Source organism: Vibrio ostreicida (genome assembly GCF_013074385.2).
In the GTDB taxonomy this organism is placed as follows: domain Bacteria; phylum Pseudomonadota; class Gammaproteobacteria; order Enterobacterales; family Vibrionaceae; genus Vibrio; species Vibrio ostreicida.
This window is the reverse complement of sequence record NZ_JABEYA020000005.1, coordinates 1-115343: the sequence shown is the minus strand read 5'-3', so window position 1 is coordinate 115343 and position 115343 is coordinate 1. Positions and strand designations below refer to the sequence as shown.

Sequence of the window (115343 nt, the reverse complement as noted above, 5' to 3'; positions counted from 1 at the left end):
TTTTTTGAGTTTGACCTTAGTACGGTTAAACGGCTGTTGGCTATCGTACGATTCTTTGTAAACGAGATCAGCAAGGCGGGCGTCATTTTTGAACCAAGCGAGTAAGGTGTCAATCCCTTCTCGTGTCGAGGCAACCGTACCATTAATACCTTCATTGGCAAGCAGCAAGGTCCCGCGAATGTGATGAGCTTCCATTAAAGCCTTAAGTGGCTCACGAAGTTCAGTATGGTTATCTAGGCGCACAAACTTGTACAGTGCGCATACTACGTAATCTGTCATCTTTTTTCCTCTAAGCGAACTGGAGCGTAAATCCAGAGCTATCAACACTAAACGCGCGGATTATAACGGAGAGCGGACCGGACAAACAAGCAAAATCCCGCCCAAACACACGAACGGGATTTACTAGTCGGTTAAACGGAAAGGTTACGTCGTTTTGGATCGTCACTTAGATATTCAACAAACTCGATTTCAAAGCCTGCGGGGTCAACGAAGTAGACATTTTTTCGATAAGGTTCTTCGCTGCCCGGTTTCGCAATCTCAAAACCTGCTTGGGTGAGTCTGTCTATGATCGCCGTTATATTGTTGGTGACGTAAGCAAAATGCGCGAGGCCAGGTTGATGACCTGATAACTGTCTGTTTTCCCCTTCGCCATGATCACTAAACGCAATGTATTGATAGTCATCGCCAAAATGGATCCAGTGACGAGCCTTGCCGTACCATTCGCCTTGGCCTTGATCTCGTACCGTCCAATGTGGGAATGCAGCCTCATAAAAGGACAGCATTGACGGGATATTTTTCACGACCAAATTAATGTGCTCCAATTGAATCATTGTTTTCTCCTTAGCGATATTTTGATTGTTTGCGACCCTTTGATGCTAATACCTAAAGTTAACTTGAGGTAAAGCTTTTATTTGAAAAAAATCAAAAAAATCACCAAGAAAATACCGTACTGAACGTTTAAATCACGAATTGACACTCAGCCATGTATCCAATTGATCTGTCTGCTCGGCCATTTTAGCCATGTCGATTTATTTTTTGTGAGGAAAAGGAATCACACCATTGTTCAAATGCGTGGTGTCAGGTGGTGAATTTGACTCTTTAAATTATCAATGAAATTACGTTTAGTCTTTGTCTAGTGTTACGCATTTAATAAACTGATTCGAAACATAACCGTATTGGCCGTCCTTTGTTTTAACGTATACCCAACCATCCGGGGGAGTCAGTTGCTCACCTCGCTGAAGACGACTAATCACTTTGGACGACATAGAAGGTAATTCGCGCAGGTTTAAGGTTCCAGAAGAGGTATTGACTAGGTACTCAACGGTCTCTTCATTACTCGCCTCTGGCGCTACCTGAAAAGAGCCCACACCATGTAAAGCGTCGTAGTCAAATTTTAACGTGCCAATACGATCAATGCTGACTTGATAAATATCTTTGGCTGCTTTTAACGTCAATTGTTTAATATCGTAATCACCCTCTTTATCTGAGTTTTGCGTTCCGCAATAGCCTTCCGACATCGATAACCATCTATAGTGACATAGATTAGCGTCATACAAGGTTTTACACACAAGCCCAGAACCATAGACCCCCACTTTATATTTGCCTTTCAATAGCCTATTCACACTTTCAAAATACGCTGTGATTCCGCCTTTTACATCGTCGAGACACGCATCATAATCAACCGAAAAATAGATGGCGGAACCGAGAGGTTGCCCTACTTCTTCTGCACATTTTAAGGCTTGACGTGCCGATTTCTCGCCTTTCTCAGCATCAAAATCGTCAATGCGTTTTTGTCCTTTTTGGAACACGACCACTAATTGGAGTTCTGCCGAGGAAAGCGCGTTTGCCTCCACTTTGGTCAGACACTTGGTCTTCAGTGTCTCCGAGTTTCCGTTATTATAATAACGTCCAACATGCGTAATTTCCTCCTTGATCATAGCGTCTATATATGACGTTGTATCACATGATGCATCGATCATTTTTCCGATATTCATCTCTATTCCTTATGGGTTACTGTGCCAACGTTTACAGCCATATAACTCTAATAGAAAGGACTTAAAGTGGCTTGGAAGATCCTAGGAACATGGTGCATAGAAGGAATTGATGAATAAAAGTGACTACCGACCTCTCATATAAACGCCAGTGGACATCTAATAATCTTCATGTTTTACATTCAATTCAAATAAACGGCTTTTGCCGATCGTAAATCGTGCCTATCGCAAGGTTTCCTAATTTAGGCCTTACTTTTAAATTCCTAGGCAATAAATGAATAAGCCCTTTCGGTAAGGAAAGGGCATGACATATCCGTTAGATGAAACAATAGACGTAACTACCTAATCCATGCACCTTCTGATTTAGCCTGTTTGTCTTTGCGAGGCTGGCCACTCAGAAGATACGCAACGAACAATAGCGCAACCAGTAAGCCAAAAAACGCGATCAAAGCAAGGTTGATGATGGTGTTTAGTGCTTGCTTTTTGCTGATCTTTTCTACGACTGTCAGCGTGAGGTGGCCGCCGTTATTACTCACGTTTAAAATTGTCCCTTCGATATTTTGCTGTGCGGCTGCGGTTTGTAATAGCAGCAGTTCTTTGAGTCGCTTGATGCGCATTTTTTCATTGATTTGGTCTAACTTAGAGCGCAGTTTGACAATCTTGCGCATGTCCTCATTCTTTTCTCCAGACCAATTAAGAGTAATAGACGCTTGTTCAGGGCTTGGAGGTGTCAATGATGCTTTGGTGGTTTGCCATATCTCATTTTTCAGACGGCGCAAGCTTGAAAGATAGGCACTGTCGCTGTTTATTATGGCGGTATCGTCATCAAGTACAATCCCTTGTAGTGCCTCATCCCAACACAATGATGCGTCACAACTGCTGCTCGTTGCTTCGTTCCATAGTATCCCAAATTGTTGTTTAAAATCAGTACAGGTCGTGGTTAATTGAGGTCTGTTTACTGATGGATTTTTAGCTGTATTACTTTCTGTCGATTGAGCGTCTATTGGGCAATACAGCGCAATGTGCTTGGCGATTTTTTGTAAGCTTTCAGTAGTAAACATCATCATTTCACCCTGACGGCGAACACGATCATATCCGTGGATTCGACCGAATCCCAATTCAAGCTTAATTTTGGCAATTGATACCATGGAGTTGTATATTTCCTCCGGCATATCGGGCCAAAAGTCAGGCGCTTTGGTAATAAAATGTATATACGCTTCTATTGACGCGGCATTGGGGGTTACTTTAAAACCTTCGCTTGCTAAAGGATATTCGAACTCTTTACAGTAAACCAACCTGTTGTGTTTATCGCGGCTATCTAAACATAGGCGAGGTTGAGTGATGGATAAGTGATCACCAATTTTAAGCCGGCTTGTTGGCCAGTCAGCTGCTCTGTTAATCTGATAGGAAGAATGGTTATTTACTATCGCAACGCTAGCCTCTCGCCAATCGAAATGGGTATTGCCCGCCATGAAAAAGACACCGAATAAAAGCCCCATCGCTGCTGCGATATATTGTGGTTTTTTCTTAACGGTCTCTTGATATGAGACTGCGTTCAAACCGATGCGCATAACGGCAGATTGACTCTGTTCAATCTCAAATTGAACATCACAGTCCAAATTCACTGTGTGTTCCCATTCGTTTGGTATCCAAGCTACACTGGCTTCACCATCTGGGGTGATGAACACGATCCATGTTTTATTCGCTCTCGTTTCTATCGCTTTAATTTTACCAAAGTATTGTTTCACGACCAGAGTCGCAGGGTCGGCTTTGGGCCTTTCCCTTTTGAGCAAGAGTAGCGTCGCGCTACACACGGTAGCGAGAATCACCGCAGAAAGCCATTCTGGTTCAAGGGACAAGCCAAGATTAGAGACATGTAAGAAGATACCAATGGCTACGACTAACAGAGTTGGCACAAGCATGTTGTAAAAAGGGGACGAAAGATGGAGATAGTGTGCTTCTGTGAGCGTCACGGGACGTTCAGACTTCAATACCGTAGGGACGAGATCTGACGTTTGAGGGTGTTCTATGGGCGCATGGTTTTCTGTTGTTTGCGTCGACGTCTCAGGCCTTATTTCCCCGTTTGTAAGACTACCCTCGTCAAATTTATGTTGGCTTTCTGAGGTCGACTGTTGCCCTAAAACTGCTTGATCTGAATCTGCTAGGTGTTGTGAGTGCTCTTCACTTAACTCTTGATTCGGCGCGTCTGCATGGGTGTTGTTTACCTCATCGACAATATGATAACCGTTGAGGCCAATGACAATCAGTATGTCATGGTACAAGACCACTTCTGCACATATCCTTCCTTCATCGAGATAGTCTACCGCTTTGTCGCCCATCATGATGACATAATCAGCCACTGCTAAGAAGTACTTCTCTTGGCCTTGGTTATCTTCGGAGGGAGCAGCATGAACTTCAAACTGTTCATCGATGCAATACACCTCTGAAGAGGTGGCTTCAAATTCAAAAAGTTCAGAGATAGCGGAACGCTCTTCTTGAGAGAGGTCTGTATCGCGCCTGTTGCTAAGTAACTTTGCTCTTTGCTCTTTTAAAAGGCTTTTTTTACTCAGGTATGAGCAATAAGTAACGGCGGCATAAAAAAACAGACCGACTTTAAGTATAATTAAAAACTCTTGCATGAAACGTAAACCTTGACCGTTATTGAGTTGTAGTCCAAATGATGAATAAGAAATCTGCCGCGTATAGTCTCACTGTTTAACCTGTGTTGTGAAATTGGTTGCAATAAACGTGATTTGCTGCGAAGTTTATTTACTTACATATTGAACTTTATGTCTCTTAACAGAGGAAATACCCACGGTGACCGCACGTGTGTTTAATATTTGAGCTAATAGATTAGCTTTCTTTTCAACGGTTCGAAAAAAGAGATTACGGCGTTCAAATACCACTCACCCATTACTCAATATTTGCATTCTAATTGAGCGAATAACATTCATGCGTTCGCCCTAAGGAAATATCACTCTTGATACGTGTGATTTTATATGTAGGTATTATCGGCCACATAGCGAGCACGTAACTGCGACAATTTATCAGGAGCTGAGGATGTATTTTATACCAGTACAACAATTTCAGTTTATAGAAAATTAAGGGCGACACTTTCGGTGCCATACGTTTCTTCGTCGTTCTCACCCTTATTAGCTTAACTGGCTCACCATCCGTCAGCTAGGCTGACGGAATTTGTTAAGGTGTCTGCCCCATTATACTTTTTTCCGCCGAAAGTGATTGTCGACCCATCGACTTTGTTGTGACGTAAACTCAATTATAAAATCCTATCAGAGCCTACTGCTTAGCCCGACTTTCTCATCGCCAGTCGGTTCACATTGTGACAAGCGACTTTGCAACCAATGGATAAACTTTTGTTCCAATTCGACTGGCGGTTTTTCTTCGCTCAGTAAAATGTAGCGGTGGCCAGATAAAACAAACCCGAATGGTGCAATCAAGTTGCCTCTTTTCAAGTCATCGGCGACAAGCGGGTACGAGCCTATTGCGCCACCTAACCCATCAACAGCAGCTTGAATACAAAAATAGAAATGAGCAAACGACTGATGCGTATTGTCTGCAAACGGTGAGCCTTCATAGTGAGTCAGCCAGTGCTCCCACGCTTTGGGCCTTGTCTGGCTATGAAGCAGCTTAACTTTCGCTAAATCATTGTTCAGTTGTTGCCAATATTCTGGTGAAAATACTGGGCCAATCCACTCATCGACTAACGCTGTCTGCTTGCAACCAGGAGGCAATTCAAAATCATCACGACGTATCGCCAAAGAAAGCCCAGTTGTCCCTAATGTTACTGGGCCTCCCGCTGTTGATAGTCGAACATCAGCCCCAGAACTCATATAAAACTCTGACAACCTAGGCATCAACCAGCGCATTGTTAACGTGGGCTCGCACGACACATCAATGCATTGGGTTTTCATCTGGTTCAGTTTAGTCACACCAGAACCCAACGCCTGAAAAGCCTGCTCTGTATGACTCTTTAGAAGCTCCCCTTGTTCCGTTAAGACTACGTTACGCCCCTGTTTACAAAAGAGAGATTGAGAGAGGTAGGTTTCCAATATTTTGATCTGTTTGCTCACCGCTCCTTGGGTGATGTTTAACTTCTTTGCCGCTTCACTGTAGCTCGATGATGACGCGGCCACATGGAATATGTGGAATGCTTTGAGATGCCTCATTGGTGATTTTTTCTCACATAATAGTTGAGATTGAATCGATTATAGTTCCTCATTAAAATGCATACAATCAAGATTCAATACTCAATAACATTTATATTTGGAGTACACATGGAGAGTATGAGTCTTGCGGTCTTAGGTATCTTAATCGTGATAAGCCCCGGCGCAGATTTCGTTTTAGTGCTAAAAAATAGCCTCAATCAAGGTAGAGTTGCGGGGATTTGGACAGCGATAGGAGTGAGTATTGCCATTAGTGTTCATATTGGTTACTCAATGTTGGGAATCAGTTACCTAATATCACAGAATGAATGGCTATTTGGCCTCGTTCGATACATTGGCTCTGCTTACTTAATCTATTTAGGATTAAAAGGCATTTTTTCCGCCAGTACCGAACTTGAATTCACAGAAGATATTCCAACGGCTATCAACGGTTCACACTATCTTGCACAGGGATTCTTATGTAATGTGTTAAACCCAAAAACCATGCTTTTTTTCTTAAGTATTTTCAGCCAAGTTATCTCGCCCGATTCAAGTAATAGCCAATCCGTTTTGATATACGGACTCTATATGATCATGTTACACGGACTTTGGTTTAGCTTAGTGGCCATTCTATTCACCTCTAAAACACTTCAAGTGCGCTTAAAGAAAATGAAAAAAAGACTGAATCAAGCATGTGGCGCAGGCTTACTTACCTTTGGAGCTTTACTCGCTCTTAAATCTTAATCGGATTGAACTTATTTAGTTGATCTATTTCTATAGCAACAAAAAAAGCGAGCCACTTGGGCTTGCTTTTCAGTATCTGATTTTCTTTGAATCTATTACAGAAGTTTTACTGACTGCTGTGCAATAAAAATTCTTCGTTAGTTGGGAATGTATTAATATGGCTGATGACTTTTACCGCCAGCTAATTGTCCACTCTAGTGACCTTTCTGCTCAGTGGATTACGCCCTTCAATAAGCGACGCTGTACTCTTAACGTTAATGGGAGACGTATGTGGCTATCAGTTTGTCCAAACTGCCATGTATGAGACGGCATTCGATAACGTTAAATTCACCTTTAAAGATCAAGAAAAAACGAACAGGTTCCACGTTAGAATATGGAATGATCACCAACAATAGAGTATCAAATAAAATATATTCGTTGTTCGAAATCACCTAAAAACACTTCACGTAGTCCCCTTTAATAACGAGGTAAGAAACGTTTCCACTCTGTGAGTAAAAATGGGTACTCACCCGTCACATCAACGGTGGTATACCAACTTTGCTTCGCCCCAGTGTTGATGCCTTGATAGTTAAAGATGAGTTTCGACACTAAGCGATCGCCATTCCAGGAAGTATCAATCTCCACGTTAACCAACTGATAACCATTCGGGTTAGGGCCACCAGAATTAGCCTTGTAGCATAGTTGAAATGACTCTTTATACACGGATTGATTATTGTATAGCGTGTAGTTTAATGCTCTTTCATCATTCCGCATGCCATCGTTTGCATTTAATGAACGAATTTCATCCACTAACTCTTTCTTGTGCTGATTTTCTGCATTCGCAATCTGGCTTTTATTAACAGGGGTTGAGTTGACCGGAATTAAGTTACTCACCAACACCCGCCCATCTTGCTGAACTTCGCCCTGCAGAATGACTTGTTCATCTTTAAGCCCTAACGCGGCAACAAACTGCAATAAACTGTCATCCGAATCGGTGATTAAGGTGTAGAGTTCATTATTGTCTACATTACAAAACAGCCAATTCATCTCTCGCGCGACATACGAGTTTTGACTCTGGCTTAACCCTTGGTACAAAATTTCATTCAGTGTCGGCTCTTGATTGAGACGTGCCAAAGCAACATCATCATTAACTTCTTTTAAACGCGAGGCATCCACACCGCTTAACACACAAGCTTGATAATACTCCTTCTCTACACTTAAATTAGGGAAATGAGCATTAATATCCCCAACCACATACACATACTCACGAGTTGCGGCATACGTTTGATTAATATCGGCACTTTTTGATTCATCTAGCGTTTCTAGGGCGCGCTGCACTGTCTTAGAGTGATTAGGGCGACTGGATGTTGGCTGAGGCTGTATGGTCATATCCCTCTCTCCTTAGGCTGCTTTTGGCACATAACTTCTTAGTGGGAAGTCAATAAACGGGTATTCGTCGGTCACATCGATACCACATGAATAAGACTCTTCTAATGATTGATTTCGGTAGGTTAATATCATCTCAATCAACACTCTATCTTGCGCTTTGAAATAGGTTTGATAATTAATTTCAATCAATTGGCCTTCGATGTTGGGCTTGTCTTTGAGCAGGTCGTTAAAGTTAAACACCAAATAGTTTAATGCCCGCCGCGAGGCTGATAGACCATCGTTGGGCTTGATTGTTATCGGGGTTTTGTCACCGACTGGCTGAGTGAGCACATGGTTACAAACCACACTCGGCAAGCGTAAGTCGTTGTCTGTCGTTTGGACTCCCATGGCTCCGACCAGAGCCACTGAACTTGCATCGGTATGCTTATTTAGCGCGGCGATGAGCGCATCTAACTCGTTAACATATTTAGGTACGATCATATAGGTATCAATCTCATTAATGGTAAACACCCAATCCGCCTTTTCAGCAATATAGGCGTATGGCCTAAATGTTAAGTCTTCAGTATTGCCTCTAGCGACTTGGTAGCTAAACACTCGGTAATAATCATCATCAGCACAACCTAATGCTTTAGTGGCCGCCTCAAACTCTTTTTGCAAGTCACGAGTCGCTAAATAGGGCCTGATATCCCCAAGCGCATAAACATAGGCATTCCCTGTGCTCGCATTGATTAGTTTTATACTCATTATTTGTCCTCGTTGTCACCGGCATTTATTATGGTTAGCTCGCCATTACCGTCAGTGGCATAAACTTTTGTAGTGACGCATTAACAAAAGGAAACTGATGTGTCACATCGACACTACAGTGGTAATGCACCTCAGGTTGTGCGTTGTAGTTTCGGCCTTTATTTTTATAAGTAAAAACAAGATCGACAATAGTATGAGGTGAGGCTAAATCTGTATAAGTCGCACTCACATCATCAAGAAAGTAACCCGCTTCATTCGAGCTCAGCTCTTTACTTAATGTATGTGTCGTCAAATACAATCTCGGGTAGCGATAGGCTAAATAGTTTTTTGCACGACTAAAATCACTGCGCCCATCGTTAGGTTGATATTCAAGCCCTTTGAGTACATGTTGAATAACCCCAGTGGTGACTCCAGTCTCCTTTTTTAGTGAATCATGCAGTTGCTCTAATGTTTGGCAAAACAAATGATTACACACCACGTGCGTGAGTGCTGAGTTTTGGTTCGTGCCGTCGCTCACGCTAGAATTGTCAACCACACCAACCACCGTCGAGAGGACGGAAAGCAAGCTATTGTCTGGCGACTTTAGTGCTTTGATGAAACTCACTAACTCAGCTTTCGAGCGTGGTAACAGTACATAAGTGTCTACATCGTGAATGGACAATACCCAGCGGACTTGTTCTGCAATGTAAAAATAGGGCCGAGTGCCTGTGCTGTCAGTATGGTCAAGCACCCCGTAATAATCGTACTCACTCGCATTCAGGGTTTGCGCCGCGTTATAAAAGGCTTCTTGTAAGCCTTGGTTTGGAAACTCTGGCTTGAGTACGCCAACGGCATAAATATAGTCGGTAATGGGGGCATTTAACGTTAGTTGCGCGACATTTTGCTCTTGGTGTAACTCTTGGTGAGCGCAATCTATGATTTCTTCGGTTGGTTTAGTGGCGCATTGAGCCACTTGCACACGTTCATCCTCTCCCAATTTATGCGCCATTGAACCGCTGCTTTGTTGGCATCGCTCATCTTGCTCGCTAAGAGGCACTATTGCGTCAGTTTGGCGATTTTTATCAACCAACGAAGTGGCATCGGTGTCCCTCGTTGATGGTTCTGGATTATTTAACGCATTGTCATTAGTCGTCGTATGTTCTGACATACCTGTCACCTTCTACCCTATTCTTTTCATCACCCTGCGGCGAATGATTGTGCCGCCACGTGCTTCACAAGCATTCGTTACAGTAGTGAACTCATTTGCTAACGCTACTTTACCTAAATCAGTCATCGGTTGAATTGGTGAAAATTGGGGGGGCAATTGGCAGGTACTTGGTTTGGTTTGGTAAAAGTTAGGATGAGGGAAAATATGGGGTAAAGAAAGTGGCGTTAATCAAAAAAGCAGGCCGCAAGTGAGCGAGACAATACTTGAACCTGCAAAAGGTTAACGTTGATTAGCGTGGTGATAACACTATTGCTGATTGATCCAACGGATTTTACACGGGCCACCATTATCACCAATGGTGAACATTTGAATGCCTCCACCCGCTTCCGTTTTAGGGCCGCACTGGACATTATCTAACACTATGGCACCATTTTGAACGTTGCCATTGCCTTGTGGGCAACCGCAGTCACTGCCACCGTAATAGCCGACGGAATAACCTGCGTTAGTAAGGTATTCTATACATTTGGCGCCATCAGTCACACAATCTGTGAGGTTGTTATTATCAAACCAAATTGTGACATCTATTGGTAATCCAAGGTTTTTCAGTCTAGTCACAACTTTTTTTGCGACATCTTCGCTCTTCCCTTCGCCTGCGTTTATTTTGTCAGAGCCAGGCATAGGCTTAGGGAAGATAATCAAAGGCATCATAGCCAAATCACACCCATTGGGATCTAATATCGAAGTCAATTCTTGAACACTGAATGCCGATAGATCATCGTCGTCCTTATCAAAATTAATTTCCCTTAAACAAAAATGATAATCGTGCGCTTGTGCGTAGTTGGCTTCTAAATAACCTTCGGTCACCACCCTATCGGCTTTAAAACCCTTGGCATTGGCCGACGCGCTTTCAGTTTTAAGTTTTAAACTCGCATTGGCTGTGGCGGTCGCTTGTGCTATCGCACTGGTCGCAGCAACAGCAGCATCCGCAACTGCTTTAGAGATCGCCTCTGATTTAAAGTCACCCACTTTGAGGTCCGTCAATTTCGTAGTTTTATCCATATTCCTCACCTCTGTCGTTGTTTACCCGCACTATTGCGAGTGAATAACAAGTTGTATCTCTTAGCTTGCTAACTAAACTATATGCAGCAGAGGTTATACCAACTTGGTACTTTGTCTTTATCCCTTGGTAATAGTTACGGCTGAATTGGTAGAACTTCGTATTCAATCTGTTATTGCTGTTTTTCAAAGGGTTAATCGCGTTCATTTTTCAGATTTCTATGGGGGAGTGATGATATTCAGTGTTCACCACACTTATCGAATACAACAAAAAGCACAACCGTGAATGACGGTTGTGCTCTATTGAAACGAACCCTTGATGAAGGGGGTATTCGATACAGTTACCAGCGTGGCTGGGTGCTGCTTTTGGTTTCTTTATCTATGCCTTCGTGTAGGTCACTCAAAGTGATGCTTGAACGCGATTCTGAAATCGCCTTTAACGAGACATAACGAATCACATTCATGATAGACGCGCCGGATAACGGGTATTTTAATGCCACCTCTTTTAAGTCAACATCCGGGGCCAATTTCGCTTTTGGTGAAAACCCTTTTTGCCATATCGCTAACCGTTGCTGGGACTCTGGCTTAGGAAATTCTATGACGGACTCAAAACGACGAAAAAAGGCTTCATCCACATTGTCTTTGTAGTTGGATGCCAAGATAACCAACCCCGTAAAACACTCGATGCGTTGCAACAGGTACGAGACATTTTGGTTGGCAAATTGATCATTCGAGTTACTGGTTTGAGTTCGCTTGCCAAACACGGCATCCGCTTCATCGAAAAACAGCACCCAACCGTTTTGTTCGGCTAACGTAAATACACGTTCTAAGTTTTTCTCTGTCTCGCCGATGTATTTGGAGTGCACTTGTGACAAATCAACCTTGTAGACGTCTTTCCCAAGTAGTTGGCCTAACACGCCAGCGGTCATGGTTTTTCCGGTGCCAGAAGGGCCATAAAAAAGGGCTCGGTAACCGGGGCGAATTCTGTCGGCCATTCCCCATTCATGACGCAGTGTTTCACCATGTTGTGACCACGCTTGAATATCGTTGAGCTGACGCAGTACTGAATCTGGCAACACGAGCGATTCTAACGATTGCGGCGATTTAACCAGATGGGCAGGGAAGCCAGCGCCTTGTTGCTCAACGTAGTTGCCCCCAACAGTGAGTTCTACTAGGTCCTTTGTAGCAAGAACCAGAGGTATTTTTAGTGGGTTAGATACCGCTTGCTCTGGCATTTGAAACAGCTTAATAACTTCTTTTTCACTGGGTCTCAGCCTGCTCATGTCACCTGAAAGCAGCGAATACATCATAAGCTGTATATTCAATCGTTTTTCAACGCAATCACCACCTAATAAGAACGCCAAGGTTTCACCATTGGCAACGATCAATCCATTATGCTCCGCCCCACCAAATTCAGTATAAGGGCGGTCTATGTTGTCGTTTCTCATCAGCAGAACGTCAAGCACTTGTGGCTTTACCGTGGGCATCAGTGCCAGTGCCAATAAGAGTTGGTCGTCAAAATCAAGCTGATGATTTGCAACAAACTTCGCCAGTGTACCCTCTTGATTCGCTACCTGTGGCGGAGAAATATCGCGAACGCACGCATACCTGCATTCTTGACCAAAATAGAGTTGCAGCCTTGTTTGAATTAGGGTTTCGCACCATTGGGCATAAGCAGACAGCAAGGAAGCGTTAGTGGCTTCTTTGAAGCCTAAACCAATATTCATAGGCGAATCTACCTTGTTGTTTTTATATGAAATGACATCACCATTGATCATCACAGTCTCTCTGATGTTCTATAATTTTTCACTCAGCATACTTATATTAACGAAGTTACTCTTGGTAAAAGTCCTCATACAGTTAGTACAAATACTAAAACAAGTTCAATGATGAAATTTCAATTAACCCTCTTCCTAAATGTCTCTTTCTTAAATTATGAAAAGCCCAACTAGACATACAGTTTTGCACCTGCATTTACCAAAAAAACAACCTCACTCTATTGACATACTAAGAAATGCTCATAAAAACCTAACAAATACCAACTAAACACGTATAACTACCAATCCTAGTTACCCTGTGGCACTTACGATAAAGATAGGTTTCTAAAGGAGAAAAAACATGAGCAATAAACTTATCTATACCGTTAATAAGGGTGATACTTTTTCATCAATAACTGAAAACATAAACAGCGCAATGCCAATTACAGTATCACAGTTTATGAAAGCCAACCCCAATGCCTCCCCAACCGATTTGCAAAGAGGGCAAGAACTCAATATTCCACTTACTTCATCAAGCAGCTATCAACTTTCGCCGAGTGCTGAGATGATGGGATTCTGGTACCCATATACAAGCCCTTCACCAACCAACGCGACATTGAGCATCGCCCTTTATGGTTGGGGACCACAAAAGGTCATCGAATGGGGTAACAGCAACAATGTCAAAGATAACCTTATTGGTGAAAAGTACTTAGCATTCGGTGGAGGAGGAGTAGAAGGAAAATTCACTGGGCAAGTACTGGATGAAATAAATACTGCAATAAAAGAAGAAAAAATTAAGGGTTACCACGGTATCGCATATGATATCGAAATAGCAGACGCAGGCCTAAATGAGCAATTTTCAATGTCATTTAATCTCGCTAAAAAGCTCGGTTACAAAGTATTAGTCACTGTAAGCCATTCTGCCCCTTATGACGACAGCGATCGCGATTCATTAATGAGTTCTTTTTTTGCGAACGAAGATATCGATATACTTTCGCCGCAGCTATATAGTAGTGGTATCGAGCCAGCTAATGACTTTTCCATAACATCAGGCAGCAATATTCGCTGGCAAGACTATGCGAGTGCAAAAGCAAAGATCGTACCTAGTATTGTACACGGTAGTTATTATCCAAACGCAAAACAGAAATTCAAAACGTATGGCGTTGAGTTAGCTGGCTATATTCAGTGGAAAGCAAATTAGTATTGCCCTAATGAGCCAGTATCTTTTTACTGGCTGTTTTTTCACCGTAGTGTTTAGAAATCTGTGTCATTCCAGTAAAAGGGTTGATTAAAGTAGCTGGACTCACATGTGTGGCAATTTCAGTAGTGCCAGTATTCATCGCTCCCCTTTAAAATTTTGGTATACAGTGTTGAGGGTTCAGTATAGCGGGCAGTTCGAAAGCAATTTGCCCCTCGCTAAAGATGCTCGCCTTCACCGTGCTCTTTCCCTTTTACGCTTCCAGAACTGAGCGCACATCAAATTCGCCAATATTCGTGTTTCGGCCTAATTTGGCATAGTCCATCTCCAACGAGCCGTCCTTGTTGGACTTCACCGAGTACAAATATTCCGTCATGTAGGTGGGCAGTGTGCGTATTTCATAGTGCCCTTTCTTTATCGGCTTCTCGGGTACCGGCAAAATCCATTTTCTCAGAGACCCAGCGATGGGTGCATAAGCCCGCTTTAAACAGATTATTGCACACCAAACCCGAGCCATAGCCCCCTACTAGGCATTTGCCCCCAGCTCCCAGTTTACGTTGGTGTTCCGTCCTTTATCCCCCCTTTCGCATCGTCCTCTGTGGCATTAAAATCGACAGCAAAATAGATTGCGCTCCTCAAGGGTTGCTCCACTTGGGTTGCTCTGTGTAGTGCCTACTTCCCAGCGATTTCGCCCTCTAAACAACTAAAACAAGCACTGGATTTTTGACACTTTTGAAATATAACGACAATCTTAAACCCTGCATTAGAAAGTGCCGTTGCTTCGGATTTCGATAAACATTTTATAGGTAATTTGTTGTATTCGCATAGCTGTAGTATCGGCCCACGTAAGCGATCTCAGCTTTCTTGATAGCGGGTATATTTTCGCTGGCTTCCCTAGCCGCCTGAATCATCTTTTCCATGCTCTGCCCTTCCCTCATGGTTGAATTATTTCGCGTGTATTCAGCACGCTAACTAAAACTAGTGGGAGAAATTCAGTGTCACTTGGAATAATCCATGCTGTGTTTGGTAAAAGTTCTCTTATCTATCAATTATTTAAATATGCTTTAATCGATATGTATGACGCTTAATATGGTTAGACGCCCTAGCTAAAGAAGTTAGCCATAAAGAAATTTGCGTCTGCTAGCCCTAGGCTCTCAAGATAGACTATACACAATGATAATAGGGTGTCGCTTCTAAGCTAATTTGTTGACTACGTGCGGTTGTCATGCGTTCTCCCATTGGTGACGCACTGACTTTAGTTCAAGTCACTAGCCTAGAAAAGCTCACTTTCCTGTTTCAAGAGTTCCCTACTTTTTAGATGTAATTGATTGGTTTATTAGTTATCGAAAGACGTTTCTTAGGGTGTCTGTCCCATTAAATTTTTTAGCCTAGAAAAGCCCACTTTCTTGTTTCAAGAGTTCCCTACTTTTTAGATGTAATCGATTGGTTTGTTAGTTATCGAAAGACGTTTCTTAGAGTGTCTGTCCCTCTAATGTTACTTGCAACAAACTGATTGATTAGGCGCATAAACCAACTAACGCAATACAATCGCTCTCGCCAAGTTTCGACGATGCCCTGATACACACGCAATGCTGGTTTGGTCAGTTTATCACCGCGCATTTTTCTTTGAACCATAACGGGAGCCAAATGAAAGGATGTCCATCGTTCAATGACTTGCTGTTGTGTTAGTGCTTGAGCTTTGCCACGGTTCACATGCAGGACAATATGGTAATGATTACTCATCACTGCATAGGCGCACACATCGATGCAAAACACCTTGGCTACCGCATTAATACGCGATTCTACCCACCCTCTTCGGTGTTCGTAGTTGGTTTGGGTGGTGGCATCAAAACCACACAGAAATGAGCGCCTCACACAGCGAGATACGCAATGATAATAGGGTGTGGTTTCTAACCTCCTTTGTTGGCTACGTGCGGTTGTCATGCGTGATCCTTCTTGTGATACGCTGACTTTAGTTCACCCCATTAGCCTAGAAAAGCCCAATTTTCTGTTTCAAGAGTTCCCTACTTTTTAAATGTAATTGATTGGGTTGGTTAGTTATCGAAAGACGTTTCTTAATGCGTTTCTTAATGTGTCTGTCCGACTGATTCTTATCTCATACCTTTTAATCGTTTTTTTTCATTGTTATAGGCTATTTTCCATTGCCTATAACAATAGAGCTAAAGCCCGTTTCAATGGGCTTTAGCTCTCGTTATGGGGCTCTCTAAAACTTGGTTACCCAACTCAACCTATTTTGGTCTGGTTCTGAAATTATAGTACCGTCCTTGTCTATCACGAATTCAGGAGCCAAGCCACCGGTATGAGCTTCAGGTTGTCTTTCAACCTCCTCTATGTCCACAGTTGAAGCCTGTACACCGCCGGTTTTAGAAACACTCCAGCTTCCCATTTCTCCGCTCCCCCTAATGCTAGCCGCTATTTTGACCCCATAGTTACCGTTCTCAAGCGCCCTAACAGCACCCGTCCTGATTTCTACGCTAAGTTCCCCATTCGCCATGTTCCCTTCTTCGAATTCTACATTTGCAGGGGTGTTAAGGTGAGCTGTACTTTCCGCGTTTTTTTGTATTCCAGCTGCATTTACATACGGTCTATTGACATCCCCAGAATCTAAGTTTACCAGTGCGTCTTTTGCCATACCAAGATACTTCTTGTATATTACATCTGAGTTTCTATTTAAGATTGTATCCCACTCTAGATACTCATTAATTTTGAGATATGAAGCTGTCATATTGTTTCTATGGCTATTGTTTACACGATTTATGATAAAATTAGCACCTGTACCAGCATGATTTAGTGCGCCGTGCGCCCCTAGGTCATCCCGTTTAGATGCAATAAAAGATCTCAGTTCATCATATATTGATTGGGCATCCTTTATTTCATTATGAGCTCGACTCTTAATTTTTTCTTCGTAAAAATCATTTATTTCATCAAGTGAAAAATCTACGTCATTGTCTTGATTCGCTAAATTCAAAAAAGCTACCACGTTTTCCGCTTTCTTGCTTTGTATATTTTTGGTTTGTCGTGCCCATGTACCTAAGTTTGGATTCCCTAGTATATTCCTCTGAATAGTATTTTCCGCATTTGAATTTCCTTGAATATGTAAGTGTCCATTTTTATCTGGTTGTTTAGTCTTAGATAATGAATATGGATCCAGTCTACATCTACTTTTTTGACGTTTGTTTATTTGTTCGAACATATATCAAACCTTATTTTAATTGGCTTTGTCGCTTGTTATAGGATGTCTTCAGTTGCCTATAACATCCCACAAACTCCACGCAGTGGAGTTTGCGGGATCGTGGTGGATTTTATTAAAACTATCTCTTTATTAATTTTCCGTATTTATGGCTCTTTAACTGCCTGTTTAACTGTTATTGAGCCACTCCCTTTCAATATTACAAACTATCAATCGCATCCAGTGGCGTACTGATATTTCCAAAGCCCTTTGTAGTTCCTTCAGGTGTCTGTCCCAGTAAATATTTTTTGAACCCTTTAAATTGGATTTTGTCACGAGTTATAATATTTATTCATTGCCCATAACATGATTGAAAAGCCATCAAGGACTTTACCAAGACTATCTCATTATTATTTATGACTCTTTAACATCTTACTGGGTGTTAATGAGTCACTCCCATACATTCCAAATCACCACCTTACCCAGCAGTAAACTCATCCTCTCCATACCACCCCAACAACCCTTTAACCTCACGTCCAAGCGCGCTGTTAAAGCCTTGCTGTAGACTGGCTGGCATGTTCAAAGTTACGCCCCCGCTTGCCCAACTTAGCCAACGTTTAACATACTGTGCGATACCCTTAATGGGAGTACCTTGCTCATAAAGCTGCCGAAGTTTGCTAAAGTGGTTTGCCCAAGTCATCCAAGCGAGTGTTAAATTCCCCTTTGGCTTAGGGGTTATCCTGTATCCCACAAAATTGTCTGGAACAATTTTGAACAGCGAAGCTGGCCCGAAGGGCGTAGGGCAGGATGCCCAGAGTATAAAATCAAACCCTTCATTTTTGATTCTCCCTATATAGGTTTTAAATGGATGCTTAGTTAAGCAGACAGCACTCCCCCCACCCTTACCGCCATTTCCCCTAGCTCGGTGGCATGTTGTTCTAACCTTGGGTCGTCGTTTACTGCTACACCATTAACTTCCATGGTTGGCTCCACCATGCCCATTTTTTGTTGGACTACGTGGCCTAACTCGTGTGGCAGGTGGCTTTCTTGCCCTGGGGCGAGGTAGATGTCTTCCCCTTGTGCGTAAGCGTGCGCCTGAACTTGCGCTGGCTTGTGTGAGTTGTAGTGCACGCGCACCCGTTGCAGATTCTCGCCCGATATACGCTCCATACCTTGGCGCAGGCAAACGGGCAAAGGCTTGGTCGCTACTTTAACGCATGGCGAAGCCGTATTGATTGCTGCGCGTTGCGTCACCCACTTATGGTGATTCACGCCAAACAGTGGCGGGTTTATCCGTTTTAAATATTGGTGTGTTTTCATTGCCTTCGCCTTCCCTGACTGCACTTTTGCTTGTTCTATATTTACTGTATGCCTATTTGCCTTGGTGCTCTTGGTAAAAACTCTTCTGTGTTTGGTATTTTAGGTGTATCAAATAGTCCAAAATAAAAAACCCTCTTCACAAATGGTTGGCTGGTTTCGGTATGAAGAGGGGTAGTAATGAGCCGACTTATCAATACGCTAAGCGTTGATGGCTCTTCGGTTAACTCTGATGAATTACTGGGTTGCGACGACTGCGTTCAAGGCTTTTTCCTCAGCCTCCAGCACTACCTGCGCGACATTGGTGGTACCAAATATTTGCAGTGCCACACTCTCATCTGTGTACGCAACGGAAATGCTTGCGGCTTGCTCATGCAGAGTCACTTCTTTCTGCACATCCAGTTGTAATGTGTTATCGGGTTGGTTTTCTAAACTCATGTGGTTCTCCTTGGTTAATTTCATTGTTTTCTTGCCTTGTGTTGCAAGTCCTTTCCTAAGTAGCCAACGTTACAATGCTTTGTTAGCCACGGATGAGGTAAATCGAGTTACGCCAATGGTGTATAATCGCCTTCCACCCACACATCATTGTTGGCAAATAGGCTTATAAGTTCATGTGGATGCGATTGAGCAAGCTCTAGGAAGCTCGCTTCCCATAGGTTGCGATGCGACTTGACTTTGATCACGTTGTGTATGTCCATCTCCCAGTCTATGGGTAGAAACACGCACTTTTCGGTATCGGTTCCACCGTACACTTTATCTTCAGCAGAAAGACACACTAAACGGCGTTTATTGGTCTGTTTTAGTTCCGATTCGAGAACCAAATAGCTCAGGCAGGATCGTAGCCAGACGGCCATGGTTTTCGGTACGCGTGATGGCCTAAATTCACCCTTATGCATCGCCAGAGACGTGGGGGTTAAGTTGGCATTCTTTTTCAGCGGGCTATTTGGTGAAGTGTCACTGGCCTGTTTTAACGTTTGCAAAACATCAATCGCCATACTTCGGTAAGATATCGTATCGCATTGAGTATCTATCGATTCTGGAGTCGCGCCTCCACTCTTAGGCGAAGTGTCTTTGTTGCTCACCTCGTCGCTAGACATTAATGATGTTGCCATTACTAACCTTGCGAGCACGAGGGCGTTACGGTTCAACCCAATAACATCAATCGTCAGTTCTCCCCTCGTTGGGTGATGACCGAGTTGTTGGTGGGCTCGCCAATCTTCATATTGTTGCTGGGTTTGGCCATCGGTGAGTAGTTCACCGCTTGACGTAAATTGATTTGGAATGTAACTGGGGTCTTGCCAAATAAGAGCCTCAACTTCTACCGACGATTTTTTCTGAGTGGCTTGATAAAACGTGCATGCTTCATCAAAGGGGTACGCAAGACAATTTTGCGGATTAAAACGAATATAATCTCGCGGGTTTTCCTGATAAGGGTTAACCAACATGGGTTGCTCTTGGTTGACATCCACCGCATTTCGCTCTCCCATCACGGGAAATCGACCCGCTTTATGATCGGTACTGCACGCTTGGCAGGTATACACAAGATTCGATTGCTCATACGCTTGCAGGTAGTATGGCGAACAGGTATGGCTGTTGCTCTCTGAGCTGATTTCAACATCCAACAAGGATACCGGTCTAAAATGGCCGACTTCCCCTGCCCCTACTGGCATTAAAAAGCTTTCGCAGTAGCAGCAGCAACCGTTTGAAACCCGTTCAAGGGCATTATATATGTCCGTATTCCCGTATAAAGCAGGATCAAACGCAGCATAGGTAAAGCCAACCACTAGACGGTCACTTTCACAACTAGCAACGTTTTGACCTCGTTGAGTGGTGACGACGAGGTTATTGGTGAGATCAGGCGCATATCCCTCTTTGGCTAATGTTAAACGGTCTGTTTTCGTGAGCGTGTGGTACTTTGGAGCGTCACATAGTCGTTCCACCAGCGCCTTCATCTGTGTGTTGGCCGCCGCTTGTTTAACGTTGAGGTCAGCGCTTAACTCGATGTTAATCGATTCTAAAGGGATCATCGTCTCACCTATTCGATTGATAACGTTTGAGTGGCCGATGTAACGGCAACGTTTTGTTTTTGATCTTGGGTCTTTTCAGGCTTGTTTTTCAATACATTGTTCGAAGGCTCATCGATTCCGAGTCGTTGTTTTTGATAGCTTTGATGTTTGATCATCATTTTCTTCTGCATATCAAGAACAGCCTGTGTAACAGAAGATTGCGTTTCAACAACGTGTTGCTGTTTTTCTCTATGGTTACCGGTCATTTGGCTCTCGTAGTTTTGGTTGAAGTTCACCAATGTTTGCCGAGCGATGTGGTTTAACGTTTCTAGCGGGGCCGTGGGATTATTTGCTGCCCCTGTTGCCTCCAATGAGCTGGACTGCTCGGTTTGGCTGGGCGTATCCCCCTGTGGGTCATACGCTTGCGTTAGCGATGGATGCTGTTTCATCAATTTTATTCTTTGCTTTTCGATGTGGTTTGACGACTGTTTGAGAGAACTATTGATGGTTTTCATCGCGTCGGCAATGACCGAGTCTACGTTCAACATGATTGCTTTAGTACCTATTGGCAATGACATTTCAGCTAACCTTTGCATCGCATCTTGCCTGTCGTAGACGGACGAGCTCTCAGTTTGCTCATCGAAAGCATTGCTATTGTCATTGTTTATCGACACACGCGCGTTCGTTTGGTTCAAGGTATTGGAGTTCATCAACAGCCCCTTAACGTCGATAGTTCTTGAGCCGCAGTCAGGTTGCCAATAGGCAAGTCACTGTAGAGACTGACACAGCCTATTTCGTTGACGTTGACGACAATTTCTCGGTCTGGCAACGTATAAAAATAATGACGGCACTGCCCAGCTTGATTAATATAACTCTCGCTTGGGAGGTGCTCACACAACTGATTTTGTAGTTGCTGTAGATAGCCTTTGGCTTGTTCTTTTAGTTGGTTAACGTGTTTGAAGTCAATGTTCATGCCGATGCAGAGCAACCCGGAAGCCAAACTACTGAAACCCAAATTATTTCCCGATTTGTTCCATGCAATAATGGTGTTTTTTAACCCTGACGGGTCTAACTCATTGCTCACAAGCGGGCAGTCGAGAGTTTCTAACACAACGTCCACTAACTGGTTTACATAACCATCTACGTCTGTTGGTTTTCCACTAAGATGCTTACGAATATGTAAATATAGACAGTAATAACACCCAAACTCCGCCAGCGTTTGTGCTCGCAAAAGCGCCCATTGAGTCGCATCGGTTTTGAGGCTACTTTTGTTTTTTAACGCCAGCTCACTATAGTCCAACGATTGATAGCACTGAATGGTTTCACCCAGCCCAGTCCCCCAACCTAAAGGTATAGTAAGATGATTCTGATTGAAAAACTGATTGACCATGTTCAACTCATCATTGGTCAATAGGTGGTATTGCTTAATTATATTTGAGATCGATCTGCCAACTGCATTATGTGTGTCGATGTTTGATATAAGTGACAACGTATCTTCACTGCTCAGCTCTATCAATTTTCTAATGTCTACGGTTAAATTCGCATGAGGAAGATCGATCACCGACGTGCCCGCTAATCCAACCCCCAGTTGCTCTATCAGCTCATCCTCAGAGTTAAACGATACAATGCTGCTTTGGTTCGTTATGTTCCAATTAATCCATGGTGACGCATTAGGGATTAAGTTCAATAGCAGTTGATTTTTGGTTGTTAGCTGCGTTGTCGATTGCATTAAGGTATCTTCAATTTGGATCGCCATGTCCCACTCCTATTTGCTCACATGTCACTAAAGGCCGTTGGAAAATTCTTGCAGAACTTTGCTTGCACCTTCACCGACATTGGTAAAGTTTGTTGTGCTCTGCTGAACTAAGGTATTCACTTGTTCCAAAATATCGGAGTAGGGCTTTGTTTGACCCGTTGCCAGCATTTGCGATAGTGCCACCCCCATTGCTGTCGTGGCCATGGTGTTGATGTTTCTTAGATTGTCCGTGGCATCCTGTACCGCGATGGCTGAGGATTGTGATATGGACTGAAGCGCTTTGCCTGTCCCCGACGCTTTTATCACATTGCCCGTTAACGTCGCCTCTTGGACTTGGTTGACGGTGTCTACAATTTGAGTATTCACACCTTGCTTGTCTTCCATTGTGATTCTCCTATGTTGAACATTATTGTCGCGCTAGATGCCTTTACTAAAGTGCATAAAAGCCATCCTACGAGCGCTAGACAATCTTATTGATCTTCGTTTGCAAGTTTTTCTTTGCGAGAACAAATAGAGGTTTTTGTTCATCTTTAATGTCTTTTTCGACATCACGACAGGCCAACTTAAACGCTTCTGCTATAGAAGTCTGAGTAATCAATTTATTGGTTTTTCTCAGTTCTACGATGGTTTGGCACGCTAAACTGGAGACGAGTTTTTCTTCCTCGATTTCCAGCTTTTGTAGCTCCAATTTCAGATCTTCCTTCGATTTAGATGGCGGTGGTGGCGCAATTTCTGTTTTCAGTATTTTTGCACAGCTCGCGTTAAGTGCCGCCCCTGCCGAAGTTTGCGAGTTCTGCTGCGCAGTCACAGCATTAAACATGGTCATGCCGAGAGTTTCTGTTCCAGCCACATCAAGCATTCCCATCGCTTGAGATGGCGCGCCGCCTGTAAGTAATGTATGAATTTGACTGACTGAATCTGTTACTTGATCGTTAACTGAACTCATATTTTTCTCCTGATGTTTTTAAGGCGCTTTTAATCCATGCACAATCCCAGACGCGGTGGCATTCAGCATCAGTACGCAACACTGGTTTACACATGCATTTTGGATCGATTGTGAATGCGATTCGTTATTCGCCGCATTTTCCATGATAAGTCCGATAGTATTTGCCATAACGACATCGGTCACCGCCATAGACAATGAAGGTGCGACGGCGATACTTTCTTCATATTGAGCGATCACTGACCCTTCTCCCATGGTTTCAGAAAGGCGATATTAAAGGGGACCTCTAATATCGCCAAAGTCACTAACCTATTGGTAGATCTTGTTTGTACCGACCGCGGCTGATGCAACGTCCATTGCAAACATGGTGTTAACACCCGTCACCAGCGCAGCTTGTGCCGTAACCCCATTATTTTGCTGACTGCTTGTCGCATTGTGAGCGGCATTAGACAAAGCCTGGCTGGTTGCAATCATAAAATTGCCTGTCGCAACCGCTGGTGCATCGCCCAAAACCTTGGTGTTTACTTGTGAAATTGAGTCTGTAATTTGACTGTTTACTGCTGTTGGAAATGCCATAATATCTTCCTTTTTTAACATTTAATTTAATGCGGCTAATGTGCCGCGGGTTTGTCTGCTTGCCGCGATGTCAAAGCTTTGGTAAGTCACTTCGTCAAGTGCTAACCAACGACCTTTTTCGTCGCCACAGCAGTGGACGCAGTGTCGACTGCATACAGAAGGTTTACCCCTGCCGTTGTTACAGCTTGCGCTGTTATGTTTGCTTGTTGCTGTGCTGTAGTTGCATTGTGTGCTGCATTCGCTAGAGCTTGTGAGGTTGCTTGAAATAAGTTACTCATTGCCATAGCAGGTGCAGTCCCCAGCACTTCTACATTCGCTTGTGTAACTGAATCTGTAATTTGACTATTTACTGCTGTCGGAAATGCCATCGTGATACCTCATTCGACTATCATTAACTGCCAAATATTTCTTTCGTTCCAAAGGCGGTGCTTGCAGTGTCAATTGAGTAGAGTGTCGTCACTCCCATGGTCGTTGCCGCTTGCGCGGTGATCGCAGCCTGTTGCTGGGCCATAGTGGCATTGTGTGCTGCGTTTGCTAATGCTTGAGAAGTGGCTTGAAAAAGGTTCCCCATCGACATTGCGGGTGCGTCGCCAAGTACTTTGACGTTGGCCTGTGTGACGGAATCGGTAACTTGGTCATTGACTGCGGTTGGAAATGCCATTTATTTTTCCTTTCTATTTTGATTACAAAGAGTGACTAACTTGTGGGATTTGTTTAACCTAAACCCGCGACTTTCGTCGATGCTGGTGTCAGTATTGATTTGGTCCCGACTGACGTACTTGCCGTATCAATGGAATACAATGTCGTCACACCCATCGTAGTGGCAGCCTGAGCCGTAATAGCGGACTGTTGTTGAGCCAATGTGGCATTGTGCGCCGCATTACCCAATGCTTGTGATGTCGCTTGAAACAAATTCCCCATTGACATTGCAGGTGCATCGCCGAGTACTTTGACGTTTGCTTGAGTAACGGAATCGGTAATTTGGTCATTGACCGCTGTTGGAAATGCCATATTTTTGCCTCGCTTTGGTTGGTCTAAATTGAATATTTTTGTTGCTATCGTTATTTAGTTTGAAATCGGTACGCCTATTAACTCCAAACGATGAAGATATATTAATAAAATCAGATACAAAAAAATTGGTAGCATATCGTTTCAAGTTGGTACCAATCTTCCCACCATTGGTATATCTAATTTTCTATGGACTACTTGACGTTTGAGGTCTGAGATAGCAATAAAGGGTGTGCGAGGTCATCAACCAAAGCGAGCAACTCCCGGCTTGTTTCAGTGTGGGAAAACTGGTCTCTATAGACGCCGGGGCTAATTCCGACCGTTGCTTTAAATTTGCGAACAAAGAAGCTTAAGTCCGAAAATCCAACATCATCACACACTTGAGTCACATGACGATTAGGGTTTTCTGACAGTATTTCCATTGCCTTGACAATACGTAGCCGAAGTAAGACTTGCTTAAAAGACATACCCAAATAGATCTTAAATAAATACGATAGGTGAGATGGGCTGATACAAGCTTGCCCAGCCAGCTCTTCCATGGTGAGGGGGAGTTTGAAGTTGTTATAAAGATAGCTGATGGCTTTATTTAAACTAGGGTGGCTTTTGGGGCTCCCACCCAACCGATTTTCGTTGGTCTCCTGATTGAACATCATTGAGCGTTCGGCTAGAAGTGATGACCCATTAGTGGAACTGATTTGGTTATCTATTTTTAAATACGGCTTCTGCCTCCTTGCGTTTATATTCGTTATATCCGCCGTGCTTTCACTTTTGGACTTCGTACTCACCATGGTTGGAAAACAGTTTAATAAGACCTCGCGATTGATGATGGTAGACTCCGCTTGCATGGCTAATTTGTCGAGACACCTTTTGAGTTGTTTTACGTTAGCGGGCCAAGCGTAACGCCTTAACACTTCCCATGCACAGTCTTGAAAAGATAACTGAGCAATTTGGGGATCCGATTGTTGATACCATTGCACCAGTGCCTCTATATCCGATTCTCTTTCAGCAAGTGTCGGTAACCGTATATTTAAGCAATGGTAGTGTAACCACCTTAGGAACAAGTTGTTTTGATTATCACACTCTCCCTCACCTAGCCCATCTTCTAAAAAGGGCAAGCGAGTTGTACTTGCGATTAGTCGCACGTTTGCATTTAAGCCGTCAAAGCGTGGCCAAATCGCTTTTAATGCTTTGGCATTATCGCTTGTCAGGGTGTCGATATCGGCAATATAGACACTTCCCCCTTGCGCTGCTTTTATCTCTTCCTCTAACTTTTGAGCAAAACTATCATCATTCAGCCACTGGCTGCGAAAGCAAACAAACGGTGCGCTGCTTTTGTCACTGCCTTCGTGGAGTGCGTGAGCCGCCACTCTTTTTCCTGTACCAGTCTGACCAAGAATGAGTACAGGTATTTGGCTTTTTGCCATAGAGGCAAGTCGTTGATGCGTTAATTGTATAAATGTGCTGTCACCTACCCATAAATTCTTAAAGAGTTGGCGCTTCCCTGTCTTTTCCTTCATTCGATTCATCGTTATTTCTCCGTCACCATATGAGTTAAAGAAAAAGGAGTGCGAGTTTATTCTGCTACAACATCCGATAAACCAATCGCACTGCGTCTCTATGGAAAAATTAACGAAATCAGGGGGTAAATAACGGATCACTTTCGGATCACTTAAGACGCCTGATGTAAACTCTTGACCTCATTAGCACGCTCTTGACGTACGTGAACCCGTAATGCCTCCCATATTACTTTGTATTGGAATTGGTAGGCGTCAGCCAGTGGAACAAGAAAGCCAGCAGACACCAACGTATTCAGTTGATGAATACCAGTAAGCCTGCAGCTATCTAGGTATTGGTCTATCTCATCTATATCGATCTTTTGACCAATAGAGACAAGAAAGTACAGCAGTTTGGTCTCTAAGCTATTGAGCGTTGTGATCCGTTTTTGGACCATCTGAACTAATTCCGGGGGTACGGGATGTGGTGACATTAACAAAGCCTTTAGTATTCTAGGGTTTCCTTGAGAACGAGAAATTGCGTTGGCTTTATGAGAGTTAGGGTTGCCATTTATTGGGCAACTAAAAGGGATAGAATCCGCGACGGCAGTCATTGCCGAGTCATCAAGCGATTTCAATGGAATGAGGTAGGCGCTCTGTAACACACACGCTAATGGTGACGAAAGCAACGGGTACGTCGCGGCCAGAAGGATAAAAATAGGAAGGCTCTGTGTGTGCTGTATTAGTCGCTGTACTATCGCAATCTCTCTAGAGTCGAGGTTCTGTAGCCCATCAATCACGAGTATTGCGGTATTTCTTTCCTTGAGGCTTTGAATGAGCACCATTAATGCCAATACGTCAGTATCATTGCGCCTTTTACTCGTTAGCCCCTCTAATGCGGCCGTTTCAGCTCTGCTTAACGGTAACCCCATGAGCTTTAGTAAATGAAAGTAAACCGGCGGTGATTGAACGATTTTATTCAGCGTTAACCGTATCCTGTCATCATCCAGTTTTTCTGAAAGGTTCAACACCACTCGTATCAAATGCGCTAAGAATGGTCTTTCCTTCATCGCACAGACATATAAACTGTACTTTCTGCCTTCATTCGTCGCACGTAGAAAGTGAGAAATTAAATTTGTTTTTCCAACCCCTGAAGCACCATATATACAAGCACTTTGTCGACTTTTTGCCGATAGTTGATGCAGAAGCTGAAGTTGACTTAACTCATAAGTTCGTCCTAAACATGGCGTAATTTCAGGATACTGCTGAGTTGAATACTCCCAAAGTGAGCTAGGCACTTCATCAATAAGCGCCGCTACCGATACGTTAAAAAAATAAGCTAAGCTTGAAACGGTTCTGTATAAAACGTTCTTTCCTGCTTCCGCGCGCTTAATTGAGCCAATCGACACCGAGAGCCTGCGCTCCCTGCACTGCTCGGCTAGCTTCTCTTGACTCAGTCCATTTTTTTCTCAATCGCTTTAGTAAATGGCGATTTAATGGTACACGACCATGTTGTGTATTATTCAACTTTCTCATCCGTTTAGTGCCAAAGAGGGTATAAAACGTGACATAGAAAACCGACACAAATGAAACTGTATTTATATGAGACATTGGCACTATTCCGTTCAAATTATGTTATCTAACATTCATTTAGTAACATTTTCGCTTGACTCGCAATAAGGCATATCACGATCACTATTCAATAATTTTCTCGTTTTATTGGCGATGAATGTTTTATTATGATGAGATTTCGTGGTCCACAATAAAAACAACATTCATAGAATCGTTGTTTGAAAAAATAGCGGCCAAGAGCACGCTAGAGTTGCTGTTAAAGTATTACATGACGTCGAGTAAACCTAATTATCCGAAAACAACAAAACCGATTCTGCTTTAAGAATCGGCTCCTCACAAGATTAAAAAGAATTAGCCGAGCCGTGCGACCGACTGCTGAGCAATAACAAATTCCTCATTGGTTGGGATCACCATGGCAGCCGCATCCAGCAACGAGGAGTACGCAATGATACCGCTCGCACCAAAACGAGCCGCCTGATTGGCGGGTTGGTCTTCAACAAAACCGAGTAATTTTAGGCTGTTGAGGATTTCACGGCGAATGTCCGAGGCATTTTCTCCGATGCCCCCCGTGAAGATGATTGCGTCTAGATTATCAAGCGGAATTAGGTACGAACCAATGTATTTGGCCACTCGGTAGGTAAAGACTTCGAACGCGAGTTTGGCCCCTTGGTGGCCGTTTTCCATCGCCTCAAGAATGCCACGAGCGTCCGATGTCAGGCCCGAGACACCAAGAAAACCAGATTTCTTATTTAACGTCTCAAACACCTGCTCCTGACTCCAACCTTTTTTCATCAAGAATTCAATAATGCCTGGGTCCAAATCACCAGAACGAGTGCCCATCATCAACCCAGCCAATGGTGTAAAGCCCATTGACGTATCGACCGATTGCCCTTTATTAATAGCACAGACTGAGGCGCCATTGCCTAAATGAACTGAGATAAAACTGGCCGATTCGACGGGTTTACCCAACAGTTTGGCCGCTTCACGACTGACAAAATAATGACTGGTACCGTGAAACCCATAACGGCGAATACCGTAGTCTTTATATAACTGGTGAGAGATGGACCCAGTAAAGGCTTTCGCAGGCATGGTCTGATGAAAAGCGGTATCAAACACAGCGAACTGAGGCAAGCTGGAAAACGCCTGCATGGCCGCTTTGATGCCCTTGGCACCGGCGGGGTTGTGCAAAGGCGCCAGATCAGACAGACGTTCAATTTCTGCCAACACCTCATCATTAATACGCACGGTCTCGGTAAATTTTTCGCCGCCATGAACGATGCGATGACCCACAGCGACTAAAGCATCACGGTAACCCAATTCTTCAATCAAGCCTACGATACGGTCAATGGCGTGCTGATGATGGTGCTCTTCGGCGGTGATGGCCTGTTCGGTCTTCTCACCATTATGTTTCCAACTGAGTGTGGCTTGAGGAAGGCCAAAACATTCCCCTAGTCCGCTGAGAGCGGCTGTCCCAGTGACAGAATCGATAACGGCAAATTTGAGCGAAGAACTGCCGGAGTTTATCACCAACACAAATGAGTTAGACATAAAGTATGCCTCCTGTTTTAGAGCAAGTTTTCGAAGCAGTTTGCTTCCAATTGAACGGGTTACATTATTCAACATTTTTTTAATTATTCAACTTTATTTTAAATATTATCACTATCATCACGATTTTTTGTTGACCCAAAGCAAATATCACGCTGGGATGGTGCCATTTCCCGACACGCTAACACTATTGGATAACTGAGTAGCATCCTGATACAAAACAGAGTAAAACAAGGTCTGGCATTGAAGTATTTTTTATCTAAGGAATAAAGGTCAATCATGAATATTGGTTCAGTTGCAAAACTTACGGGGCTTTCCAGTAAATCGATCCGGTTTTATGAGAAAAAAGGAATCATTTCTTCACCCGCGCGCAGTGATTCAGGGTATCGGGAATACAACCATCACCATGTCGCCGAGCTGAAGTTAGTCTCACGAGCAAAGAACGCCGGCTTTGCTTTAGCTGAATGCAAAGAGTTCGTTGAGTTGGCAAATGATCCACGTCGAACCAGCCGAGAAGTCAAAGCCAGAGCCGAGGAAAAACTCAAGGAAATCCAAGTTAAAATCTGTGAACTGAGGGAAATGGAAGGCCAACTTAAACAATGGGTATCGGCATGCCCTGGCGATGAAAACAGCCAATGCCCCATTATCGAAGACCTGACTAAGTAAAAGGCGCCTTAGCCAACGGTTTTTTTAATCTTTTCAATTGGCCACCATGAACTGCTTCGGCAGATGATGTAATATTGTGTGACGATAAGGTTACCTCGGATGTCTTCATGGAAGCAGAACTGCTCGAAATAAAAAATTTCCTCTCCCAACACCCCCCTTTTGATGAGTTGGAGGATGATGTGCTTAACTTTGTCACCAAGCATGTTGAAATTTCCTATTTTCGTGAGGACACGCCAGTCATCCATTTTGGCGATGAAATTCACGATCTGTATGTCGTTCGCAGCGGCGTCATCGAAGTGTATCGGCGTAAAGGTGAGCTATACAACAGGCTCGATGTCGGGGCTTTATTTGGTCAAATGGGCTTGCTGACCAACAACAAGGTGCGTTTTCCCGCCAAAGCAACCAAAGACACCCTGCTCTATTGTATTCCTGAGGCCGTCTTTCAGGAGCTTTACGATAACCATGAAAGCTTTGCTGATTTTGTGGAAGTACAAGACAACGCACGGCTTCGGCAGGCGGTCTCCAGCACCAATGAGCAAAATGATCTGACCACGTCTAAGGTACGTACTCTGCTCACAGGAGAAGCGCCTTTCCTAGAAAAAACGGAGACCATTCAAAACGCGGCAATCAAAATGGCCGAAGAAAATGTGTCGTCTTTACTCTTGATTGACCCTGATATTCTCGAAGACAACGAGGAAGACAATTCGACACTAGTTGGTATCATTACCGATCGGGATTTGTGCACCCGTGTGCTGGCCGAAGGCTTGGATGCCAACGACGAGGTCTCCACAGTAATGACGACAGAGGTCATCTCTCTCGATCACAATGCCTATGTGTATGAGGCAATGCTGACGATGCTGCGTTACAACGTTCATCATCTTCCCGTCCTAAAAGACAAAAAACCGATCGGTATTATTGAAGCAACGGACATCGTTCGTTACGAATCACAAAATTCGTTGCTGCTGGTCAGTAGTATTTTTCAACAACAATCGATTGAAGAGTTGGCGGTCTTATCTGAACAAGTCAAAGACAGCTTTGTTCGTATGGTTAACGAAGATGCCAACTCACATATGGTCGGCAGTGCAATGTCGGTGATCGGCAAGAGCTTTAAACAACGCATTATTGAACTGGCCGAAGAAGAATTGGGGCCGCCTCCTATTCCTTATTGTTTTCTCGCGCTCGGCTCCATGGGCCGTGATGAGCAGATACTCGTCACCGATCAAGACAATGCGATCATTCTCGACAACGCGTTTGATAAAGAACAACACGATGATTATTTTTCGGCACTGGCGAAAAAGATCTGCGATGGGCTCAATGAATGCGGTTATAGCTATTGCACTGGCGACATCATGGCGACTAACCCCGAATGGCGTATGACACGCAGTGAGTGGGAAACCTGTTTTGCCGATTGGATAGATGATCCCAACCCCAAAGCCCTGCTTAATGCCTCGATATTCTTTGATTTAGTCGGGGTCTATGGCCGGCTTAAATGGGCCGAACAACTGAACGGGTTTATTGTCAGGCGCTCACGTAAGAATAATCGCTTTCTCGCGTGTTTGGCCAGAAATGCCATGAACCGAACACCACCGCTAGGCTTCTTTAAAGATTTTGTAATGGAAAAAGATGGCCAGCATAAAAACTCTATCAACCTAAAACGCCGTGGGACGGCACCACTGGCCGATTTGATTCGTGTCCACGCGCTGGCCGTCGGCTCCCGATCCACCAATTCGTTTGAACGGCTCGATGACATCCATGAAGCGGGGATACTGCCCAAAGGTAAAGCCCGTGATCTCAAGGATGCTCTCGAATTTATTTCTATGGTTCGGATTCGCCATCAGGTTTTCGATGTCGAAAATGAAATTGACCCTGACAACAATATTGAGCCTGAAAACCTTTCTGACTTTGAACGACGTAACCTCAAAGACGCATTCCAGATCCTCAGTAATGCACAGAATTTTCTGAAGTATCGCTATCAGGCCAGTAATAATTTTAAGTAGATCACTCATGATTAAGACATTGATGCGTACACCGACCATTGACTGGCCAGCCAAATTCGCGAGTAAACTGCAAAGCGCTCAAGACAGTGCTTTGCAACGTTACTATCAAGCAGGTGTGGTCACCAAAGAAACACCGTTAGAAGAGGTGATGTTTTTGGCGATGGATTTTGAAACCACAGGCCTTGATGCGGAGCAGGACGATATCATTACCATAGGAACGGTGCCATTTAACCTCCAACGTATTTTTATCAATCAGGCGCAGCATTGGACCGTTCGTCCACGTCAGCAGCTTGAAGAAGAGTCCGTGATCATCCATGGTATTACTCACTCAGATATTCTCCATGCCCCAGATCTCATCGACGTTTACGACCAGATACTGTCAGAAATGGCCGGAAAAATCATGGTGGTCCATTTTAATCGAATTGAACGTGAGTTCTTTGACTGGGCGCTGCGAGACCGAATCAATGAAGGCATCGAGTTCCCAGTTGTCGATACCATGCAACTTGAAACCCACGTCCAGCATCGACTTCATGGCGGTATTCTCAACCGTGTTTTGGGCCGTAAGCCCGAGTCAGTTCGCCTTGGCGCCAGTCGAACTCGCTATGGGCTACCGCCCTACACACCCCATCATGCGCTAACCGACGCAGTGGCGACTGCCGAATTGCTTCAGGCGCAGATCGCACACCACTATAGCCAGACAACCACCATTAGCCAGATCTGGACCTGATCATTTCTCTTGGTCACTGGGATCAAAAAAGGGACGATAAATCGTCCCTTTTGTTACCATCACGGTTACTTCTGGTATTTTTCTGTGCGCATGCCCATCAGCAAGCTGACACACATCAGCAATAGGACGATAGTAAACGGTAGGGCGGTGGAAATCGCTCCAGCCTGAAGCGCCTCGACCGCCTCTTTACCGCCAATCCAAAGCAATGCGACCGCAATTGCTCCTTCCATAAAGGCCCAGAATATCCGTTGCAAGACTGGTGCATCCACTTTGCCGCCGGAGGTAATGCTGTCGATCACCAAGGAGCCTGAATCTGACGAGGTAATGAAGAACACCAGCACCAAAATGACAGCAATGATGGATAGCGCATTACCAAACGGCAGTACATCAAACATTTGGAACATAGCCAGTGAAACATCGGTGAGACCATTTGCACCCAGCTCCCCAACATTGTTAACCACCTGATCAATGGCAAGCCCGCCAAAGACCGACATCCATAACAGAGTGACGACCGTCGGCACCAACAATACCGCTGTCATAAATTCACGAACGGTACGGCCTTTAGACACGCGTGCGATAAACATACCAACAAATGGAGACCAAGAGATCCACCACGCCCAGTAGAAAACGGTCCAGCCCTGAAACCATGCCTCATCTTGACGGCCATGAGGGTTACTCAGCGGAATGATGTTTTCGACATACGCCATTAGCGTGGTGCCTATATTGCCAAACACCACCGCGTAACCAATTAAGGCTACTAATATCAGAAGGAGGAACGCAACGATCATATTAATGTTACTGATGACCTTAACGCCTCCGTCGATACCACGGACGACCGACACAACAGCAAGGAGAGTCACCACGGTGATCACCGCGACCTGTAACCCCATGCCTGCCTCGATCCCAAACACGTGGTGAATACCACTGGCCGCTTGCTGCGCACCCAAACCTAATGACGTTGCCAGACCAAATAACGTCGCCAACACCGCGAGGATATCCACAATATGCCCCGCCCAGCCCCATGCCCTATCCCCTAATATGGGATAGAAGATAGAGCGGATCGATAAAGGCAGACCTTTGTTGTAGGCAAAGAAGGCTAAAGACAAGGCAACAACGCCGTAAATCGCCCAAGGGTGCAGGCCCCAATGGAACATGGTGGCACCCATCGCGAGTTTGGCGGCTTCCGGTGTGTAAGCTTCAACGCCAAGTGGCGTTTTATACCAACCCGTAAAGTAGGCAACAGGTTCCGCGACACTCCAAAACATCAAACCGATGCCCATTCCAGCGGCAAACAGCATAGAAAGCCAGGAGATAAATGAGTAATCTGCGGTTGCATCTTCTCCACCAAGGCGGATTTTACCCAAAGGGGTAACAATTAACGCCAGACAGAATATAACGAAAATATTGCCTGACCAAATAAACAACCAGTCAAAGTTGCCGATAATTTGCCATTTGAGGCCATCCAAAACCGACTTTGCCGATTCTGCATCAAACACAAGTGCGGCAAGCAAAAACAAACCAATGAAGCCAGCACTCACACCAAACACGGGGTTGTGAACGTCAAACCCCCACTTTTGTACATTATCTTGACCAATCGTGTAATCGGTACTGTCGATACTGTACTTATCAATACCTTTCGTCATCTTTCCTCTCTTGATGAATCATCTTCCCTAACCCATCCTTCATCATGGTGAAAAATCTTTAGTGATAGAAGCAAATTGTGACCACGTCTAGACGTAATAAAACTTCATCATTGTACGCTTAGCCTGAGAAGAATCCAGTTAATCATGGCTATTTGCTTGTTTTTTGGTCAATTCAATCTCTGAGCGACCACTATTTACTCAATCATCAATGCGAAGGAGCGGCGAATTATTTTGACTTCTAAACATTTCACTACATCACATTTAGATTAAATAATTTGGTGCGATTCTACATAACTGATTACTGGGTCACTCACATTGAAAATTAACTATGATATTTATAGGCCTTGGGTCTTCATTTCGCGAGAATTTTCATGTATTTTCGCCTGAAAACACATCGCTCATTTTGACTCAATAAGGATTAACATTGGAAAAGCACGAAGAAGTTCTCGTCTCGATTAGACAAATCATCCGCGCTATCGATCTTCACTCAAAACGCTTGAGTAAGGAATCGGGATTGACCGGCCCTCAGTTGATTCTGATGCGCTCGATAAGAGAGCTTGGTGAAGTCACCATACGTGAACTTTCTAACCACACGAATATGAGTCAGGCGACCGCCACCACTATTTTGGACAGACTTGAGCGACAAGCGCTGATCCAGCGTGTGCGCAGCGTCCAAGACAAACGGAAAGTGCATGCCCATTTGACCGAGAAAGGACAAGAGGTGTTACAACATGCGCCCATGCCACTACAACAGAACTTTATTAATAAGTTTCAGCGTCTTGAAGAATGGGAACAGTCCTTACTTCTCTCTTCAGTACAACGTATTTCTTCAATGATGAACGCTGAAGATATTGATGTAGCCCCTGTACTCGAGTTGGGGAGCATTACTAAACCTGAGTAATGCCCACCAAGGCAAACCCGAAATTCGGCCACCGAGGCTATTTTCACGTTACGCCCTTCTGACAAGGACTGTCAGTTTAGATAAACACGGGCAGTTGACGAGCTTCCTTGACCTGACGGATCGCTAAGTGTGTGTGGATATCCTTGACCGTATCGAGACGCTGCAGAGCGCGAGTAAATGACTCATAGCCCGATAAATCTTGGCTAACAACCTCAAGCAAATAATCATACGCCCCTGAAACAACATGAGCACTGACCACTTCTTCCATCTCTTCGATGGCGAGTTCAAAATCATCGATCGATTGTGCTTGATGATTACTTAAGCTGACTTCGACAAACACGCTCATTCCGATGCCGATTGTCTGCTTATTGAGGCTGGCACGATACCCTGAAATGATGCCTTGCTGTTCGAGGCGCTTAATTCTTCTCGCACAGGGCGATGGGGACAAGCCGACAATGTCAGCAATTTCAGCGGTCGACTGCCGAGCATCCTGCTGCAGTAACCTCAGAATATGGTGATCGATTCTATCCATGGGTGCGCCTTAAAATGGCTAATTATATTAATATATTGCTTTTTTCCACTAATATCTAGATTATTATTAGCTCACTTTGACGAAAAACAGCCTCAAAATCAGCGCATAATGGCAACCTTACTTTCTTTATTCTGGCTGCGTTATGGTTTCTGGTTATTTGGCAATGTTTGCCACCTTGTTACTCTGGTCTGGTTTTTTTCTGTCACTGCGCAGCGGCGCTCACTCTGATCTCACTACCGCCGACATTGCTCTGACTCGATTTTTGGTCCCTTGTTTCGTGTTGTTGCCGCTGGTTATTCGCTCATTGAAACCCATCTTCCGAGTTCCTAGGCGCTATTTGGTCGGCATGTTTGTCGGCAGTGGTTTACCCTATATTCTTGTCGCGGGTACAGGCATGCACTTTGCCCCAGTCTCTGATGGCAGCGCCTTGATCCCCGGCACCCTACCCTTATTTGTGTCGGCGATCGCAGTGGTGTTTTTTAACCAGCCACTGAGTTCTCATCGGATGATCGGTTTGGCTTTGGTCGTCAGTGGTATCGCAACGTTTATTTATCAAGGCATGGCCTCCGCACAAGAATATCTGATGACAGGTTACCTGCTGTTTCTGCTTGGCAGCATGATGTGGGCGATATATACCATTTGTGCTCGGGTTTCCAATCTCAATCCTCTGGTTGCTGCAGGCTTGATGTCCTTGCTATCAACCTTGTCGCTTTTGAGCCTGATAGGGACTGGTGTACTTGACAGCCATCTGTCTACCATCAGTGTGCTTGACTGGCCATGGCAGGCTCTGCTCGGCCACATTACCTTACAAGGGGTCGGAGCGGGATTAATTTCAGCGGTGACCTACCTTCACGCTATATCAGTACTGGGCGCAGAGCGGACCGCGGCCTTTGGCGCAACAACCCCTTTGATCGCCACCTTACTCGCCATGACATTTCTCAACGAACAGCCTTCTCCATTGGGGTGGTTGGCACTTTGTCTGGTGTGTATCGGTAGCTTGGTGGCCAGTAATATTTTTGTTCGCAATGACGCTTCTTTACTCTATCAGCCGCCTAAATTCAGATAGTATCTATCCACAGCATCAAAGCGGGAACAATCACACATAAGCCATAGAGTTGCCCAGCAAGAGGCGCTTTATTCATTTTGATCAGAAAGGGAGATAGCACAAACAAGGAGACCACCACGTGCAATCCGATGTTGGCCAAAAAACCGCTGACCAACAGCATGATCATGATCCATAAACCAATGTTTAAGTAGGAAACGCCTATCTTAACTCCGAGTCCCACCATAAATAACGCTGCCGCGAGCAAAGCCATCATTAACACACTACTTTTTGATAAGAGTTATTCATTATATTAAACACTAATACGAATCATTATCAAGTAAATGAAGACTTTGTTGTTTGCCTTTTACTTAGGTATAGTTCCGCTTCAAATGAATAACTTGGAAGATAATGTTGAAAACGCCTTGTATTGCAGCATGTAAAAATAACGGTGGGATCTGCAGTGGTTGCTATAGAACCGTCGATGAAATCGTCCGTTGGTCGGCGTTGTCTGACTCACAAAGAGCCAATGTGATGGATGCATTGGACAGACGCACCAGCACGCACTCGTGCCCATCATGTGGTCAATCAGCTCAGTGCGATATCCAAGAAGGGAAATCGACCTGTTGGTGTTATTCTCTCGATGTCCGTGAGGCCACCTCGTCACAGAAAGCGTGCTTGTGTCGCCAATGCTTGACTCAGCAGCCTATCGCTTAACTGGACGATTTTGCCGACCAGAGCTTGGTTGCCCTGTTACCATCGTTTGACCATTCGACCGATGAGTCCCGGATGGTACGCCCAACAGTGGCTGAACATCGACATGAGTTGTGGATTACCATATTTGGATAAACTTAATGCGTGAAAGCGGTTTTTTTGCTGTTTGAGCTGCGCGACCTTATCTTGCATTTGTTGGGACTGTTTCGGTGCAATAAAGTCAGAAATCACGACCATATCGGCGTTCTTGTAACGCTCTCCCTGCATCAGTTCAATCGATTTGAGCAACACCGGCTCAAGATCGGTCCCGCCGTGAAACGAGTAGGTGAGAAAGTCACTGGCTTCCCTAAGACCGTCTTGCTTAGTCAACTGATAGGTAATTTGCTCAGTCGAAAATAGAATCACAAAACATTCTCGATCTTCCGCGAGCGCGATTTGCATTAGAGCATAGGCCATGGCCTTAGCACACTGTTCAGGAAAACCACTCATGGAACCCGACGCGTCAACGCACACGATAAACGGGCCTTTATCGACATCCGCACTCTGATGCTCAGGTTGTTGCGCTTTAATTTTACGTAGCGTTCGAGATTTACCCTGCATTCGGTAATTCATTAAACGTTTATCCAAGAGGTGCTTGTAGAACACGACTTCCAATTCAGGGTAAGCGAGAAATAAGGTTTCGTTAGGCAATAGCTTGTTGAGGTCATCACTTTGATAAATGCCGACAATATCATCGGTCGCTTCATCCGAGATCGCTTCGACCACTCGTAGTTCTTCCGCCGGCGCCTTGTTTAACTCGGGATCTTCTACCTGACTGGCCATCCTCCCCAAATTTTCTGCGATCGCCTGTAAATTGGCGTTCTTCTGCAGAAATTCAGCGTGGCGTTTCATCACAGACAGATCGCTTTTGCTGAGTTTGGCTGCGGCCATATCCCACAAACGTCCAGTGCTTTTCTCATCGCCCTGTTCACTCAGCTTATCCATGTTTTTCATGGTTTCCATTCGCTGATAGAGGTCGTTAAGGACTTTTTCTTTGCTCACCTCAAGTTCGCTGACCTGCGCCTGACGAATCGCATCCGACAAACTTTTGTACCACTGATCACAAAAATAATGAGGGAACATCGGGTTATTGATGCCTTTGTTTTTTTCGATCAATCTACGCGCCTGAAGATAAAACGCAGAATGCCATTCGAGTTGTTTAATCAAGTCAGGTAGGGAGGTAAAAAAGGTCGCCTCATCCCAGTAAATGACCTCTTGATAGAGCGCTAATTCCTGCTGGAAGCGCTCGGTTTCACAGACCTTTGTCAGGCGTTTTTTCACCTGACCTCGCCATTTAAGCAGGTGATTTTTAACCTTGGATTTGACGCCTCTGTTCTCTGTAATCGCCATCACCTGTGAGCGCGCCAAAAGATCATTCACCGCAGAATCAATGATGCCTGAATCGGCAATCATTAAAGCGAGGTTGAGGCCGTCTGCTCCTAACATGGCATTTCCTTAGGCAAAGTATTGATTCAGATTTCTAAATCGCAGCAAGGTCCGTTCACACTCTGTTTTACTGGATTCCAGACGATGTTGTAACTGTTGTAAACTCGCTTCCATGGCTCTGGGTAACTGTGGGTCAATGAATCCATGAGGTAAGGCGCCGTGAAATTGGCTGCGCACTTTGAGTAAGTGGTGATCTGCCTCATTGAGCTGAGTGAATGCTTGCTCAGATTTTGCGAGCCAACTTTGATAGAGGCTGTCGTCCAAGCCCTTAGCGGTCACGACCGCAACCAAGACGGCTCGATTGGCAATGTCTTTCATGACCAGCTTATTGTTCGCATCTAGATCAAATCTCAATCGACACAAATGGGTATTTTGATTGACATAGCCGTAGGCGTCCCCATGCCCTTCTTTTATGACCTGTTCAAGCTCATTTCTCGGCACATATACCCAGCGGCTATCGCCTTTTTCTGACTCTGAAACCGACATATTGCTTTGCAGTAGAACCAGCTTGACCAGATCCGTTGTGTTACCGACTTTATGGCTTTTTGCCCCTGTGACGTCAAAACGATAAACCGTTTTCTTGCGCAGGCCCGTGGTCGATTCTGTTGACAATTCAATACCAAATTCGGTTTCGATTTCTTCTTGTACCTCGATCATTTCTTCTTTACACAAGCGTATTTGTTGTTCGACTTCCTCCTGATCAAAGGCATGATTAAGTGCGAACGTTTTCACTACTTCACGAACCAAATCGAGAGATTCTGGTCCATTCCACAAACAATCCTGAAGCAATAACAAGTCCAACGGGTTAATTTCATCACGGCCATTAAAGTAGGCGCTTGCCTTGAGAAGCTTGACTGCTTTTTTCCACCGTCGGTCAGACACGTAAAAGTCCGTGTCTAACGACGCCTGCTCCAAATTCTGTTTGAGCGTGTAGAGTTTTTCGAACACATCATCGCTAATGTCTAGTTGGTCCAGTTGAGATTGCCAGAGATGATACTCTTGTGCGGTGATAGCTAAACCTTCGGGGATCACCGCTTCCTGATTAGTCCCGACTGTCAGCATTGATTTGAAATTATTTTTATTCTGGATACGGTTGACGAAAACGCGCACCAACATGCGATCGTAGAGAGCGTCTAACCCGCTGTCTTCATCGGGTAGCTCATTGGAGGCCGTCACCAGAAGACGCATGGGTACAGGTTCAATGTCACTGCCGTTTTTGAACGTTTTTTCATTAACGACCGTCAGCAAGGTATTCAGGATCGCCGGGCCGGCTTTCCAGATTTCATCTAAGAAGACCACCTGAGCGGTCGGCAGATAGCCTTCAGTCAGACGGACATACCGTCCGTTATCTTTTAATTCCTGAATGCTAAGTGGTCCGAACACTTCTTCAGGGGTTGAAAATCGAGTCATTAGGTATTCAAAATAGGACGCGTTATCAAAGGCTTGGATTAAACGTTTAGCGATGAGGCTTTTCGCGATACCAGGAGGGCCAAGCAGAAAAACGCTTTCACCGCACAACGCTGCAAGAAGGCATAGCTTAATGGTACTTTCTCTTTCGTACACCCCGTCTGAGAGGGCCTCGGCTAGCTTATTGATACGTTCAGAGAGTAGCGCTTTTTGGGAATGGGAGACTTGATTGGGGCTTATCATACTGCGCTCCTACAACGTTGGCCAAAACACAAACATATATAAATTTATACATTTGCTATCATTTTGTTACAAGTTGAATTTGTAATTTTGACCCACATTAATAGCATAAAATACTGCTAAGTCACTCAATGAAAACAATGTTTTCAAATATGAGACATCAATCACTGCGAAGGCGTTTCGGTACGTGCATTTTCACGTCTGATCTTTCATTCGCCTTATAGAGTCTGTAACCTGACTTTAAGTCGTAGAAACACGGGTAAATATAATAATACTATGAATAAACCTTTGAATATTTTGCACGCTTGGAAAGGTATTTCTCTTCAAGAAGAGAAGGTAACACTGCCTAACGGAAAAAACATTACGCACACAACACTCTCCCATCCTGGCGCTGCGGTCATTTTGCCCATAGATCAAGATGGCCATATCATTCTGATTAATCAATATCGCCCTTCGCTGAAAAAATGGCTGATTGAACTGCCTGCAGGCACGATTGAGCAGGGCGAACCGGCTGAACTGTGCGCCTTACGAGAACTCGCCGAGGAAACCGGTTACCACGCCGAAACGCTCACCTCACTGGGTAAAATCACACCAATGGCTGGCATTTGTGATGAGATCCAAACCTTGTTTGTGGCCAAAGGCCTGTCTAGAACAACACTCCAGACTTGCGATGACGATGAAGTGATCGAGGTGATGTCCCTATCCATCAATGACGTAGAACAAAAAATCATTGATGGTGAGATCACCGATGCCAAAACCATTGCCTGCCTAAGTAAAGCTAGGCTGTGCCAATTTTTATAGGAGAAATCAATATGGATTTTCGTTCTGACACCGTCACTCGACCCACTCAAGCCATGCGAGATGCCATGGCCAACGCGTTGGTCGGCGATGACGTCTATGGTGACGACCCTACGGTCAATGACTTAGAACAATGGGCAGCGACACGGCATGGTTTTGAGGCTGCCCTATTCACCACATCCGGTACCCAAGCCAACCTTTTGGGGTTGATGGCACATTGTGAACGCGGGGACGAATACTTGTGTGGCCAACAAGCTCATAACTACAAATACGAAGCCGGTGGCGCAGCCGTTCTGGGATCGATTCAACCTCAACCGATCGAAAACAACCCCGATGGTACGCTCGACTTTGATAAATTGGCCGCAGCCATCAAGCCAGATGACAGTCACTTTGCCCGCACTAAACTGCTCAGTCTTGAAAATACCATCAATGGTAAAGTACTCCCCTTATCTTACCTTGCCAAGGCGCGTCAATTTGTCGACCAACATGGGCTGGCACTGCATCTTGACGGTGCCCGCGCATACAATGCTGCCGTCGCATTGGATGTTGACATTCAGGCGATCGCCCAGCACTTTGATTCAATGACCATCTGCCTATCGAAAGGGCTTTCTGCGCCGATCGGTTCATTGCTCCTCGGCAGCCAAGCTTACATCAACAAGGCTCGTCGTTTACGGAAAATGCTCGGAGGCGGTATGCGTCAGGCTGGCATTTTGGCCGCCGCAGGTAAGCTCGCTCTGACCGAACAAGTTGAGCAACTCAAAACCGACCATGCCAACGCAAAACGTTTGGCGGTGGCACTGAGCGACCTCAACGGATTTAACGTGAATCCAGACCACGTCCAAACGAATATCGTATTTGCAAAATTAGACGCAAGCATTGCCATCAACGATATTACCCGCCGCCTAAGCGAGGATGGCATCTTGGTTTCTCCAGGCAATCCGGTGCGTTTTGTCACTCACAAAGATATTACTGAAGCGGATATCCACACCTTGGTCAAAAAGCTGAGCGCTTATTTGTAAGTCAGACAAACGGAAGGCATTACTGCCTTCCGTTTGTTATCGGTAACGTCAACCTAACACTTATTGGCTGACATTGATCATATCGTTGAAGTAAGACACTTGTTCAGACATGCTCAAACCTTGGTTGTTGGAGCCTAGCGCCCAGATAAAGAACCCGCCATAACCCTGCTCTTTTTGCCATTGTGCTCTCGCAAGATTATTTTCACGGCTCTCGGCGAAATTGCCATCTGGCCCCCACTGACTATTAATGGTGTTGCCAAGCACGACTTTAGATTTATCACCGATGTATCCGGCGTAATTCGCCATTGCGACGTCATACAGGAAGTTTTCACCCGCATCGTAGGTCATCACGTTGAAAAAATCGATATCCTGTTTAACGGATTGCAGTAAGCCGATGACTTCGCCGTGATGTGAAGAACGCCCTGATGGTTCAATGTAAGAACAGTTCTCAAATACCGTCTCATTCTGACACTCTACCGGATCAGCACCAACATGATAGGTGGTTAAAGACATCACTTTGCGGTCCGCCACTTTTTCACGGACTAACTTGATAAGGGCCGCGAGATTTTGGTTTTCCTCATCAGTAATACGGGCGGCTTTTTCAAAGTCAAAATCAACACCATCAATCTGGACGTAACCGGCCAATTGATACTTGCTGTAATCACAATCACCTTGCCAGTCCGTCGCCAAACATTCTCCGACGATCTCTTCAGGTTTTAGATTCTTTTTGTACACCGGATAAGGTGTATTCATTAAATCAACCAAACCATCGGCAATCGCTTCTCGGCTCTGAGGTGAAGTCAGATGTGCCCACATGCTTTCATAGTTTTGTCCCCCGAAGGCAACCAACATAGACGCATTGTTGTTATCAAATTTCAGCGTTGACCAAGCCAAATATTGAGGGGCCATCCAGTCCGCGTTGTAGGTTGGCGTTAACATACCATCTGAAACCGTAATATGGCCATTGGCATCCCATTGACCAAACGACAATAGATAACCGTCGCCTTGTGAGTTAAATAGCGCCTCATAGTCATTAAGCCCCCATGAGGTCAGATAACTGATTGAACGGTCTGAGTTGGCCGCCAAACCACCGCCTCCAGTGCTGGCTTTCACGGTCACTTGTGACGCCGCAGAGGTTTGTTCCTGATGAGCCGAGTTAGTGGCTTTCGCGGTCACGGTGTACGTTCCGACTTGAGCGCCTAACCATTCATACTCATAAGGAGCCTGAGTATCACTAAATAGCTGAGTACCATTGGCGTAAAATTGGACCGATTCGACATCGCCTTCGAAACTTTCGGCGTTCGCTTTGAGCGCAATTGCACGCCCTTCATAGAAGCTGGACCCGTCCACCGGAGAGGTCAAGGCGACCACCAAGTCTTTATCCGTCACTGCAATGGAGACAGGGGATGTGGTGGCGCTGGCACCTTGGTCATCGTGCGCCACAGCCGCTAGGGTATACTGACCTTCAGACTGCGCAGGCACCGTTATGAGGTAGTGGTCATTTTCTGCTGGCGCAGTCGAGCTTGCCACAACTTCGCCATTGAGTTGGACGTCGACTCTGGCAACCTGACCATCATCGCTTGCCGCCACTTGAACGCTAAAGGGTTGTTGAGGTGCCAGTTTCTCTCCATCTTGAGGTGACAGCAGTTCAACTTCAGGTAAGGGGTTTGGATCGCACGGACTGACTTCATCCCAAGCGTCTCGCCACGCGTCTGGGTAATTTGGATGCCCGACTCCTGGTGCCCATACTGGGTCGCCGCACCATCCAGCCACTTTACAGGAATAAATATTGCCAATGTTGGTCACTTGATCACCGACACTGTAACTTTGCCCATCTTGATAGGCAGGGATGTCACCGCAACTTTCACCTGCTTGGGTAACCGTCACTTGCAGTTGGTTGTGAGTGACGTGCTGCTGGGCATCCGTCGCTTCCGCTCGTAAGGTGACGCTACCAGCCGAAGACGGCGTCCAGTCACACGAAAAATGGTCCGTCTGGGTCGCGTCAAGACGACACACTTGCTGCTGATTAGCGAAAAAGGTTACAGACTCAAGATCATTATCTGCATCCGACACATTGGCAGAAACCACCACGGCGGTCCCCTGCTGATGAGAAGAGCCTGCTTGGGGAGTAATAAAATCAATCACCGGTGGATTCGGTGCGCTGGATTGCGAGGAAACCTCGACAGTAACCGACTGCTGATCCAGTTTGTTGCCGTCTTGATCAAAAGCCATCACGACAATCGTCGTTGCGCCGATTTCACTCGGTGACCAGACTTGTTGGTAATCCGATTGCCCCTCGGTAGCCGTCTGTTCCGCTAACTTGGTATCATTGATCCAAAACTCAATTTTTTTTGCGCCTTCACCTTTTGTTGTGGTGATAATGTCAACCGCGGAACCAGTATAGACCTTAGCGTCCTGCGCAGGTGATACGATATTCAACGTAAACGACGGTGGAGGCGCGGCACCATCGGTGGTCACGACCACCGATTGCTCAAACGCCTCGAGGTCTGCGAGCATGCCACCAAAGGAAATATTAAGGTTGGCAACTTCTTGTGAAGCCAATTGGCTATCGACCCAATCTCCATTTGGGAAAGTTAAAGTCACCGTATGGAGAACACCGTCGGCCTGTTGCCGGTGAGAGAGACTCCACGAAGGGTAAGACAAATCGGTTGATTGCCAGCCAATATCGTTGACTGCGACGGGTAATACAAACTCAATCACCGCCTGATCCATGTCAGTGACATCCTCGCCTGTGTTCTTTATTTCGACTTGATACGTACTCCAGTATTCACTCTCAGATTGAGCGACGGCCTCTGTGCTGAACTCATTCGCCATCGCCTGAGAAATTGGGTTTAACAGGAGACCCGAGCAAAGCATCGTCAGCCCCAACAGGCTTTTGCCCGCGGTGCGCTGCGCCCTAAAACTACGATTTGTTGTTGATAACATGACCTTATCCTTACGTCCAAAATTCAAAATGCCCTGCCTGCCTTCAATGACACAAGGCCATTGTCCGTTTGCAGGCAGACTTAATTTAGAAGGTAAAAAAACAGTCACAAAGTGCTTATTTATGCCTATGGAATACACCGCCCGAAATCAGGTAATTTCATGATTTATCGCCTCTGAGCACCGCGCTCATTTAGAATTAATACTCTACAAATTCCGGCAAAGTTGTCAAAATGGTGGTTAATAACAGCAAGAAAAGGAAAATCATCACATCATTCACACACATGAGTGAGCTTACGATTGAGGTGAATATGTGTCCGGTTGGCGAAGTTCAGTAACGTGATCTAGACTCGCGGTCTTAAACCAGCATCACTGAACGTCATTGGAACGTGTCCAACAAGCCAAAGATCGACTCTAACTTGTTGGTCGGCTAAGGGTGAGCTAGAGGCAGAATAGCTGCTGAGTTATCTGGTCGATTTCCTCCTTCCAGACCGCTTGCAGATTCAACTTTTGGTGTTTAAGTTTACGTTTTTTGTCCTCCTCAAGTAAGGTTTCTAACTCAATCAAACGCTCCAAACACTCCTCATCATCGACAGGTCTAAAAGCCACCGTATTCCCAACAGCACGAGTCGAGTTTTGGTTTGCCTGAAAACACACTTGTGGATCGGAACTGAAACGTTGATAGGTTTCCTCCACTGACAACAATTCTGTCAACTGACCTTCATTAATTAACCAGAATCGATGACAGCTCTGTTCAATTAAACGGCGATCATGGCTAACTAATACGACTGCACCAACAAAATGATTGAGCGCTTCAATTAACGCCTGCTTGCCCTCCATATCCAGATGGTTTGTCGGCTCATCAAGAAACAGGAGGTGATAACGCGCTAAAGAAAGGCCAATGAAAAGGAGACGCGCACGCTCGCCGCCACTCAATGAAGCCACGGTTTGGCTGTGTCTTGCGTATTCAAACCCAGCACTGATCAACGCACGTTTGCATTCCTCACTGCTCAGAGCTGAAAACCTCAGTAGTGCGTCACTCAGGGTATCGCCATCGTTGAGTTGAGCAAGAGACTGATCGTAGTAACCGATCTTAACCCGCGGGTGAAACGTCATCGCCGGATGTAATTCAGTTTCTTGCGATAAATACGCTTGATGAATACGGTTAAGCAAGGTAGATTTTCCACACCCATTGCTGCCAATCACCGCAATTTTATCACCGCTTTTAATACGCATTTCGCCCATCTCAAACAGGCTCGACTCATGCTCGCGTGGCGCAATGTTCATTGAGGCTATCTCTAAAAGGCGATTAGCGGGCAATGCTTCGCCAGTTAACTGCAGGGACCATGGCGTACCTCCGCTTACACTGGTTTGCTGTTCAATCAATCGATCTTTTCTCACCATCATAGATTTGGCTTTACGGGCGAAGCCTTCGTTATCATAGACTTTACCCCACTGAGCCAATCGCTTAGCGCTTTTTTCAATTCGAATAATTTCCTTTTGCTCGCTACTGCAACGCTGTTTATCTTGCTCATCTTTTTCGGCCAGCGCTTTCCTTGCCTGAGAGCAAGGCAACGCATAGTGATGTAAAGATTGATCGCGTAAGATCCACGTTGTGTTGGTGGCGGAATCAAGCAAGGTTTCATCATGAGAAACCAACACAAACGAGCCGCTCCAGTTGGATAAAAAACGTTCCAGCCAAAGGAGCGATGGCAAGTCAAGATGGTTACTCGGTTCATCAAGCAACAGCAGATCAGGTTGATAAATGATTGCTCTAGCCAGAAGTAATTTCATCTGTTGTCCGCCACTGCAATGCTCGACGGCATGTTCCAGTCATGGCTAACAAAACCCAATTCGTCGAGCAGCGATTGCGCCTGCCATTGATGATGCTCCCCCAATGATTGAGCCAACGCGTCAAGGACGCTCAATCCTGCCAAAGATGGCGGGATATGTTGCTCAACATAACGGACTAAGCAGTGCTTGGCGCTTGCCACTTGTCCTTGGTTAGCTTCTATCTGACCATCGAGCAATTTCAGTAACGAGCTTTTGCCGCATCCGTTGTAACCAATAAGACCGATTTTATCTCCACGATGAATAGAAAAATTAAGGCAATCAAAGAGTTCGCTACCCGTATAAGATAGGCTAATAGATTGGGCGGTTAAATACGTTGTCATTATGTTCTTCTCAAGAATTATAGGTGCAAGGCACCGTTGTCATAGCTGACAATAATTCTTCGAACTTGAGATGTGGTTTTGTTTTGGTGCGTAGCACCGGATCAAGAATGTCCGCTCAAGTCGAGATTACCGCAGCGCGATATTAAAAACTCTTGAGCGGATTTCGATACCAAACAAGCGTGGGTTAATTGAACACCACAAAGACATAGATTCCTCCTTATTATGTTGAGAAAGGGCTGAGCACTTTCGTTGGGCCAGAAAAAGAGAGTATCCGAATATTGGCCTAGCGTGAATACATGCCATTAACTAACTGTAATTTTTTAAAAATTCGTGAACTCAGTCAGTTTAATAACCGGAAAATACCGCCTAATTAAGGTTTATTATGGCTTTCACTGAAAAATTATTTATCCCTTTGCGTGATCTCGTTGCTGCAATAATGTCATTTCATCATTCACCCAACCCAATAATTGCTTGGTCGCTTTAGACAAGACTTGGTTTTGCCTCACAATATAGCCAAGACTAGTACAACAAAAATCCGCTAGAGGCGTCACTTTGGAATTCAGATGGTGCTTTGTCGAGATAGCAAATTCTGGAATGATCGCCACTCCAAAGCCCGCTTCCGCCCAATCAATTTGCGCGTCTACGCTGCCGACTTCCATCACTCTGTAATGAGGCAGATTAAGGCTTGGTAAACCTTCCTCAATAAAGTCTCGCGTCCTTGTATCATGGCCAAGTAAAATCAACGTAAGGTCAGTCCCTTCTTCTGCTTCCTTGGTATCATTTCCTCTACAATCATTGGTCGCTTGAGTTTCAAACCCGTGACCAAGCGCACACCATGAAAGCGAGTGCAACTGAGTAAAATGCAGTGACTCATGAGATTGTTCTTTCGCGATGACAAAGCCAAGGTCCGCTTGGGCTGTCTTGACTAGCTCTGATGCCTGAGATGACGTCGTGTTCAACAGAGTAAGATCAATACCTGGGTATTGATCTTTAAATTTCAGGAAAGGACGGATCAATAATATCCGAGAAATGATGTCACTCACTGCAATCGTTAACGTCCCAACTTTTAGGTCATTAATGGCATTAAGATCGGCTTGGCATATTTGTAATTCCAATAACGTTTTTTGACTCGTTTCTAATAGCCTTTCACCCGCCTGCGTCAGTTGAAAAGGACTTCTCTCTATCAACTTTATACGTGTAATTTTCTCTAGCTGCTTCAAATGCAGACTCACGTTGGGTTGAGTCATATGAAGTGCATTAGCCGCCCTACCGAAATGCTGGTATTCCGCTAACGTGACAAATGTTTTCAACAAATTGATATCAAGCATCATACCTCTCCTCTGTCCCATATTTTATATGAAATTCTTATCAAGGTAATAAAAATAATTAATTTCTCTTATTTGTTTGACGAAACTAACATTATCTCTCAATCAGTCAGGAGAAACGTTATGCCATCTATTATTGTTGTGGGCGCAAACTGGGGTGATGAAGGCAAAGGCCGTATCGTCGATTTTTTAGCAAGCGACGCTGCTGCTAGCATTCGCTTCCAAGGCGGAAACAATGCCGGTCACACGGTTGTTAATGACTTCGGTACCTTTAAACTGCATCAACTACCGAGCGGGGTTTTTAATCCCGATTGTGTCGCGGTTCTTGGCCCCGGCATGGTGATCAGCCCAGCGGCGTTAAGTGAAGAAATAGCGCAAATCCAAGCCGCCGATATCCAAGTTAAATTGGCGATTTCAGACCGCGCTACATTGTGTCTACCCTTGCACGCACTTGAAGATACGTTAGAAGAAGAGCGCCTTGGCGCTGCCGCTTACGGGTCAACACGACAAGGTATTTCCCCAGCGTACGGAGATCGTGTGATGAAAAAAGGCATTCTTGTTGGTTGGCTAAAGCAGCCAGAAATCTTAGAACAACGCATTCAGTTTTTGCTTGATTGGAAAATGCCTCAACTGAAAGCTCTGTACCCTCAGTGTGATTTTTCGCAAAGTGCTTCTGACATGACTCGGTGGTTGCTTGAGGTCACCCAATCTTGGCGTCCGTTTATTTGCAATGTCACTGAGCCACTAAAATCACTGCAAGCACAAGATGCTCAACTACTTTTTGAAGCTCAATTAGGCGCTGGCCGCGACCTTGTCTACGGAGAATACCCTTGGACTACATCTTCTAATGTAACCGCGGCGTATGCCGGCATCGGTAGTGGTTTACCTGCACTGCGACCTGAACGTATTATTGCGGTCGCCAAAGCGTTCAGTTCCTCTGTTGGCACTGGTACACTGGTTACAGCAATGGAAGAGCAAGATGGCTTCCGAGAAAACGCGAATGAATACGGAGCAACCACTGGACGGCCGCGTGATATGGGTTACTTTGATGCCGTAGCGACTCGTAACGGAGTCGAACTGCAAGCCGCCACGGAAGTTGCGCTGACTAAGATTGATTGCTTGTCTGGTTTAACGGAACTTAAGATTTGTACCGCTTACACAGGCGATCACAGTGAAAACCCAATTTGGCCACAAACGACAGAGCTGAAACCTGTCTATGAATCGATGACAGGTTGGGTTGAAGATATCACTGACTGTCGCACATTTGATAGCCTACCCAAGGCCGCGCAAGACTACGTCACCCGCATCGAAGAGCTCATGGGCGTTCCAATCGCTATGGTGTCGGTCGGTCCAAAACGCGAGCAAATGATCATAAGAAGCTAAGATTCGGATAACAGGGACAGGAATATTAAAGGGACTATCAAAGTGCCTGTCCCAATATTAAATATTAGGAATACAATATTAATATTAAAGTCCCTGTTTACTTTTATCATCACTCATACGCATCAATGTAACCGAGAGGTTGTGATTTACATTCCTTTATAATAAATGTCACAAAATACATTTTGTAAATATGTCATAATATTGAAATTAAACGGTTATTTTCAAGGAACGTCATGACTGCAACGAACTACCTCAACCAATTAAATCAACAGTATCTTGCCACGCATAAAACAAAAGAAGACTTCTTTTGGGCAACTTACATGGGAATAAGTGACGACCATGATGGATCAACATTAGCCCAAACGCAATGGACAGAATTTCTCAGTGCTGCCGAACAAATTACCGCTATAGAAAAGCACATTTCTGCCATTGATGAGATTCAAAACCTTCAAGAAAAGGAGAACACGTTAACGGGGCTGAAGGGCTGGCTTGCGACCTTTAAATCTCACGCAATCGAATCTCAACAATCTCAGAAACTGAAGGCCGAGCTCATCAAATTCGAAGCAGAACTGTTCGAAAAAAAACAAAATCACGTCATGACTTACGTCAATGAAACAGGTGAAGATACCGAGGGCTCGTTACCCGTTCTAGGCTCAACAATTAGGAGTAACGGTAATGAAAAGGTCAGGCTTTCTGCACACCAAACACTGCTCGATTTAGAACAGTGGTTGCTAATCAATGGCTTCATCGAGTTAATCAAAAAGCGTAACCAATTTGCGCAATCACTTGGCTTCAAAACCTTTTTTGATTATTCCGTCGTTAAAACCGAACAGATGACCACAGAGCAACTGTTTACAATTCTGGATGACTTCGAAGCTCGTACCCGTGATAGCCATCAAAAAAGCTTGGTGAACTTAGCAAAGCAGAAAGGCCAAAGCGCGCTCGAAGCCCATAACTTTACCTACTCTTTTGCTGGTGACGTTATGAATGACTTGGACCCTTATGTTCCCTTCTCAAAATCATTAAGGCGTTGGGTAGAATCTTTTGGTCGCCTGAACATCGAGTATTCTCAAGCGACGTTGAAATTGGATTTACTTGATCGCAAGGGCAAGTACCCTAATGGCTTCTGCCATGGGCCGATCCCTGCTTTTTACGATCAAGGCGCGTGGGTTGCTGCGCAAGTGAACTTCACCAGTAACGCTAAGCCTGATCAGATAGGCAGTGGTTATGATGGAATCAACACGCTGTTTCACGAAGGGGGTCACGCCGCGCATTTCGCTAATGTAAAAATGAACGCGCCCTGTTTCTCACAAGAGTTTGCGCCAACTTCGATGGCTTATGCTGAAACCCAGTCTATGTTCTGCGACAGCTTATTGAATGACGCCGATTGGCTAAAACAGTACGCATGTAATTCCGAAGGCCAATCAGTGCCAGACGAATTGATTAAAGCCATCATCGACAACAAGCAACCATTCCGAGCTTATCAAGAGCGCAGTATTCTTGTGGTTCCGTACTTTGAGCGAGCACTTTACGAACTGGCTGATGAGGACCTGACACCTGAGAAAATCACGGCACTTGCTCGCAGCAATGAAAAGACGATTCTTGGCTTGGCTTGCAGCCCTCGCCCGCTGATGGCGATCCCACATTTACTATCGGATGAAGCATCCTGCGCATACCAAGGCTACCTATTGGCGCATATGGCGGTGTATCAAACGCGAGCGTATTTCACCGACAAGTTTGGTTATTTAACCGATAACCCAGAAATTGGCCCTTTGTTGGCAAAACACTATTGGCATAAAGGCAATAGTATCAACCACAACGAGACAATAGAAAATCTGACAGGAGAAGGCTTCAACGCTAAATATCTTGCCGACGAGTGTAACTTATCACCAGAGCAAGCATGGGCGATTGAAGAAAGGAAAATCAAACAACTGGCTTCTAGACAACGAACTCAAGTCGCGGATTTGAATGCAAAGATATCGATTGTTGATGGTCCGACCGAGTTGGCAAACAATAATGTATCGAACAACCAAATGTGTGACGATTTTGAAGATTTTATTGTTGAACAGTACGGGCGATAAATAAGGCAATAAAAGCTAACTGAACGTATCAACGCGAAAAGGACGATATTCATCGTCCTTTTTATTTTGAGATTGGTTCCATAGTGAGCCCCACATCGAACTCGTTTGAGAATATTTCTGGCGAGTCTCGGCAATGTGTCCATGCTTACGCGCTCATTCAAATTATCCATTGCGATTATGATGCTTACCATCAGCACCAGCGTAAATAACATGGGGTGTACTTTACGAAAAGCCACCTCACGACGCCTCGTCATAAAAAATAACGTGGATTAATGTCTAAAATTTATGCAGTGTGCGGTCATGCCCACACCAGATTGCCTTTGCAACTTCGATAAGGGGTGATAAGGTGCCTGTCCTTTTGTGTGCTGCATCACGCAGAGCCAACAGACATCAGCCGGCCCTATGCTTCATCAATCAACGCCTTAAGGTACCAAATCCATGCCCTTTTCTTCACTTTCATTAAGCGCTGCACTTATTAACGCTCTGCCCAATGACATTCAAAACCCGACAGAAATCCAATCGCTTGCCATCCCTGTTATGTTGGCCAAAAAAGACTTACTCGGATTGGCGAACACGGGCAGTGGCAAAACTTTGGCTTACAGCCTACCCATGCTTGAACACATGCATGCGAGCACGACCCCATTGAAAGGGTTAATTTTGGTGCCGACTCGTGAATTAGCAACTCAAGTGACTGACGCCATCAATCAGGTTAGTCAATCATTAAACCTACACGCAGCGAGTATTTGCGGAGGTGTTGAGAAACACCAGCAACAAGAAATACTCGCACAAAATCCTCATATTCTCGTCGCCACGACGGGGCGCCTGTTGGATCTTGTCAACGACGGGGCGTTAGACCTAAAAAGTGTAGACTATCTCATTTTGGATGAAGCCGACCGATTGCTCGACATGGGCTTTTGGCCCGACGTGCAACGTATTACCAAACTGACGTCTGGCCAGCGTCACACTGCGATGTTTTCTGCAACCTTTTCTGATGAACTGAAACACAAAGCCACACAGTTGATGAACTCACCGACACAAGTCGCAGCTCATCAAGAAAATAGCACTAGCCAGCACGTCCAAGAACAACTTTATTTGGTCAACAAAGGCAGTAAAACCAAAGCGCTGATCGCGCTTATTGATCAACATCAGTGGCCACAAGTATTGGTATTTATTGGCGCAAAAGAGAATGCTGATGGGTTAACAAAAAAACTGAACAAAGCAGGGATATCTTCCAGTGCTCTACACGGAAACAAACCACAAGCCGAACGTCAAAAAACGTTAGAACGGTTTAAACAGGGTGAAACCAAAGTGCTTATTGCTACTGATCTGTTAGCCCGAGGGATACACATCGAACAATTACCGCTCGTGATTAACTTTGAACTGCCCTCGCATGCCGAAGTCTACATACATCGTGTTGGCCGCACCGCAAGAGCGGGTCAATCCGGTTCAGCCATCTCGCTCGTATGTCACAGCGAAGTAGAGACACTCTCCGCCATTCGAGAGCTCACACAACGTGCGCTGCCACTTCAGGAACTTGATGACTTCCCTGTCACTGACAAACCGTCGTCAGGCGAGAGTAAACGCGCGCCACGAGATAAAAAAGCCAACCGTAGAACCAACAACAAAAACAGCATCAAGCAGTTCCAAGGTAAAGTTAAACACACCCGATCTCAGTCAGGCTAACAGCAGGCTCATTTGCTCAGGCTATCGTGTTGGGCCTCCGAATACTATTTACAGTCATAGAAACACCTTGCTGTCGCTGTCACCAAGCCAAAGCAAAGTCCTTATCACCCAACTGATCTAACAACCGTGAAAGATGATGCTTAATATCCTTGGATAGTACCTGACCTTCAGAGGAGAGAGATCAATACGTCGATTTTGCTTTTCGAGTCGTTCCTCTTGGTTATATTTCCACCCGATCGCCGATTTCGCCGCTGGGCAAAGAACGGTTATCTCATTTTATAATTCATTATATCCACCACTAAGTGAGATGCTACAATACGGCTTGTCCAATCGGTGTATTTTGATGCCATCATCAATTTAATAGCGCACGATACGAATGAAATATTAAGGATAACAACATGAACAACGATGCGGTGATCGCAGGTCAGGCTGTTTACTCAAAGAAGATTCTTTCCATTTATGACCTCTGGGTATTGGGCTTCTCAAATCATTTCCTCTGGAAGTGCCCAACCAAACGCATTGGCCACCTGTTTTCCGCTTTGGCGTCCACTCATCACCTCGATGTTGGTGTAGGTACTGGCTACTACCTTAAAAAGTACCTGACCAGCAACACTGAACGCATCGCCCTACTGGATTTGAATAGAAACAGTCTCGGTTCAACTTCCAAAGCCATTGAGCATTTGGACCCAGAAATTTACTGTCAAAATGCGTTGGAACCTTTGTCTATTGAACAAGGTTTCGATTCTGTCAGCGTCAATTATTTACTGCACTGTTTACCCGGTAGCATCCCTGAAAAAAGTCAACTTTTCACTCATTTAAAAGCCGTAATGAACCCCGGAGGAGTGCTATTTGGCAGTACGATACTCGGTCAGGGGACTGCGCGAAATGCCTTCGCAACAAAGCTGATGGCGTTTTACAATAAAAAAGGTATTTTCAGTAACAGTCAGGATGATCTTAACGGTTTAGAAACTGCGCTCCAGCACGAATTTTGTGATGTGAACATTGACGTTGTCGGCTGTGTTGCGCTTTTTTCGGCTCGCAAAGCATAAATGGAGCGCAATCTGGAAGGGTCTGAGAACCTGACGAATTAAGGGACTCTGTCGTCCCTTTAAACGTCATGGGGTTGAGCCAGTATAGAGCACAAGTCTATTGCGTCGAGTCAACAATGAGGTTATTTTCTTCTTGCCGAGATACGGTATCATTGAGATAAGAAAAGATCTTTAAGCGATTGGCTGCATCTCGTTCTCCATTATGCTCAATGGTGTTTTGCGTGATCATGTGTGGTGTCGAAGTAAGAATCGCATAGTTTTTAATAGCATAGTCACCACTTTGAATCAGTACATTTTGACGATATTGATGCGCCAGCCCTCCTGAGTTTTGGCTATCCTGCTGAGCTGGGTTACGAGAAAAGATCGCGTTTTCACCCGCCATAATCACCATATTGCCAATAACAGATAGATTATCGCCATCCAGCATCATGCCATTTCCACCGGCTCGAACAATCAAGTTGTCGGAAATAGTGACATTGTCACCTCCAACCTGTATCCCAGTGTTCTGCCAGACTGGTGCGAACGGGCTTAAACCCGTTTGATAAATGCGGTTCCCTTTAATGTGCCCTTCCTGTTTGACCGAATTGAGCTGAATGCCATCAGCAGCGATAAGTTCGACACGGTTATTTTCTATTAGGACATCGTCCAGTTGATGCGGATACACCGTCGTTTCGACCCCGTCACACATGAGCGTTCGGCTCTTACCTGTATAACCGATATACATCCCCTCACCTTCTTCAGTATCATGAATATAGTTACCACGAACCCTCAGGCCTGACATGAGAAAATTGCTTCGCCACGTTCTGGGGTCGCAAGTCGGATCGGTTTTTATCAGCATACCGGCAAATCGCGCTCGGTAGATTTCAACACCTTCTATGGTCACATGATGACTCAATTGCCCCACACTCAGCGTCCCTCCCAGTTTTATTTGGTATGGGTCAGTTTGTTTCGTTTCGGAGCTTTTTAGTATGACAAACGAGGCATCTTCTAGGGCTATGCTGTATTCGTAGGGCGTTGTGGTGACTGGGCCATCAACGTTGGTGACGGTAATAGGCAATGAATCACTGCCATGTAAATGCTGGATTCTCATTGGCCCTCGCTCACCAGATTCAAGACAAATTGTGTCACCGGGTTTGACGCCAAGGACTTCACCATCGACCAAATACTGGTTCACTGGAATTCTCAGCGAACAAGGTTGTTCCGCCCAACTGAAACTGGCGTTAAGCCCCGTGACAACGATAGCACTGATAAAAAACACCTTGCTGATTATAGTCATGACAACTGGCCTCCTGATAAGTGGTAGAGCTGATCACAATAAGTGTATAGGCTCATATAATAAACCATCAGAAGGGTTTTTCCATGTCAGGCCATCTTGTTCTCTAGAAGTCCGCTGAAACTGATTAACCGAAACTCAGAAACAAGACAGGTATCTTATTAACCTTAACCAATAAAAAGAATAAAAGCGCCTGTCCTCGTTTTCTTCGTTTTCTTTTCCCGTTTTCTGCTCACTTGGATAGCGTCAGCGAAGGTTGGCGAAAACTGCTCCAAATCGGTTTGAGTCATTTCTCTTATCATATGAGTTGCCTATATTCTGTGGCTAATTAGGTGGGGGATGAAGTGGGCGAATTGCCAACTTCTTACACTCATTAAATGTGCATCAAATTTAATATGGTGCTAGCATGGGTCAATCGAGACGGTTATAAAGGGAGTCGCTGTGCCAGAGAGTAATCTAACGGACCTTTTATCTAAGTGGATGGGCACCTTGGCATCGGGAGTTGCCATCTTGGGCGTGGTGTTTACCGCAGGCATCGCCTATCACAAGTTCCAGTCATTGTCTCAACAAGTCTCCGTTCTAACCAAGCAAAGCTTAAAGTATGAAAAAGTCCTAGATCAGCATCTGGGGCCTAACTGGGCTAACCACATTGAAGACATTGCTGCCACCACAGAGCTACAAACGCGTTTAGAGGGCAAGGCGCATGCTCTTATCGCTACCGTCGATCAGCATTCAAGTGATTTAAGCAATAATCAACTGTGGATTGAGTCAATCCGAACATGGGCCGAGCAACAAGACAGTTTGGTACGCCAAGAAATTTTGGCCATGTTCAGGGCGACTGCGGTCTATTCCAGTTCATCGTCACTGGATAAACTCAGCGTCAAAATCAACCGCCAGCATGAAAAGGGGCGCTACTATAAAATTGGCGATTCGGTGTTGATAGAAAACCCCGTCCCACCAGGGGAGTCTGTTCGGGTTTCGGTGGTTGGTTTCACCAACGACACAAAGAACCCCGATGTCCTCGTTCAGATAAACGCCTCTCTACTCGAAGTACTGGGGCTGTCCAAGCTTGATGGTCGCTACGAATTATTTATCACCAATGATCCCCAAGTATTGCGCTGGCAATCATTAGGCCATATCCATCAACGGTCAAAGTGGCAAAACAATGTAGATATTTTATCGCATCAATAACGAGGTAGCGCCGTCAGGGCATCATATGGGTCAGTTTACGAGCAAGCTCAGACGAGGAGTCCCCCCAATCTGAGCGTCGCTGCTCGGAAAACGTTGACGCTAACAAACCAAAGGCTAGGTGCGATAGAGGACTTTAACCACATGCCAGCCGAACTTGGTTTTGACCAAATGTGGGACAAGGGTTTCGCCGTTGAAGCACACTTTGTCAAACTGGGGCACCATTTGTCCTTTTCTGAACTCACCCAAGTCGCCGCCTTTTTTCCCTGATGGGCAAGTCGAGTACTTCTTGGCCAAGGTCTGAAATTTGGCCCCTTTCTTCAGTTGTTTGATGATGTCTTCGGCTTGTTCTTTATGCTTGACTAGGATGTGCAATGCGGCTGCTGTATTCGCCATATAAAATGCTCTTAGTAGATTTTAGGGAGTAAATACCGCCATTTTACCCGAAGGTGATGAGATCTTCATCCCAGATAGAAAATAACCTGACTGTAATACAACCAGTTAGCAGAAATTGATATATCCTATTTGAATAGATCTGTAAATACGTTAAGATCACATTCCTAATAAAGTTTCATTTTTGAGAAAGCAACGTCATGGCGAAAACAATCAGTAAGGCAAATCAATCGCAAGGGATGCTAATGTTTACATTAACACCTAACGCACAACCGTTTGCGATCGGTACATTGAAGGTTCGTGAGATTGTTCCTTTCCAACCGACCACTCAGATCCCCTATTCCCATCATCATGTGATTGGGACGGTGACGATCCGTAATAAAACCATTCCCGTGATCAATATGCCTGCGGCGATTGGCTTTAGGCCAATTCAACCGGAGGAATACAATAATTGTTATTTGATTGTTACTGATTGCCTAAGAACCATCGTCGCCTTTATGGTGCGCTCCATTGAAAAAATCATTGAATGCAACTGGCGCTCGATCGAGCCTGCACCTGAATCCGCGGGCAGAAACGTGTTTGTCACGGGGATCACACGCTTTGACGATCAAATTATACAAATGTTAGACGTCGAATTGTTACTATCCAAAATTTATCCGCAGTACGAGTCGACCAATATCCCGATGCTCACCGATATTGAACGTGAAAGACTCAAAGCACTCAACATCTTGTTGGTAGACGATTCTTCCATTGCTCGGAAACAGTTGTCAGATGCATTAGATAGCATCAATATCGGTTATCAAATCCGTAATAACGGGCTAGAAGCTCTCGAGGTCATGAAGCAAGAAGCCGAGCGTGGCGAGCCCATTCAACTGTTAGTCAGTGATATTGAGATGCCCGGTTTGGATGGCTATGAGTTGGCTTTTGAAACCCAAAGCGACCAGCAGTTAAGACATGCGTATATTATTTTGCACACCTCACTCTCAAGTGAAATTTGCGTTGATAGAGCACAACAGGTCGGCGCACACGAGGCTTTAGAGAAATTCCACGCTGCAGATTTGATCAAAGCCATGCTTCGAGGCGCAGAAAAACTCGAATCTAACCACGCTGATGAAGGTCTTGAAGTCGGTGTCTAATTGATTAGCCACCGTTTTTTAGATCTCATAAGTGGGAATTGCGTCTTTAAGTTGATAAAACTATTAAAATAATCAAAATTTATTAGGATTTACCCAAGCATCTGGGAGCGAGATCCGCTAACCTTAATTTAAGTGTTGGGTAACAAAGAATTCTTATAATCACATGACAGACGACGATTTTAAAAAATCGACCGCGAATCTAAAAAAAGCTGTCCCTTTGATGATGCAAAACCACGTAGCGGCGACGCCAGCCAACTACGCGCTTTGGTATACTTATGTTGATAATGCCCTTCCAGAGATGAATCTGGCGATGGACAACATCATCGATAATTATGGCCTGTGTCCGCCCGCGGCAGGTGAAAAACTGTACAACAGTTATATTGCCAGCCGCGCGGAAACCGATATGAAAGATCTTAGGGTCAATATCGAATTGCTCGTTGGACAAGTCTCCTCATCAATGACGGATACATTGGCAGATACTTCCCATTTTTCTGAAGTGATCGATAAAAGTTTCGAACATTTAGAAAAAGTGGACGATGAAGCGATGTCTATTGACGACGTCATGAAAGTAGTTCGGCAACTGATCGCCGAATCGAAAGAAATCAGACACTCGACCACGTTTTTAAACAACCAGCTTGAAACTGCGACGGAAGAAATTCAGCGATTGAAATCTCAACTTGTCGAAGTTCAGCAAGATGCCCTATTTGATAGCCTGACCAGTTTGTACAACCGCCGTGCTTTTGATAAAGATCTAGCAACATTGTGCCAAGCAGAGCAAAAGATGTGCCTGATTCTGGCCGACATCGATCACTTCAAAAACTTCAATGACACCTATGGCCACTTGTTTGGCGATGCGGTGATTAAAGGCATCGCCAAACGTCTTCAGACCAGCAGTCGTGATGGCATTCATGCCTACCGATACGGCGGAGAAGAGTTTGCCCTGATCATGCCCCATAAGACGCTGCGCATTGCACGTCAATTTGCCGATGGCCTGCGTCGTTCCATAGAAAAACTGTCGATAAAAGATCGCCGAACTGGCAAGCAAATCGGCAATATTACTGCGTCATTTGGTGTCGCTGAGTTGGAAGCAGGCGAGCACCCAAGCTCCGTCATCGACCGAGCCGACAAACTCCTATATGAAGCCAAAGAGCTTGGACGCAACCGTGTGATGCCGTTATAGGGCCTCATGTCTACCGAGCCCATCTCAGACACTAAAAAAAGCCCATGCGGGCTTTTTTAGTGTCTGCCTAACCTGTTTGGGCATTTATCCATCAGCCACGATCGCGTCAATCAACGCCTGCTGCACCTCAACCGCTTTCTCGTTGTCGATCTGACACGTCCCTGCCGCTTTGTGCCCACCGCCACCATACTTGAGCATCAACTCGCCCACATTCGTTTTCGAACCGCGATCAAAAATGGATTTACCCGTCGCAAAAACCGTGTTTTGTTTCTGAAAGCCCCACATTTTATGAATCGAGATATTGCATTGTGGAAACAAGGCATAAATCATAAATCGGTTGCCCGCATAAATAACATCTTCACTCGTTAAATCAAGCAGCACCAAATTGCTGTGAACCGTTGCGCAACGTTGGATCTGCGCTTTAAACAATTCTTCATGTTCCTTGTACAATTCAATTCGCTCTTTGACATCGGGGTGACGCAAAATATCGTCAATCGAATGCGTCTTACAATAATCGATAAGATCCATCATCAAATTGTAATTTGAAATACGAAACTCTCTGAAACGGCCCAAACCGGTTCTCGCATCCATAAGGAAGTTGAGCAAGTTCCAGCCGGTAGAATCCAAAACCTCATCGCGTGTAAACTGTGCCGAGTCCCCTTTATCCACTGCTTCCATCATTCCCAACCAGTGGTCAGGAAATACCTTCCCTCCACCATAGTGCTCCCAGACCACGCGCGCCGCAGAGGGGGCGTCGGGATCAATAATATGATTGGCTCTTTGTCCTGGATTACGCATCACCTCCGACAAGTGATGGTCAAAAACCAAATGGGCATGAGCCACATAGGGAAGGTTAGTCACAATATCCTGAGGGGTAATATCGACGATGCCATCTTGCATGTCCTTAGGGTGAACAAACTTGATATCATCTATCAGTTCCAATTGTTTAAGAAGTACGGCACACACGAGGCCGTCAAAGTCACTCCGTGTCACCAAACGATATTTCTGTTCCGACATCTAACAATCCTTATTTCTACAACCGAAAAAGGCGGCTGAAGGTTCTGTGATCTTGCACGTCGCAACTGACTCGACGCTGCCATGAGTACCTTAATTCTAGACAGCTTCGATTTTTTAACCAACTTCAGGAAAGGTTTTTATCACCCCCCACCCGCGCTAAGTCTCAAAAACCTAACCCGCCTTCGATATCGCGACGGACGATAAGTGGTGATAGGACCTTACCCATATCTCAATTATGCCATTCAAGGGACACAAGAACTGTACAAACCGAGAAGTTAAAGATAGCGTTAGCACGGTTAATCGTTTGTTAACTATATTTAATGAGAGCCTGATAAACAGGCCATGGTAATAGGAAGTAGATCTATGCTGTCAATTTTCGATATTTTCAAAGTCGGAGTCGGTCCCTCCAGTTCACACACCAACGGCCCGATGATCGCCGGCCACCACTTCACCCAGTTGTTGACCGACACACTGACTCAGGTACAACGTATTCAAGTTGACTTGTATGGCTCCCTGTCCTTAACGGGAAAAGGCCACCATACCGACCGTGCCATGATCCTAGGTTTAATGGGCAATAAACCCGATACCATTAAAATGACCAGCGCCAAACAAGCGTTGCAGACCACCTTGGACCAGCAATCTCTGCCACTTTCAGGCACCCATGACATTTCATTTCAATACGATCGTGACATCCTCTTCCATAATGACAGTTTACCCCTACATGAAAATGGCATGACCATCAGCGCGTTTGATGCTTCAGGCGCCACCTTGATGTTTGAAACCTATTATTCGGTCGGGGGTGGTTTTATCGCCACCGCGCAAGAGCTCGAAAATGGCAGTGGTGAGCAGTCGGTCCAAGTGCCATTTGCATTTACTTCCGCCGAAGCGATGCTGACCATGGCCGAGGAAAGTGGTTTAAGTCTTGGCGGTATGATCCTACAAAACGAGGTGTGCTTCTTTGACAACCAAGAGATAGAACGCAAAGCAGAACAAATCTGGAGCGTGATGTCTTTGTGCATGCAAAGGGGCTTCGAAACCGAAGGTATCCTCGAAGGGGGACTTAATGTCACGCGCCGTGCGCCTAACTTACTCAAAAAGCTCGAAGCAAACGAAGCGATTGAGAACGACCCAATGGAAATCCTCGACTGGATAAACTTGTTCGCTTTTGCAGTTAGTGAAGAAAACGCAGCCGGTGGGCAGGTTGTGACATCACCGACCAATGGCGCTGCGGGTGTTATCCCCGCGGTACTCATGTATTACCATCGTTTTATCAAAGCGCTCGACCGAAAGCAAATCAAAGACTTCCTCGCCGTGGCTGGCGCTATCGGCATTTTGTATAAAACCAATGCTTCGATATCCGGGGCAGAAGTTGGTTGTCAAGGGGAAGTTGGCGTCTCGTCCTCCATGGCAGCAGCGGGATTAACCGCCCTAAGAGGAGGCAGTAATGAACAAATCTGCATTGCCGCCGAGATCGCGATGGAACACTCACTGGGGATGACCTGCGACCCAATTGGCGGTCTAGTGCAAGTGCCATGCATTGAACGTAACGCGATGGGGGCAATGAAAGCCATTAATGCCTCTAGAATGGCACTCAAGCGAACCAGCAAGTGTCTCATCTCACTCGACAAAGTGATCGCCACCATGTATCAGACGGGTAAAGACATGAACAAGAAATACCGTGAGACGTCCTTAGGGGGGCTGGCCGTTATTCATATGGCCCCGCCTTGTGAATAAATCGCCTTTTGGTGCTGGGGGCAAGGCCGAGTGCTGAAATAAAAAAAGCGCAGTATCACACTGCGCTTATCATTTCCCGCAAAACGCCAGCTCGGCTCAGCTTAGATATGGTCACACATCAACAAAGTCGCGGACAGCATATCCTCACCAAACTTAATACTTCTTTCGGGCGACCAACCATAAAGCGGGTCCGGGTATTGATTATTGTCCTTAAAGGGCATCTCGACCGTGTAAGACAAGCACTTGAATTCCTCAGCGACCCAATTTGACCCGACCGTCAGGTTAGCTTCACCCGGCTTGTCTTTATCATAGCCAATCTCGTCTTGAAACTCGGGAGTGACCGCATGTAACGCCTGCTTAAACTTCGACTCAAGTGACGCTAGGCGATCGTCGTAACTGGGTACACCTTCTGAACCCGCAATAAAATTGTAAGGAATGGCTTCATCCCCATGAATATCAAGAAACATATCCACGCCTGTTTCGCGCATTTTTTGCTGGACCAAATACACTTCGGGACTGCGTTCCATACTAGGTGACTGCCACTCTCGGTTCAGATTGACCCCCTGCGCATTGCAACGTAAATGACCACGAATACTGCCGTCAGGGTTCATATTCGGCACCACATGCACCACTGCTTTGTCGAGTAACGCGCGTGCAGCAGTGTCATCTTCATTAATCAGGCGCTGAATCATACCTTCGATAAACCATTCAGCCATGGTTTCGCCTGGGTGCTGGCGCGCAATAATCCACACGGTCTTCTTGGTTTCATCAGGCTCACCAAATGTCAGCACGCTCATATCGTTGCCATCCAGTGTATGACCGAGAGTCTCCAACCGACAATGATGTGCACTTTGCACCATATGTAACAAGTCTTGATGACGATCATAGCTATAAGGAGCAAAGTAGGCAAAATACACCGAACCCCGTTCAGGGATCAGGCTAAAGCGCAGCGTATCGCCATCAAATTCAGCCGGAACTCGAAACCACTCTTCCCGATCGTAAGACGCGACCACATCATAGCCCTTCCAACCGTCAGGGTAGGCCGAACCTGCCAGATTCACGATATCGATAGTGTGGGATTGTTGAGCCTCGGTCTCAAGGCGAAAATGAAACCACTGATAAAACTCGGATTGGTTATCATTGGGAATAGAGAGTTGGATGGCGTCTTTGTCGTCGGCACGGACAACGTCAATATTGCCACTGTCGAAATTGCTGAAGATCTTCACTGAATGATTCCTTATCGATGAAAGCGATGTACGCACATAGGCTAACACAATCACCGATTTAGCTACATGAAAAACACACCCACCTTGATTACCGCAGCTCAGTGACAAAAGCCCCTTGAGATCAAAGACATCGACAAAACTTAGGTTTATAACTCTAAAAAGGCGTGCATCATCGCCATTTTATGGGATAATCACGTTTTATTAAATGCTAATTTTATAGATAATTTTAGTTTATAGTTCTAAAATTTAACCATACACAGAGGTTATGAATGTGGAATAAACTCAATAAATCAATGATGTTCTGCCAAGCAATGTTTGGTTTATCCTTCTATGGTGTGATGGTCGTACTGACACGATTTTTTCTCGAAGACCTCGGATACAGCGAAGCCGACACCATGATGGTCGTGGGTGCATTTTCATCGATAGGTCCGTTATTCGCGATCGCTGGTGGCTTTATCGCCGACAAATTCCTTGGCGCTTATCGATCATTAACGATTGCCTACGCAACCTTCGCCACAGGCTACATTTTGTTGGTGATGGGCGCTTCAGCATCAAATGTGCCATTGAGTTTGGTCGGTATCGCTCTCGCGAGTTACGCCCGCGGCTTAATGTCGCCCTCTTACCCTAGCCTCTATAAACGGACTTTTGCCACAAGTGAAGACTTTGAAAACGGTTACCCAGTCAACTATTCTGTCAACAATGTCGGCGCTCTGCTGGGTCAGTACCTCTTTCCAATGTTTGTGCTCGTGATCGGTTTTAACGGTAGCTTCTTACTGTCCGTGATCATGGCATTGCTGGCGTTTGCCCTTTTGGTGATCTTTCACAAACCGCTAAAACACGTCGGGGCCGAGATAGATAAACAGCCCGTCACCGTCCAGAAATGGGCCGCTTTTGTTGGTCTGTCGGCCGCCATGGTTGGGCTGGTGTTTTTCATGTTCTCCAACATGGACATCGGCCAAAATATTGTTTATGCCATCGGTGCCACCGCCATAATCTATTTTATTACCCTGATGCTTAAGTCCAAAAAGGCCGATGCTCTAAGAATGGGGGCAATTCTCATTGTGACTGTGCTGACCACCTGTTTCTTTGTCTATTACGGTCAGATGATGACATCCATGACCATGGTGACCATCAACACCATGCGCGGCGACTTGTTCCATTTGATCCCGATTGCGCCCGAAGCCGCCATGGCGATGAACCCACTGTGGTGCATTGTTGCAGGTCCAGTGATCGCGATGACGTTTTCCTCTTTGGAGAAAAAGGGAATTCAATTGTCAACGGCAACCAAAATCGCCGGCGCGTTTATCTTTACTGCGATTGGCTTTGGTATTTTGACCATTGCGGTCAAGAATGTCGGTGAAGCGGTAGTGATACGCCCAGAAGTGTTTCTCGCGATTCACTTCTTTCAGGCATTCGCTGAAGTGATCGTCGGCAGTATGGTGGTCGCCTTTATCCTCTCGGTCACGCCCAAAAAAATCGAAGGCTTTTCGGTGTCCTTGTTCTCAGTTGCAATAGCACTAAGTGGTATCGTCGGTGCCGTCGTTTCCACCCATATTGCATTGGAAAAAGGTCAGGCAATCACGCAAGAGATTGTCCAACAGGTCTATGGCGGTTACTTTCAACTGCTGACCATATTGGCCGCCGTTATGGTGATCATTGCGCTGGGAAGCTCACTGGTTATCAAGAAAATGCTGGACGCCGCTGACGCTGATGATGAAGCCACCTTAACGGCAGAAACCAGCGAAAAAACAGTCTAAAAGCCCATAGGGGTAGCGAGGGTTGGCCGAGTCTATACGGTATCCGCGGCCCCTAATCCACAGACCGCTAATCGATGAAGATTAGTGGTTCTTTCCTATTGATGTCGTGAATTTGCGCTTTGCTCTGATCTTAAACGCGTTTATGAAAAATCTGATCAGCCTTGTTGACCGCTCTATTTATCTCAAGGTTAACGCCTATTCATTCACACGGGTCACCGACGTGCTCAGTACCTTTAGAAGGTTGTCAGGACCAAACCGATAACAATCAACACTGCACCGACAATCCGGGTCACGTAAGCGGATTCCGCTAGCCAAATCATGCCAAAGATCAATCCGAAAATGATACTGATCTGGCGTAAGGCGACCACCAAGCTGACATTGTCGGTCATGGTCATGGCGGTTAACACTAAACCATAGGTGCTGGCCATCATGATCCCCGCGACAGACGATGTTTTTTTGAACGCCCATGCTTGTCGAAAATCCCCTCTCCTTCCAGCCACGAGCGAATAGGCGCCGATCGACAAAGCGATCGCCCAAAACTGAAGGCCAAGATAAAAAATGGCGGATTTTGTGTCGGAGACAAGCCAAGAAAAAGTTTGACCAAGAACGATCAGGGCCTCTTTATCAAGAAGGGCGTATCCTGTTGTACCCAATGCCGCAATGAATGCCCATAGCACGCCAATATTCAGGTATTCAGTCACTCTGAACTGCTTAAACGAGGTCAGTGGAACAAATAAACAGCCGACGGTCATCAAAACAAAACCCGACCAACTGCTGGAAGACAGCTCGTACCCCAAAACGACAGTGCCCGCCCCTACCATCAAAACAGGTAATGCCCGCGCAATCGGGTACACCATGCCAATATCTGAACTTTGATAGGCCATACTCAGGCCGACCAAATAGATCATCTGGGCGATACCACTTAATATCAACAGAACCCAAAATAGCATCGGGATCGCCGCGACCCCAACCTGACTCAAATACCAGACTACGTAGGGAGTGAGTAATGCTGCCGCCGCCGCACTGCTTGACAAGAAAAATGCAGGTCCTGATGCTTGAGTGCGCTTGCTCAATACATTCCAACCGGCGTGGAGCAAGGCCGATACCACAACCAAAATCATTGCCCATAGAGACATGAACTACCTCAAAAAACGACGGCGCCAAACGGGCCTTGTATAAAGAATATTGCGGACAATAAACGAAGAAAAACCTTAACGGTGGAGCTGAGCCAACGACTCAATTCTGATCGCATCGTGACGCCAGTACTCCAGATCACAATCAATCAGCTCACCGTGCTGATTGTAATTGATCCGCTCAACCACCATCGCTGGCGTGCCCGACGTCGCCCGCAGTGCCTGAGCCGTATCACCGAGCAAAGTACTGGTACTGATCCGGTAGCGGATCTGTTGATAGACCATTCCAAACTGCTCACGATAGATATCAGTCAGAGAGCACGATAAATCAAAGTCGAGCAAATTGGGCAATCGCTCTGGTCGAATATAGTGCGTCACATACATCACTGGGCGATCCTCAAGATAACGCACCCTATCGACCCGAAATACATCGGAAAATGGCGGCAGTTCAAGCATTCGGGATGCTTGCTTGTCGGCCAAAATGCTTTTGGCAGAAATCAGCACCGTTTTGGGCGTACGTTGCTGTGATTGCGCCATATTGGTAAAATTGAGTGTCTGTGACGGATCATACCGGAGCGGAGCCGGTGAGATAAACCAACCACGGCGGTCTTCCCGATAGATACGCCCTTCCGCTTCGAGCAACGACAGTGCCTCACGTAACGTCACACGAGTCGTATCAAACGACTCCGCCAATTTACGCTCTGCTGGGAGCTTTTGTCTTGGCGAGAGTAGCCCTGACTCTATCTGCTCGACAATCGAATCTTTTATTCTTACGTACTGCACGGATTTTCCTTACCTGTGACGCCACGACTGCGTCCGTTGTTCTAGCCAATGCCCGATGACCATCTGCACCAACTTAGCGACCGCAGCGGTCAGCATGATCATCACCGCCATTGCGGCCGCAGCTCCAGTTTGCCCAGCATCGTCCATGTTAAGGACAGACACAGAAGCTGGAATGGTCTCAGTTGAATAGAGGAATACTACCGCAGAAGTCGTTGTTAATGCATTAATAAACAAGTAACTTGCGATATCAATCGTCGCTGGCGCGCAGACAGGCAGCGTTACTTTAACCAACAAGCGATACTGAGGCAGCTTGATTGAAGCCGCAATCGCCTCCATCTCCGCTGGTATCTGTTTCAGTGCGGTCAGCGCCGTCATATGACCCACGGTATAATAGTGGACCAAGGTGTTCATCACCAATAAAGCCATTGAACCATAGAGAAAGTTGAGCGGGTTATCCGCGTCATTGAAATAAAAAATATACCCAAGTCCGAGCACCATACCTGGAACGGCCATGGGTACCACACTCAACATTTGCATCCCCTGCCGGATCAACACAAAACCCCGTCCTTTCTCAATACAGTAAGCGCCGATAAAGAGGATCAAAGTACCAAACAGCGCTGTCCAACTGGCCAAAGACAATGAGTTAAAATAGGGCAGCCAACCATAGGTACTCATTTGAGAAAAATCATAGTTGTTGAGTGTCAGCGCCTTATTCCAAGGCCAAAACGTGACCAAAGAGCCATACACGGCCATGCCCAGTACCGCGAGCACCAACAGTGAAATAGCACTGCAGTACACCAGACACAGGCCATCTCGAATCCGGTGTGGCTCTGGCTGATAAGGCACAGAGCGGGTATCAAACAAGCTTTTTTGCTTTTTTTGCACCCAGTGATCGGTGGTAAACGCCAATAATGCGGGCAAAAGCAACAACAAGCTGGTGACCGCCCCCATCGAAAAGTTTTGCTGGCCCACCACCTGTTTAAAAATGTCCGTGGCCAAGACGTTGTAATTGCCACCAATGACTTTGGGCACACCAAAGTCACACACGACCAAAGTAAACACAACAATGAGCGCGCTGATCAATCCATATTTCGCAGCCGGTAGCGTCACCACAAAAAACGTCTTCATCGGCGATGTTTTCAACGCACGTGCTGCTTCATACAAACGCGCGTCCGAGGTACGAAGCGCCGTGTTTAAGATCATCAATGCATGAGGGAAGGTCCAAAAAATGAGCCCGAGTGTCATACCGGTCAAGCCATATACCGATTGACCACCAAGGATAAACTTTGCAATGCCCTGATTGCCAAACAAAAAGATAAGGCTAATCGCTGGCAGCAAAGATGGCGCCAGAATTGGCGCAGCGCCTAGCACATGAAACCATCCTTTAAAAGGCATACACGAACGCGTTAAAGCATAGGCATACCCAAACGCCAACACGCCGACTGCACCTGTCACCAAAAGGCCGAGGATAAGGGTATTGCCAAGCGACTGCCACAAACTCGCTTGAGAAAAGTAATGGGCAAAGTTTGCCAACCCAACAAAATCGCCCGTATTGTTTTGTACACTTTTCCCAAACATGCTCCACAACGGCATAACAACAAACGCCACCAACACGCCAAACACCGCCGCCAAAGCGCCAAACAAGACCAGATTATCCCGACTGAAACCTTGGGTAAGGCGGGTGGAATCAAGAGGAAGCAACTGGATCGAAGACTCATTCATTGTTTTACTCTTCATTCCCTTAAGACGCCGCAAGAAACTGTTCACCAGCAGGTGTCAGCGCCGAATAGGCGCGCGCGCCACGCCCGACAAACGTGATCGACGCAATATCACCGACACTCAAGGACAACGACTGGGCTTGCTCTCCAGACACATCCACCAGCACCGAATCGGCATGACGATCGTGGAGCCACTCGCACTCATAACGACAAAAAGCACCAAGAAACTCACAGGAGACAATCCTCACTGGCAGCGCATTATTGCTCGATTGAGTAAAGCGGATATTTTCTGGGCGAATGGCCAGTTCAATATGGTCACCTCGAATCAGTTCACGATTATCGAGGGCCGGAGCCTTAATAAAAGACTCAGCAATGCGCAATTCATGATCACTCACAACCGATGCCTTAATAAAGTTCATATTGCCGACAAACTGCGCAACGAATCGCGTCGCGGGGCGTTGATAAATAGCTTCTGGCGTGCCAACCTGTTCAATCACGCCATGATTCATCACCACAATCCGGTCAGCCATCGACAGGGCTTCTTCTTGATCGTGAGTCACCATCACCGTGGTGATCCCCAACTGACGTTGCAGCTTGCCAATCTCATCACGTAAATGAACACGGACACGGGCATCCAATGCTGATAGGGGTTCATCAAGCAATAACAGCCCAGGAGACAATGCCAGTGCCCGAGCGAGTGCCACCCGTTGCTGCTGTCCACCTGACAACTGATTAGGGTATTTGTGGGCTGAGTCAGGTAAACCAATCATTGCCAGCCAACGCTCGACGCTTTCCAGTGCAGCTCGGTTTGATTCTCCCTGATTTTTCAACCCAATGGCAATATTCTCTTCCACGGTCAAATTGGGAAATAACGCATAGGATTGAAACACAATACCGAAATCACGCTTTTCCGGCGGCAATAACGTCGTTTCAACATTGTTTTGATAAATCGCCCCTGAAGTGGGTAGATCAAACCCAGCAATCGCTCTGAGCAACGTCGTTTTACCACAACCAGAAGGCCCGAGAAAACACACAAACTCACCGTGTTCAATATTCAGTGAAATTTGTTTTAGCGCCGTAAACTGACCAAATTGTTTAACAACATTCTGGATTTGTAGATAAGGGGGGTTGGTTGACATAGTGTGCTCCACTTAGAATAGGCCGTAGATCAATGATCTTCACCGTGATAACAGGGCCGCCGATCGGTAGCCCAAAGGCCGACACAGACTAGATTCGCTGCCCCGCTCAAGACATCGGGCAACAAAACAGGGCACTCACGCACCCAGATGCCCGATCCAATATTTGCCGTTGCTGACATGATTCAAGATTGAGGCTCAGACTTAGCGTCAAACTTTTTAGACCATTTCGCTAGAATCGCGGCACGCTTGCTGCCCATTTGAGCGAAATCCATCTTGGCCATATTGGCTTCAACATTGGGGAAGTGGGACACGGTCGCTTTGACCTGTTTGTGTCCAACAACCGGATACATCTCGACATAGAGCTCATTGGCCGCTTTGGACACAGACCAGTCCACTACACGCTTAGCCACGGAAGATTCTGTCACCAAACCGACGGCTTCCGCTTCCCAACCGATGCCTTTTGGCGTGATCACCGCCAGTGGCGCGCCCTGAGTTTTGAGTTTGGCACCACGGCTTGCCATGGAGATGCCGATGGCCACCTCCCCCATGCCCGCCTGTACACAAGGTTTTGAGCCAGAGTGGGTGTAGTGAGCCATATTTTTATCCAGCTTTTGCATGTAGCTCCAACCCTGCTCTTCCCCCATATTTTGCAACCAAGCCGACACCTGCATATAACCTGTACCCGATGACGCTGGATTTGGCATGGCGATATGCCCCTTGTAGATAGGTTTAATAAGGTCTTGCCATGACGTCGGCTTTGGCAAATCAAGCTGTTTCGCCACCACTTCATTGAAACAAACCGCATTAAAAAACGCATCATTGCCGAACCATGCCTGACGGGGCTGAGGGTCGTTCAAATCCGCGTTGAGGTTTTCTGAGCCACGCGGGGTATAAGGTTTCAATAATCCCTGTTCCTTCAGCAATGCCATGGAAGAACCTGCTAGCCCCCACACCACATCGGCACGAGGATTCCCTTTCTCAGCGAGCAGTTTCGCAGTCATGATCCCAGTCGAATCACGGACCCACTTAATCGAAATATCGCGGTTGTCTTTTTCGAATGCTGCCTTATATTTAGCCAGAATATCGGTTTCAAAAGCAGTGTATACGGTCACTTGCTGCGCGGCCTGCGGGGAAGTCGCCAGCAAAGAGACAAGCGCGGTCAGTATTCCTTTCTTAACAGAGTTGTTCATCATCCTCTCCTTTTTTGCTCTATTTGCGACCAACTTAGTCGTTATTGGAACCAAAATGGCCAACTGGTCTGTACCAATTTCAATCTACACACTAGAGTGGCTTTATGACGGTTTAATGATTGAGTAATGACAATTTGATTCTTTAACAAGCACCGTGTCCTAATATGGGAAACTCCGTTTATAAAAATGTATATCGACCATTTAGACGAACATCGCGCACTTTTTCTATGGCATCTCGATGTGCGTACCGCGTCACTCGCTAGGCTCTCACTTTGTCTTCAACACTCAAGGAACGCGCATTATTCCAGTCACGATTTCAACCGTGGCTTTCAGGGTGTTTTTTTATGTCTTTTCCTAGGTGTGTCAATCAATCTTACTCAGTATCACCGCCGAACTTGTGACAGAAAATATCAATGAGTTATTGTTTATATGGAATTTCCTTCATCCACACTGGCACCAAACCAGACATCTCTCACCGTTTGGATATTAAAGTTTTATGAATTTGTCGCCCCTCGGGTTTACGGTGCAATTTCTTCCCTGATAGAGTAAAAATAAATCTGGTATACACCAAATTGTGAGAACTGTGATGAACAATGACTATTTACTCCTGACTCCGGGCCCCCTCTCGACCACCCAAAGCGTACGCAACGCCATGCTCAAAGACTGGTGTACATGGGATGATGACTACAATATTGATATTGTTGAGGTGATCCGCCATAAACTGGTTTCACTGGCCACCGACGCCAACGGCTATAGCTGCGTCCTGATGCAAGGCAGCGGCACTGCTTCGGTCGAAGCCACCATCGGCAGCGCCATCAGCGCACAGGGAAAATTGCTGGTAATAAACAACGGAGCGTACGGCACACGTATTCAACAGATCGCCCAAGCCCTTTCTATCCCCTGTCATGTGGTTTCCTGTGGTGAAACATCACCGCCAGACTTGAACGCAATCAACACCGCCTTGGCCTCCGATCCGGCGATCACCCATGTTGCCCTGGTCCACTGTGAGACCACCACGGGGATGCTCAACCCAATCGACGCCATCATCCACATCGCCAAGCGACATAAAAAAACCGTGATACTCGATGCCATGTCCAGTTTTGGCGGTATCGGGTTCGACCTCGCTGAAATGGGCGTCGACTTTATGATCAGCTCGGCCAATAAATGCATACAGGGCGTACCGGGTTTTGGTTTTGTGATCGCCAAAACCAGCCAATTGGAGCAATGCCGTGGCCAAGCACGCTCGTTAACGTTAGATCTTTATGACCAGTGGCAATGCATGCAGACCCATCATGGTAAATGGCGTTTCACCTCCCCGACGCACGCCGTCCATGCGTTTTACCAAGCTCTACAGGAGCTAGAACAAGAAGGCGGCATTGAGGCCCGTTATCAACGTTATCACACCAACCAGACCAAGCTGGTAAGTGGGTTACGCGCCCTTGGCTTCCGCCCACTGCTCAGCCAAGATCTGCACTCACCCATTATTACGTCATTTCATTCTCCTGACAGTGCCGACTATCGCTTCAAAGACTTTTATCAACGCCTCAAAGCGCAAGGGTTTGTGATTTATCCAGGTAAGGTGTCCGAAGCGGACTGTTTTCGGATTGGTAATATTGGTGATGTCCACCCAGACGACATTGAGCGTCTGATCGAGGCGGTCAAACAAGCAATGTACTGGCACAGCCCACAGGTATCGGTATGAGTTCCCATCATCACTCTTTGCGTAGCGAAGGGGACATCAACACGACACCTGCGCGTCAGGCGTGGCATGCCTCCCACGACGACCCAGTGACTCAACAGCTCCTGCAGCGTGACGCCGAGATTTTTTTGCATCAAGCAATGTCGACGCCGTGTCTTAACGCACTGACTGGCGCGCAAGGTATCTACCTAGAAGATACCGCGGGGAAACACTACATGGACTTTCACGGAAACAGCGTCCATCAGCTCGGCCATGGCCACCCTGAGGTGATCAAACGGGTTACCGAACAAATCGCCGAATTGCCCTTTGCGCCGCGTCGTTTTACGCATCAGACCGCGATTACGTGTGCCGAAAAACTGACCCAGATCTGCGGTGGTCAATTGAACCGCGTGCTGTTTGCGCCTGGCGGAACGTCGGCCATCAGCATGGCGCTCAAACTGGCTCGCCACGTCACGGGTCACTACAAAGTCGTGTCGCTTTGGGATGCCTTTCACGGCGCATCCCTCGACGCCATTTCCGTCGGCGGTGAAGCGTGCTTTCGTCATGGAATGGGGCCATTGATGGCTGGGGTTGAGCGCATCCCACCTCCGGTCTCCTATCGAGGTGCGCTACCGTCTCCAGATGGTGGCGATGTCCACTATGCTGACTATCTCGAATACGTCATCGAAAAAGAAGGCGGTATTGGTGCTTTTATTGCCGAAAGCGTACGAAACACTGATGTTCAGGTTCCCAGCAAAGCCTATTGGAAACGTATACGGGAAATCTGCGACAAACATCAGGTGATGTTGATCATCGACGACATTCCTAACGGCATGGGACGCAGCGGCGAATGGTTTACCTATCAGGCCTATGGGATTGAACCGGATATCCTTTGCATCGGAAAGGGCTTAGGTGGCGGCTTAGTACCAATGGCGGCAATGATCACTCAAGACAAATACAACACCGCTGGGGAAGTTTCCCTTGGGCACTTCACTCACGAAAAGAGTCCGATTGGCTGCGCTGCTGCGCTCGCCACCATTGACGTCATAGAACGTCAGGGCCTGCTTGATAAGGTGAAAAGAGACAGTGAGTTCGTACGCAAAACACTGCTCGATATGAAAGCTCGCTATCCATTAATCGGCGATGTACGTGGGATTGGTCTGTTATGGGCGATCGAATTGGTCACCGACCGCATCAGCGGTGAGCGTGCTTTCGATGAAGCAGAGGCCGTGCTCTATGAGTGCTTAAAACAGGGAGTAAGCTTCAAATTGTCACAGGGTAACGTAATTCAACTGAGTCCACCGCTGATCATCACCCGTCCACAATTGAGCGATGCACTAAAGATTATTGACGCAGCCATTGCCAGCGCTTGTAAACACGACCATTATATCCAAAAAAATAGAATTCACCCCCTAATAGCTGACAAGGACACACAACATGACTGACACGCGCGCCTCTGTACAGGCAGTGATTTTTGACTGGGCTGGGACCATCGTTGATTTCGGCTCTTTTGCGCCAACCAGTATCTTTGTTGAAGCCTTCAAGCAAGGCTTTAACTTCGAGATTACCATTGAGCAGGCACGCCAGCCGATGGGGCTTGGAAAATGGGACCACATCAAAGCAGTCGGAAAACTGCCTGACGTAGACAAGGCATGGCAGGCACAGTTTGGTCATACGATAACCGATAACGAAGTCGATCACCTTTACGCCACTTTTATGCCACTGCAAAAAGACAAAGTCGCTGACCACGCTCAACCGATTTTGAATGCGATTGAGGTCGTTGACGCTCTCAGGAAGCAGGGGATAAAAATCGGTTCTTGCTCGGGATACCCGCGTGAGGTCATGGACATTCTGATCCCCGTCGCCGCTGACTACGGCTACAAACCTGATTGTATAGTGGCCACCGATGATCTCATGCACGGCGGGCGCCCAGCGCCATTTATGGCCCTACAAAACGTGATTGAACTGGGCGTTACTGACGTCAATAGTTGCATCAAAGTTGACGACGCCATTCCCGGTATTGAGGAAGGCCACAACGCAGGTATGTGGACCGTCGGTCTGCTGCTTTCTGGAAACGAAGCCGGCCTCACGCTGGCTGAATTTGAGGCCGCCGATCAAGAAACACTCGATATCGCCAGAGCACGCGCGACCGAAAAGCTGCTGACCTGCGCCCCACATTACCTCATTGATACCATTGCCGAGCTGCCAGATGTCGTCAAAGATATTGAGCGCCGCCTTCAAAGTGGTGAACGGCCATAGACTTATGGCCGATTGTGTTGGCCCTGTTGTTTGATCAGCCGCACCGCTACGCAAGCCTTGAAGTCCAATATCGCCGCTTTTCTTACACGACTGACAGGAGCTGACACGACGCTTAGTCAGTCTTGCCCTCGCCGCCTATAACGCCATTGATGTTCTCTTCCACTATGGGTTGATGGTTAATAAGGGGTTAGGTCAGAACCGAACCCAAGGTTAAAATGCATTTATTGCCCTTGGTATTTAGGAATAAACATGAACAAATCACAACGGCTGTTTGCCCTTTTAACATTACTGCGAGCTCGGCGCTATGCCGTCACGGCGCGCGATCTTGCCGAGGCAATGCACGTCAGTCAACGCACCCTTTATCGAGATATTCAATCACTGATCGCCGCGGGTGTGCCCATCTGCGGCGAAGCGGGGGTCGGCTATCTGTTGCAATCTGGCGCGCACCTGCCACCATTGATGTTCACTGAAAAGGAAATGATGGCATTGGAACTGGGGATGAGAATGGTTCGAGGCTGGTCCGATCAAGAACTGGCTGAAGCGTCGCGTTCGGCCTCTGCGAAAATTCACTCGGTGTTGCCTGATGCACGGAAACAACAGGTAGAAAACCTGCCACTCTTAGTGCCTGATAGCCATCTTCAATCCGACACGTCCATCCACAGCCAAATGCTCAGGCACGCAACCGATCAAAAATATAAGGTCGAGGTGGTTTACATCGCTAACAATCACACGACAACGCAGCGTCGCCTGCAACCACTCGGTCAGATGTTTTGGGGCAAAGTATGGACATTGATCGCGTGGTGCGAACTCAGACAAGACTATCGTCAGTTTCGGATCGATCGCATCCAAACGTTGACCATTGTCGATGAAGCCTTCGCTACAAGCGCGACCCGCTCCCTGCGACACTATGTCTCATTGCATGCGCCTCAAGACCGTCTCCAGTGACGACGCAATGCGCCATCTACGCCAACAGCAAGATTTTAAGCTCAGTGAGCGAGCTGACCGTATAGTTGGGCGTGATCTCCGCAATGGGACGATGCTGGTTCTCATTTAACCAACAGGTATCAAACCCAAAATTCAACCCGCCCAGAATGTCAGAATACGGATTATCACCGACCATCAGCACCTTACTTTTGTCCGGATAGCCCATTTTCTCCAGTGCATAAGAAAAAATGCCTGCATCCGGTTTAGCAACGCCAACCTGCTCGGAAATGATCACGTGTTCAAAGTAAGAATCCATCCCAGTGCGTTGCAGACGAATCGCCTGTAATTCCTTAAAACCGTTAGTAATAATACCCAGCTTGGCTTTTCCGTACAGCCCTTCAATCAGGGCCTGAGCACCCGGTAACAAGGTACAGATCTCCGCCATGGCACTCAAGAAAGCACGATTGAGTTCGTCGGTCGTGGTCCCCAGTTGCTGCGCCCATCCTTCAAAACGGCGCTGTTTCAACTCTGCCGCAGTAATAGTGCCGTTTTGGTACTCTACCCACAGTGGCTTATTGACCTCTTGGTAGCGGGCGTATTCGGCCTCACCAAAATCTACCCCTTTATGAGAGAACATTCGCTGCATCCCTTTAAAAGCGTCGAAATGGAAAAGGGTGTCGTCAGCATCAAATAAAATCCAGTCGTACTTCATGGTTCTCTCCTTTCAATTCGCCCCAATTGTAGATTGTTTTTTTAAAGATGATAATCTAGAAAATAAGAAACTCATTGTTTACCTAGGCTCAACTTTATGCCTTCATTTACAACCATTCCTATCTTTGTCGCCGTTGTCGAAAGCGGCAGCTTCTCCGCCGCAGCCGATAAACTTCACATCACCAAATCTGCTGTCAGCAAACGCATCAGCCAACTAGAAGACAGTCTTGGGATGCGCTTACTCAACCGAACCACCCGCAAACTGAGCCTGACCGAAGCGGGTCAACGCTACTATGAACACGTCGCACACGCACTGGCGCTTGCCCAGCAAGGGATTGATGCGGTGTCCGAATTGCAAGGTAAGCCTAGCGGGAAACTCAACATCACCGCCCCAATGTCGTTTGGTGTGCTTCATCTCGCCCCACTGGTCGCGGAGTTTTTGTCACTCTACCCCGACCTTGAGATAGACCTGTCACTGGATGACCAAATGGTGGACTTGGTCGATGGCCGTTTTGATCTTGGTATCCGCATTGGCCATTTGCCCGAATCGAATTTGGTGGCGAAAAGGCTAACGACCTGCCGCAGCGTACTGTGCGCCTCACCAGATTACCTCGCCCGTTATCCTGAACCAGACAAGCCCAGCGATCTTATTCAGCATAACTGTCTGCGCTATCGCTATTATCGTGGTGGTAGCGAGTGGGTCTTCAACCGAGCAAAAGAAACGTTTCGCGTGATTCCCAATGGCAAATTGGTGGTTAACAATAGCGAGGCGATCCGCCGAGCTCTGCTCGAAGGTTTGGGGATTGGCCAGCTGCCGACCTTTATTGCCGCTAAAGACTTACGCGCGGGCACACTCCGCCCAATAATGCAGGCTTATCAATTACCTCAACATGCCGTTTACGCCGTATTTGCCCAACGCAAACACCTACCACTAAAAGTACGCGCCTTCATTGAATTTGTGGCCCAAAAACTGGGCCCAGACACGCCATATTGGGATAACCTGCCAATCGCCGATTCCCTCACGGCAAACCAAGCCAACGTGTAAAACGATCACCAGCGCACAAAATGCGCAAATTGTCTCTAGCCCTGACTCTTTTGAGTCTCATTTCGATTATGCTGGAGTCGTCATAGTAATCAGGAAGTGAACCATGAAAAAAATTGCAGTCATACTCAGCGGCTCGGGTGTGTTTGATGGCGCCTAAATTCATGAAGCGGTTTTAGCCCTTCATGCCATTGAGAAACAGGGCGCGAGCTGGCACTGCTTCGCCCCCAACATTGAACAACATCACGTCATAAACCACCTCACCGGTGAAGACATGGCCGAAACCCGCAACGTGCTGACCGAATCGGCGCGGATCGCACGCGGTAATATCGAGGACCTCGCTCACCTGAATACCAACGACTATGACGCGCTGCTTTTGCCAGGTGGATTTGGCGCAGCCAAAAACCTCTCCAACTTTGCCCTTGCTGGCGCTGAATGCCAAATCAACGCCGAGGTCGCCACCGCATGTCGCGCTTTTGCCGCAGCGAGAAAACCCGCGGGTTATCTGTGCATTGCGCCTGCGTTGATTCCTCTGGTGTATCCTAACGGCGTTCAAGGCACCATAGGCAACGACCTCGCTACAGCACAAGGCTTCACGGCACTCGGGGGTGAACACATTGATTGTGCGGTGGATGAGTATGTTTTTGATCAGGAACACCGAGTCTTGTCTACCCCCGCCTACATGTTGGCCGGATCGTTAACCGAAGCCGCCGCCGGTATCGACAAATTGGTTAAAAAGCTGGTCAATCTCGCGTAATTCGGGCAGCCATCGCCGACCTTTGCCCGCACCTTGTATTACCCCTATCAGGGACGGGCTTTACGCTGCCTCTCATCACTGCCATTTCCCCAATCTATGACCGCCATCACAAGAGCAACTTTGTTCGATTTATCATCAAGCTCGCACTTGCTTCAGATCAATTTTTTGCCGTTCAAGCAATGCGATGGTATCGCCATTACGCATCCCTCTTCGACTCGGAGCAAACCATGACAAGTGCATTTTTTATTCCCACAACCAACCTGATGGGCGCAGGCTGTTTAGAAGAAGCATTACAAGCCGTACACGCTCAAGGCTTTAAAAAAAGCCTCATTGTGACTGACGCTGTCCTCAACCAGATGGGGCTGGTAACACAAGTTCAGAATACGCTCTCGGCCCTTCAAGTTGACAGCGCGGTGTTTGATGGCACCCAGCCAAACCCAACCATAGAAAACGTGACTCACGGACTGGAAGTGCTCCAGTACCATCAGTGTGATTGCGTGATTTCTCTTGGAGGTGGCTCCCCCCATGACTGCGCCAAAGCCATTGCTTTAGTGGCAACCAATGGCGGCCACATCCGTGACTATGAAGGGGTAGACCGGTCAGCCAAACCCATGCTACCGCTGATCGCGATTAACACCACCGCGGGCACCGCCTCGGAAATGACCCGTTTTTGCATAATCACCGACGAGGCGCGTCACATAAAAATGGCGATCGTTGACAAGCACACCACCCCATTAATGTCGGTCAATGACCCCCTACTGATGTTGGCAAAACCAAAATCGTTGACCGCCGCCACTGGCATGGACGCACTCACCCATGCCATTGAGGCGTATGTTTCGGTTGCATCCACCCCCATCACTGACGCCGTTGCTATCAAAGCCATCGAACTGATCCAAGCCCATCTGCGTACCGCCGTCGATGAAGGCGATGATATTCATGCTCGCAAGCAAATGGCCTATGCCCAATTCATGGCTGGGATGGCGTTCAACAATGCGTCTTTAGGTTATGTCCACGCAATGGCGCATCAATTAGGTGGATTCTATGACCTCCCCCATGGCGTATGTAATGCCATTTTGCTCCCTCATGTGCAGCGCTACAATGCCGAAGTGTGCCCAGAACGCCTACGCGATGTAGCCAAAGCCATGCAAGTCGATGTACAGGGAATGAACGCCACCCAAGGCGCGAACGCGGCGATTGACGCCATTATGCAGCTCGCTAGCGATATCGGTATCCCCAATGGAATCAGTGAATTAGGGGCCAAAATGGAGGATATCCCCCTGTTGGCCGAACACGCACTCAACGATGCCTGTGGCCTCACTAACCCCAAGCAGGCCACTCACAAAGAGATCTCAGCCATCTTTGCAGCTGCGATGTAATCGCGAAAACAAGGACAGCCGCCGTTTACACATCGTAAATCACGGTGCCTGTCCTTGTTATTCTAAAAAATGGAATTGTCCCAAGCATGAATCGTCCAGGTCATTGTACTGATAGTGCAGAGGTGGAGTCGTTCTTCCATACGCTTAAAGGCGACATAATTAGGAAAAATAGCTTTAAAAGTGAGAAGCCGCTTAGAGATAAGCTTGTCGGTTATATCCAGCATTTTTATAACCGTAATAGACTGCACTCAAGTCTTGGATATCGCAGCCCGCATGAATATGAAGTCATGACGGGTTAAAGAAAATAGGGTGTCCATTTTATCGGGTGAAGATCATGGTAAAACCGTCGCTTCGCTCTGGTATTACCACCGGTGTTTGCGGCGTTATACGCCAAAGATGGGATTCACATCCATGGTTTTATGCAAGATTCTGATGATCTGGATATTTTGGCTACCAGTTTGTTGGTAAAAAATAACATGACTCCCTTGTGGAAACTTTCGGTAGTTTTCTCTGATTTCATCACAAGCTTTACCGATATCAGGATTTTCAGCGAGTAGCCAAAATGATTCATCAAATTGTTCAAGGTAAAGATTTCGTTGCTCTCTGCCCCACTTGCGAGAAGTAAACAAGGCCATATCTTTTAAATCGGATTTTGCCCTATTGGTTAGTTGGAATGGTTTCATTTCTTTCTTCGCTATCGAGTTCACTGATAAACGAATCAAGGTCATAATCAGCCATGCCGCTTTCTTCACCTTCAACGAGCAGTTGTCGTAAAGTGTTCATTTTCGTTTCTTGTGTTTCAAGTAAACGTAGAGCGGAACGAATCACTTCACTTGCTGAGCTATAGCGTCCACTTTGGATTTGGCTGCTAATAAAACCATCAAAGTGTTCGCCGAGAGTGATGCTAGTATTTTTAGCCATTGCAAACCTCTAATACCAAATAGTACCTAATTATGGTATTAATTTGAGATGTTCGCAAGTGGCGCTTAATACATATGAGCCTTCCGCCTGTCAATAGGCAATTGGCTTGCCTTCTCCACTCCCTCGCTGTGTATCCGTACAGTTTATTAGCTTTGAGTGTGGTTTGAGTACGAAGAAGTGGCTTGTTTTGTTGAGTGCTTAGTCTCGCTTTGTCGATAGAGGATTTAATAAGTCATTGTTCATTAGGGGATTTGTGATGATCATATCTTAGATAATACGCACTGTTAAAAAGTGATAACACGCACGCTCGTTTTTATATGATGACAGAATGTATAGTTTGATATATTTACTTTAATTTTAAGTGGCTTATGATAGGTTGATGGTAAGTCAGGCAGACAGAAAACGAGACTGCCTGTTATTAAGAATGTTAAGTGTCTTAGGAGCGAGAAGTTGCGTGATCCCGAAAGATTAGATGAATTACTTGGTTTGATTCACACCTTATGGAAAGAAGATGAAGATCTACGATTCAATCAGCTAATTTATAACCTGCAAAGGGAGTTTAGCTTTTTGAACAACAATCTCGGTAAGGTTGTTGAAAAATCGGTGGATGGTTTTGAGTCTGTTGGGTTTGATTTTTTCAATGTTGAGGATGGCTTGTTTATAGAGTTTTTAAAGCAAAAAGTTTCTGAGTCAAACACTTAACAAGGCCATTAAGCCGGATTCGTGACAGTTGGCTCGGTTCCGCTTCGCTACACATTTTAGCCAACTGTTACTCACCGCTTATGGTGGCGTTATGCGCTTAGGAGGAAAAATGGAAATGTTAACTGGCTCATGTCTATGTGGAAAAATTGGAATTGAAGTCCCAGATGATTTTGATTATATGGGAAATTGTCATTGCTCTGAGTGTCGTAAATTTACTGGCTCGGATTACTCATCAGTTGGTGGAATTTCATCGTCAAAATTTGTTTTTACAAAAGGTGAGGAGTTTGTTTCCATTTACTCTAAAAGTGAAGAAACAGAATTAGCATTTTGTAAGTGTTGCGGTTCAAGCTTATTTTCTAGAAAAATCACCGGTGGTAAACATAATATTCGTTTAGGTATTCTGGATAGCACACCAACGCATAAACCTAACTTTCATATCTTTGTTGCTTCAAAAGCTCCTTGGTTTGATATTAATGATGGCCTTAAGCTGTTTGATAAAGGTCCAGTAAAATAGTGGGGAACTGATAGAGCGCGCATAACAAAACCATCAACACGATGCTTATAACATTCGGCGTTTTTGGTTTGGAGTATAATTGGTTTGGAAAGTTGGTCGTCAGCACGTGTTATGGCGGCGTTATGCGTCGGGAAGCTAAATGAAAGATTACACACCATACAATATGGCATTTGCATGTTTTGATTGCTTTAAGTCCTTCAAGCGCGAATTTGTTCTAACAGATGGTGTTCCAGTAGAGTTGGTATGCCCTAATTGTGGAGGAACTTCTTATAATTTGGGGCGTCACATTAAAACCCCGAAGAAAACAGATAAGAAACAATGGCAAAAGGTTAAATTCTTGTTTGATAATGGTTTTAGGTTTCAAAAAATAAGAATTGGCCCTAAAGACAAAGATACAGTGCCATACCCCGAAACTTTAGAACAAGCAAAAGAGTTTGTAGTAAATATAAACAATATGCTATTAAATAAAACACATAACAAAAACGTTAAATACGCTCCCTATCGGTCGCCGGACTCCGCGTTGCTCCGCCGTTTACGTGGGCGTTAGCACTCAGATCGAGCTATGAACTACATACAGGAAAATACGTCAAAGGTTCGCTTCTATACGAGTATGAATGATGTGGCTCGTTGGCTTGAAATCGATCTTGAAGATTACGATTGGCATATTTCCGATATTGAGGGGGCGTGGCCAGAACTAGATGATCCATCATGGGTGCGAGGCGAAGCTCTATCTTCGAAGCTTCAGGAATATGATTATCAATTTGTCTGGTCGGTAATTTCTGCCTTTCCGAAAAATACGGAGCCATTTATCACTGACGAGCCGTTTGCTGATGGTAACCAAGGGTTCTGGCAAGGTGAGCCAGAAAAACAGCTTAAAAACTCCCTGTTTGAAATTGTATGCTGGGATAGTAGTGCAACCCTATTCATCGGGTTATCCGATGTCTTGGGTAATAAGCTTTTAGCGAATGCTCCAGGTGTCAAAGATTTAAACAAAGAGAATGCGCAGCGTCAGTGCTAACAAGGCGTTTAAACGGAACTAAAACAGTTGGTTAGGTTCCGCTTAACGCGGCGCTGGCGGATCCCCTCATAAATCCCCCAACCCACAGGTATGCGTTAGGCGCTGATATTCCGCCATTGCCCAATGATATTGGGACTTTTGTATTCGGTATCTCCGATGGCAACGTACTGCCTTACCAAGCCTAGGAATGGAGAGCACCCGACGATACTTGATGGTGTTGGCTTGGAAGTCATAATGCCATTTAGCTTGCATGGCGATTAAGCCATTCCACCACATGATGATTTCGGCCATCAATGCCATAAGCAACAAGATATCAATACGTTTGGTGCAACGTGTTCGGTTATGGCGGAGCGCCAACCCGTAGGCTGGACTTTTTAGATCTCGGAATGACTCTTCAATTTGCATTCTTTTGGCGTACAAACGGGTTATTTTAATGCCGTTAAGTACATGGATGGGGATGTTAGTGACCAGAAGCCAAGATTCTTTTGCTCCTTTATGGAACACTTTGCCTGCCGAGTGTTTCTGGCACGTTCGGCTGTGCCAATGGGCTTTTCTGCCTTTTGGCGGGGTTTTCTTTTGGTTTTTATTTTCTTATTTTATTTTGACAGTTAAATGTAATCATATAACATAACTGACATAGTAAACTCACAAGGATAAAGTGCATGACCTATAAATCAAATAACAATAAAACAAATATCATGATTAAGCTATTAATAGCAATCTTATTATTTTACACATTCCCCTTATCGGCAAATGAACATCCACCGTCAAATAACAAACCTGAAAGTCAAGCAGCATTAAACACATTGAAGCGCATTACGTCTTGGACATGGGAAGAGGAAGTATCGGCATTATTGCAAGACTATAATAATATTGACTACAGCAGTATAAATGCCAATTATGTTATTAATGACCTTAACATGCATCGATGGGGGCAAAAGATAACCGACTTTTTAGATTTAGCAACATTGTTATTATCATTTCAATCAGAACAGTACCAGAAAAGCGTTCAACTTGAATTCGATCAAGCCAAATTTACTATAAACAGTATTAGATACAATATCAATCAGATCGTACTCAGCGTACATCCGAGTTTTGACTTGAACAATCATGAACTTAAAAATAAATATAAAGGTTCAAATGTAAACATAGCGGTATTTGATTTATTTGATCCTTTGTTACTTGAGAAACAGATTGAACACTATCCCAGTGCAAATATAGAAGCAATACAGAATTTCGGCGATCCTGTACAACTTAATCATGGCAATTCGGTTATTGATATTATTCTCGCCATTGCGCCTCAGGCCACAATTATCCCCATAAGCGCGGAATCCAATACCTACCACCAAGCCATGACTTACCTTGAAAGTAGAACGGACATTCACGTCATCAATATGAGCCGCGCATTTTCTGCTGTTGATAACCAGTTAGACCCACAATTTTCACAACAATTAAGCAATATACTCAGCCGGACAATCGTCACCAAATCTCTTGGTAATACAGGGACTGATTTAGATGAGAATGTGACACCATTAAGGCAAAGTCTTGACTTAGAGGCTACCGGAAATTTATTTTCTTATGATTTAGCATTAATTAAAGAATTTTTGCCAACGATTAACACCAATACGGATAACCTATTGCTGGCCATCAATCTAGACACTTTTGCTCATCAAATCGCATTAAGTGCGACTATTCCTGGCCATAACACTTTGGCAATATCAAGAAGTCTAAGCATACCCGCTGACGCGGTATACACTTGGTCCACTGGTAATTTTGAGTCAGGAAGTTCTTTTGCTGCCCCACAATTAGCCGCTATAAGTGCATTATTATGGCAAGCTTATCTAGAAAACCATCCTCAACAAGCAACACATGGACCCAACAAGGTAGCCCAAGCACTCAAAATAAATACACGTCCTTCTGACTTAGGTTCATTCAATACGGGATTAGGATTGGTTGATGCTGATAAAGCATTAGAATATCTCTTGGGCCGTCAATGAACTATCTCAAAATAAATGCAACGAGATGAGAGACAAAATTCGCTCACAAGCGACGAATCAATAAGGGCAAGTCTTACTTTTTAGCCAAGATAGCCGCCCAGTCGTGGGCGGCCTTATTGATACAATCTGATAGGATGTAAGCCGTTACTTTTTTGCAACTCAAGTAAAAAAGTAGAACAAGAAAAACAAGGACAGGTACGATACACGCGGATGATCTCAAGTGAGTATGTCAGCGCATTCTGCTTTGCTCCCAGTTAGAAAACGTTTCCAAATAATGCTCAAATGAGCAATTTTGTACAAAAGCTGAAAGAGCCTATAGAGTAGACTGATAAGTCGCTCGATAATTAACAGGCTTGAGAATGACCATGGAGAACAAGAAACACTCTAAAGAAAAGGCCGAGTATAAGATTACCGAAGAGCTCGGTGGCCTTGAAATCCTGAATGCCGAATATGAAAATCAAAACTTTTCACGTCACAGCCATGAGGGTTATACCTTGGGTGTTATTGAGCAAGGCGCTCAGCGTTTCTATCGTACGGGCGGCCATCATATCGCCCCCCAAGATGCCATTATTCTGGTGAATGCCGACGACGTTCATAGCGGTCATTCTGCCACTGAGGGGGGATGGGCGTATCGTGCGATGTACCCACTTCCAGAGCAACTCGCCAAGATCACTCAAGAGCTTAACCTACCGAACTACGGTGCACCCTATTTCCCAAAAGCCGTTGTTGAAGACCCTGAACTCGCTAGCCAGCTGAGGTTGGTATTTAATACGATTGAAGAGTCCGATAATCGCCTATTGCGAGAAACCTTGATGTATGGGATGTTGGTTAAGCTGATTAGCCGATATGGTAAATCGCGTCTTAAACACCAGTTAGATGGGAAAACTCAACGTCAGCTTGTTCTGGTGAAAGAGTTCTTAGATGACTTTCCACAAGCTGATGTGTCCTTAGAGGAGCTGTCTAAACTGGCGGCTTTAAGCCCGTTTCATTTAGTGCGTTCGTTTCAAAAAGAGTTTGGCCTTCCGCCCCATGCGTATCAGATCCAATCTCGGCTAAGGCTTTCTCGTCAGTTATTAAAACAAGGCCATACCATTTCAGATACTGCTCAAGAGTGTGGCTTTCACGATCAAAGCCATTTTCATCGACACTTCAAAAAGGCCAATGGATACACGCCGGGGCAATACATCAAAATGCGCTAAGTTAGTGGGGTGAATGAGGCCATGAAATCGAGCAAGTTCGTACAATAGAACTGGCTCGGATATTTTTACATTGAAGAACCAATGTGAAGAGAGAACAGAATAATATGAGTAATGTAAAGATGGAACGGCGCACTCAGTTATGGCGGGGCGTTTTAGCGGGAATGCCCTTGAGTATTGCGGTTATACCTTGGGGTATTTTAGCGGGCTCATATGCGATGGAAGCCGGATTGAATCAACTTCAGGCGCAAGCGATGTCCGCTATTTTGTTTGCAGGTTCAGCGCAACTTGTCGCTGCAGGCATGTTCAAAGCGGGAATTGGCCTTGGGACCATGCTACTGACTACCTTGTTCATCACCTCTAGGCACTTTTTATATAGCGTATCGATGCGTGACAAAATCAGGCACCTTCCAGCTCGTTGGCGTCTATTGCTTGGGTTTTGGCTTACGGACGAACTGTTTGCAGTATGCAGTGGGCAATCTCAACAAGCGTTTAATCGTTGGTACGCTGCGGGTGTGGGTGGTGGCTTTTACCTTGTTTGGAATATCGCGAGTTTTGTTGGCATCATCGCGGGAAGCCAAATTCCTTCACTTAACGAGATTGGGCTAGATTTCGCGGTCGCCGCAACCTTTATTGCTTTGGTTTTCCCATTAATCCGGACCTTACCAGCCATGGTGTGTGTTGTCGTGTCACTGGTCACTTCGGTTGCAATGTCGGTGAACAATATTGAGGGTGGCTTTATGATCGCCGCTATTGCTGGGATGTTAGCGGGTGTGTTCAGCGAATCGTTTCAAGAAGGTAATAACGGTAGAAAGCCAATCATGGAAGGAAAATAGAGATGATTTGGTCAACGATATTACTCATGACAGCCATTGTTTTTGTTAGCCGCTATCTGTTCCTAGAGCCTGCAGTACCACTCCGACTCAATCAAACCGCTAGACGCCTATTGCGCTACTCAAGCCCAGCTGTGCTGACGGCGATTTGGGGGCCAATTGTCTTTGCTCCTGAACAAACATTTTGGCCAAACCTTGAGAACCCTTACTTGATAGGCGCAGTGATCACAGGTCTGTTGATTTGGAAAACTGGCAATGTGCTACTTGCGATCGGCGTAAGTATGGGTGTGTTTTTGTTTTATAACCTTGTCGCGGTGGATTACCTGTTCTCTTGAACTTCAACTCTGGCTTTATGTTTCTCCCATAATTTAGGCGGTATAACTATGATGACTTGTTATGTTCGATATGTCATTGCCCCTCGAAAATAGGCACGAAAAAAGAAAAAAAGCAAAGAAAACAAGGACAGCCACCCTATACGCATCCTAGATCACCGCGCCTGTCCTTGGAGTTTACCGCTTGAAATGATACCCATTTCATATACGATTTGTATAGGGGTTAAGTCATGGGTATCGTGAAAATTTCAGAGAGCCTCCACGAAGAGCTTCGTAAAGCGAGCGGCGTCATGCATCGCTCTATCAACTCACAAGCCGAATTTTGGATAAAGGTCGGCATGATGGCAGAATTGCACCCAACTCTTAACTTCAACCAATTAGTCTCAGAGCTAATTGCATCAGCGTCAGTCTCAGCCAAAAGTGTCAAACAGGACCAAGGAGCAACGCATGGCTAACCCAGTAACCATAAAAAATGGGCAAGAAATAGAACGAATGAAAGCGTCCGGAAGGCTATTAGCGAACGTATTTTCCGCCTTAGATTCGTATGTGAAACCCGGCCTGTCTACCATGGAGATCAACGACTTTGTTGAGGCATATATTGTCAACGAACTCTGCGCTCGACCTGCCAGCAAAGGGCAATATGGTTACGAGTTTGTCTTAAATTCCTCGATCAATGAGGTGGTTTGCCATGGGGTGCCCAAAAAAACTCAATTTTTGAAAACGTCAGACATCATCAACCTAGATATCACATTAGAAAAGAACGGCTTTATTGCTGACTCAAGCAAAATGTACGTTATGCCTGATGCTTCTCCTATCGCTAAGCGGCTTGTAAAGGTGACATATGACGCCATGTGGGAAGGCATTAAGCAAGTCAAACCGGGTGCACGGCTCGGTGATATTGGCTACGCCATTCAGCAGTACGCCGAATCACACGGATACAGTATTGTAAGGGAGTATTGTGGCCACGGTATCGGCAGAGAGATGCATGAAGCACCTCAAGTATTGCATTATGGCTTGAAAGATTCTGGCCTAACCCTAAAGCAAGGCATGACTTTCACTATCGAACCAATGCTCAATCAAGGCTCTGCAAAGGTCAAAACAAAAAAAGATGGCTGGACCGTGGTCACGAGAGACAAGGCATTGTCCGCTCAATCTGAACATACGATTTTAGTGACAGACGGTGGTTATCAAGTGTTGACGCTTCGTGATGAAGAAAGACGTGAATTGTTCGATATAACGTCAAAATAATACACGCATTACTGCCGGACACATTACGAAAAGCAACGCTCTTTGATCGGATTCGTTGACGGCATAGCCATTAGTGCTCCATACGTTCACTCTAAGCACAAAGACATATAAACCAGAACCCAACCATTACCGTTGCCAGCATCCTTGACCACTTCGTCGGTATTGAAGCCCAGTGTTTGATAGCAGGAAATAGCCGCTTGGTTATGAGCAAAAACACGGAGCGATAACCGCTGGGCTTGGTACTGCTCTTGCGCTTTTTTGATTGCGAGCTTCATCATGATGGCAGCGTAGCCTTTACCCCGATGCGCGGGGCAAATGAGCACTCGACATATACGATGTTCCACCTTACAGAACCGGTACAGTTCAATAAAACCAGCCAGTTGCTTATCGATGAAAAACAAAAAGGGACGCGCAGCGTGTTGGCCATAATGTTGTTGAAGTTGTTCGATGGTCAATGGATAGTCGAACTTTGGGCCTCCCCACAGATAGTTCAGTTCATCGGAATCAATCCAATCGATTAATTGAGGATAGTCTGCTGGCTGGCAGTCGATTAATTGGGCGCTGTCATTGATCGTTTCCATACAATATCAAGCTCTTACTGGTCTCGTCGGATTTCATATTATCAAACGGTGGCTTAAAAGAAAGTCAGTAGTGATGCTCAAATCCAAGCCGAGCCGTGATATCGAGGCGCAGCCAAATTATTTTGGGCGTGACACTGCTGTTGGCACTAACTCTGCTTTTTAACGGGCGATTAAACAGCCTAGAACATCCAATTTCAGCGATCTCTCGCTTTTGGGTGCCCAAGGTAAACAAGTAAAATAAACAAGCATAAAACAAGGACAGGCAACATTTTAATTGTAAATGCCTGCCCTGTTTTATTTGTGCGAAGCCTGAGAAGTCAATCTTAATCAGTTTGGCTTGTTCAAGCCTAAATCACTCAAGGAGGCAAAACCAATAGGTGAGATGAACCCATCGTTAACCTTTTGTTTCACAGTATGCGCGATCGGGTTTATATAGAACTCGACAACCTCATTGCTGTTAATGCGATTCATATACAGCATCACCGTTTGGTCAGATTGCACGACAACGCCATCATTGGCCGTTAATCCCCCATCTGGGGAATGTGACGCAAATTCACCGTAAAGCTCGATACCGGTATCAAATTCATAGAATTGCTCCGTATCAGTATCAAAAGCCGATACCTTTACCGTGACGCCTGGCGTCTGCCAAGATTCAATATAATCAACGCAAAAAAGCGTGTGTTGCGCGGCTCTCAATGCATCAAATGAACTGTAAGGGCGATCAGCGGAGATTAGGGCACTTTGTCCAACATAATCGTAACTGTCTTCATCCAACCGGTTGACGATACAGGCAATATTCATATCGTAGCCATCAATTTGCGGGCTGCGCTTGCTCGTTGAAACATGGCTGCTTTCCGCATCTTCAATTTGGTATTGGCTGGCAGTGGACACCAGCTGGCTTCCTACTGGCTCAACAAAAGAAAAGTAGCTCGGTTGTGCGTTATCAATGCCCGCAAGTTTACGGTCGATCACCCTCAGTGCGTCATAACGTTGATAGGTGTCTTCATAGTCCAACTCTAAAAATTCACCCGTTCTCGAAATGTAGGCGTAATGATGAGGATGCTCTAGTTGGTACTCTGGTGGATCTTGATAATAGGTAAGAATGTTACCCTGTCCGTCTATCTGTATATCTCGCTCGTCCGGATATACGTCACTTTTTAACGTTTCAAACACAAACGCATTATCCTTGATCTCAGCCTTGTAAATCCCATGCATGTGCCAATGCTGGCTATCTGTAATGTCGAAACTGTACAACATACCATTTGGTATCAAGTCACCCTGCTTCTGTTGGCTGAGAAACGGGCTTTCGTTTTGCAATTCATCGTCAAACTCAGAGGGCTGGCCGTCAACAACGATCGGATAAAGCTGGCCAGTGAATTTATTCATGATGACTGGGTAATTGCCATGATACACTTTCCCATGCCAAGCGACCGTCGAATTGTTCATATTGAACATGGTGTACTTTTTGTTAATATCAAAGACACGAGTAACGCTTGGCATGATCGGCGCATCACATTGCTCACACGTCTCAAAGACCACCTCGAACATTAACTTTTCATCTTGCTGGCTTTTATACGCCATCGTATCTAACGCTGATTGGTTAGCGGCAACCAAATCAAAATCAGAGGGTTGAATAATCTGAAAATCGACACTCGGAACATTGAGCGATTTTAACGCAGGAAGATCACGCTGTGGATCGGGCCCACTGGGTCCATTACCTGTCGAACCTCCTTCTGGCGTATCACCATCGGTTGAGCCTCCACACCCTGCAAGAAGCAGAGATAACACTACCATCACTGAAATAGCCCGTTTATTGATGTTCCCGTTTTTGACCTGTCTACGCATGGATTCCCCACTCTACGCTGTTATTTTCCACCGCCAAACCACGTGGTACCAAAAACATGGCTTGACTGTCATGACAGGGATTATTGAGAGTGCGAAGGATTCTGAACATAGAAACGTAACGAATAGTGCGGAAACAGTCTAAAAACAGCTGAACCTTTTATGAGGAAAACGGAATAAACATAAATATAGTTATATTTCAATAAATTACAGTGATGGCGGGTTTCAGCAAGGTCAGTGAGGTGTGTCTTATAAATAAAAAGATTAGATTGGGAGATTAGGATTACGAACGGATTACGAACGCGGATTACGGGGGATTACGGGGACAGGCACTTAAACTGAGCGAATCAACAGACTAATACGCCCCCCCACGAATGTGATAGAAACACGCGAACCATATGGCGTTTGATTCAAGCCTTGTTGACGTTCAATCAGAGACGTTTAACGCTTAACTAAACGTTCATCGATAGACCACCAAATTAAGAAGAACCATCGAGTTTTATTGCCCCTTTCGACGTGCCTGTCCTTGTTTTATGACGTGCCTGTCCTTGTTTTATCGTTCTTGTTTTATCGTTCTTGTTTTATCGTTCTTGTTTTATCGTTCTTGTTTTATCGTTACTTGTTTACTCGTTTTGAAGGCATGTTGCGGGTGTTCACCCAACGCCCTGTAAACCAGACGTTGGACCGACACGTCAGTGGACTCTGCCCCAGAGATATGAGGCATCGCCTCGTTGATTAGGCCGGTCGATGTGAGATCAACCCGCGTTAATGCGGAAAACTACGCGCCGACAAAACGGCTAAATATTCCTTGCGATAGCAAGTTGCTCATCACGACAGACATCAAGCCAATATTTTAACGTCTGTTGTAGCATTTTGACCTGATCGCCGATTCGGTTAATCTCTTCGATTTCTTCGTCTGTCAATTCCCTTTCTGGAAAGTCACTGAATATTTCATTCAAATAATCCGAATCTATGCCTACGCTAGGAATATAATTGAACGAGCCGTCGCTTTGAAAACCCCAGTTGTCTGGATCCACTGCAACCAAGTATTCATAGATGTTATCGTACTGATCGTTAGGGTCTATTATATCGTCGATTACCTGCAAATCTCCTTGCAGAATTGTGTTCCAGTCTTCAGCTGAAATCTCACCTGAACTGGCCGCGAAATTTAACACTACCAGCAGGTTGGCTGGGGATAAATGCGTGGCCTCAACGCTAGGCATGGGGTTATAATAATCAGAGCTTACCGCCCACCCTTCTCCATCCGTAACGTAAGGGTCATAATTCATCCCCGCTTGAAGTTCACTGAGCCCGCCATTCGCTTCAATAACTGCAAGCGCCTTATAAGCAAATGTTCCTTCGCCTGGGAGGCCTTTTTCTGCAAACGCCGTGTATATATATTGATATGACGCTTTGAGCTGGGTCGGATCACCACCAATCCCACCCGCATACTTATGGCTTCCGCTGCCAGTAAATTCAAGAATTCGTCCCATGTGCATCATGAATTCTGGATCAGCTAAAAGCTCATCCATACCGGGATAGTTGTCTGGATTACACATCATGTCGATAAGGACTAACTGAAACAAATCTTCCAGTTCACAATGAGAAAAGCCATCCGCCCCTCGTGCTAAAAGGCTTTCAAATATTTCTTGAGTCGATGCATTGATGACCGCCGTCCCGCCTTCTGTCCATGCTTGAATATTGGCCAATTGCGCTGAATAAGCTTCTATGCTTTGCGCCAATGCTAATGCGATGGCGGTCTCTGGATTGCTACCCACCATCGTCAGCACGACCTGTTTTTGATGATTGGCAATCATCATAAGCGTATCTGTATCGACTGACTGGGGGTTGTAGGCCGCGATACCAGTCTCCGCCTTATTGAGGTAATTTTCTGCTTGGCTAAGATTGTGGTTTTGAATCGGTGTGTCACGGTGAGACGTACCAGATGCTGGCATCTGGTTCTCCGTAGCAGCAAAATCAGGTGTGTAAATTGAAGTGGTATTCATCATATCGATCAGAGGTCAGGTTAAAGTTACCCCAATATTAAGCACTAATGAATCACATCAAATACAGGTTTTATATGACTTCTTATGAATTTGGTTTTTTCATCCTTAAACCACCACACTTTTTCCTCTTTTTTTAGGTTTCGTAAGAGGTTGAAGGCAGAAAGCCCAATGTTTATCGTTTAATTTCTCAAAATATCATCAGATTCAGTGAACTTACGCCACTTCAAAGCAGACCTTCGTATCGAATTGAGTTGTTGGAAATCCAGCAAAAAAAGCCATGCCCATTAAAAGCACAGGCACCCTGAACATTGAAAAGTGCCTGTCTTGCAAAAGCGTTTTGTCTTGTTCAGTCTAGCCAACGCTCATATCGAGACAGCGTGCGGAAGAATAAAATATTCAATGACCACCAACAGGCCAAGCAGTATATACAGGCTAAACCAACGCCAGTATTGTTTAATAAACGTATAAAGTACCCCAAGGATAAAAAACGCTGGGGTCCCGATAATCACCAACACCAGAAATAACGTATCCAGCCATAGGCTCTGCTGAACAGAGCTGCTTTGAGGAGACAAGGCATCGTAGAAAAAGCCTTCAATAAAAGGGTTATACCCGTTAAAAGAAACCCAAACATACGCCATCCATAACAGGGGTAGAGCAAGGACTAATCTAACAGTGGCGGTTGGCCCAATGTTATAATTGTATGGTAAAAATTGATTGTCCATAGACCTGCAAGGAGGAAACAAACTGCGCTTACCAGTGTATCCCTTCATAAAAGCACCTTGAAATAACGCGTGAAACAAACACCTGACCCATTAACTCAGTCAACAATACGGTATATTACGGTTATTTGATTATAATTTATCGATAATTTATAAACGGCATTCCATATCGGCTGGAATTTATGGACAGGATTTACAGTACCAATCTCGTGTTGTGGCGGGGGCAACCTAGGGTACTGACTATTCTTATACACTCGTATCTAAACTTAACGCCTAGATAATCAGAGTGGAGGCAATAAAAAACAGGCTAAGCGCCCGTTGTATACTTTGCGACTTAGCCGGATACCACTCAGAGAATCCACCACAGGTGAGCGCGAAAAAGATGCTGGTTTGACGATCAATCGACCAGCTCAATGCCCAAACTTTCTAAAAGATACAATGCTTCATCTCTTGAAAACTTGGCCCTTTTTACCTTGTTTTCGAGTACATCAATGGCGTACGACGTTGAGTCACTAAAGTCGACACCAGATAAGTTAGTACGCATAAATAGACTGTGTTTGAAATCACAGTATGTCATCGAAGAACCACTGTAATCCCCTTCACGAAAATCGACATCGTGTAATTTACATTCATCAAACACGAGCTCGTTTAACGTAAGACCGAAAAAGGAGCCGTCATTTAAAATACACCGAGTAAAAGTGAGCTCGAAGTCTGAGTGATAAACGGGCCATGCAGCTTTAGTCCAATCAACCCCGACCAGTTTGCTATCTTTAAAGCGAACATCGAACAGCTTTGAGTTCGACAAATTAACCACACTCAAATTGCAGCGCTCAAAGGTACAGTTCGTGAATCGACAACCATAAAAGGTCGACTGTGAGAAATTACAATCGGAAAAATGGCAATCTTCGAATTCAATGCCACTCAATTGAGTACCCTGCAACAGCAGTGATTCGAAAGAAGCCTCTAGATAATGTTGATGACTGTCTAATTGTTCCATTACATTCCTGCCATGCTAACTGTATAAATGAACAGTACTAAAGTTATTCGCGTGTGGCAAGGCCAAAGAGCACTCTAAGTAGCAACAAGAATCCGCCTGACACAAAATAAACAATAATGAAACAAGGACAGGCTCCTTTAATTCCTTTAATTTCTAGTTTCTACTAACTTTGCACTAAGGGCAAACGCATCATAAAAGCGTTGCGATACGAATTTTTCATCTCTTTCCCTCAACGACACCCACGACAGTATTCGAATATGAGTAAAAAGCATTCAAGTTAGGCATTCATTGTGTGTAGATAACATCGTCGCACCACCGAGTATGTCGACTATCGGTCTTAAAGTGCTTGTCCTTGTCTTCGTACTTGTATTATTGCTGTGTTGCTTTTTACAAATAGGTCCTTTAGGATAAAACGATGATATCTATCGCTAGTATTACTCACCCACTTTGTTGTTGTCACCGTTCTGATTTACGGCGGCCTTCGCCTAGCTATTAGATAGCCAATCCCCCCCACTTTATTAGGCCGCTGATTTTATATCTGCGGCCTTTTTGTTTTTAAGGATGAATTAATGACCACACCAACACTAATGCTCTTCAACACCATGGGGCGCGCTTTAGCGCCCTTTTCTAGCCTCGAAGCCAATAAAGTGGGGTTATACGCGTGTGGTCCTACGGTTTATGACTATGCGCATGCTGGTAATCTCAGAACTTATCTGTTCGTTGATCTGCTCAAGCGCGTTCTGGTTCTTAACGGCTACGATGTCACTCATGTGATGAACATTACCGATGTCGGTCACCTTGTTTCTGATGGAGACACGGGCGAAGACAAAATGGAAAAAGGCGCGCGCAAACAGAAAAAATCCGCGTGGGCGATCGCTGCCTATTTTGAAGCGGCATTTTTTGTCGACTTGCAACGCCTAAACATGAGCTTACCTTCCGTCACCTGCAGGGCGACCGATCATATCCAAGAACAAATTTCTTTTATTCAATCACTTGAAGACAAAGGCTTCACCTACCAGACTCGTGATGGCCTCTACTTTAATACCCAAAAGCTGCCTGAGTACGGTCAATTGGCACGATTAGATCCACAGGGGCTCAAAGCAGGAATTCGTGTCGATATAGGGGACAAACACCATCACACCGACTTCGCCTTATGGAAGTTCAGTGGCAAAACGCCCAGACAAATGGAGTGGCCAAGCCCGTGGGGTGTTGGCTTTCCGGGGTGGCACATTGAATGTTCAGCCATGGCTGAAAAATACCTCGGTGGCCAATTTGATATTCATGTTGGTGGCGAAGATCATATCCCGATACACCACACCAACGAAATCGCTCAATGTCAGGCCAAGAATGGCCATATACAAGCTCAGTTCTGGATGCATGGTTATTTCCTCCAACTCAATCGTGAAAAGATCGCCAAATCTGGGGTTTCCTTAAGACTGGACAGCTTGATTGACCAAGGGTATGAGCCACTGTCTTATCGCTATCTGATCTTAACCAGCCACTATCGCAGCCACCTCAATTTCACTTGGGAAGCGCTCGCTGGAGCACAAAAAGCCTTGCAGAGACTACGGCGAAAAGTGTCAAGCTGGCCGGAGGGAGGTCAAGTCGACCCCGTGTATCGGTCTGCGTTTATTGGTTTCATCAATCACGACCTCAATATGCCTCGCGCGCTCGCATTGGTCAGCGATGTCATCGATAGTGACTTGGCCACAGCCGATAAAAAAGCCACATTACTGATGTTCGACACCGTGTTTGGCCTAGACCTTGGCAAGGCCGAATGTTCCACCATTCCACAAGACATTCAAGCGCTGGTTGATCGTCGGTTACAGCTTAAACATCAAGGGGACTATCCGCAAGCCGATCGCCTCCGCGATCACATTCAGCAACTCGGCTATCAGGTCAACGATCACGGCGTCGAATCAAGTATTGTCAAGCTTTGAACAACGCACTATTATGCATCAAAACCCATAATTGGTGACATTTCTAAGTGAGGAAACCATGTTTGGCCCCTCAACGTATCAGTGGCTTGGACGTGGATGAGCCGTTATTTGAGACGAATGATTAGTGTTGCCAGCCCCTTAAGGCAGCATTAACCTTTTATTAAGGACATTACAATGAACTATACACAACAAGGCCATGGTGATTACCTCGTTTTGGTCCATGGCGCGCTCACCGATGGCACGATGTGGGATGACCATATCGAGGATCTCGCGTCTGATTTTGATGTCATTGCCGTGACGTTGCGACACTTCGGACAAACTGAAACGGGGAGTTTTGGTTTAAACACCCATGCGGAAGAACTGACCGAATTACTCGGTGAGTTGACTCAGCAAAAATCCGTTCACATCGTCGCGTGGTCTTACGGTGCCGATGTCGTGTTAAATGCCCTCGCGCAACAAGACTTACCCATATCAAGCGTGTTTCTTTATGAACCTGGCTATCCTGGGTGCTTGCAAGAACCTGCTCTCAGTGCTTGGCAACAGGACGCAAACGCGATGTTTGAGCCGGTTTTTGAGCACTTTTCTAATCAACAATTGGATCTCGCCGTTGAGTCTTTGATAGACGGGTCAGGCAACCAAAAGGGATACTTTCACTCTCAGAGCAACGCCGTAAAGGAACGGCAATTGGCTCAAAGTCACACACTCGCCCACCAGCTTCACCAGCAGGAAAAGCCGGCAATCGACACCGTCGGGCTCTCAAGCATAAAGGTCCCTGTAATATTGGGTTATGGTCAAGATACACGCGATGTATTTAAACTCGTTACGACGAGAGCGGCGCAGTTAATACCACATGCGCAGCTCACTGATATTTCCGGTGAAAATCATATGCTACCACAAGCCAAACCGCATACATTTTCAACCCATATTAAAGCTCTGCTTTTATCACGAAAAGAATACAGTGCGTAACATCGAATCTCAACGCTGATGCTTTACGCTCAGTGTTGGGCTCTGTTCTTATTGCATCACCGGATCACCATGATGGCGTAAAAAGAGGCAAACCGGCATGAACTACGATCAATTCAACCAGCTTTGCGGCACTTTCGCAGGTACAAGCCATGTCGTTCAATGGGGCAACTCACAAGTTTGGAAGGTCGGCGGAAAAGTATTTGCTATTGGTGGCTGGAGTCGCGATTCCCAACCCGCATTCACCTTTAAAACGTCCCCTTTGAACTTCGAGTTTCTCAGTGATTGTGATGGCTATCAACCCGCACCTTACTTTGCGAACCGCGGCATGAAATGGATTCAACAAATACACACCTCTGGCGAGTTAGACGACGATCTAAAGTACTACATTTCTGAGTCATATCGACTTGTTGCCAGTGGTTTAAGTCAGCGAATGCAACGAGAGTTAGGTCTCGATAACTGCTTATCAAAGCGTTAATGTTACGATGGTTTCATCGTCAATCCGGCACTTTCATCAACAAAGGCGCCCGTTTATTCGTTCTTAGTCCACACTATATCCGGTTTAATCTCGATCACTTTTTTCCATTTGTGATTGTGTTAGCATCTGGGCTGTAATGATCATTCGTGGAAATCAAATATGTCGTTAGACCTATACGGCACTAGTGCCGCCTATGCGCGCAAAGAAGCTGGGTATCGAGAGAAAGCGCTCAAGCTCTACCCTTGGGTATGCGGCAATTGCGCTCGAGAATTTGTATACTCAAACCTACGTGAGTTGACTGTGCATCATAAAGATCATGACCACACCAACAACCCCGAAGATGGCAGTAATTGGGAGTTATTGTGCCTTTATTGCCACGACCATGAACACAGTAAATACCTAGAGCATGAGCGTTATGGCAGTGAAATAAAGCCTGGGGAAGACGATCACCAAGGGGCAACGTATAACCCCTTTGCTGATTTAGCAAAGATGATCAACAAGTAATGTTGTCATGACCAAACGTTGGGTCATTGAGTGAATCAACATTGCTTTTAATCATTCGAAGAAATCGACATGCCCTGTGAGCGACAGCAACGGGGCATCTACTCATATCGACCAATAATCTCAGTCAGTTTACCTGATGCTTCCAACTGTTTGAGACCTTGATTGATTAAATCTGCATAATATTTTGAAGTATCCCTTTTGGGCGATAACGCAATATAAAGCCCTTCACCAGCTAAACAGCCGACGTTTTTAAACTTGCCCAAATCTTTGGCTTTGTGCTTGGCTCTGAACGTACTGACGTTGTAAGGAAAGACTCTCCAGTCTTCTAAAACGGTATCGGTTTGGTTGGTTTGTATTTGCTCAATCCGTTTCTCTGTGACGTCCATGCCTGACAGCTGAACGATGGTCCGGTCACCTTGGTGATGATTTTTTTGTATATATTCATCAAAAGTTTCGCCATAAGAATACGCATTAATGACGGATATTTTTCGCTCGGCTAAGGTTTCCGTCCCTTTGTATTCCCATGGATCATCTTGTTTGACAAAAAAACACATTTTAGACGTTTGAATAGGGCTATCATGAAAAACAAAATCTGGCGCATCACTGATATAAGCCCCAATCAATCCATCGTGTTTTCCTCCTCGAACACTTTTCACCGCTCTCGCCCAGTTTACCAATTCGTAATCAACGGTGTGGCCAGATGTCTGAAGAATGTTCTCAACGACTTCAACTAAGATCCCTTTTTTTTCTGAAGTGGGATCGCAAGTATAGGGGCACCACAGATCGGCACTTAACGTCACTTCATCCGCCTGTGCTGACGTTGTCATTACTGCGAGTAACAAAATCCCTCGCCAAAATTTTGGCTTGATTGCCATCCTATTCACCCAAATAGAGATTACCCAGTAGAGTTTAGTACACAATTCAAATACAGCGCGGTGTAAACATGCGTAGCGCGCTGATAACATAATGAATATCCGGTGAATTTGTCTAGAAGGTCCCTTTCGACTTCTCCCCCAAGAACGGCCTCCTGACAGGTCAACTACCGTACCTGACACAGGCTGCTAATTTGGGCGCCCCAGTTTAGACAGCTCCTCAACGGTGTGCGATACGGGATTTAGCCGAGCCCTGATTTGCAAAGCTGGCATAAAAGTAGAGGGTGAGTCCACAGAGAACCAAACAGAGAGCGTACAACCACACCGCTTCCGATGAGTCTATGATCAGACCGCCGATAAGCGGGGCGAGCACATAGCCAAGCGTTTGTACGGAGGCGACGCCGAAATAGGCGCCCCTGAGTTTGGGTGGGGCCAGATTGTCTATTTGAACATTGATGGTTGGGAAAGCAATCACTTCTCCAAGACTTAATATAAAACAAGCGGTAAACAAGCCATACATAGAATCAACAGGACTTGCGGCAAAGATAATTTGAGAAACGCCCATCAGGGCGACGCCTAATTTTGCTCTCGCGGTCAAAGAGAATCGTTGCAGTAATTTCAACAATGGAAACTGGAACAAGATCACGGTGAGTGTGTTGATTAATACCATACTGGCGATGATCATTTCTGTCTCTGCATGGCCTGAGCGAGTCACAATCTGAGGAAGAGTTGAGCTGTAGTGCGCATAAACAAACATCATTAATATATTGGCCACCATCATCTTAATGAAGCGCGTGTCGTTTTTTATTGCTCGTAAAACGATGATAAGGGGTTGAGATTCCTTACTCTCACGGATGTTATTGTCTGGATAGTATTGAAAAGCGACCAACAGGGCGATGGCATAGCCTAGGTACGCACCTGACGTGATCAGAAATAGGAAGTCAGGGCTGGACACGGCAAACTGAATACCAAGCAGTGGCCCAATTGCGCCACCCAGATTGATCGCAAAATAGCGTAAGTTCATTGCCAACTCTCGCCGTGTCGGGTCGTCAATACTGTCGCTAATCAGAGCTTTACTTGGTTCTTCAATCATTGGGCGCATCAGCCCACAAACGACAATCAAAAAGTAGAAGTGATTGATGTGATACGCCTGAGAAATACCAAAGTAGGCCAAAGAAGACATGACACAACCTGCTACGATGATGCGCTTTCGCCCAACAAGATCAGACAGATGGCCTGAGTAAAATCCAGCGAGTACCCCAACAAGCGCAGACATCGCCAACATTGTGCCGACCTCCGTCGCCGTCGCACCGTAGTCGCGATATAAGGTCACCACCAAAAAAGGCCATGCCATAAAATAGCTGGTTCGGACAATCAAGGACCCAACCACCACGCACCAAACGATAAAAGGTATTTGCTTAATGTGCGTTTTCTGAAACATACTAGAACTTGCTTGCTGCATACTGTGACCTTCTAATAATACTTACTTATGCTTTTATAGAATTCCCTAACTCAACCCACTTCAGAATTAGACTTAATAAGACTCTTACTATAAGATTTTAAAGAGCTTATCCGAACATTATGGATAACTGATTGTGAGAACACTAACGACGATACTTTACACATTACATAAGTGGAGCTTATGGATAAAAGACTTCAGCACCTCAGCTGCCTGCGTTACTTTGAAGCAGCGGCGCGACTAGGAAGCTACAGCAAAGCAGGACAAGAGTTGTTTGTAACTCAAGCGGCTGTCAGCCAAAAACTCAGGCAACTTGAAAATGCGCTGGGTTGCAAGCTTTTTGCCCGTCAGGGACGATCCATGCTGCTGACCACCGAGGGAAAGAAGCTCCATAAAAAAGTATCTCAGGCATTTGAACTCATTGTCGAAGGGCTAAATTCGACTCAAGATGAGCCAGTAGAAGGGGTTTTGTCGGTTGCCACTACCCCCTCTTTTGCCTCCAGATGGTTAATGCCCAGATTGTGGAAATTCTCAAAAGAACACCCAGAAACCCTGATACGTATCAGCGCTAATATGAATCCCAGAGAAGCCCTTACCAAGGAAGTCGATATCGGAATAGGCGAGCTTTCTGCTGAAGGCAGTGATGGTTCTTTGGTATCCGAGTTCTTGTTTGATGAGCCAGTTTTTCCTGTGTGCTCTCCTGAGCTAGCCAAAAGCATGAAACTGACCCATCCTTCTCAGCTGATTCATTGCTGGCTAATACGGGGAATTCGTACTCATCACTTCTCGTGGGAAGCATGGTTTAAAGCCGCCAATGTACAGCTTGAAGGGAACATCATTCAGTGGATGGAAGTGGAAACGTTTGATATGGGGTTAAACGCGGTCATTGCTGGGCATGGTGTCTGTCCCGGTACGGATAGCCTAGCTGGGGATTTTATTGAAAGAGGTTTACTCGTGAAACCCTTTGATATTAGCTTATCTTCTGGCGTTGAATACTCTGCCGTTTATCAAGCCAATTCCATCAGACGCTCTCGCATCGCTGTATTTACAAAGTGGCTCAAGCGAGAGGCGTTATTGCATCAAAACAAATAGTTGGGAGCGACACCCTCCCCTCAGCGGAGATAAACAGGCTGACGCTTAGCGTTCTCACCACTTTCCTTGACACCTTTGAACACTTTCTTATCGTCGTTGAACGAACAGATAGTCACGACTCGCTGTTATCATTATACTTTCGACTGAGATATCACATTAGCCAAGACTAAAAAACACTAAGATGGACAAAACCTTACAGAGCAGTGACCCTGATTTAAACACCGCCTACTCTTTCTTTCAGCGGTTGGGTGTCGAAGACGCCGACCACTATTTCAATACGGCTTCGATTGCCTTGCTCGAAAAGTCCGCAGTATTACAGCATCAAGGCAAAGCACAACATTATGCGTATTATTTGATGTCTGGCATTTTGAAAGCGTGTCACTATTCCGAATCAGGTGTTGAACGTTGTAAGGAATTTTATTTCCCAAACAGTCTTTGCCTGATTTTTCCGAGTTGGATACAAAATCAGGACTCTCGCTATCAGTTAGAATCGGTTACTCAAGTCAAATGCATTAAACTGCCTATCAGCTTGCTGTCCTCACAGCAATGGATTACAGCAAAAGTACAACTTCTAGAACAGCAGTTACTCTATAAAGAGCAGAAAGAAGCGTTCTTTCTACTCAGCTCTCATGAAGAGCGGTATGAATATCTGGTCATTAACTTTCCGCACTGGATTCAGCATTTAAAGAGCCTAGACATTGCAAACTACATGGGAATCAGCCCTGTTAGTTTATCCCGAATAAAAAAACGCATTAACAAGTGTTAATTTATACGCCGCTCTTTTGAGAGAAAATAGTGGCTCTATTTATTCACGTGTTGGGTTCTGTTGTGTGGGTCGTATTGTCTATTTTATCTGCTCTGTTTTTAACGTTAAAAGATGTGTCGTTAAAGCATTCGCCATCCAAATTATCAACGATCCAGTCCACGGCAATAATGTTGCTGATGCTGTCACCAATCTGTCTCGTGATTATTATCACTGGCGACCGTGTCCGTTATGACATTGAATTATTCACCATGATCGCCCTGTCTGCGAGCATCGATGCCATCGCCATGGTTTGCTATCTAAAGGCTTTGCGAAATGGCCCTCTCACGAAAGTCACCCCGCTTTTGTGTTTGGTCCCCGTATTTCAGATTGTTCTCACCTTTATATTGTACAACCAAGTCCCTTCATACATTGGGTCTGTCGCCATCATTGTCTCGATTGCTTCTGTTTTCTATGGTGAGGGTATGCGCTTAAAAAACATCATTCATAACAAAGCCATGCTCAGTATGCTTGGGGTCGCTATACTTTGGGCATCAAGCTCCATTATTCATAAGCATGGAGCGCAGCAGGTTGGCTCTGTGGTCTGGACCGCTCACATTGTTTTGATTATGTGTGTGTTTTACTCGCCTTTTCTCATCAAAATGCGCTCATCGCTACTCACAAAGAATTTTTCTTTTTTCATTATTCCAGCTTTGGCCCACCTTCTAACGTTACTGACATTTTATCAAGCGGCGTCGATGGGGAATATTGCTTTTGTGTCGTCATTAAGACGATTGTCGACGGTGTTTTCCGTGTTTATTGGGTGGTATAAGTATCATGAGACCCTAACAAATAGAGTAGGCATATCGATATTGGGTCTGCTTGCGTCTGCATTAACCATCGCCATTTTTGGTTAGCGAAAATCACAACGCGCTTGCGAGCAATGATTAGCGGGTCGCCCGACAAAGAATCAAGGAACGAGCCTCGCTCTATTTAAATCAACGAGACAGTGCATGCTTTAATGGTCACTTTTGTCTCTGAGCTTACTGCGCCATTTTGAAGGCGTGGTGCCATAGAAGGTTTTGAACTGTCTGATGAAGTGGGTCGTATCTTGCCAACCAAGATGCGGAGTAATCTGTTCAACAGGCATATTTGTTTCCTGCAGAAGCTGGGCTGCTTTAGCCAGACGCGCTGATGTGATCCACATACCTACCGTAAAACCGGTTTCTGACTTAACAACGGATGCGACATGGGCCGATGTACGACCCAGCGCCGATGCCACATCACTTAAAGAAATAGGGGTAAGACTGTATGTCTGTATATAGTCTAACGCTTTTCCGACTAATGGGGATTTTGTGATCTTACGGTCGATTACCGTCGTCGCTCGAACCACTTCAGCTAAGATCAAGACAATCAGGCTCCGTCGAACATCATGACTGATTGGCGTTTCTATATTGCACTCTTGTTTTAACGCTTCAAACCAAGAGGTGATGCATTCTTGAGCTTGAAGATCTAAGTGAACCACAGGCAAGCCTCCTGAACGAACCTCTGCGAAGGGACGCATGATCGCTTGCGTTTCGTTCAAATTATAGCTTTCAGAACAGAAACCAAGCAGCCAATAGTCTAAATCACGCCCCACGACAGAACGATATGGCACTCCGTAAGGGACAATCGTAATACTGCCGGCAACAGATTGAGTGGTGTAGCTTTGCTCCATTGTCAATGAGCCTTTTGTCGTAAAGAGCACACCATAATCTGGATTGACTGACACCGTTGATTTTTCACTGTTTACGCCTTGTTCATGGATGACATAGCAGGTTGGTAATGGTGTTTTTGTCAGCATAGAAAACGCGACCGCTCTTTTGCAAAATCTTAATATCAGCCGATACTATCCCAATCTGCGCACTCAAACAACGCAGACTCTTGGTATATATTAACCACATTCAAGCGACGCTCCATTCGCAATGGACAGAGGGTCTGGCTGTCATATTTTGACCCGCATGATGAAAGGAAAATAGGATGACGAAGACTTTAGCCTTATGGGAAAAACAGGACAAACACAAAGGGGATCGCTGGGCGCTGTTTAAGGCAGTCGGTGCGTTTATTACGCCTCGAAAAGTACTCTATCCCGGCAGCTATGTCGACATTTCGCCATCCTTTGTTTTTAACGATGTCACATATGTGGACCTTGATAAACGTGCAGCAACATTTTTTGCCGATGAATTCAATGTGGATCAGATCATTGTGGACCATAGAGGTAATTCAAATACAAACGCTCAGTTTATTCATGGTGACTATCACTCACTGGCGCTAACAGAATCCGAGTTCGACTTACTCATCTCTCTTTATGCCGGTTTTATATCAGAACCGTGCGGAGCACTTCTCAAAATAGGAGGCCTCTTGCTCGTGAACGCGAGTCACGGAGATGCGGCTTTAGCAGCGTTAGACCCACGATTTACGTTGATTGCCGTCGTACTTCAAGACAACGGAAGGTATAGGGTCAGCGATGTCGATCTTCAGGATTATATGAAGCCCAAAAAGCCGGAAATCATGACACGTGAACGTATCTTATCCTTTGGCCGTGCTATCCCTTACACAAAATCACCCTTCGCCTATGTATTTAAAAGAGTCAGCTAGTGATGCATAAAATAGGAAAAACCCCTTAATGAGCAAAATGTTAAATAACGGAGCTTACATGAATTATTATCACGACGTTAACAATGCGAACGCTTATACGGCAAAATGCGATGGATATAATGCCGCCGAACAACTGCACATGCTCACTCAGGTTCTTTCTCCTGATGCTTCTATTTTAGAGTTAGGCTCAGGCCCCGGTAATGATCTGTGCATTCTCGCTCAGAACTTTCAAGTGACAGGTTCCGACGCCTCCCCCGCGTTCGTGAATATTCTCAATAAACGGCTACCCGATGTGCTTACCTTAACGCTCGATGCTGTAAACATCGAGACAGAAACTCAGTACAATGCCGTCTATTCCAATAAAGTCATGCATCATTTGAATGACGCCGAATTGCGCCAGTCTTTCCTCCGTCAAGCAGAAGTGCTTTTACCTGGTGGTTTCGTTTTCCATCTGATCTGGAAACACATTCAAGCCCCCGAGGAAACCCATGGTCTCTCGTTTCATCCAAGAAATTTAGCCCAGATGAAAGAAGCAATGGGACGGGCGTTTAACGTTGTTGAGGCCAAGGTTTTTCGTGAATTCGAAGATGGAGATTCTCTTGCTATTCTCGCACGCAAAGCCTTTTAACCCGACTCGATGCTCATTGACTTTGAGCCAGCCAACTTTAAGTCACTTAAACCACGATGAGCAAAACGTTGCTTGCATTTCCTCAAAGGCTCGTCAGGGGCTTATGGGAACGGGCACTTTTTTCTGCTGAACGAATAAAGTGTGTGCCCTCGTTAATCTTGTCGAGGCTTAGCTAAGGATCATTATTTTAGACCATACAGCATATGCAACGCTTCTAACTTTCCTTCGGCGTGATTTTTAAAGTAGTTGTTGAGAATCGACACCACCTTTTCAGCTTCAGGGTGATCTCTTCTCACTGCGGCATGCAGCGGTGTCGAGTCAAAATAGGTTTTACTAAAATGAAGAGTGCCTTTCGATATTTTCATTCCATGGGCAGTCCATCGACCCACCGCTTCATCGGCCACCACAACATCGGCTTTATTTGCGAGTAAATATCTTAGGCTGTTCGGTAAGTCTAGTGTGTGGACTGGAATCATTTCTTGATATTGGCGTAAATTTTTGGCGTACGCATAATCATTAATTAACGCGACTCTCAGCCCCTTTAAACTATCGAGTGATTCATACTCAAATTGCGTCTCACTGCGAGAGATAAAGATGACATTATTGTGTGTGTAAGGCTGAGTGTATAAGAGAAACTTGGCCCTTTCTTCTGTTTTCCAAAGGGAAATAATAACGTCATTTTGGCCTGATTTGGTTTCTTTAAGAACCCTTGTCCAAGGCTTTACTGAGTATTCAAGGTCGTAACCGGCGGAGACCAACGCATCGGCGACAATATCATGGGCAATCCCGCTGCCTTGCACAGAATTCATGATGTAGGGGGGCCATAGATCCTGAGATATCTTTAAGGTTGCTGCCAATGTTAAAGGGCTCCAAAGAATCAGTAACAATGGGCCTAAGTATGATAGCGCGATCCTCATTACAAAAATTCCTCCAGCAACCTTTCAGCTCACAACAAACATCCATCCTACCTTTGCAGGATAGCTCATATATGACGGCTTACCTATGCATTTGCGCTTTATAGGGGTTAAAGATCTGTTTTGGATAAATGCAAGTGTATAAATGGACAGGCACTTTTCCTTTTTACGGCCAGAGTCACCTATCAAAAAATTATCAATAAAAATACCATAAACTGGTTCAACCAATTCACCCAATCGTTTGCGAATTCCGGTAGTGATAATCGTTAGGAAATATAGAATTCAACTTCCTTTCCGGACAATGAGATCACTATGTATATAAGCCAACCCACTACTCCAAAAAACAGCGCTCGCCTATCTTTTTGTTTACTGATGTTTTCAGCCCTTATGGCGCCTAGCGCAATGGCAAGTTCCACTTATGTGGAACCCGATTTCCAGCCCCTTGCCGAAGAGCCAGAACTGGTCGTAAACAAAGTAACGTCTGAGCAATTCTTGCCTTATGAAAGACTGGCTCAAGGTGCGTTTGTCTCCATGGCCAATGTTCATCAAACCGAAGATGGCTACAGACGCATCAATACAGATGAAGCGCGAGTCATTCAAGGGCTGAACAACGCTCAGCAAGCCCAGAATGTGTCGTTTCCACCTTATGTCGACGTCGACAGCAAAAATAAAACACAGTTGAAATACATCGATAAAAAGACAGGATTGATGGCAACGGTACTGATGCCACTCGATGAGCAAGATAACCGTGTCATTTTAGCCTTTGCGGGTACCGATACCCGTTTTTCCATTACGAGTGGAAGAACCGCACGCGGTGTGCTCAACAGTGCCTCTGCGTATAATCAAATTAGTGGCCTGCTGCCAGACGATTTCAAACAAGCGGAAGCCCTAGCAGAAGCCATCAAAGCAGCCTACCCAGACAAAGAACTCATCACTACAGGCACCTCACTCGGCGGTGGTTTAGCTCAGTACGCAGCCATGCTGACTGATTCCGACGCGTACGCCTTTAACGCACTGGGGCTAGGAACAGGCAGCATCGAGAAAATCATGAAAAAGCGCCAGTTCAACAACATGGATGAGCTCAATCAAGCAGCCCATGAAACCATCACCAACGTCAACCTTGAGGGTGAAGCGCTCACTTACTTGTTCGGCTGGTACATGCCACCACAACTCGGTGATATCTACACCCTACCCTTCTGCAAAGGTGAAGATGACTGGTACCAATACCTCACCAGCAATCGATTCTACTTACACAACATTCCTCAGGTCATTGATAACCTAGAGTGCGTCATCATTAAATAGCACAAAAACGAAAAGCCACTTGCATCATGCAAGTGGCTTTATTGTTGATAAGACGCGGATACATCGACGACGGCTGTCCGCAAGTCAGTAAATTCGCGCTCAACGTTCTACGCCGTTTGGCGCTATTTGGGAAATCCAATGCCCCAGGGCGACCGCACGTGTGTTTAATATTTGAGCTAATAGATTAGCTTTCTTTTCAACGGTTCGACAAAAGAGATTACGGTGTTCAAATACCACTCACCCATTGATCAATATTTACACTCTAATTGAGCAAATAACGTTCATGCGTTCGCCCTGTCCAATGCCCCCCTTCTCGGTTTGGCTAAAAAGCAAGACGATGAATCTGACCTTGGTTATTTTTCTCATCGCTACCTCAAGTGGGTGTCCTTAGCAATCGGAAGCTATTACCCTCATTCCTCGTCAATAGAACAACCTCAACAAATGACTAACATTTCACCACAATAAATTAAATAATTATATTTTCGAGATATTTATTCAAATAAATGAGTAGCGTGTTATCTATAATTTATTCAGAGCAACACACTCATTAAGCCCCGTAGACTAAATTTAAATAATCCCAAAAATAATCACGATTATTTGATTAAAAGTAGGTTTTTACATGCAACGGAAAGTAAACATTTATTGATGTTTCAAATAACGCCTTCATATATGTTTATATCTCTTCGGACATTAAACCCTAGTATAGAAATACTCTTCTATCTAATTTTCACTTAAACTAATTAATTTAAAGGACGACCCATGTCTCAAGTCAAAATTTATTTTACATTATTTGCATTATCAATGTTTGCTTCTAATGTTTTTGCTACCCCTGATTTTCATCAAGTACTGGTAAAAAGCCCGAGTATGGCCAGTTATCTTTACAATAACCAAATACAAATGGAATCAAAAGTCGATGGTGGAGTGATATACACTCGCCAGCACCCAGGAGCTGAGGCTGAAAGTGGTTTTGGTCAACTCCTCGCTGCGACGATGCCCAACTTTGATTCACGTTTTGCGAATGAGATTAGCCCTTACTGGACATTTCAAATCCGATTGGCGAGAGTAAACTCTGGCTCGAAATGGCATTCCTATGCCAAGGGGCTACCTACGGGAATTCAAACGATCAAACGCCGTTCACCTACTAGTTGGTCTAGCCAAAGGGTGACGGGCTGGTCTAGTGTAAAAGAGTTTAAAGTGCTCGTTTACTAACAGTAAAATTGGGGCCTTTCTATGAGGCCCTCTAACGTGGGATCATTGTGGGAGGTACTATGTTAAAGCGTGCAGCGGCACTTGTTTCTGTCGTCGGTATCGGAATGTACAGTTTTTTGCCGACACAACAAACAGAAACGCGTCTTGATAACCAAAAAACGCCAGAACGTTATAATCAGCTTATAAAAGCGCCACCCTCATTGCAGAAAGAAAGGAAAAGTTTATTGACTCAACAAGCCCCTTCACTCGTTGCAAGTACAATGCCTCATTCATCGGACGAACTGACGTTTTCATACCAAGAATTAAACCATGCACTCTATTCTTTTCACAAAAATCAATTCAATACATTATCGGAAAGTGGCAAGACTATTTTAAACGAGATACCGACACGTTACACCGATGATCAGTGGGTGGTGTTCTATAAGAATCTGGGCTACAAGGATATTGCTATCGAACAGTTGCTGACTCTACGGGCGGTACAGCTTGGAGATTTAGCTCAAGAATTAGAAGAATATAATAGTGATATATTAACGGTCGCCCCCCACCAATTTTTAATCGAAATTTTGAAAAACAAATACGAAAAACTAACTAGAATAAATAACATAGAGAAAGATGAGGCTTTTTTTCAGCTCATTCAGGAAGTCTCCGGTGAATATGGAATAGATCTCTCTCTCACTGAAGCTTATGCCACGTTTAATATAATTGAAACTCATAGTGATACTGAATTGCTATTTTAGTTTCCTTGGCCTATTTTATGGTATGAATAGGTCATTATTTCTTATATTACTATCGATCATAAAAAGAGTGAGTATAAACTCACCCTTTGTTAGAATAATTAAAAACAAGCAGATTAATACTTCGCTTTGCACATCGCCAAAATCGCGGAGGCCATTTGCTCGGAGCTTGGTAACTCAGAACCCGCAGATTCATAACCTATACTTTGAAGTTCCATATTCATGCTTTGGAATAAACCATTGAGCGCCGCTCTTCTTTCTGGATTACGCAGTTCTTCAAGTGATGCCACCGCACAACCGCGCATATCTAATATCGCGGCTTTCTCGATAATTTGATTTTCTTGATCTGTCAATGCCGTAGTATTCGCAATCGCACCCGTTGAAGCGAGAAGAAGTGCAGCCAACAGCGTTGTTGTCATTTTCATAGTTTTAGGCCTTGTTTTATGGTCAGTTGAATTGATAGATTAACAATTAAATTATTGATTTAATTGAACTTAATTACAAGTTCAGCATAGCTACAAATTACATTCATGGACAAACAAACGATGGAGAATTATGCGGAAGCTGTGATAGATGACGCGGCGAAAAGCAACCATTAAGATTGTAAGTGAAGGTATTTGTGATGCGCCTAGCCCTAGGATGATTAACTGAGATCGATATCAGCGCAGGCTAATCTCATTGGACTCTAATCAAAATGTCACCGATGTTAAACTGGGCATAGTGCCTGCCCGTAAATGCTTAAGGAATCCTTAAGGTGACAGGCACTTTTATGCTTTTATGGTCGATAACAACCACGATATGAAGCCAACCATCAGCTTAGCTAGCTTAGCGATTTGAACGTTTATGAATACACAGGTTCAGCTCGATATTGCAGTGTGCCGACATTCTCACGGAAATAATCTATTTTCCCATCGAGCTCGTGAGAGACGATATACGTTCGGCTCTCCACTGATTGTTCAGCCAAACCATACCAAAATGTTTGGTCGAATGTGGTCACATACCATCCATCCCCTAAAGCCTCTGATTTTAGTCCTGTGATTGTCGTGCCCTTAGGAAAAACATCCGTGCCTAGGCGATTCAAGATCGCAATAAACCCCTCTTTATTGTCACATCGCTGCCAACTTGCATCGGTATCATCTTTATAGTGGTCTATTTGCAGACTGATATCGTCCGCTATCAGTTCCAGTAATGTTAAATCTCCTTTTTCAAATCGGTTTAATAAGTTATGGATGACAATATCACTATGACGTTCTAACATACTTTGGTTCCCTTTCTCCATAGCCATACAAGATGGCTTCTTAGATGAATGTCTTATCATTGAGCGATACAAAAGTAGCAACTTTTCTACCATAGATATAATATTGATTATATTTGTTATCCATAGTTATATTATATGATAGAAATCAAACCACTCTCTTACTTTATTGCCGCCTATGAAGAAGGGGCGATTACCGCAGCAGCATCTCGATGCTACATCTCACAACCATCGATTACTCACGCCATCAAATCATTAGAAACCCGTTTAGGAGTGACTCTTTTTGAGCGCAGTAAACAAGGGATCAAACCAACAGAAAATGGGCACAAACTGTACAAGCTCGCGTCCGACTTGTTACTGCAAAACCAACAACTAGAAGCAGCTTTCACACCCGATAACGCGATCGAATTGAACCTCTACATTCAACCAGACATCAATATTGAATGTTATCTTGGCCTTATTGAATCGATAAAAAAGGTGCCATTAGATATTCACTTATCCATTGCAGACTCTATTGAGCAAGCGCAACTTGCCATCATTGATGAACAACGATTACCCTCGCAATTTAAGTTTAAAAAACTTCGTTATGAAGGCTACAAACTGGTGACATCTCGACATCATCCATTGGCAAAAAACAAAGAAGTTAGTCTCAGTTCGCTAGAAGGCCTAAAATTTATAGAGCGGCCTTATTGTACTCATCGAAAGGAATTTGAACGGCTGATCAATGAACAGGGAATATCGATTATTTACAAGGGTAAAGCTATCCACGATCTACAACTTCAAGGCTTGGTGAAACTTGGGTTAGGAGTCGCAGTAATACCTGAGTCATACACCCACCAGCGAGATGAAAATTTAGAATATATTTCCATTGCTTTAGACAGGCCAATAACACGCTCTATTGTCTTGGCTTATCGCCAACTACCCAATGAAGTTATCCAAGAGATTCAGTCGGCATAATCGATAGGTTATGTTAAGAAACCAGCAGGAATAGAACGCTCAAAGCCTTTATTCTTGATCTCGCTTTTGACCGTAGGGTTTCGCTCCAATCGGGCTATTGTCACCAAATTACTATAATACATGGTTAATTCCGCTAGCGCTTGTCACTGAGATTGCAGACAAATCGTTGTTTTGCTGGGGTCTATCCCTACCGCAAGATAATCAGCGACGACATTAAGAATGTTGGTCGACCTTTGCTGGATTATGAGCGTTATCTGTTAAGCCCTGCATATCAGCGACAAGAACGGTTTGATCGTGAACATTCTGCAAAACGACACGCTGTTTCAAAGCGCCGACGTAGTGACCAAGATGTAATGGTCCTTTATAGGGACAGGCACTTTTATTCCTTTTATTCTGCTTGTTTAAACATCATTTCATTACCTTCCCAAAGTATAGGGGGCGGAAGACATTCCCTCGTTTGTCGGTCGCTCACGCTTTTCAACCAGTAAGTCGTTGTTATTATGAAGGTGACTAGAAATTATAGAGTTTGATTAGAGAAATATTAATGCCAAGTTGGCCGCCGGATTAGGGCGGCATTCGAATCTAGGCGCAGCATTTCTTGTATTTCTTGCCGCTGCCGCAACGACAAGGGTCATTTCTATTCGGTGTTTTCTCAAATACCGTTGTTGTTGGCTTGTTAAGGAGTGTGTCTAACTCAACGGTGTTCTCTTCTTGATCAGCGTTCACGACAATATTGACGATGATTGCGTTCTCTTCAGCGATGCGCTCGATATCCGCTTTGCGGCTCTCAGACATGACTGTGACTGAAATTGGCGCTTCAGCAGTCCCAGCTTTTACGTCACGATTTACGTTGTAGCCTGACTTTACGTGGTTTTTCCTTGTTTCGATGCGGCCTTTGAAGAATAATTTTGACATACGGGACTCTTTGGTTTGGGTGTCGTGTAAAATGTCGGGGGATTATACGCGTCATTGTCGAATGATAAAGCGTTACTTGGCAATTCCTCACCTCCGACCAATCTTTGGCGATAGCCTCACCCCACGTGACGCCCTCTCGACACATCGAATGTTAGCTCACTCCCCTCTTCCTCACGCTCGCAAGCATCGCTATTTTTTGGCTTCCCTTTGTTTAAAAAACCATTGATGTTCCTTTATTCTAGGCAAAGGCACCTTGATTTTCGGTAACATAACATTGAGCCACCCCCTGGTTTTTTAATAATCCAAAACGTCTCTTCGGAAAAATTAAATCAGGAGAATCATGTGGGAATATCATTAAAAAGTTGGCCCGATATAATAAAGAGTAGAAATAAACTATCACAACCTAACCGTTTAGGCAGTTAAGTAGAAAAAGGGAGTAACGAACTTGTATGGAAAAATAGGAGTAAACTGAATCATAAAAACTGAACTCTCCATTCGGGAACTGTTCATAGGTTATGATCTTCACCAATAAATACGCTAAGGAAAGGGATTTTCTAGCTCCCATCAACACTCGCTAGCGTCTTAGGCTCGATAATCACTGATTTCCTGCTGAGTATGACCTGCCCTGCGGTAACAGGCTGTAGATAGCAGGCATTTTATTCACACCCCTACATTAAAAATAAATGAATAATCATAAATTATTGATTATTAATTATTAATTATTAATTATTCTTAGCCCTGCCTGTTTAATATTGTACCTTTCCACACTAACTGTACAGAATATTATTTTTGGAAAAGAACCATGAAAAACATTCTATCACTAATAAGAAGAATGGTGA

110 protein-coding genes and 4 pseudogenes (1 of these 114 running past the window's edge) are annotated in these 115343 nt (G+C 45.3%); 50 read left to right on the top strand and 64 right to left on the bottom strand.

Annotated elements, in window-relative coordinates; all coding sequences use genetic code 11:
- The 5 genes from trhO to HLM86_RS09680 all read right to left on the bottom strand — a co-directional run.
- Positions 1-279: the 5' end (the start) of an oxygen-dependent tRNA uridine(34) hydroxylase TrhO gene (trhO, locus tag HLM86_RS09700; protein ID WP_076588821.1), read on the bottom strand. 702 nt of this gene lie to the left of the window's left edge; only the first 279 of its 981 coding nucleotides appear in the window; it begins with the start codon at positions 277-279; its stop codon lies beyond the left edge, outside the window.
- 131 nt (positions 280-410) lie between these two features.
- Complete coding sequence (locus HLM86_RS09695) at positions 411-830, bottom strand: VOC family protein (protein ID WP_170882697.1); 420 nt, start codon at positions 828-830, stop codon at positions 411-413.
- Between the two features lie 291 nt (positions 831-1121).
- Complete coding sequence (locus tag HLM86_RS09690) at positions 1122-1994, bottom strand: glycoside hydrolase domain-containing protein (protein ID WP_076588823.1); 873 nt, start codon at positions 1992-1994, stop codon at positions 1122-1124.
- Between the two features lie 335 nt (positions 1995-2329).
- Entirely contained in the window at positions 2330-4630 is a 2301-nt protein-coding gene (locus tag HLM86_RS09685; RefSeq protein ID WP_170882698.1) for a hypothetical protein, read from the bottom strand.
- Between the two features lie 651 nt (positions 4631-5281).
- The gene (locus tag HLM86_RS09680) at positions 5282-6178 is read right to left on the bottom strand and encodes a LysR family transcriptional regulator (protein WP_170882699.1); all 897 of its coding nucleotides are present in this window, start codon (positions 6176-6178) and stop codon (positions 5282-5284) included.
- Positions 6179-6286: 108 nt separating this feature from the next.
- Here HLM86_RS09680 and HLM86_RS09675 point away from each other — a divergent pair, with 108 nt between their 5' ends.
- The gene (locus HLM86_RS09675) at positions 6287-6898 is read left to right on the top strand and encodes a LysE family translocator (RefSeq protein WP_076588826.1); all 612 of its coding nucleotides are present in this window, start codon (positions 6287-6289) and stop codon (positions 6896-6898) included.
- A 456-nt stretch (positions 6899-7354) separates the two neighbouring features.
- Here the strand turns inward: HLM86_RS09675 and HLM86_RS09670 are convergent, their stop codons facing one another.
- From HLM86_RS09670 to HLM86_RS09650, 5 genes are all read right to left on the bottom strand, one after another.
- Positions 7355-8266, bottom strand: coding sequence for a cyanobactin maturation protease PatG family protein (locus HLM86_RS09670; protein WP_076588827.1), 912 nt, complete (start codon positions 8264-8266; stop codon positions 7355-7357).
- Between the two features lie 12 nt (positions 8267-8278).
- On the bottom strand, positions 8279-9010 hold the full coding sequence (locus HLM86_RS09665) for a cyanobactin maturation protease PatG family protein (RefSeq protein WP_170882700.1): 732 nt from the start codon (positions 9008-9010) through the stop codon (positions 8279-8281).
- Between the two features lie 34 nt (positions 9011-9044).
- Complete coding sequence (locus HLM86_RS09660; RefSeq protein ID WP_217702154.1) at positions 9045-10157, bottom strand: cyanobactin maturation protease PatG family protein; 1113 nt, start codon at positions 10155-10157, stop codon at positions 9045-9047.
- A gap of 306 nt (positions 10158-10463) precedes the next feature.
- Positions 10464-11216 carry a hypothetical protein gene (locus HLM86_RS09655; protein ID WP_170882701.1) on the bottom strand — a complete coding sequence of 251 codons (753 nt, stop codon included), beginning with the start codon at positions 11214-11216 and terminating at the stop codon, positions 10464-10466.
- A 338-nt stretch (positions 11217-11554) separates the two neighbouring features.
- Positions 11555-12940: an ATP-binding protein gene (locus tag HLM86_RS09650; protein ID WP_217702153.1), complete on the bottom strand. Its 1386-nt coding sequence runs from the start codon at positions 12938-12940 to the stop codon at positions 11555-11557.
- Positions 12941-13331: 391 nt separating this feature from the next.
- Here HLM86_RS09650 and HLM86_RS09645 point away from each other — a divergent pair, with 391 nt between their 5' ends.
- Entirely contained in the window at positions 13332-14171 is an 840-nt protein-coding gene (locus tag HLM86_RS09645; protein ID WP_076588832.1) for a LysM peptidoglycan-binding domain-containing protein, read from the top strand.
- A 250-nt stretch (positions 14172-14421) separates the two neighbouring features.
- On the opposite strand, the gene HLM86_RS09640 is transcribed toward HLM86_RS09645, so the two are convergent.
- The 19 genes from HLM86_RS09640 to HLM86_RS09550 all read right to left on the bottom strand — a co-directional run bounded on the left by HLM86_RS09640 (position 14422) and on the right by HLM86_RS09550 (position 29577).
- Positions 14422-14685: a hypothetical protein gene (locus HLM86_RS09640; RefSeq protein WP_217702152.1), complete on the bottom strand. Its 264-nt coding sequence runs from the start codon at positions 14683-14685 to the stop codon at positions 14422-14424.
- 938 nt (positions 14686-15623) lie between these two features.
- Positions 15624-16112, bottom strand: coding sequence for a transposase (locus tag HLM86_RS09635; protein WP_170882704.1), 489 nt, complete (start codon positions 16110-16112; stop codon positions 15624-15626).
- 280 nt (positions 16113-16392) lie between these two features.
- Positions 16393-17382 carry a hypothetical protein gene (locus HLM86_RS09630; RefSeq protein WP_170882705.1) on the bottom strand — a complete coding sequence of 330 codons (990 nt, stop codon included), beginning with the start codon at positions 17380-17382 and terminating at the stop codon, positions 16393-16395.
- Between the two features lie 454 nt (positions 17383-17836).
- Positions 17837-18109, bottom strand: coding sequence for a hypothetical protein (locus HLM86_RS09625; protein WP_170882706.1), 273 nt, complete (start codon positions 18107-18109; stop codon positions 17837-17839).
- Between the two features lie 125 nt (positions 18110-18234).
- On the bottom strand, positions 18235-18678 hold the full coding sequence (locus HLM86_RS09620; protein WP_170882707.1) for an eCIS core domain-containing protein: 444 nt from the start codon (positions 18676-18678) through the stop codon (positions 18235-18237).
- Between the two features lie 234 nt (positions 18679-18912).
- On the bottom strand, positions 18913-19113 hold the full coding sequence (locus HLM86_RS09615; protein WP_170882708.1) for a hypothetical protein: 201 nt from the start codon (positions 19111-19113) through the stop codon (positions 18913-18915).
- A gap of 107 nt (positions 19114-19220) precedes the next feature.
- A complete protein-coding gene (locus tag HLM86_RS09610) occupies positions 19221-20702 on the bottom strand; it encodes a hypothetical protein (protein WP_170882709.1) in 1482 nt (493 codons plus the stop codon).
- An 8-nt stretch (positions 20703-20710) separates the two neighbouring features.
- Complete coding sequence (locus HLM86_RS09605; RefSeq protein ID WP_170882710.1) at positions 20711-21391, bottom strand: hypothetical protein; 681 nt, start codon at positions 21389-21391, stop codon at positions 20711-20713.
- On the bottom strand, positions 21391-22437 hold the full coding sequence (locus HLM86_RS09600; RefSeq protein WP_170882711.1) for a hypothetical protein: 1047 nt from the start codon (positions 22435-22437) through the stop codon (positions 21391-21393). The genes HLM86_RS09605 and HLM86_RS09600 overlap by 1 nt, the downstream gene beginning before the upstream one ends.
- 27 nt (positions 22438-22464) lie before the next feature.
- Positions 22465-22821 carry a hypothetical protein gene (locus HLM86_RS09595; RefSeq protein ID WP_076588841.1) on the bottom strand — a complete coding sequence of 119 codons (357 nt, stop codon included), beginning with the start codon at positions 22819-22821 and terminating at the stop codon, positions 22465-22467.
- Between the two features lie 76 nt (positions 22822-22897).
- Complete coding sequence (locus tag HLM86_RS09590; protein ID WP_076588842.1) at positions 22898-23383, bottom strand: RebB family R body protein; 486 nt, start codon at positions 23381-23383, stop codon at positions 22898-22900.
- An 18-nt stretch (positions 23384-23401) separates the two neighbouring features.
- Positions 23402-23620, bottom strand: coding sequence for a RebB family R body protein (locus tag HLM86_RS20320; protein ID WP_217702151.1), 219 nt, complete (start codon positions 23618-23620; stop codon positions 23402-23404).
- Positions 23621-23689: 69 nt separating this feature from the next.
- Positions 23690-23956, bottom strand: a complete 267-nt coding sequence (locus HLM86_RS09580) for a RebB family R body protein (RefSeq protein ID WP_076588844.1) — start codon at positions 23954-23956, stop codon at positions 23690-23692.
- Positions 23957-24057: 101 nt separating this feature from the next.
- Positions 24058-24324, bottom strand: a complete 267-nt coding sequence (locus HLM86_RS09575; RefSeq protein ID WP_076588845.1) for a RebB family R body protein — start codon at positions 24322-24324, stop codon at positions 24058-24060.
- A gap of 23 nt (positions 24325-24347) precedes the next feature.
- Complete coding sequence (locus HLM86_RS09570; RefSeq protein WP_076588846.1) at positions 24348-24617, bottom strand: RebB family R body protein; 270 nt, start codon at positions 24615-24617, stop codon at positions 24348-24350.
- 53 nt (positions 24618-24670) lie between these two features.
- Positions 24671-24967: a RebB family R body protein gene (locus HLM86_RS09565; protein ID WP_076588847.1), complete on the bottom strand. Its 297-nt coding sequence runs from the start codon at positions 24965-24967 to the stop codon at positions 24671-24673.
- Between the two features lie 191 nt (positions 24968-25158).
- Positions 25159-26490 (bottom strand): helix-turn-helix domain-containing protein, encoded by a 1332-nt coding sequence (locus tag HLM86_RS09560; protein WP_170882712.1) that lies wholly within the window; start codon positions 26488-26490, stop codon positions 25159-25161.
- Positions 26491-26633: 143 nt separating this feature from the next.
- On the bottom strand, positions 26634-27866 hold the full coding sequence (locus HLM86_RS20100) for an AAA family ATPase (protein ID WP_175579602.1): 1233 nt from the start codon (positions 27864-27866) through the stop codon (positions 26634-26636).
- A gap of 514 nt (positions 27867-28380) precedes the next feature.
- Positions 28381-29577 carry an acetate/propionate family kinase gene (locus HLM86_RS09550; protein WP_170882713.1) on the bottom strand — a complete coding sequence of 399 codons (1197 nt, stop codon included), beginning with the start codon at positions 29575-29577 and terminating at the stop codon, positions 28381-28383.
- 276 nt (positions 29578-29853) lie between these two features.
- On the opposite strand from HLM86_RS09550, the gene cueR reads away from it, so the two are divergent.
- From cueR to HLM86_RS09535, 3 genes are all read left to right on the top strand, one after another.
- A complete protein-coding gene (gene cueR, locus HLM86_RS09545; RefSeq protein WP_076588851.1) occupies positions 29854-30240 on the top strand; it encodes a Cu(I)-responsive transcriptional regulator in 387 nt (128 codons plus the stop codon).
- A 107-nt stretch (positions 30241-30347) separates the two neighbouring features.
- Positions 30348-32237 carry a DUF294 nucleotidyltransferase-like domain-containing protein gene (locus HLM86_RS09540; RefSeq protein ID WP_076588852.1) on the top strand — a complete coding sequence of 630 codons (1890 nt, stop codon included), beginning with the start codon at positions 30348-30350 and terminating at the stop codon, positions 32235-32237.
- A 7-nt stretch (positions 32238-32244) separates the two neighbouring features.
- Entirely contained in the window at positions 32245-32964 is a 720-nt protein-coding gene (locus HLM86_RS09535) for a 3'-5' exonuclease (protein ID WP_076588853.1), read from the top strand.
- Between the two features lie 65 nt (positions 32965-33029).
- On the opposite strand, the gene HLM86_RS09530 is transcribed toward HLM86_RS09535, so the two are convergent.
- Complete coding sequence (locus HLM86_RS09530; protein ID WP_076588854.1) at positions 33030-34607, bottom strand: BCCT family transporter; 1578 nt, start codon at positions 34605-34607, stop codon at positions 33030-33032.
- A gap of 424 nt (positions 34608-35031) precedes the next feature.
- Between HLM86_RS09530 and HLM86_RS09525 the strand changes: the two genes are divergently transcribed.
- On the top strand, positions 35032-35508 hold the full coding sequence (locus tag HLM86_RS09525; RefSeq protein WP_076588855.1) for a MarR family winged helix-turn-helix transcriptional regulator: 477 nt from the start codon (positions 35032-35034) through the stop codon (positions 35506-35508).
- A 76-nt stretch (positions 35509-35584) separates the two neighbouring features.
- On the opposite strand, the gene HLM86_RS09520 is transcribed toward HLM86_RS09525, so the two are convergent.
- The gene (locus HLM86_RS09520) at positions 35585-36040 is read right to left on the bottom strand and encodes an Lrp/AsnC family transcriptional regulator (protein ID WP_076588856.1); all 456 of its coding nucleotides are present in this window, start codon (positions 36038-36040) and stop codon (positions 35585-35587) included.
- Positions 36041-36182: 142 nt separating this feature from the next.
- On the opposite strand from HLM86_RS09520, the gene HLM86_RS09515 reads away from it, so the two are divergent.
- Positions 36183-37106 carry a DMT family transporter gene (locus HLM86_RS09515; RefSeq protein WP_170882714.1) on the top strand — a complete coding sequence of 308 codons (924 nt, stop codon included), beginning with the start codon at positions 36183-36185 and terminating at the stop codon, positions 37104-37106.
- On the opposite strand, the gene HLM86_RS09510 is transcribed toward HLM86_RS09515, so the two are convergent.
- Positions 37099-37359 (bottom strand): hypothetical protein, encoded by a 261-nt coding sequence (locus tag HLM86_RS09510; RefSeq protein ID WP_076588857.1) that lies wholly within the window; start codon positions 37357-37359, stop codon positions 37099-37101. The two genes, HLM86_RS09515 and HLM86_RS09510, sit on opposite strands and share 8 nt — an antisense overlap.
- Before the next feature lie 137 nt (positions 37360-37496).
- Here HLM86_RS09510 and HLM86_RS09505 point away from each other — a divergent pair, with 137 nt between their 5' ends.
- Positions 37497-37799 carry a cysteine-rich CWC family protein gene (locus tag HLM86_RS09505; RefSeq protein ID WP_076588909.1) on the top strand — a complete coding sequence of 101 codons (303 nt, stop codon included), beginning with the start codon at positions 37497-37499 and terminating at the stop codon, positions 37797-37799.
- A 36-nt stretch (positions 37800-37835) separates the two neighbouring features.
- Here HLM86_RS09505 and viaA read toward each other — a convergent pair whose 3' ends face one another.
- Positions 37836-39281: an ATPase RavA stimulator ViaA gene (viaA, locus tag HLM86_RS09500; protein WP_170882715.1), complete on the bottom strand. Its 1446-nt coding sequence runs from the start codon at positions 39279-39281 to the stop codon at positions 37836-37838.
- A 9-nt stretch (positions 39282-39290) separates the two neighbouring features.
- Positions 39291-40931 carry an ATPase RavA domain-containing protein gene (locus HLM86_RS09495; protein WP_076588859.1) on the bottom strand — a complete coding sequence of 547 codons (1641 nt, stop codon included), beginning with the start codon at positions 40929-40931 and terminating at the stop codon, positions 39291-39293.
- A 273-nt stretch (positions 40932-41204) separates the two neighbouring features.
- On the opposite strand from HLM86_RS09495, the gene HLM86_RS09490 reads away from it, so the two are divergent.
- Both HLM86_RS09490 and ltaE read left to right on the top strand, forming a co-directional pair.
- Positions 41205-41729 carry an NUDIX hydrolase gene (locus HLM86_RS09490; RefSeq protein WP_076588860.1) on the top strand — a complete coding sequence of 175 codons (525 nt, stop codon included), beginning with the start codon at positions 41205-41207 and terminating at the stop codon, positions 41727-41729.
- A gap of 11 nt (positions 41730-41740) precedes the next feature.
- Complete coding sequence (gene ltaE, locus HLM86_RS09485; protein WP_076588861.1) at positions 41741-42745, top strand: low-specificity L-threonine aldolase; 1005 nt, start codon at positions 41741-41743, stop codon at positions 42743-42745.
- Between the two features lie 60 nt (positions 42746-42805).
- Here the strand turns inward: ltaE and HLM86_RS09480 are convergent, their stop codons facing one another.
- The 3 genes and pseudogenes from HLM86_RS09480 to HLM86_RS09470 form a co-directional block, all read right to left on the bottom strand.
- The gene (locus HLM86_RS09480) at positions 42806-45691 is read right to left on the bottom strand and encodes an Ig-like domain-containing protein (RefSeq protein WP_170882716.1); all 2886 of its coding nucleotides are present in this window, start codon (positions 45689-45691) and stop codon (positions 42806-42808) included.
- A gap of 438 nt (positions 45692-46129) precedes the next feature.
- A pseudogene (locus HLM86_RS09475) lies at positions 46130-47862 on the bottom strand (ABC-F family ATP-binding cassette domain-containing protein).
- Between the two features lie 404 nt (positions 47863-48266).
- A complete protein-coding gene (locus HLM86_RS09470) occupies positions 48267-49193 on the bottom strand; it encodes a LysR family transcriptional regulator (protein WP_170882717.1) in 927 nt (308 codons plus the stop codon).
- Positions 49194-49310: 117 nt separating this feature from the next.
- On the opposite strand from HLM86_RS09470, the gene HLM86_RS09465 reads away from it, so the two are divergent.
- The 4 genes from HLM86_RS09465 (at position 49311) to HLM86_RS09450 (ending at position 55383) form a co-directional block, all read left to right on the top strand.
- Positions 49311-50570 carry an adenylosuccinate synthase gene (locus HLM86_RS09465; protein WP_170882718.1) on the top strand — a complete coding sequence of 420 codons (1260 nt, stop codon included), beginning with the start codon at positions 49311-49313 and terminating at the stop codon, positions 50568-50570.
- Positions 50571-50803: 233 nt separating this feature from the next.
- The gene (locus HLM86_RS09460) at positions 50804-52651 is read left to right on the top strand and encodes a M3 family metallopeptidase (RefSeq protein WP_170882719.1); all 1848 of its coding nucleotides are present in this window, start codon (positions 50804-50806) and stop codon (positions 52649-52651) included.
- Between the two features lie 438 nt (positions 52652-53089).
- The gene (locus HLM86_RS09455; protein WP_170882720.1) at positions 53090-54334 is read left to right on the top strand and encodes a DEAD/DEAH box helicase; all 1245 of its coding nucleotides are present in this window, start codon (positions 53090-53092) and stop codon (positions 54332-54334) included.
- Positions 54335-54732: 398 nt separating this feature from the next.
- A complete protein-coding gene (locus HLM86_RS09450; RefSeq protein ID WP_076588868.1) occupies positions 54733-55383 on the top strand; it encodes a class I SAM-dependent methyltransferase in 651 nt (216 codons plus the stop codon).
- 97 nt (positions 55384-55480) lie between these two features.
- On the opposite strand, the gene HLM86_RS09445 is transcribed toward HLM86_RS09450, so the two are convergent.
- Together HLM86_RS09445 and HLM86_RS20315 are read right to left on the bottom strand one after the other, a co-directional pair.
- Positions 55481-56659 (bottom strand): right-handed parallel beta-helix repeat-containing protein, encoded by a 1179-nt coding sequence (locus HLM86_RS09445; protein WP_076588869.1) that lies wholly within the window; start codon positions 56657-56659, stop codon positions 55481-55483.
- 164 nt (positions 56660-56823) lie between these two features.
- Positions 56824-56958, bottom strand: coding sequence for a hypothetical protein (locus tag HLM86_RS20315; RefSeq protein WP_281249511.1), 135 nt, complete (start codon positions 56956-56958; stop codon positions 56824-56826).
- Between the two features lie 139 nt (positions 56959-57097).
- On the opposite strand from HLM86_RS20315, the gene HLM86_RS09440 reads away from it, so the two are divergent.
- Positions 57098-57847: a hypothetical protein gene (locus tag HLM86_RS09440; protein ID WP_170882721.1), complete on the top strand. Its 750-nt coding sequence runs from the start codon at positions 57098-57100 to the stop codon at positions 57845-57847.
- A 114-nt stretch (positions 57848-57961) separates the two neighbouring features.
- Here HLM86_RS09440 and ppiC read toward each other — a convergent pair whose 3' ends face one another.
- Positions 57962-58240: a peptidylprolyl isomerase PpiC gene (gene ppiC, locus HLM86_RS09435; protein ID WP_076588871.1), complete on the bottom strand. Its 279-nt coding sequence runs from the start codon at positions 58238-58240 to the stop codon at positions 57962-57964.
- Positions 58241-58437: 197 nt separating this feature from the next.
- On the opposite strand from ppiC, the gene HLM86_RS09430 reads away from it, so the two are divergent.
- Together HLM86_RS09430 and HLM86_RS09425 are read left to right on the top strand one after the other, a co-directional pair.
- Positions 58438-59373, top strand: coding sequence for a chemotaxis protein (locus tag HLM86_RS09430; RefSeq protein ID WP_170882722.1), 936 nt, complete (start codon positions 58438-58440; stop codon positions 59371-59373).
- A 163-nt stretch (positions 59374-59536) separates the two neighbouring features.
- Positions 59537-60553 (top strand): GGDEF domain-containing protein, encoded by a 1017-nt coding sequence (locus tag HLM86_RS09425; protein ID WP_076588873.1) that lies wholly within the window; start codon positions 59537-59539, stop codon positions 60551-60553.
- A gap of 84 nt (positions 60554-60637) precedes the next feature.
- Here HLM86_RS09425 and HLM86_RS09420 read toward each other — a convergent pair whose 3' ends face one another.
- Positions 60638-61570, bottom strand: a complete 933-nt coding sequence (locus HLM86_RS09420; RefSeq protein WP_076588874.1) for an exopolyphosphatase — start codon at positions 61568-61570, stop codon at positions 60638-60640.
- Positions 61571-61933: 363 nt separating this feature from the next.
- On the opposite strand from HLM86_RS09420, the gene HLM86_RS09415 reads away from it, so the two are divergent.
- Complete coding sequence (locus tag HLM86_RS09415; RefSeq protein WP_170882723.1) at positions 61934-63304, top strand: L-serine ammonia-lyase; 1371 nt, start codon at positions 61934-61936, stop codon at positions 63302-63304.
- A gap of 101 nt (positions 63305-63405) precedes the next feature.
- Here the strand turns inward: HLM86_RS09415 and HLM86_RS09410 are convergent, their stop codons facing one another.
- Positions 63406-64530 carry a M14 family metallopeptidase gene (locus HLM86_RS09410; protein WP_170882724.1) on the bottom strand — a complete coding sequence of 375 codons (1125 nt, stop codon included), beginning with the start codon at positions 64528-64530 and terminating at the stop codon, positions 63406-63408.
- A 269-nt stretch (positions 64531-64799) separates the two neighbouring features.
- On the opposite strand from HLM86_RS09410, the gene HLM86_RS09405 reads away from it, so the two are divergent.
- Positions 64800-66287, top strand: a complete 1488-nt coding sequence (locus HLM86_RS09405; protein ID WP_076588877.1) for a peptide MFS transporter — start codon at positions 64800-64802, stop codon at positions 66285-66287.
- A 233-nt stretch (positions 66288-66520) separates the two neighbouring features.
- Here HLM86_RS09405 and HLM86_RS09400 read toward each other — a convergent pair whose 3' ends face one another.
- From HLM86_RS09400 to HLM86_RS09380, 5 genes are all read right to left on the bottom strand, one after another.
- The gene (locus HLM86_RS09400) at positions 66521-67423 is read right to left on the bottom strand and encodes an EamA family transporter (RefSeq protein ID WP_170882725.1); all 903 of its coding nucleotides are present in this window, start codon (positions 67421-67423) and stop codon (positions 66521-66523) included.
- 75 nt (positions 67424-67498) lie between these two features.
- Positions 67499-68203: a phosphonate utilization transcriptional regulator PhnR gene (gene phnR / locus HLM86_RS09395; RefSeq protein WP_170882726.1), complete on the bottom strand. Its 705-nt coding sequence runs from the start codon at positions 68201-68203 to the stop codon at positions 67499-67501.
- 9 nt (positions 68204-68212) lie between these two features.
- A complete protein-coding gene (locus HLM86_RS09390; RefSeq protein WP_245798195.1) occupies positions 68213-69925 on the bottom strand; it encodes a putative 2-aminoethylphosphonate ABC transporter permease subunit in 1713 nt (570 codons plus the stop codon).
- Positions 69926-69944: 19 nt separating this feature from the next.
- Positions 69945-71060 (bottom strand): putative 2-aminoethylphosphonate ABC transporter ATP-binding protein, encoded by a 1116-nt coding sequence (locus tag HLM86_RS09385; RefSeq protein ID WP_170882728.1) that lies wholly within the window; start codon positions 71058-71060, stop codon positions 69945-69947.
- 182 nt (positions 71061-71242) lie between these two features.
- Complete coding sequence (locus HLM86_RS09380; protein ID WP_076588882.1) at positions 71243-72253, bottom strand: putative 2-aminoethylphosphonate ABC transporter substrate-binding protein; 1011 nt, start codon at positions 72251-72253, stop codon at positions 71243-71245.
- Positions 72254-72836: 583 nt separating this feature from the next.
- Here HLM86_RS09380 and phnW point away from each other — a divergent pair.
- The 4 genes from phnW (at position 72837) to HLM86_RS09360 (ending at position 77132) form a co-directional block, all read left to right on the top strand.
- Positions 72837-73952 carry a 2-aminoethylphosphonate--pyruvate transaminase gene (gene phnW / locus HLM86_RS09375; protein WP_170882729.1) on the top strand — a complete coding sequence of 372 codons (1116 nt, stop codon included), beginning with the start codon at positions 72837-72839 and terminating at the stop codon, positions 73950-73952.
- Positions 73949-75373: an aspartate aminotransferase family protein gene (locus HLM86_RS09370; protein ID WP_170882730.1), complete on the top strand. Its 1425-nt coding sequence runs from the start codon at positions 73949-73951 to the stop codon at positions 75371-75373. Before phnW ends, HLM86_RS09370 begins: the two co-directional genes overlap by 4 nt.
- The gene (gene phnX, locus HLM86_RS09365) at positions 75366-76187 is read left to right on the top strand and encodes a phosphonoacetaldehyde hydrolase (protein ID WP_076588885.1); all 822 of its coding nucleotides are present in this window, start codon (positions 75366-75368) and stop codon (positions 76185-76187) included. The genes HLM86_RS09370 and phnX overlap by 8 nt, the downstream gene beginning before the upstream one ends.
- Positions 76188-76436: 249 nt before the next feature.
- Entirely contained in the window at positions 76437-77132 is a 696-nt protein-coding gene (locus tag HLM86_RS09360) for a helix-turn-helix transcriptional regulator (RefSeq protein ID WP_170882731.1), read from the top strand.
- A gap of 16 nt (positions 77133-77148) precedes the next feature.
- Here the strand turns inward: HLM86_RS09360 and yjjG are convergent, their stop codons facing one another.
- A complete protein-coding gene (gene yjjG, locus HLM86_RS09355; RefSeq protein ID WP_076588887.1) occupies positions 77149-77823 on the bottom strand; it encodes a pyrimidine 5'-nucleotidase in 675 nt (224 codons plus the stop codon).
- A gap of 96 nt (positions 77824-77919) precedes the next feature.
- Here yjjG and HLM86_RS09350 point away from each other — a divergent pair, with 96 nt between their 5' ends.
- From HLM86_RS09350 to HLM86_RS09335, 4 genes and pseudogenes are all read left to right on the top strand, one after another.
- Positions 77920-78867 carry a LysR family transcriptional regulator gene (locus HLM86_RS09350; RefSeq protein WP_170882732.1) on the top strand — a complete coding sequence of 316 codons (948 nt, stop codon included), beginning with the start codon at positions 77920-77922 and terminating at the stop codon, positions 78865-78867.
- 157 nt (positions 78868-79024) lie between these two features.
- Positions 79025-79621 carry an isoprenoid biosynthesis glyoxalase ElbB gene (elbB, locus tag HLM86_RS09345; protein ID WP_290313416.1) on the top strand — a complete coding sequence of 199 codons (597 nt, stop codon included), beginning with the start codon at positions 79025-79027 and terminating at the stop codon, positions 79619-79621.
- 227 nt (positions 79622-79848) lie between these two features.
- Complete coding sequence (gene yiaY, locus HLM86_RS09340; RefSeq protein WP_170882733.1) at positions 79849-80997, top strand: L-threonine dehydrogenase; 1149 nt, start codon at positions 79849-79851, stop codon at positions 80995-80997.
- Between the two features lie 56 nt (positions 80998-81053).
- Positions 81054-81296 (top strand): annotated as a pseudogene (locus tag HLM86_RS09335) (integrase core domain-containing protein); the annotation flags it as partial.
- An 84-nt stretch (positions 81297-81380) separates the two neighbouring features.
- On the opposite strand, the gene HLM86_RS09330 reads toward HLM86_RS09335, so the two are convergent.
- Both HLM86_RS09330 and HLM86_RS09325 read right to left on the bottom strand, forming a co-directional pair.
- Complete coding sequence (locus HLM86_RS09330) at positions 81381-81680, bottom strand: type II toxin-antitoxin system RelE/ParE family toxin (protein ID WP_170882734.1); 300 nt, start codon at positions 81678-81680, stop codon at positions 81381-81383.
- A complete protein-coding gene (locus HLM86_RS09325; RefSeq protein WP_076588892.1) occupies positions 81655-81918 on the bottom strand; it encodes a type II toxin-antitoxin system ParD family antitoxin in 264 nt (87 codons plus the stop codon). The genes HLM86_RS09330 and HLM86_RS09325 overlap by 26 nt, the downstream gene beginning before the upstream one ends.
- A gap of 450 nt (positions 81919-82368) precedes the next feature.
- Between HLM86_RS09325 and HLM86_RS09320 the strand changes: the two genes are divergently transcribed.
- The 4 genes from HLM86_RS09320 to HLM86_RS09305 all read left to right on the top strand — a co-directional run bounded on the left by HLM86_RS09320 (position 82369) and on the right by HLM86_RS09305 (position 84152).
- Positions 82369-82620: a DUF1040 family protein gene (locus HLM86_RS09320; RefSeq protein WP_170882735.1), complete on the top strand. Its 252-nt coding sequence runs from the start codon at positions 82369-82371 to the stop codon at positions 82618-82620.
- A 109-nt stretch (positions 82621-82729) separates the two neighbouring features.
- Positions 82730-83134, top strand: a complete 405-nt coding sequence (locus tag HLM86_RS09315; RefSeq protein WP_170882736.1) for a GFA family protein — start codon at positions 82730-82732, stop codon at positions 83132-83134.
- Between the two features lie 139 nt (positions 83135-83273).
- Positions 83274-83681 carry a hypothetical protein gene (locus HLM86_RS09310; protein ID WP_175579601.1) on the top strand — a complete coding sequence of 136 codons (408 nt, stop codon included), beginning with the start codon at positions 83274-83276 and terminating at the stop codon, positions 83679-83681.
- Between the two features lie 15 nt (positions 83682-83696).
- A complete protein-coding gene (locus HLM86_RS09305) occupies positions 83697-84152 on the top strand; it encodes a hypothetical protein (RefSeq protein ID WP_143678310.1) in 456 nt (151 codons plus the stop codon).
- Between the two features lie 66 nt (positions 84153-84218).
- Here HLM86_RS09305 and HLM86_RS09300 read toward each other — a convergent pair.
- Positions 84219-84725: pseudogene (locus HLM86_RS09300) on the bottom strand (transposase); the annotation flags it as partial.
- Between the two features lie 89 nt (positions 84726-84814).
- Between HLM86_RS09300 and HLM86_RS09295 the strand changes: the two are divergent.
- From HLM86_RS09295 to map, 6 genes are all read left to right on the top strand, one after another.
- Complete coding sequence (locus tag HLM86_RS09295) at positions 84815-86149, top strand: S8 family serine peptidase (protein WP_170882737.1); 1335 nt, start codon at positions 84815-84817, stop codon at positions 86147-86149.
- 365 nt (positions 86150-86514) lie between these two features.
- Positions 86515-87348: an AraC family transcriptional regulator gene (locus HLM86_RS09290; protein WP_076590756.1), complete on the top strand. Its 834-nt coding sequence runs from the start codon at positions 86515-86517 to the stop codon at positions 87346-87348.
- A 104-nt stretch (positions 87349-87452) separates the two neighbouring features.
- Positions 87453-88181, top strand: coding sequence for an AzlC family ABC transporter permease (locus HLM86_RS09285; protein WP_170882738.1), 729 nt, complete (start codon positions 87453-87455; stop codon positions 88179-88181).
- Between the two features lie 2 nt (positions 88182-88183).
- A complete protein-coding gene (locus HLM86_RS09280; protein ID WP_076590754.1) occupies positions 88184-88513 on the top strand; it encodes an AzlD domain-containing protein in 330 nt (109 codons plus the stop codon).
- Between the two features lie 227 nt (positions 88514-88740).
- A complete protein-coding gene (locus tag HLM86_RS09275) occupies positions 88741-88965 on the top strand; it encodes a ParD-like family protein (protein ID WP_170882739.1) in 225 nt (74 codons plus the stop codon).
- Complete coding sequence (map, locus tag HLM86_RS09270) at positions 88958-89758, top strand: type I methionyl aminopeptidase (RefSeq protein ID WP_170882740.1); 801 nt, start codon at positions 88958-88960, stop codon at positions 89756-89758. Before HLM86_RS09275 ends, map begins: the two co-directional genes overlap by 8 nt.
- Before the next feature lie 86 nt (positions 89759-89844).
- Here map and HLM86_RS09265 read toward each other — a convergent pair whose 3' ends face one another.
- The 5 genes from HLM86_RS09265 to HLM86_RS09245 all read right to left on the bottom strand — a co-directional run bounded on the left by HLM86_RS09265 (position 89845) and on the right by HLM86_RS09245 (position 95903).
- Positions 89845-90339 (bottom strand): GNAT family N-acetyltransferase, encoded by a 495-nt coding sequence (locus HLM86_RS09265; RefSeq protein ID WP_170882741.1) that lies wholly within the window; start codon positions 90337-90339, stop codon positions 89845-89847.
- 327 nt (positions 90340-90666) lie between these two features.
- Positions 90667-92184, bottom strand: coding sequence for a hypothetical protein (locus HLM86_RS09260; protein ID WP_170882742.1), 1518 nt, complete (start codon positions 92182-92184; stop codon positions 90667-90669).
- A gap of 794 nt (positions 92185-92978) precedes the next feature.
- Complete coding sequence (locus HLM86_RS09255; RefSeq protein ID WP_076590749.1) at positions 92979-94136, bottom strand: hypothetical protein; 1158 nt, start codon at positions 94134-94136, stop codon at positions 92979-92981.
- A 413-nt stretch (positions 94137-94549) separates the two neighbouring features.
- Positions 94550-94957: a hypothetical protein gene (locus HLM86_RS09250; protein ID WP_083949395.1), complete on the bottom strand. Its 408-nt coding sequence runs from the start codon at positions 94955-94957 to the stop codon at positions 94550-94552.
- A gap of 346 nt (positions 94958-95303) precedes the next feature.
- A complete protein-coding gene (locus HLM86_RS09245) occupies positions 95304-95903 on the bottom strand; it encodes a pentapeptide repeat-containing protein (RefSeq protein ID WP_076590748.1) in 600 nt (199 codons plus the stop codon).
- Positions 95904-96472: 569 nt separating this feature from the next.
- Here HLM86_RS09245 and cysS point away from each other — a divergent pair.
- From cysS to HLM86_RS09225, 4 genes are all read left to right on the top strand, one after another.
- Positions 96473-97843, top strand: coding sequence for a cysteine--tRNA ligase (gene cysS / locus HLM86_RS09240; protein ID WP_076590747.1), 1371 nt, complete (start codon positions 96473-96475; stop codon positions 97841-97843).
- A gap of 174 nt (positions 97844-98017) precedes the next feature.
- The gene (locus HLM86_RS09235; RefSeq protein ID WP_170882743.1) at positions 98018-98809 is read left to right on the top strand and encodes an alpha/beta fold hydrolase; all 792 of its coding nucleotides are present in this window, start codon (positions 98018-98020) and stop codon (positions 98807-98809) included.
- Positions 98810-98906: 97 nt separating this feature from the next.
- Positions 98907-99284, top strand: a complete 378-nt coding sequence (locus HLM86_RS09230) for an MmcQ/YjbR family DNA-binding protein (RefSeq protein WP_076590745.1) — start codon at positions 98907-98909, stop codon at positions 99282-99284.
- A gap of 159 nt (positions 99285-99443) precedes the next feature.
- The gene (locus HLM86_RS09225) at positions 99444-99788 is read left to right on the top strand and encodes a YajD family HNH nuclease (RefSeq protein WP_076590744.1); all 345 of its coding nucleotides are present in this window, start codon (positions 99444-99446) and stop codon (positions 99786-99788) included.
- Positions 99789-99886: 98 nt separating this feature from the next.
- Here the strand turns inward: HLM86_RS09225 and HLM86_RS09220 are convergent, their stop codons facing one another.
- On the bottom strand, positions 99887-100663 hold the full coding sequence (locus HLM86_RS09220; protein ID WP_170882744.1) for a substrate-binding periplasmic protein: 777 nt from the start codon (positions 100661-100663) through the stop codon (positions 99887-99889).
- Positions 100664-100880: 217 nt separating this feature from the next.
- Positions 100881-102122 carry an MDR family MFS transporter gene (locus tag HLM86_RS09215; RefSeq protein ID WP_076590742.1) on the bottom strand — a complete coding sequence of 414 codons (1242 nt, stop codon included), beginning with the start codon at positions 102120-102122 and terminating at the stop codon, positions 100881-100883.
- Between the two features lie 180 nt (positions 102123-102302).
- Here HLM86_RS09215 and HLM86_RS09210 point away from each other — a divergent pair, with 180 nt between their 5' ends.
- The 3 genes from HLM86_RS09210 to HLM86_RS09200 all read left to right on the top strand — a co-directional run bounded on the left by HLM86_RS09210 (position 102303) and on the right by HLM86_RS09200 (position 104870).
- Entirely contained in the window at positions 102303-103211 is a 909-nt protein-coding gene (locus HLM86_RS09210; RefSeq protein WP_170882745.1) for a LysR substrate-binding domain-containing protein, read from the top strand.
- Positions 103212-103392: 181 nt separating this feature from the next.
- Positions 103393-103977, top strand: coding sequence for a Crp/Fnr family transcriptional regulator (locus HLM86_RS09205; protein ID WP_170882746.1), 585 nt, complete (start codon positions 103393-103395; stop codon positions 103975-103977).
- A gap of 29 nt (positions 103978-104006) precedes the next feature.
- Positions 104007-104870 carry an EamA family transporter gene (locus HLM86_RS09200; RefSeq protein WP_170882747.1) on the top strand — a complete coding sequence of 288 codons (864 nt, stop codon included), beginning with the start codon at positions 104007-104009 and terminating at the stop codon, positions 104868-104870.
- A 101-nt stretch (positions 104871-104971) separates the two neighbouring features.
- On the opposite strand, the gene HLM86_RS09195 is transcribed toward HLM86_RS09200, so the two are convergent.
- Positions 104972-105796: a helix-turn-helix domain-containing protein gene (locus HLM86_RS09195; protein WP_076590738.1), complete on the bottom strand. Its 825-nt coding sequence runs from the start codon at positions 105794-105796 to the stop codon at positions 104972-104974.
- Between the two features lie 176 nt (positions 105797-105972).
- Here HLM86_RS09195 and HLM86_RS09190 point away from each other — a divergent pair, with 176 nt between their 5' ends.
- Both HLM86_RS09190 and HLM86_RS09185 read left to right on the top strand, forming a co-directional pair.
- The gene (locus tag HLM86_RS09190) at positions 105973-106590 is read left to right on the top strand and encodes a class I SAM-dependent methyltransferase (protein ID WP_076590737.1); all 618 of its coding nucleotides are present in this window, start codon (positions 105973-105975) and stop codon (positions 106588-106590) included.
- A gap of 58 nt (positions 106591-106648) precedes the next feature.
- Complete coding sequence (locus HLM86_RS09185; RefSeq protein ID WP_170882748.1) at positions 106649-107218, top strand: class I SAM-dependent methyltransferase; 570 nt, start codon at positions 106649-106651, stop codon at positions 107216-107218.
- Positions 107219-107400: 182 nt separating this feature from the next.
- Here the strand turns inward: HLM86_RS09185 and HLM86_RS09180 are convergent, their stop codons facing one another.
- The gene (locus tag HLM86_RS09180) at positions 107401-108135 is read right to left on the bottom strand and encodes a substrate-binding periplasmic protein (RefSeq protein ID WP_170882749.1); all 735 of its coding nucleotides are present in this window, start codon (positions 108133-108135) and stop codon (positions 107401-107403) included.
- A 399-nt stretch (positions 108136-108534) separates the two neighbouring features.
- Here HLM86_RS09180 and HLM86_RS09175 point away from each other — a divergent pair, with 399 nt between their 5' ends.
- From HLM86_RS09175 to HLM86_RS09165, 3 genes are all read left to right on the top strand, one after another.
- Positions 108535-109434, top strand: a complete 900-nt coding sequence (locus HLM86_RS09175) for a Tle-like phospholipase domain-containing protein (protein WP_171831440.1) — start codon at positions 108535-108537, stop codon at positions 109432-109434.
- Between the two features lie 759 nt (positions 109435-110193).
- Positions 110194-110643, top strand: coding sequence for a hypothetical protein (locus HLM86_RS09170; RefSeq protein WP_076590732.1), 450 nt, complete (start codon positions 110194-110196; stop codon positions 110641-110643).
- Positions 110644-110702: 59 nt separating this feature from the next.
- Positions 110703-111380 carry a hypothetical protein gene (locus HLM86_RS09165; protein ID WP_170882751.1) on the top strand — a complete coding sequence of 226 codons (678 nt, stop codon included), beginning with the start codon at positions 110703-110705 and terminating at the stop codon, positions 111378-111380.
- A gap of 113 nt (positions 111381-111493) precedes the next feature.
- Here HLM86_RS09165 and HLM86_RS09160 read toward each other — a convergent pair whose 3' ends face one another.
- Both HLM86_RS09160 and HLM86_RS09155 read right to left on the bottom strand, forming a co-directional pair.
- On the bottom strand, positions 111494-111802 hold the full coding sequence (locus HLM86_RS09160) for a hypothetical protein (RefSeq protein ID WP_076590730.1): 309 nt from the start codon (positions 111800-111802) through the stop codon (positions 111494-111496).
- 416 nt (positions 111803-112218) lie between these two features.
- The gene (locus HLM86_RS09155) at positions 112219-112635 is read right to left on the bottom strand and encodes a hypothetical protein (protein WP_076590760.1); all 417 of its coding nucleotides are present in this window, start codon (positions 112633-112635) and stop codon (positions 112219-112221) included.
- A gap of 135 nt (positions 112636-112770) precedes the next feature.
- Between HLM86_RS09155 and HLM86_RS09150 the strand changes: the two genes are divergently transcribed.
- Positions 112771-113589 (top strand): LysR family transcriptional regulator, encoded by an 819-nt coding sequence (locus HLM86_RS09150; protein ID WP_170882752.1) that lies wholly within the window; start codon positions 112771-112773, stop codon positions 113587-113589.
- Positions 113590-113600: 11 nt separating this feature from the next.
- On the opposite strand, the pseudogene HLM86_RS09145 reads toward HLM86_RS09150, so the two are convergent.
- Both HLM86_RS09145 and HLM86_RS09140 read right to left on the bottom strand, forming a co-directional pair.
- A pseudogene (locus tag HLM86_RS09145) lies at positions 113601-113949 on the bottom strand (tryptophan--tRNA ligase); the annotation flags it as partial.
- A 222-nt stretch (positions 113950-114171) separates the two neighbouring features.
- Positions 114172-114504, bottom strand: coding sequence for a PBPRA1643 family SWIM/SEC-C metal-binding motif protein (locus HLM86_RS09140; RefSeq protein ID WP_076590729.1), 333 nt, complete (start codon positions 114502-114504; stop codon positions 114172-114174).
- Positions 114505-115343 lie beyond the last annotated feature (839 nt).

Excerpts from the sequence above, each read along its gene's own strand:
- HLM86_RS09610 (WP_170882709.1), bottom strand. The coding sequence starts at position 20,702 with ATGATCCCTTTAGAATCGATTAACATCGAGTTAAGCGCTGACCTCAAC.
- HLM86_RS09565 (WP_076588847.1), bottom strand. The coding sequence starts at position 24,967 with ATGGCATTTCCAACAGCGGTCAATGACCAAATTACCGATTCCGTTACT.
- HLM86_RS09415 (WP_170882723.1), top strand. The coding sequence starts at position 61,934 with ATGCTGTCAATTTTCGATATTTTCAAAGTCGGAGTCGGTCCCTCCAGT.
- HLM86_RS09265 (WP_170882741.1), bottom strand. The coding sequence starts at position 90,339 with ATGGAAACGATCAATGACAGCGCCCAATTAATCGACTGCCAGCCAGCA.
- HLM86_RS09600 (WP_170882711.1), bottom strand. The coding sequence starts at position 22,437 with ATGGCGATCCAAATTGAAGATACCTTAATGCAATCGACAACGCAGCTA.
- HLM86_RS09295 (WP_170882737.1), top strand. The coding sequence starts at position 84,815 with ATGACCTATAAATCAAATAACAATAAAACAAATATCATGATTAAGCTA.
- HLM86_RS09165 (WP_170882751.1), top strand. The coding sequence starts at position 110,703 with ATGTTAAAGCGTGCAGCGGCACTTGTTTCTGTCGTCGGTATCGGAATG.
- phnX (WP_076588885.1), top strand. The coding sequence starts at position 75,366 with ATGACTGACACGCGCGCCTCTGTACAGGCAGTGATTTTTGACTGGGCT.
- HLM86_RS09495 (WP_076588859.1), bottom strand. The coding sequence starts at position 40,931 with ATGATAAGCCCCAATCAAGTCTCCCATTCCCAAAAAGCGCTACTCTCT.
- HLM86_RS09540 (WP_076588852.1), top strand. The coding sequence starts at position 30,348 with ATGGAAGCAGAACTGCTCGAAATAAAAAATTTCCTCTCCCAACACCCC.
- HLM86_RS09305 (WP_143678310.1), top strand. The coding sequence starts at position 83,697 with ATGAACTACATACAGGAAAATACGTCAAAGGTTCGCTTCTATACGAGT.
- HLM86_RS09470 (WP_170882717.1), bottom strand. The coding sequence starts at position 49,193 with ATGATGCTTGATATCAATTTGTTGAAAACATTTGTCACGTTAGCGGAA.
- HLM86_RS09230 (WP_076590745.1), top strand. The coding sequence starts at position 98,907 with ATGAACTACGATCAATTCAACCAGCTTTGCGGCACTTTCGCAGGTACA.
- HLM86_RS09255 (WP_076590749.1), bottom strand. The coding sequence starts at position 94,136 with ATGCCAGCATCTGGTACGTCTCACCGTGACACACCGATTCAAAACCAC.
- HLM86_RS09205 (WP_170882746.1), top strand. The coding sequence starts at position 103,393 with ATGGACAAAACCTTACAGAGCAGTGACCCTGATTTAAACACCGCCTAC.
- HLM86_RS09150 (WP_170882752.1), top strand. The coding sequence starts at position 112,771 with ATGATAGAAATCAAACCACTCTCTTACTTTATTGCCGCCTATGAAGAA.
- HLM86_RS09580 (WP_076588844.1), bottom strand. The coding sequence starts at position 23,956 with ATGGCATTTCCAACAGCAGTAAACAGTCAAATTACAGACTCAATTTCA.
- yiaY (WP_170882733.1), top strand. The coding sequence starts at position 79,849 with ATGACAAGTGCATTTTTTATTCCCACAACCAACCTGATGGGCGCAGGC.
- HLM86_RS09330 (WP_170882734.1), bottom strand. The coding sequence starts at position 81,680 with ATGAAACCATTCCAACTAACCAATAGGGCAAAATCCGATTTAAAAGAT.
- HLM86_RS09595 (WP_076588841.1), bottom strand. The coding sequence starts at position 22,821 with ATGGAAGACAAGCAAGGTGTGAATACTCAAATTGTAGACACCGTCAAC.
- ltaE (WP_076588861.1), top strand. The coding sequence starts at position 41,741 with ATGGATTTTCGTTCTGACACCGTCACTCGACCCACTCAAGCCATGCGA.
- HLM86_RS09180 (WP_170882749.1), bottom strand. The coding sequence starts at position 108,135 with ATGAGGATCGCGCTATCATACTTAGGCCCATTGTTACTGATTCTTTGG.
- HLM86_RS09405 (WP_076588877.1), top strand. The coding sequence starts at position 64,800 with ATGTGGAATAAACTCAATAAATCAATGATGTTCTGCCAAGCAATGTTT.
- HLM86_RS09220 (WP_170882744.1), bottom strand. The coding sequence starts at position 100,663 with ATGGCAATCAAGCCAAAATTTTGGCGAGGGATTTTGTTACTCGCAGTA.
- HLM86_RS09450 (WP_076588868.1), top strand. The coding sequence starts at position 54,733 with ATGAACAACGATGCGGTGATCGCAGGTCAGGCTGTTTACTCAAAGAAG.
- HLM86_RS09310 (WP_175579601.1), top strand. The coding sequence starts at position 83,274 with ATGAAAGATTACACACCATACAATATGGCATTTGCATGTTTTGATTGC.
- HLM86_RS09605 (WP_170882710.1), bottom strand. The coding sequence starts at position 21,391 with ATGAACTCCAATACCTTGAACCAAACGAACGCGCGTGTGTCGATAAAC.
- HLM86_RS09390 (WP_245798195.1), bottom strand. The coding sequence starts at position 69,925 with ATGAATGAGTCTTCGATCCAGTTGCTTCCTCTTGATTCCACCCGCCTT.
- HLM86_RS09550 (WP_170882713.1), bottom strand. The coding sequence starts at position 29,577 with ATGTCTAACTCATTTGTGTTGGTGATAAACTCCGGCAGTTCTTCGCTC.
- HLM86_RS09280 (WP_076590754.1), top strand. The coding sequence starts at position 88,184 with ATGATTTGGTCAACGATATTACTCATGACAGCCATTGTTTTTGTTAGC.
- HLM86_RS09530 (WP_076588854.1), bottom strand. The coding sequence starts at position 34,607 with ATGACGAAAGGTATTGATAAGTACAGTATCGACAGTACCGATTACACG.
- HLM86_RS09290 (WP_076590756.1), top strand. The coding sequence starts at position 86,515 with ATGGAGAACAAGAAACACTCTAAAGAAAAGGCCGAGTATAAGATTACC.
- HLM86_RS09170 (WP_076590732.1), top strand. The coding sequence starts at position 110,194 with ATGTCTCAAGTCAAAATTTATTTTACATTATTTGCATTATCAATGTTT.
- HLM86_RS20315 (WP_281249511.1), bottom strand. The coding sequence starts at position 56,958 with ATGATAAGAGAAATGACTCAAACCGATTTGGAGCAGTTTTCGCCAACC.
- HLM86_RS09275 (WP_170882739.1), top strand. The coding sequence starts at position 88,741 with ATGGGTATCGTGAAAATTTCAGAGAGCCTCCACGAAGAGCTTCGTAAA.
- HLM86_RS09225 (WP_076590744.1), top strand. The coding sequence starts at position 99,444 with ATGTCGTTAGACCTATACGGCACTAGTGCCGCCTATGCGCGCAAAGAA.
- HLM86_RS09400 (WP_170882725.1), bottom strand. The coding sequence starts at position 67,423 with ATGTCTCTATGGGCAATGATTTTGGTTGTGGTATCGGCCTTGCTCCAC.
- cueR (WP_076588851.1), top strand. The coding sequence starts at position 29,854 with ATGAATATTGGTTCAGTTGCAAAACTTACGGGGCTTTCCAGTAAATCG.
- HLM86_RS09590 (WP_076588842.1), bottom strand. The coding sequence starts at position 23,383 with ATGAGTTCAGTTAACGATCAAGTAACAGATTCAGTCAGTCAAATTCAT.
- HLM86_RS09570 (WP_076588846.1), bottom strand. The coding sequence starts at position 24,617 with ATGGCATTTCCAACCGCAGTCAATGACCAAGTTACCGATTCCGTCACA.
- HLM86_RS09510 (WP_076588857.1), bottom strand. The coding sequence starts at position 37,359 with ATGATGGCTTTGCTCGCGGCAGCGTTATTTATGGTGGGACTCGGAGTT.
- HLM86_RS09195 (WP_076590738.1), bottom strand. The coding sequence starts at position 105,796 with ATGCTGACAAAAACACCATTACCAACCTGCTATGTCATCCATGAACAA.
- HLM86_RS09190 (WP_076590737.1), top strand. The coding sequence starts at position 105,973 with ATGACGAAGACTTTAGCCTTATGGGAAAAACAGGACAAACACAAAGGG.
- HLM86_RS09155 (WP_076590760.1), bottom strand. The coding sequence starts at position 112,635 with ATGTTAGAACGTCATAGTGATATTGTCATCCATAACTTATTAAACCGA.
- HLM86_RS09285 (WP_170882738.1), top strand. The coding sequence starts at position 87,453 with ATGAGTAATGTAAAGATGGAACGGCGCACTCAGTTATGGCGGGGCGTT.
- viaA (WP_170882715.1), bottom strand. The coding sequence starts at position 39,281 with ATGTTAGGAGCAGACGGCCTCAACCTCGCTTTAATGATTGCCGATTCA.
- HLM86_RS09215 (WP_076590742.1), bottom strand. The coding sequence starts at position 102,122 with ATGCAGCAAGCAAGTTCTAGTATGTTTCAGAAAACGCACATTAAGCAA.
- HLM86_RS09665 (WP_170882700.1), bottom strand. The coding sequence starts at position 9,010 with ATGAGTATAAAACTAATCAATGCGAGCACAGGGAATGCCTATGTTTAT.
- HLM86_RS09515 (WP_170882714.1), top strand. The coding sequence starts at position 36,183 with ATGGTTTCTGGTTATTTGGCAATGTTTGCCACCTTGTTACTCTGGTCT.
- HLM86_RS09315 (WP_170882736.1), top strand. The coding sequence starts at position 82,730 with ATGGAAATGTTAACTGGCTCATGTCTATGTGGAAAAATTGGAATTGAA.
- HLM86_RS09575 (WP_076588845.1), bottom strand. The coding sequence starts at position 24,324 with ATGGCATTTCCGACAGCAGTAAATAGTCAAATTACAGATTCAGTTACA.
- HLM86_RS09635 (WP_170882704.1), bottom strand. The coding sequence starts at position 16,112 with ATGACAACCGCACGTAGCCAACAAAGGAGGTTAGAAACCACACCCTAT.
- HLM86_RS09245 (WP_076590748.1), bottom strand. The coding sequence starts at position 95,903 with ATGGAACAATTAGACAGTCATCAACATTATCTAGAGGCTTCTTTCGAA.
- HLM86_RS09360 (WP_170882731.1), top strand. The coding sequence starts at position 76,437 with ATGAACAAATCACAACGGCTGTTTGCCCTTTTAACATTACTGCGAGCT.
- HLM86_RS09465 (WP_170882718.1), top strand. The coding sequence starts at position 49,311 with ATGCCATCTATTATTGTTGTGGGCGCAAACTGGGGTGATGAAGGCAAA.
- HLM86_RS09695 (WP_170882697.1), bottom strand. The coding sequence starts at position 830 with ATGATTCAATTGGAGCACATTAATTTGGTCGTGAAAAATATCCCGTCA.
- HLM86_RS09325 (WP_076588892.1), bottom strand. The coding sequence starts at position 81,918 with ATGGCTAAAAATACTAGCATCACTCTCGGCGAACACTTTGATGGTTTT.
- HLM86_RS09455 (WP_170882720.1), top strand. The coding sequence starts at position 53,090 with ATGCCCTTTTCTTCACTTTCATTAAGCGCTGCACTTATTAACGCTCTG.
- HLM86_RS09670 (WP_076588827.1), bottom strand. The coding sequence starts at position 8,266 with ATGACCATACAGCCTCAGCCAACATCCAGTCGCCCTAATCACTCTAAG.
- HLM86_RS09690 (WP_076588823.1), bottom strand. The coding sequence starts at position 1,994 with ATGAATATCGGAAAAATGATCGATGCATCATGTGATACAACGTCATAT.
- HLM86_RS09260 (WP_170882742.1), bottom strand. The coding sequence starts at position 92,184 with ATGCGTAGACAGGTCAAAAACGGGAACATCAATAAACGGGCTATTTCA.
- HLM86_RS09655 (WP_170882701.1), bottom strand. The coding sequence starts at position 11,216 with ATGGATAAAACTACGAAATTGACGGACCTCAAAGTGGGTGACTTTAAA.
- HLM86_RS09350 (WP_170882732.1), top strand. The coding sequence starts at position 77,920 with ATGCCTTCATTTACAACCATTCCTATCTTTGTCGCCGTTGTCGAAAGC.
- HLM86_RS09160 (WP_076590730.1), bottom strand. The coding sequence starts at position 111,802 with ATGAAAATGACAACAACGCTGTTGGCTGCACTTCTTCTCGCTTCAACG.
- HLM86_RS09185 (WP_170882748.1), top strand. The coding sequence starts at position 106,649 with ATGAATTATTATCACGACGTTAACAATGCGAACGCTTATACGGCAAAA.
- HLM86_RS09140 (WP_076590729.1), bottom strand. The coding sequence starts at position 114,504 with ATGTCAAAATTATTCTTCAAAGGCCGCATCGAAACAAGGAAAAACCAC.
- cysS (WP_076590747.1), top strand. The coding sequence starts at position 96,473 with ATGACCACACCAACACTAATGCTCTTCAACACCATGGGGCGCGCTTTA.
- HLM86_RS09645 (WP_076588832.1), top strand. The coding sequence starts at position 13,332 with ATGAGCAATAAACTTATCTATACCGTTAATAAGGGTGATACTTTTTCA.
- HLM86_RS09615 (WP_170882708.1), bottom strand. The coding sequence starts at position 19,113 with ATGAGTTTAGAAAACCAACCCGATAACACATTACAACTGGATGTGCAG.
- HLM86_RS09650 (WP_217702153.1), bottom strand. The coding sequence starts at position 12,940 with ATGAATATTGGTTTAGGCTTCAAAGAAGCCACTAACGCTTCCTTGCTG.
- HLM86_RS09370 (WP_170882730.1), top strand. The coding sequence starts at position 73,949 with ATGAGTTCCCATCATCACTCTTTGCGTAGCGAAGGGGACATCAACACG.
- phnW (WP_170882729.1), top strand. The coding sequence starts at position 72,837 with ATGAACAATGACTATTTACTCCTGACTCCGGGCCCCCTCTCGACCACC.
- HLM86_RS09235 (WP_170882743.1), top strand. The coding sequence starts at position 98,018 with ATGAACTATACACAACAAGGCCATGGTGATTACCTCGTTTTGGTCCAT.
- HLM86_RS09640 (WP_217702152.1), bottom strand. The coding sequence starts at position 14,685 with ATGGCTCGGGTTTGGTGTGCAATAATCTGTTTAAAGCGGGCTTATGCA.
- HLM86_RS09210 (WP_170882745.1), top strand. The coding sequence starts at position 102,303 with ATGGATAAAAGACTTCAGCACCTCAGCTGCCTGCGTTACTTTGAAGCA.
- HLM86_RS09675 (WP_076588826.1), top strand. The coding sequence starts at position 6,287 with ATGGAGAGTATGAGTCTTGCGGTCTTAGGTATCTTAATCGTGATAAGC.
- map (WP_170882740.1), top strand. The coding sequence starts at position 88,958 with ATGGCTAACCCAGTAACCATAAAAAATGGGCAAGAAATAGAACGAATG.
- HLM86_RS09460 (WP_170882719.1), top strand. The coding sequence starts at position 50,804 with ATGACTGCAACGAACTACCTCAACCAATTAAATCAACAGTATCTTGCC.
- HLM86_RS09490 (WP_076588860.1), top strand. The coding sequence starts at position 41,205 with ATGAATAAACCTTTGAATATTTTGCACGCTTGGAAAGGTATTTCTCTT.
- yjjG (WP_076588887.1), bottom strand. The coding sequence starts at position 77,823 with ATGAAGTACGACTGGATTTTATTTGATGCTGACGACACCCTTTTCCAT.
- HLM86_RS09480 (WP_170882716.1), bottom strand. The coding sequence starts at position 45,691 with ATGTTATCAACAACAAATCGTAGTTTTAGGGCGCAGCGCACCGCGGGC.
- HLM86_RS09250 (WP_083949395.1), bottom strand. The coding sequence starts at position 94,957 with ATGAAGGGATACACTGGTAAGCGCAGTTTGTTTCCTCCTTGCAGGTCT.
- HLM86_RS09425 (WP_076588873.1), top strand. The coding sequence starts at position 59,537 with ATGACAGACGACGATTTTAAAAAATCGACCGCGAATCTAAAAAAAGCT.
- ppiC (WP_076588871.1), bottom strand. The coding sequence starts at position 58,240 with ATGGCGAATACAGCAGCCGCATTGCACATCCTAGTCAAGCATAAAGAA.
- HLM86_RS09560 (WP_170882712.1), bottom strand. The coding sequence starts at position 26,490 with ATGAATCGAATGAAGGAAAAGACAGGGAAGCGCCAACTCTTTAAGAAT.
- HLM86_RS09685 (WP_170882698.1), bottom strand. The coding sequence starts at position 4,630 with ATGCAAGAGTTTTTAATTATACTTAAAGTCGGTCTGTTTTTTTATGCC.
- HLM86_RS09620 (WP_170882707.1), bottom strand. The coding sequence starts at position 18,678 with ATGAAAACACACCAATATTTAAAACGGATAAACCCGCCACTGTTTGGC.
- HLM86_RS09385 (WP_170882728.1), bottom strand. The coding sequence starts at position 71,060 with ATGTCAACCAACCCCCCTTATCTACAAATCCAGAATGTTGTTAAACAA.
- HLM86_RS09420 (WP_076588874.1), bottom strand. The coding sequence starts at position 61,570 with ATGTCGGAACAGAAATATCGTTTGGTGACACGGAGTGACTTTGACGGC.
- HLM86_RS09535 (WP_076588853.1), top strand. The coding sequence starts at position 32,245 with ATGATTAAGACATTGATGCGTACACCGACCATTGACTGGCCAGCCAAA.
- HLM86_RS09520 (WP_076588856.1), bottom strand. The coding sequence starts at position 36,040 with ATGGATAGAATCGATCACCATATTCTGAGGTTACTGCAGCAGGATGCT.
- HLM86_RS09445 (WP_076588869.1), bottom strand. The coding sequence starts at position 56,659 with ATGACTATAATCAGCAAGGTGTTTTTTATCAGTGCTATCGTTGTCACG.
- HLM86_RS09175 (WP_171831440.1), top strand. The coding sequence starts at position 108,535 with ATGGCAAGTTCCACTTATGTGGAACCCGATTTCCAGCCCCTTGCCGAA.
- HLM86_RS09660 (WP_217702154.1), bottom strand. The coding sequence starts at position 10,157 with ATGTCAGAACATACGACGACTAATGACAATGCGTTAAATAATCCAGAA.
- HLM86_RS09680 (WP_170882699.1), bottom strand. The coding sequence starts at position 6,178 with ATGAGGCATCTCAAAGCATTCCACATATTCCATGTGGCCGCGTCATCA.
- HLM86_RS09380 (WP_076588882.1), bottom strand. The coding sequence starts at position 72,253 with ATGATGAACAACTCTGTTAAGAAAGGAATACTGACCGCGCTTGTCTCT.
- HLM86_RS09630 (WP_170882705.1), bottom strand. The coding sequence starts at position 17,382 with ATGTTCGAACAAATAAACAAACGTCAAAAAAGTAGATGTAGACTGGAT.
- HLM86_RS09430 (WP_170882722.1), top strand. The coding sequence starts at position 58,438 with ATGGCGAAAACAATCAGTAAGGCAAATCAATCGCAAGGGATGCTAATG.